Raw genomic sequence first — 109983 nt, 5'->3', positions numbered from 1 at the left:
TACGCCCACGCCCGCCGCCACCAGCTCGATCGCGTCCGCCGTCGTGGCGGGCCGCTCGATCGCGGGCTGTCCCGGCAGCTTCTCCCAGTCCAGGGTGTCGTCGAGGGGCTGCCACACGACCTCGTCGGCGAGGTCCTCGGTGGTGACCTCCTCCGCAGCCGCCACGATGTGGTCCTTGGGGACGACGACCACCGTGGTCTCGGTGTAGAGGGGGATCGCGCTGAGGTCCTCGCGGTCCACCGGGAGCCGGACGAAGCCCGCGTCGGCGCCACCGGAGCGCAGCACGCCGAACACCTCGGCGGAGGAGACCTGGGCGAGGGCCAGCGGGACGTCGGGCAGCCGCTCGTTCCAGATCCGCACCCACTTCGCAGGGGTCACGCCGGGGACATAAGCGAGCCGGAACGCATGGGGTACTTCCGAGCCTGTCACCCCGCAAGGCTACCGGGCGTGGTCGGAACCCGTGCACACGCTCGATACCCTTGACTCATGACGTCGCACCAGAACACCCAGACGATGAAGCCCGCGACCGCGGCGAAGAAGCTGGGCGTGTACCTCGAGGCCACCCCCGCAGAGTTCCAGGAGGGTGTCGTCTCGCGCAGTGAATTGAGTGCGCTCCAGGCCGACCCGCCCCAGTGGCTCCAGGAGCTGCGCCGCAACGGCCCCCACCCCCGCCCCGTGGTCGCCTCCAAGCTGGGCGTCTCCATCGCGGGCCTCGCCCGTGGCGGAGTCACCGAGCCCCTCACCACCGAACAGATCGAAGCGCTGAAGCAGGAAGCTCCTGAGTGGCTCCAGCGGGAGCGGGCCACCCAGGCCGATGTCCGCAAGGAAGCGGTGCGGATCAAGGAGCGGAACGCCGAGCGGGCCGAGAAGGCGCGCAACCAGGAGTCCTGACCCTCGGCTCGGACTCCCGTCGGGCCCGGTCCCCCCTCACAGGGAGGACCGGGCCCGACGTCGTCCGCCGGGTCTCCCGTCGTCGTCCGCGTGCGTCCTGGCGGACCACCTGCGTCCGGTCGGGGGTCCGCCCCCGCCGGTTCATTGCGGAGGGTCGCCCGCCAGCAGGTGCACGGCCCGGTCCAGCCTGGCCCGCCTGGTCTCCGGCGTGAGCGCCTGCAGCAGGGGCAGGGCCACCAGGTAGCGCCCGGTCCGGTCCAGTGCCTCGAAGGCCGCACGGGCCTCGGGGCGCGCTTCGAGCGCCGCTTCGAGGTCTTCCGGCACCCCCGCGGTCCGCTGCGACGCGTAGGCGCCGCCCCAGCGGCCGTCCGCCTGCGCCCGGCGCACCTCGGCCAGCCCGGGCTCACGCATCCGGCCCGATGCGGTCAGCGCGGCGACCTTGTCCACGTTCACCTGCGACCACAGGCTCTTCGCCCGCCGCGGCACGTACTTCTGCAGGTAGTGGAGCTCGTCGAGGGAGCGCCGTTGTCCCGAGATCCAGCCGTAGCAGAGGCCCACGTCGACGAGCTCGTCGTCGGTGACCGACGGGATGCCGGACTTCTTCTTCGCGACCTTGATCCACACCCCCTCCTGGCGCGTGTGGTGCTCGGCGAGCCAGCTCTCGAACGCCGCGGCGTCCGCGAAGCCGACGATCTCCACCCCGTCGAGTTCGTCCATGCGCCACAGGCTATCGGCCACCCTGGCGGTCGGTCCGCGCTGCGACGGCTGGCGCAGAATCGATTCCTTAGGGTCAGGCGGCCACGGTCTCCGGGCGGGTGTCGTCACGGTGCCCGGAGGAGGCCGAAGCGCGCGACGCGAACAGGGAGTCCAGCGCCAGGGCCCCGGGGCCGGTGAACACCAGCAGCAGGAAGGCCCAGCAGAACATCGCGGAGGCCTCGCCGCCGTTCTGCAGCGGCCAGAGCGCACCGGGCTGATGCACCGTGAAGTACGCGTACGCCATCGAACCGGAGGCGACGAAGGCCGCGGCCCGGGTGCCCAGGCCGAGCAGGACCAGGGCGCCGGCGACCAGCTGGATGGCGGCGGCGTACCAGCCGGGCCAGGTGCCTACCGCGACGGTACCGCCGCCGGGGGCGCCGCCCAGGACACCGAAGAGGGAGGCCGCCCCGTGCGAGGCGAAGAACAGGCCGGTGACGATCCGGAACAGCCCGACGGCGTAGGGCTGGGCACGGTCGAGACGTGCGTTCATGGGGGGAGGCTCCTTCGGTCGGGGACGAATCCCGAAGTCGTGCCGAACTGCTCAAGCGCGAGCGAGCCATAGGTTAGGTAGACCTAACAGACGTGACAAGCGCGAGTTCCGGCCACGGCACCGGGCACTTCCCGGCTCCTGGGGCCGCGCCGAGGGCACGCGCGGCCTTCCCGCGCCCGGCCCGCACCCCGGCATGCGCACCGTGCGCACGTTCCGTCGATCGTCCGCGCAGGAAGCTCGGGCGCCGGCGGCCCCCGCGGTCCCGTCGGACCGGTCAGCCCCGTCGGTCCAGTCGGCCCGGTCCGCTGGCGGGCGGCCTGCACGTGCGGTCCGCTGGAGGCGTGAGCATCCTCCCTGGCCCGGGCTGGTGGGCGCGGCTCCCGCCCGCGGCGGGAGCCGCCGTCATGGCCACGGGCATCCTCTCGGTCGCGCTGCACATGACGGGACACGAAGCGCTGTCGCTCGTCGCCTTCGCCATCGCCGTCGCCCTGTGGCTGGTACTCGCCGTCGACTTCACGGTGCGACTGCTGGGGGACCGCGGGCGGTTCCGTGCCGAGGCCGACACCCCCGCCGCCCTGACGGCCGTCGCCGCCACCACCGTCATCGGCGCCCGGCTCTCCCTGTCCGGCTGGCAGACCCCGGCCGCCGCCCTGCTCGCGCTCGCCGCGCTCCTCTGGCCCGGCCTCCTGCTCAACGTCGTGCGGCACTGGCGCCGCGGCATGCCCGGAGGCGCCTTCCTCGGCTGCGTGGCCACGCAGGGGCTCGCCGTCCTCGCGGCGGTCCTCGCCGCCGTCGACCGCCAGGACTGGCTGGGCTGGGCGGCGCTGGCCGCCTTCTGCCTCGGGCTGGTGCTGTACGTGGCCGCCCTCTTCCGGTTCGACCTGCACGAGGTGGTGGGCGGGGCGGGCGACCACTGGGTGGCGGGCGGTGCGCTCTCCATCTCCGCGCTGGCCGGCTCCCAGCTCACCGCGTCACCCGTCTGGTCGGGTTCGGCGCACACGGCCCTGCGTACCGTCACGCTCATCGCGCTCGCCCTGTCCCTCGTCTGGTACGTCGTCCTCCTCGCCGCCGAACTGCGCCACCCCCGTCCGCGCTACGACATCCGCCGCTGGGCCACCGTCTTCCCGCTCGGCATGACGTCCACCGCCTGCCTCTCCGTCGCGGAACCGGCCGGCATCGCCTGGCTGGTGCCGCTGGGCGAGGTCCTGCTCTGGATCGCCGTGGCCGCCTGGCTGTTGACCGTCTCCGTACTGGCCGCTGCCCACCTCGCCGCCCGGCGCCCACCCGTCACCTGACCCGCCGCTCCTGTGGCGGGGCCGACGCCCGGTCAGTAGGGTCCCGGCATGGCGTACACGTTCCAGGTGACCATCGACTCGACCGACCCGCACCCGCTCGCCGACTGGTGGGCCGACGCCCTCGGCTGGGAAGTGGAGCCCAGCGACGAACAGTTCATCCGCGGCCTGATCGCCGCGGGGCACGCGACCGAGGACGACACCACCACCCACCGCGGCACCCTCGTCTGGAAGGCGGGCGCGGCGATCCGCCACCCGAAGGGGCTCGACGGCGCGCCCCGCATCCTCTTCCAGCTCGTCCCGGAGGCCAAGACCGTCAAGAACCGGGTGCACCTCGACGTGCGGACCGGCGACGACGACCCGCAGGCACTGGTCGAGCGCCTCGTCGCCAAGGGCGCGAAGCGCCTCCACGAGGGCCGCCAGGGCCCCAGCACCTGGACCACCCTCGCCGACCCCCAGGGCAACGAGCTCTGCGTATCCCACTGAGGCGCGCGCACCGGATCCCGCCGCCCCGTCCGCCGCCCCACCCCCGCGCGCGCACGCCCGGCGCGGCCTACGCTTCCACGGGTGAACGTCATCCTCTTCGGTGCGACCGGGATGCTCGGCCGGGGCGTCCTGCGCGCATGCCTGCGCGACGACTCCGTCGACGGAGTCCTGGCCATCGGACGCCGCCCGCTCGGCGTCACCCACCCCAAGCTGCGCGAGCGGGTGCAGGACGACCCGTCCGACCTGTCCGCCGCCGGGGTCGACCCTGCCGCGTACGACGCCTGCTTCTTCTGCCTGGGAGTCTCCTCCCTCGGCATGAAGGAGGAGGAATACCGGCGTGTCACCCACGACCTGACCCTCGCCGTGGCCCGGCCGCTGGCCGCCGCCAACCCCGGGATGACCTTCGTCTACGTCTCCGGGGAGGGCACCGACAGCACCGGGCGGGGCCGTTCCATGTGGGCCCGCGTCAAGGGGCGTACCGAGAACGACCTGCTGGAACTCCCCTTCCGCGCCTACATGTTCCGCACCCCGGCATCGTCCAGCCGGCGCGCGGCGTACGCTCCGGGACCCGGCTCTACCGCGCCCTCTACGCCGTCACCGCGCCGCTGGTCCCGCTGCTGCGGCGGTTGTCACCGGACCTCGTCATCACCTCCGAGGACTTCGGCCGCGCCATGATCGCGGTCGCCACTCCCGGCACCGAGGTCCCCGGCCACATCCTGCGGCCCGCGGACATCAACCGCCTGGGAGGTGCCCGGACCAGGCCTAATTAGGTACCGCGCACACCCTCCCGCAGGCGAGAATGAGCCATCTCAAACCGGGAGGACCCCATGAGCCAGGAGACCCTGACTCTGCATGACCTGCTGCCCGCCCAGGCGCTGGCCGACTCGATCGACGCCGGGTACGTGACCCGCAAGTCGCACCCCGAGCTGCCGCTGTCCCTCTACACGTACACGCGGACAGCCCAGTACGAGCGCGTCTGGAACGAGGTCACCACGCGCTGCCGCGGTCTCGTCGCCGACGACGAGACCGGCGCGATCGTCGCCCTGCCACTGCCGAAGTTCTTCAACGTCGGCGAGCACGAGTCGGGTCAGCCGTACGCCCCGGCCCTCCCCGACGAGCCGTTCGAGGTGTACGACAAGGTCGACGGCAGCCTCGCGATCGTCTTCCACTACGCGGGCCGCTGGCGGGTCGCCTCCAAGGGCTCCTTCACCAGCGCCCAAGCCGTCTGGGCACAGCGCCGGCTCGACGGCGCGGACACCGCGGCCCTGAACCCGGGCACCACCTACCTCGCGGAGATCCTGTACCCGCAGAACCGCATCGTCGTCGACTACGGCGACCGCCGCGATCTCGTCCTCCTCGCCGCCTTCGGCCTGGACGGCACCGAGGTCCCGCTCGCCGACGCCGCGGCCCACTGGACCGGGATCGGCTCCGTCGTCACGGTGTGGCCCGCCATGCCCCTCGACGAGCTGCTCGCGCTGACCGAGTCCAACACCCTGCCCGGCGGCGCCTGCGCGAACGGCATGGACGCCGAGGGCTTCGTACTGCGCTTCGCCTCCGGCGTGCGCGCCAAGGCCAAGCTGTCCGAATACGTACGGCTCCACAAGGTGCTCACCGGTGTGACCGCGCGGGACATCTGGCGCGGCCACGGCGTGCAGCGCTTCGCCGGCATGCCCGCGAAGCAGCTCGCGCAGGGCCTGAACTGCACCGTCGCCGACATCGAGGCCTCGGGCGGGAAGCCCCTGGACGCCCTCCTGGAGCAGGTGCCCGACGAGTTCGACCACTGGGTGCGCGAGGTCATCGCCGGCCTGGAGGAGGCCGCCGCCCGCCACGAGCGCGCGATCGACGAGGCATACGCGGGCCTCGCGCATCTGACCGCCGACCGGGGTGCCTTCGCACGTGCGGTCGCGCAACTGCCCGACCGCACCGTCCGGCCCGCGATGTTCATGAGGCTCGACGGCCGGTCGACCGAACTCACCACCTGGCGCCAGGTACGGCCGGAGACCGCCGACCCGTACGTCGGCGACGAGGAGAACAGGACCGGGTCCCAGGCGGATCACCGATCCGGTCCCGAGGCGGAGAGCGGGTCCGGTCCCGAGGCGGAGAACCCGACGCTCTCCGAGGCGGGGGACCGGACCGCGTCCGCGCAGCAGCGCCCGGGCCCGCCCGCCGCCGCGCCCACCCGCACGCCCGAGGCGGCGCCCCGGATCCCGGCGCCGGCGGCGGAGGGGACCGGCCGTCCTGCGCGGCGGGAGGCCCCGCTGCCCGTCGTCCACGTCATGACCGGCCTGCCCGCGTCGGGCAAGACGACGGCCGCGCGCGCCCTCCAGGCCGAGTCCGGCGGCCGTATGCGGCGGGTCAACCTTGACGACCTGCGGGCCATGCTCGACCTGCCGGACCCCGAGCGAGGCCGCAGCTTCGCGCACGAGCAGACCGTTCTGGCGGTCCAGGACGCGGCGGTCCGCGCGGCCGTCGACGGCGGCTTCGACGTGGTCGTCGACAACACCCACCTGACCAAGCACATCCCGAAGCGGCTGAAGGCGGCGGTCGGCGGTCTCGCGACCTTCGTCGTGCACGACTTCACCGACGTCCCGCTGGAGGAGTGCCTGCGCCGGGACGCCGCCCGACAGCGGCAGGTCGGCGAGGAGATCATCCGTGTCCTGGCCGAGAAGCACCGCAACGCCCGCAAGGGCGGCTGGCGGCTGACGACGGAGTGGATGAACGGCGCCTCCGGTGCGGTGGCCGCGCCGCCCGTGACGGAGTACGTACCCGACCCGGCGCTGCCGACGGCGGTGATGTGCGACATCGACGGCACGCTCGCGCTCACCGGTGACCGGGGGCCGTACGACTTCACGCGCTGCGAGCTCGACCTGCTCAACGAGTCGGTCCGGCACGCGCTGGACGCCTTCCGGCGCGCGGACGGCGACGTGATCGTCCTGCTGTCGGGCCGTGGCGAGGAGTACCGGCCGCAGACCGAGGCCTGGCTGCGCCGGCACGCGGTGCCGTACGACGAGCTGTGGATGCGCGCGGCGGGCGACACCCGTCGCGACGACGTGGTCAAGGCGGAGCTGTTCGACGCGCACGTCCGCCACCGGTACGCGGTGCGGGTCTCGCTCGACGACAGGGACCGCGTCGTCGCGGTCTGGCGCCGGATGGGCCTGCCCACCTGGCAGGTCAACTACGGCGACTTCTGAGGTGCCCGGGTGAGGACCGTTGTGATCGTCGATGCCGCGAACGTCGTCGGGTCCGTGCCGGACGGCTGGTGGCGCGACCGGCGCGGCGCCGCCGAACGGCTGCGTGACGGTCTGGCCGCCCGGTCAGTCGGCCGGGAGGACGACGAGGAGGTCATCCTCGTCGTCGAAGGCGCCGCCCGCGGCGTCGGGTCCGTGCCCGGCGTACGGGTCGAGGCGGCGCCCGGCAGCGGTGACGACCTGATCGTGGAGCTGGCCGCGGCCCGTGCGGAGGACGGCTGCCCGGTGGTCGTGGTCACGGCCGACCGCGAACTGCGCGAACGGGTCCGGGCGTACGGTGTGCGATGCGTGGGCCCGCGTACCGTACGCCCGGTGGACTGACCACGGTCAGCGGCAGTACTTCACCTCGGAGAGGTTCTTGACGTAGCGGGCGGAGACCCAGCGTTCCTTCTCGTAGGCCTTCGCGCGGTTGGGGGTCCGGCGGTCCTCGCTGTCCTCGCGGTCCTCCCAGTCCTCGCGGTCCTCCCAGTCCTCGCGGTCCTCCCAGTCCTCCCGGTCCTCACGACCGGAGCCGTTCCCCCCGTTGTCGCGGTCCTCGTGCAGGCGGTACCAGAGGCGGTTGCCGGCGACGTCCTCGCCGTACTTCTTGCACTCGATCTCGACCCTGCTGTTCGGCTGCACCTGGCCGACGGCGCGGGAATCGGTGGTCGGCTTGCTGCGGACCTTCAGCGGGCCCTTGGAGACGACCTTGCCGAAGGCGTACTTGTCGTACGGGTACGTGCCGGGCTGCGCAGACGCGGGTACCTCGCCGACGATGATCTCCCGCGGACCCTCGTCCGCGACGGCGGCGCCCACCCCGACCAGACCGAGAACCAGGCTTCCGGTGGCGAGAGCGAGGATGGTTCTGGTGGGCTTCAGCATGAGCCGACTCCTCTGTGAAGACGTCCGACCGGCCGCGGCGCGCGGCACGGGATGGCAACGGACGGTTGCCAGGGACGACTATGGCCAGGACGGGCCCCGCAGCCCCGATGACTCACCGGCCTTTAGCCCGATATGACCAATCTGTCCACCGGGGTGTGGCGGCCGTGCCGCGCCCCCGTACGGGCACGGCCGCGCAGCGGGGCCCCCGGGGGAGAGGGCCGCCGCCGGCCGTGCGGCCGGCAGATCGGCAAGGTACGGGCGCGACGCTCGCGGCCGCGCCCGTCCAAGGGCTGAGACCGGCCTACCGCGTTGGGTGGCGGCCTTCCACAACCAGGGTGATGGCCAAGGGGGTTGACGTGTACTTCGCAGGACATCCGACGACGGTCCGGGTCGGCGGCGTGCTTCCGGCAGCGGACGAGATCGTGTACGCCGTCGGCTCGGGCCGGGCACAGGTGGCCGCCGGACCCGCCCCGGAGGGCGTAAGGGGAGGACGCGGATGCCGGGTTCAGGTTCACGGGGCAGATCCCTCCGGCCCCGGCGCCAGCCGCCCGAATGCCCTGATCACCGGTCCTCCCGGATGCGGCTGCGGGCGGGGCGCGCCAGAGTGGGGCCCATGAGTATCGATGACTACGGCGGCGGAGCCGGCGCGCACGAGACCGGTGTCCTCGTCGTGACGACCAACGACGTCCCCGGCTACCGGGTCGAGCGGGTCATCGGCGAGGTCTTCGGCCTCACCGTGCGCTCCCGCCACCTGGGCAGTCAGATCGGCGCCGGACTGAAGTCGATGATCGGCGGCGAACTGAAGGGCCTCACCAAGACCCTGGTCCAGACCCGCAACCAGGCCATGGACCGGCTCATCGAACAGGCCAAGGCGCGCGGCGCGAACGCCGTGCTGATGATGCGCTTCGACGTCACCGACGCGGCCGACGTCGGGACCGAGGTGTGCGCCTACGGGACGGCCGTCGTCCTGGTCCCCGCCTCCACCTGACCGTCCTTGTACGGTGGTTCCCCTCCGAAGACGAAGGGGCGGGCCGATGGGTCTACGCAAGTCAGCGGCAGAGGTGTTCGACGCGCTGGGGGAGCACTACGAGGAGGTGTTCGGGCAGGTGCCCGGCCAGATCGAGGCCCTCGACTGGCTCACCGCCCGGCTGCCCGAGGGAGCCCGCGTACTGGACGTGGGCAGCGGCACCGGACGGCCCACCGCCGAGACACTGGTCCGGGCCGGCTGCGACGTGACCGGCATCGACGTCTCGGCGGCCATGGTCGCCCTGGCCCGCGCCAAGGTCCCGGGAGCCCGCTTCGAACAGGCCGACGTACGCACCTACACGCCGCCGCCGGGCGGCTTCGACGCGGTGTGCTCCTTCTTCCCGCTGCTGGTCATGGACCAGCCGGAGGTGGCGGCGGCCCTGGACCGGATGGCCTCCTGGACCGCGCCCGGCGGGTACTTCGTGATGGCCACGGTCCCGGGGGACATCCGGGGCCTGGACATCGAGTGGATGGGCCACGAGGTGACCGTCAGCAGCCTCTCCACGGAGGACCACCTGGCCCGGCTCGCCGACCGGGGCCTGGAGGTCCTGCACCACCACACCGCGACGTTCCGGCCCGCCGGCGACGGGGCGGTTCCCGAGGAGCACCTGTTCTGCTACGCCCGCCGCATGCCCTGACCGGTCGGCTTGCCGGTGCTGGCGCCGGTGCTGGCGCCGGTGCTGGCGCCGGTGCGGGAGCCGGAGCGGGCCGGGTGCCGGGCCGGGATGCCGGCCCGGCACCACCGTGCCGGGAACCGGGGCTGGGGCGCAAAGTTTTTCCGAAGTGGCGGCAACCTCCCGGCAGGTCGCGCGTCGTGCGGGGGTGAAGGGGCGTAGTCCCGCGCCCCGACCCGACCGTGGAGAACCACCGTGAAGAACCTGAAGCGTGTCCCCCTGGCCGTCCGCCGCACGGCCGTCGCCGCAGCCGCCGCGGGGACGGCCGTCGCCCTCGCCGGCCCGGCCTACGCGGCCGGAGCCAGCTCGGCCACGCCCTCCCCCTCGGTCAGCGTCCCGGCCGGCGCCTCGCCCAGCGCCTCGCCCAGCCAGGGCGGCCCCGCGCCCGCACCCTCGATCAGCATCCCGCCGAGCAACGGCAAGGAAACCGACACCGCGTCACCCAGTGCCGCCCCCAGCGTGCCGGGGACCGGTGCCCGGTCCAGCGCCTCCCCCTCGGACCCCGCCGCGGCGCCCGACGGTGCCGAGCTCGCGCATACTGGCTCCTCGGCGACGACCGTCGCGGTGGGGGCAGGGGCGACCGGTCTGATCCTCGCCGGCGCCGGAGCCCTCTACGCCGTGCGGCGCCGCGCGAACAGCTGAGGAACCCCGTGCTCCACCTCGCACCATCCGTCGGCCCCCTCACGCCCGGTTTCGGCCGGGCGTGGCGGGGCCTGTGGGCGTTGCTGCGCCGGGAGCGCTCCACCGCCCCGCGCGTCGCCCCGGCGTCGTACGGTCGGGCGTACAAGCCCCCGCTCACGCAGGACCACCCGGGTGACGGCGCCCCGGAACCGCCCACCGTCACCGCGCTCTACCACGCGCACCGGCTGGGCATGGTCCGGCTGGCGGTGCTGCTCGTCGACGACCTCGCCACCGCCGAGGACGTGGTCCAGGACGCCTTCACCGCCCTGTACCGGCGCCACGGTGAGCAGATCGCCGACGTCGACAACGCCCTCGGCTACCTGCGCACATCGGTCGTCAACACCGCGCGCTCGGTCCTGCGCCGCAGGCGCACCGTACGGGCCTGGACCCCGCCGCCGACCGTCGACGAGCCGTCCGCCGAGGACCACGTCGTCCTGGACGAGGCGCACCGCGAGGTGCTCGCCGCCCTCGCCCGGCTCACGCCCCGCCGCCGGCAGGTCCTCGTCCTGCGGTACTGGGCCGACCTCAGCGAGGCGGAGATCGCGACCACCCTGGGGATCAGCCGGGGAGCGGTGAAGTCCAACGCGAGCCGCGGCCTGGACGCGCTGGAACGGAATCTGGAGGGACGGATATGACGCCTGACGGCGAACGCCTCGGCGAACACCCGGGCGAGCGCCCCGTGGAGCGCAGGCTGCGCCAGGCGCTCGACGCGCGCGCGGCCGGCGTCGACGTGCGCCGGCTGCGCCCGGCGAGCCCGCCGGGCGCGCGGGCCGGCCGGCGGCCGGTGGGGAGGCTGCGGCGGTTCGCGCTGCCGCTCGCGGGTCTCGTGGCGGCCGCGGCCGCCGGGATCGGGTATCTGCTCCTCGCCCCGGACGCCGGGCCCGGGCCGCTGCTGCCCGCCACTCCGCCGGAGGTCCCGGCCCCGGGGCCGTCCACCGGCGCCCCGCCGTCACCCTCGCCGAGCCGGCCGAGCCCGACGCCGAGCGGGGACGCGCCGTCGGCCCCGTCCAGGGCCCCGACCCCCGGCCGGTCGGCGAGCCCGTCGTCGCAGGCCTCTCCGCAGCGCCCGGGACCGGTGACGCCGTCGTACGGCTCATCCGTCACACCCCGCGCGGCGATCACCTCGTCCCCGCCGCCGCCCGAGCGCTAGTGGCACTAGGGTCTGTATCGAGTTGCGCCGCGACGCCGCGGGGCAACTCGATACAGACCCTAGCTTGATCTTTAACGTGCGCCGTCGAACGGTGCGTCGTACTTGATCACTCGGTTCGGTAACCGCCGTACGCGGATACGGCCTTCGTCTGGATCATGTGCTCCGACCAAGGAACACACACGTTCAGCACGAAGGCCGTGAGGATGAGTCTGCAGCATCGCGATGCCCGGCATGAGCCGTTGGCCGAACTGTCATGCTTCCGGGGCGAGTTCTACTCCTGTCTCACGGCCCGTTCGGATGCTCTGTTCGAGCTGGCGGACGCGGTTCTGTGCGGGGACGGGCCGGTGAGATCGCTGGCCGAGCTGTCGCTGGTGGGCGAACACCGCCGCGGGCACGGAGGGCTCTACGCCGGGCTCGCCCAGGGCCGGGTCGACGCCGAGCGGATGCGGCGGGCCCTGGCCTCGGTGCCGCTGCCCCGGGCCGCCGACGGCCGGCTGGTCCTGGCCGTCGACGTCACCTGCTGGCTGAGGCCGGACGCCCACACCTCACCACAGCGGATCCTGTGTCACGCCTACGGCCGGGGCAAGGACCAGCACATCCCCGTTCCCGGGTGGCCCTACTCGATCATCTGCGCACTGGAACCCGGCCGCAGCTCGTGGACCGCCCCGCTGGACGCGCTGCGTCTGACACCTGGCGACGACACCGCAACCGTCACCGCCCGACAGTTGCGCGACCTGATCGAGCGGCTGATCAACGCAGGTCAGTGGCAGACCGGGGACCCGGACATCCTCGTCGTTGCGGACGCCGGATACGACGCACCCCGCCTCGCCTTTCTGCTGAAGGACCTGCCGGTGCAGGTGCTGGCCCGGATGCGCTCGGACCGCGTCCTGCGCAGGCCGGCCCCGCCGCGGCAGCCGCACACCAGGGGCCGGCCTCCCCGTCATGGTGGCGAGTTCGTCTTCGGGCAGCCTGACACCTGGGGCACCCCGGACACTCACACGGTCACCGATACGCGCCTCTACGGCACCGCCCTCGCCCGGTCCTGGGACCGGCTCCACCCCAAGCTGACCCACCGATCGTCCTGGGCCGCAGCCGACGCCACCCTCCCGATCATCGAGGGGACCGTGATCCGCCTGGACATCGACCACCTGCCCAGCGGAGCCACCCCGAAGCCGGTCTGGCTGTGGTGGTCCGGCACCGACGCAGACGCAGCGGACACGGACCGGCTCTGGCAGGCATACCTTCGACGCTTCGACATCGAGCACACCTTCCGCCTGTTCAAGCAGACCCTCGGCTGGACCTGCCCGAAGATCCGCACACCCGAGGCGGCGGACCGATGGACCTGGCTGATCCTCGCCGCCTACACCCAACTGCGACTGGCCCGGCCACTGGCAGCCGACCGGCACCGTCCATGGGAGAGGCCCGTTCCCGCGGACAGGCTCACGCCCGCACGTGTCCGCCGCGACTTTCGGCACATTCGCCCGAAGGCCGCCTGCCCAGCCGGAGCACCGAAACCCACCCGCCCCGGACCCGGACGACCACCAGGCCGAAGGAACACCCGGCCCACCCCACGACATGACGTCCACACAGCCCGCAAAACGGGCACCGCCACGTCCGGAAACAAGAAGTCGACCACCCCACGACCCCGCCGCACACGTTAAAGATCAAGCTAGACCTTGCGGAGGTTTTCCACCGCCGCCACCAGCGGCGCCAGCTCGGGATTGGCCGCGGCCTCGTCCAAGGCCTCGCGGAGGGCGGTGTCGTTGGTGGGGCGGGCCGCGGTCAGCAGCGCGAGGCCGGATTCGCTGACGTCGGTGTAGATGCCCCGGCGGTCGGTGTCGCAGATGTAGCGGTTCAGCAGGCCGCGGTCCTCCAGCCTGCTGACCAGCCGGGTCGTCGCGCTCTGGCTGAGTACCACCGAGTCGGCGACCTGGTGCATGCGCAGGTGTCCGCCCGGCCCGTCGTGCTGGCGGCTGAGCACGTCGAGCAGTGAGTACTCGCGGACGCTGAGGCCGTGGCCGGACTGCAGGGCCCGTTCGATGTGCGCCTCGATCCGGCCGTGCAGGAGCGAGAGGGCGCACCAGCCCTGGGAGAGGGCGGTCAGCGCACTGTCCGTGGCCGTCATGGGCTCTCCTCCATCGAAAGGCGTTCACACCGTCGAACCGTTGACGCGTCGCGGCGTGGACGCAGCCGCGCGGGCGTGTGACCCCAGGATATGCCAGCCTTGCAATAGCCCGCGCTTGCAATTAACCCGCGTCTGCAATTAATGTGGACGCACGTAAGCGTCGGCAGCATCGATGAGCGCAGGCCGCACCCGTATCCGCACCCCACCCCCCTGAAGGGCACCTCCCCATGCCTCTCGCACTTCTCGCCCTCGCCGTCGGGGCCTTCGGGATCGGCACCACCGAGTTCGTGATCATGGGTCTGCTCCCCGAGGTCGCCTCCGACTACGGCGTCTCGATCCCCACGGCAGGCTTCCTGGTCACCGGCTACGCCCTCGGCGTCGTCATGGGCGCCCCCCTCATGACCGTGCTCGGCACCCGCATCCCCCGAAAGCGCATGCTGATGCTGCTCATGGGCCTCTTCATCGCCGGCAACCTGCTCTCCGCCCTCGCCCCCGCCTTCGGCGTCATGCTCACCGGCCGTGTCGTCGCCTCGCTCGCACACGGCGCGTTCTTCGGTATCGGCGCGGTCGTCGCCGCCGAACTCGTCGCCCCCGAGAAGAAGGCCGGCGCGATCGCCATGATGTTCACCGGGCTGACCGTGGCCAACGTCGTCGGCGTCCCGCTCGGCACCCTCGTCGGACAGACCGTCGGCTGGCGCGTCACCTTCATGGTCGTCGCCGCGCTCGGCGTCGCCGGCCTGCTCGGCATCGCCCGCCTGGTGCCCGACCTGCCCCGGCCCGAGGGCGGAGTCCGCATCCGCCGCGAGCTCGCCGCCTTCCGCAACGTCCAGGTGCTGCTCGCGATGGCCATGACCGTGCTCGGCTTCGGCGGTGTCTTCGCGGCGATCACCTACATCACGCCGATGATGACCAATGTCGCCGGCTTCGCGGACTCCTCCGTCACCTGGCTCCTCGTCCTCTTCGGCCTCGGCATGGTCGCCGGCAACCTCATCGGCGGCCGCTACGCCGACCGCGCCCTCATGCCCATGCTCTACGTGTCCCTGGGCGCCCTCGCCGTCACCCTCGCCGTCTTCACCCTCACCGCCCACACCAAGGCAGGCGCCGCCGTCACCGTCGTACTGATCGGCGCCCTCGGTTTCGCGACCGTGCCCCCGCTCCAGAAGCGGGTCCTCGACCAGGCCGCCGGAGCGCCCACTCTGGCCTCCGCCGTCAACATCGGCGCCTTCAACCTCGGCAACGCCCTCGCCGCCTGGCTCGGCGGGCTCGTGATCGCCGCCGGGCTCGGCTGGACCGCGCCCAACTGGGTCGGCGCCGCACTCGCCGCCTCCGCCCTGGTGCTGGCCCTCGTGTCCGGGGCACTGGAGCGCCGTACGGCCGCACACGCGGCCCGCGCCGGCGGCCGGGTCGTCGCGGCCGCGGCGCTCGACGCCCTGGTCTGAGCCCGCCGGGTCGCGCGCCCGTGTCCCCCGTGCCACTTTGGTACGGGGGACACGGGTACATGATGCGGAAGACGAAGAGGCACGAGAGGGTCCACGCCATCGCGACGGCAGGTGTCGCCGCGCTGGTCGCGCTTGCCGTCCCGGGGTGCACGGCAGCCTCCGACGAGGGGCGCGCCCCCAGCCCCACCGCCCCCGGCGCCGCCGGTACGACGACCATCCCGGCCGCCGCCCCCACCCCGCCGTCCCCGTCCCCGACCTACGCCCTGTCCACCGCCCCGCGGACCATACCGGCCGTACGGGAACACGAGCCGGCCCGCGGTCCCGGCTGGAAGCCCGCTCCCGGCGCCCGCGTGGTCGTCGCGCAGGACGACACGGCCGCGCTCGCCGACGAGGCCCGGCTGCTCGCCGGCGAACTGGGCCTCGCGTACGGCGAGTCGGCGGCGCCGCGCGCCGGCGACGTGGAGCTCTCGATGGAGGGCTCGGGCAAGCCCGAGTCGTACACCCTCACCGTCAAGGACGGCCGCGTACGCGTCGACGGACCAGACGAAGCCGGGGTCTTCTACGGCACCCGCACCCTCAAGCAGGCCGTGCGCGCCGCCGGTGCGGCGCCCGAGGGCACGGTGCGGGACGGCCCGGCCAAACCCCAGCGCGGCCTCAACCTCGACATAGCGCGCAAGCACTTCACCCCCGACTGGATCAAGGGCCGGCTGCGTGAGATGGCCGACCTCAAGCTCAACCAGCTCGGCCTGCACTTCTCCGACGACCAGGCCTTCCGGATCCAGTCCGACAGCCACCCCGAGATCGTCTCCACCCCGCACCTCACCAAGGCACAGGTCCGCGACATCACCGCGCTCGCCTCCCGGCTGCACATCACGGTGGTCCCGGAGATCGACTCGCCCGGCCACCTCGGCGCGGTGCTGCGGGCCCATCCCGACCTGCAACTGCGCGACGTGGGCGGCAAGGCCGTCAAGGGAGCGGTGGACATATCCAACCCGGCCTCGGCCAAGCTCATCGACGACCTGCTGCGCGAGTACCGGCCGCTCTTCCCCGGCGGTGCCTGGCACCTCGGCGCCGACGAGTACCAGGCACTGGTCGTCCGGGACCCGCAGGCCTCCTTCCCCCAGCTCGCACGCGCGGCGCAGCAGCGCTACGGTCCCTCGGCCCGTGTGCAGGACCTCGCCACGGGATGGCTGAACGACCGCGCCGACGTGGTCCGCCCGTCGGGCAAGGCGCTCAAGGCGTGGAACGACGGCTTCTTCGCCGGCGGGGTGGCCAGTGCCGCCAAGGACATCCAGGTCGAGTACTGGACCGGCAAGGAGATCGGCGCCCGCCCGCCGCTGGAGTACCTGCGCGAGGGTCGCAAGCTGGTGAACCTCAACGACGAGTACCTGTACTACGTGCTCGGCGAGCCGAACCAGTTCACCTACCCCACCGGCCGGCGGATCTACGAACAGTGGACCCCGCTGGTCCTGCGCGGCACCGCCCCCGTCCCGGCCTCCTACGACGGCCAGATCCTCGGCGGGCGCCTCGCCGTCTGGGCGGACCTGTCCGGCGCGCAGACCCAGGACCAGGTGGCGGCGGGCATACAGCTGCCGCTGGCAGCGCTGTCGCAGAAGGTGTGGGACGCGCGGACGCCGCAGCTGCCCTGGTCCGACTTTCAAGCCCTCGCCGGCCGGCTCTGAGCGGGCCGGCCCGGGGCACGCGTCCGCCTGCCCCGGGGGCCGGCCCGTCCGCGCGAGCCCGCGTCCGCCCGCCTACGCGAGCCCGTGCGCCCGCCTCCGCCCGTCCGCTCACGCCTGCGCGTGCGGCCGGACCCGTCTGCGGCGGTGGTGGACCCGTTCGACGGTCGGCGGCAGAGCCGTCACCACCGTCAGGGCCCAGGCCGCCGCGCAGCCCCAGAGCAGTGCCTCGGACACGGTCACCGAAGCCGCCACGAACAACGCCGCCGTCACCGCGGCCCACACCCCGGCCCAAGCGGCGCGGCGCCGCCGGCGCCCCGACCGCAGCATCCGGTCGAGGGCGCGGTCACCCTTGAGTTCTGCCTCGATCGCGGAGAGTGCGCGCTGCTCCCGATCGGAGAGGCCGGCTCCGTCCATCACGACGCACCTCCGCGGGCTGCCGCCGCCGGGCGCGGACCGCAGCCTGTGAGCTGCGCATACCCGGCCTGACGCGCGTCAACCCCCGGAGGCCGAGGACGCCGCCGAGCGATGTCACCAGATGGAGTCGACCCACTCCGGGTGGTCGATGAACGGGTTGCGGTTGTGCTGGTACACGTCGAATATGACCTGGTTGCGGCGCTGCTCGAAGGCGTCCGGCGGATCCATCCGGTTCCACTGCTTCAGCAGGCTGATCCGGCCGAAGAGCGGGGCGGAGCCGTTGTTGACCTGGTCGTTCATCTCCAGGTTCGCGAAGCCGTCCCCGCCGTCGTAGCGGACGGCCATGTAGAGCAGCATGCGGGCCACGTCGCCCTTGACCGCGTCGCGGGGCTCGAAGGAGTCGGCGTCGGTCAGGCTGCCCGGTGCCTCGCCGACGGGGCTGCCGCCCTGGTCGAAGTCCTTGTTGCCGCGGGTGCTGTTGACGGTGACGTCCTCGGGCCGCAGGTGGTGCAGGTCGGTGCCCGGGCCGGTGGCCGTGCCGAAGCCGCCGTGGCTCTTGGCCCAGACGTGCTCGCGGTTCCAGTCGTTGGCGCCGCCGCCGTTCGTCGACTTGGACTGCGAGCGGCCGGAGTAGAGGAGGATGACGTTGTTCGGGTTCGCCGGGTCCTGGTCGGTCGCCTTCAGGGCGTTCCACACCCCGTCGTAGGTGACCTTGGACTGTGTCTTGACGATGTCGTGCAGGGCAGCCTTGAGGGCGGCACCGGTCTTGCCCTCGGCGGGCGCGTAGTACGAGTCGTAGGAGGTGTACGAAGCGGCCGCGGCGGGGGCGGCTGCGGGGGTCCGGGGCGCTGCCGTGCCCTGCTGGCCTGCGGACGCGGCCGCCGGTACGGCGACCAGGGCGACGGCGGCGAGGCCGGCCGCCCACGGGGTCAGGCGCGAGATTCTCATCGGGTGGGGGGTACCTCTCCGTACGCACCGTCCCCGCCCGGGGAATTGGCGGGGGATCAGGTGGCAGAGCGAGGATTGCATTGTCATGTGCCCATCAGGCAAAAAACATGTGTCGGGGACGTGGAAACCGGAGTGTGCGCCCCGATCGCCGCGGGCAGGGTAGCGATGGCCCCGACGGGGCCGCCCGACCGTGAACGCCCTTGTCCACAGCCTCGTCTGGAGCAGCCCATGGCAGTGAAGATCCTCATCGTGACCGGTGACGCGGCCGAGTCGCTGGAGGTGCTGTATCCGTACCAGCGTCTGCGCGAGGAGGGGTACGAGGTCCACATCGCGGCCCCGCAGGTGAAGAAACTGCGCTTCGTGGTCCACGACTTCGAGGACGGTTTCGACACCTACACCGAGAAGCCCGGTTACACCTGGCCGGCCGACCTGTCTTTCACGGACGTGGTGACGGAGGACTACGCGGCCCTGGTCGTCCCAGGCGGCCGGGCGCCCGAGTACCTGCGCAACGACCCCGAGGTGCGGCGGATCCTGGCGGCCTTCGCGGAAGCCGACAAGCCGATCGCGCAGATCTGCCACGGCCCGCTCATCACCGCCGCCGCCGGGGGCCTGACCGGCCGCCGGGTGACCGCGTACCCGGCGCTGGAGCTGGACATGAAGGCCGCGGGGGCGGATTTCGAGGACTCCGAGACGGTGGTCGACGGCACCCTGGTATCGGCGAGGGCGTGGCCCGACCACTCGCGCTGGATGCGGGAGTTCCTGACCGTGCTGCGCGGCAAGGCCCCGGTGGTCTGACCGGCGCGGCCGTCCCGGCCCCGCGCGGAGCGTCGAACGTACGGGTGGCGGTGACCCTGGTGCAGGGCCACCGCCACGCGTGCGACGGGCGTCAGCTGCCCGTGGTGATCGCCGGAGCCGGCTCGTACTTGTAGTTCGAGCCGAAGTTCTTCTTCACGGCGGCTTCCCAGGAGCCGTCCTGGACCATCTTCTTCAGCGCGTCGTTGATCTTGCGCTGGAGTTCCTTCTCGCCCTTCTTGACCCCGATGCCGTAGTTCTCGTTGCTGAGGCTCTGGCCCGTCAGCTTGAACTTGCCCTCGTTGCCCTTGCGGGCGGCGTACCCGGCCAGGATGGAGTTGTCCGTGGTCAACGCGTCGACGCGGCCCTCCTGAAGGGCGACGATGCAGTCCGAGTAGCCGCCGAGCTCCAGCAGGGCCGCCTTGGGGGCGAGGTTCTTCTTGAGGTTCTCGGCGGAGGTGGAACCCGTCACCGAGCACATCGTCTTCGAATTGAGGTCCTCGGCCTTGGTGATGGAGTTGTCGTCGGCGCGGGTCAGCAGGTCCTGGTGGGCCACGAAATACGGCCCCGCGAAGTCGACCTTCTCCTTGCGCTTCTCGTTGATCGAGTAGCTCGCGACGACGAATTCGACCTCGTTGTACTGCAGCAGCAGTTCGCGGTCGTTGCTGAGGACCTGCTTGAACTCGATCTGGTCCGGCTTGTAACCGAGCTCCTTGGCCACGTAGGTGGCGACATCCACGTCGAAACCGGTGAAGGTTCCGCCGGTCTCCCGCATACCGATGCCCGGCTGGTCGAACTTGATGCCGATGGGCAGGGTCCCCTTGTCCTCTTCTCCACCACCGCACCCGGAGGCGGTCAGGGCGAGGGCGATCACTGCGGCGACCGCGCCGGCCTGGGGAACCTTCATGCTTGCACTCTTTCCTGGGGGAACGCGGGACGCGTCACCGGGATCGCCGGGCGTGTGGAACCGCGGGGACGTACGACACGTCGAGACACGTGTACGAGGAAGCTAGGAAGAGGGCGGCCTTAGCGTCACTACATTTGAGCGAAACTTGAGGATAACGATCCGGCTCGACCGTAATCTCTTCGGTGAAACCGGGTCTCACCAGCAGAAAGGGGTGGGTGTGGGAACAGGTTCGGTACGGGTGGACGGAAATGCGCTGCTTTTGGGAGAAGGGGTGCAGATCCGCTTCATACGGACCCTGCGCCTGCCCGAATCCGGAACGCACGCGCTGCCGCCGGGGCTGGGGGAATTCCCCCTGCGCCGGGTCGAGGACCATCCCGACACGGTGCCGCCGGAGTGGCTGGCGAAGGGCGGCGTGATGCTGCCCGTGTACCTGCGCGAGGCGATGTGGCTGAGCTTCGGCGGGACCCGGACCCCCGCGGCGCTCCAGGTCGGCGTCGGCAAGGTGTGCGCCGTCTCCGGCGAGCGCTGGAGCGGCAGGCTGGCGCGCACCCCGCAGAACTACGTGGTGCTGCCCCGCCAGCCCTGGCTGGACGGCATCAACTCCGGGGACGGGACGGTGCGCCAGTTCGTCGCCGTGCCGCTGGGGCTCGGCGCGACGGTCGAGGGGCAGGTCACCGGGGAGGAGACCACCGGCGGCGTGCAACTCCAGGCGTTCGAGCTGGGCGGCGAGGCGCTGGCGCAGTGGCGCCGGGCCGAGCGGGCGCGACCGACACCGCCCCCGCCGCCGCCCGGGAGCCAGGGGCTCTGCGGAGCTGCGCCCGCGCAGGCCCCCATGGGCGCGGGCGGCTTCGGCGGCCCGGTCCCCGCACCGATGATGGCCCCGCCCGCGCCGGCCGGCGCCCCGGCGCCGCGGTCGGCGGCTCGCGGCGGCAGGCCGGGTCCGCCCGCCGCCCCCGTGATGGGACTCGGCGTCGGCGGCAGCATGCGCCAGGAGGTCTACCGGGACGAGCGCCCGCTCTCCGACTGGGCCGAGGAGCCGGCCGCTCGGGTCTTCGTACACCTGGTGCCCCCGCCCGCGTGGCGTGCGATCACCGGGGAGGAGGCGCCGCCCTCGCCGGTCGACCGGGCCGCCTACACCAAGGCGGGACTGCCCTGGTTCGACTACTACGACGAATCGGCCGCCGACCTGGCGCCGACCGACACCCTGGGCGGGGTCAAGCCGGTGGGGGAGTGGCTCGGCGACGACCACGACCCGTGGGTGGAGCCCGCCCCCGGCCAGGTCAAGCCGCTCGGCAACGCCCCCAGGCCGGGCAAACCCGTGCAGGACGGCGACTGGTAGCCGCGGGGGCGGCGGCGCGACCGGAGCGGCCCCGACTGGCCGGGAACGTACGGCCGTTGGGGCCGCGACGGGGCGCCCGTGGGATCATGGGCGGGCAGTACCCGCAAACGAAGGGGGAGTTCGGTGACCGGTGTACGCAAGGGACTGGTGAAGGTGGAGGTCGCGCTGCGGTGGGACCCCAGCCCGGCTGGCACTCCCGCGAACGACCTCGACCTGGTCGCGGCGGTGTACGCGGCCGCGGATCCGCACGGGAACCCCGTCCAGCTCGTGCACTTCGGCAGCCGGTCGCCGGACGGGACCATCAACCTCAACCGGGACAGCCACACCGGTCAGGGATTCGGCTTCGACGAGGTCATGACGCTCGAACTGCACAGGATGGCACCGGAGCTGGGCCGTGTGGTGGTCGGCGTGGCGATCCAGGACACCGGCGCCGCAGCGGGCGGGGGCGAAGGCCGCGCGAAGACCTTCGCCGACGTCGCCGGCACGGGCTTCCGGATCAGGGAAGGGCACACCGACCTCGCCCAGGGCGATTTCGCGGGCATGCCCGCCGCCACCGCCGCCACCGTCGCCCAGTTCACCCGGGACACCTCGGGTGCCTGGTCGTTCGACCTGCGGCTGGTGGGCTTCGACACCGACCCGGAGGAGTTCACCCGGGCCATGGGCGGGATCCGCTGAATGCGGCGGAGACCGCCGCGGAGCCGCTCAGAGCGGGCGGCGGCCACTCGCGTGAGTGGCCGCCGCCCGGTCCGGGTGGCGCGCTGCCGCCGTCCCCACGAGGCAGCGCGGGCGGGTCGCCGTCCGGTCACCGGGACGGCGGCCCACCGGTTCAGGGGGCCTGGCCGGCCACCGGCCCGGTGGGGCGGCCGGGCGCGAGGCCCAGGGCCGGGAGCATGACCGCCTCCACGAACCGGACCAGGTAGTCGGCGTCCGCGTACCGCCCCTCCAGCACCGGCCGGATGCGCAGCACGCCCATCAGCTGGGCCGGCAGGAACTCCACGGCGGGATGGTCAGCGGCGATCTCGCCGCGCTCCACGGCACGCCCCACCATCGCGTCGAAGGCGGCCAGTTCGGGTTCGACCAGCGCCTCGCGCAGGGCGGCCTGGAGAGCCTCGTCACTGAGCACGGCGTGCCCGAGGGCCTGCGTCAGCCGGGTGTCCCGCCCGGAGGTGCCGGCCGCGATCCGGGCCGCCTCGCGCAGGTCGCCCGCCAGGGTCCCGGTGTCCACCGCGGCGAGGGTGCCCCGGCGGGCGGAGCGCAGGGCGGCGGCGACCAGCTGGGGCTTGGTCTTCCACTGCCGGTAGAGCGTGGACTTGCCGCAGCTGGCCCGGGCGGCGACGCCCTCCATCGTCAGCGCCTCGTAGCCGTGCTCGCGCAACTGCTCCAGCACGGCGTCGTAGAACTCCTGCTCCCGCTCCGGGGTGATCTTGGAGCGGCGCGCGGGGATCGGCGTCGACGTCATGGGTTGCGGCTCTCCTCGGGGGCGCCTCGACTAAGGGTTCCGCTACGAAGCGTACCGGAACGCGATCGTATCGGTACACCCGCGTATCGATACGCCAATGTATCGATACACTGGCGTGTCGCTGTGCGCGCAACAGGAGGAGAGACCGGGGGATGACCGCCCACACCACGACTGCCGGGCCGCCGGCAGCCGGACCGAGAGCCGCTCGCCGACGCCTCATACGCGAGCTGCTGCTCGTCGCGGGATTCTTCACCTTCTACAAGGCGGGCCGGCTGCTCTCGACCGACCGCACCGGCGAGGCCTTCCGCAACGCGGACCGGATCTGGGACGCCGAGCGCGCCCTGCGCCTGCCCGGCGAGGGCGCGCTACAGCGGCTGCTGCTGCACGGGGACGCCCTCGTCACCACCGCGAACACGTACTACGCGGCCGTCCACTTCCCCGCCACCGCGCTCTTCCTGATCTGGCTCTACGTCCGACGCCCCGCGCACTACCTGTGGACCCGCCGGGTGCTCGCCGTGCTCACCGCAGCCGCGCTCGTCCTGCACCTCGCCTACCCCCTCGCGCCCCCGCGGATGCTCCCCGCCGCCCGCCTCGTCGACACCGGTCAGGTCTACGGCCCCACCGTCTACCGGGCCGCTCCGGACGCCGACACGCTGGCCAACCAGTTCGCCGCGATGCCCTCACTGCACTTCGGGTGGGCGCTGATGGTCGCGATCGGCATGATCGCCGCGACCCGTGGCGGGAAGCGGCCGCAGTGGAGCCGGCTGTGGCTGCTGCACCCGCTGGCGACCCTCCTCGTGATAGTCGGCACCGCCAACCACTACTGGCTCGACGCGATCGTCGCCGCCGTCCTCCTCGGGATCGCCCTGCTCCTGGTCCCGCGGCCGCGCGCGGGCGAACCGGACACCGAACCGGCGGACACCGGCACCGGCGCAGGCGCAGGCTCGGACGCGTCGAAGGCCGCCGACCCCGTCGTGCCGCAGACCGACAGCGGGGCGGAAGGCGCCGTACACGGACTGCCGCACCAGAAGAGCACCGCCGAAACCGTGGGAGCGGGCACGTGAACGACACCGCCCTCGCCGTCGGGCTGTGCCTCGCCTCGGCCGTGGCCTACGCGGCCGGCGCCGTCGCCCAGGAGCGGCTCGCCCGCGCCGGCGTGGCGCGCAGCGCCCGGGCGCTGCTGGGCTCCGGCGTCTGGTGGTGGTCGGCCGGACTGAACGCGGCCGCCGCCCTGCTGCACGCCGCGGCCCTGCGGTACGGGCCCCTCACGCTGGTACAGCCGCTCGGCGCGCTCACCCTGGTGGCCGCCGTCCCGATGGGCGCGCGCCGGGCCGGCCGCCGCGTGGCGGCCACCGAATGGCGTGGCACCCTCGCCACCGTCGCCGGGCTCGGCCTGCTGCTGCTCCCGGCCTCCGGGCCGGCTCCCGACGACACCCTCACGCTGGTCGAGGCCCTGGGCGTCTGCGGAGCCACCATCGCCGTGATCCTGCTCCTGACCGCGGCGAAGGACCCGGGCTCGGGGCTGCGCCACGCCACCGCCTCCGGACTGGCCTCCGCGGTGGCCTCCGCCCTGACCCAGACCGTGGCCGTCGCCGGCGGCCGCGGCGGATCCCTCTTCAGCGTCCGGGTCGTCTCCGTGGCCCTGCTCGTCGTCGTGTTCGCGGTCGGCGGGATGCTCCTGTCGCAGCGGGCCTACCGGGGCGGCGGGCTCGGTGCCCCGCTCGCCGTGGTGAACCTGGCCAACCCCCTCGCCGCGGCCGCCATCGGCGCGGTCCTGCTCGGCGAACGCCTCCAGGGCGGGCCGGCGGGGCTGCTGCTGGCGGCGGCCGGAGCGCTCGCGGCCGCGCGCGGAGTGGTCCTGCTGACCCGGGCGCCGGCCGGCACCCCGGCGACCCGGGCGCCGGTCGGCGCGGCCGAACTGGCCGTGCCCGGGGGCCGGGTGCCCGTCTGATCGGGGACGCCGGGAGGCCGCGACGCCGGGACGTCGGGAGGCCGGGAGGCCGGGAGGCCTGGGGTCATGGCCGGGCCCGTCGGGTTCCGGCCGTTGTCCGTCCGGGCCGCCCGCTCCCGGCAGCCGCCGGAACCGGGCCCACTACCCTGGCCGCACCACGCGCAGTACGAGAACGAGCAGCGAGGAACCGGCACCGGGGTGGAACCGCGGCCGGGTCGGCGACGCACACCCCGGCCCGGTCGGGGACGCCGGTCCCGGATCGGGCGGGCGGTGGGAACCGGCCAGTGCCGGGGCACCGCCCCTGGCAGCCGTCCGGCGCGCCGCGTTTCACTGCCGGTCCATGAGACGACACAGGATCACGGGCCTGCTCGGTGCGATCACACTGGCCGCCGGCACCCTGGCCGCCGCGGGACCCGCGCACGGCCTGCCCCGGGCCGACCCGCCGCCCGCCGAGTTCGGCACCGACTGGCACGACCCCCTCACCGCCGCGCCGCCCGTCGCGCGACCCGCGACCCGGTCGTGCCAGGTGACCCTCGCGGAGGCGCAGTTCCGCGACTTCACCCCCTACCGCGGCGGCTACGCGCCCCCCACCGCCTGTGGAGCGGCCGACTGGGCCGCGGTGGTGCTCCGCCTCGACGGCAAGGTCAAGGGCCGCCAGTACGACCGGCTGGGCCACCTCTCCCTGGGCGGTGTGGAGATCCTGCGCACGTCCACACCCCAGCCCTCGCCCGACGGCATCACCTGGTCCGTCGAGAAGGACGTCACCCGGTACCGCGACACCCTGGCCCGCCCGCAGACCGTCGAGATGCTCATCGGCAACGTCGTCGACGACACCTACACCGGAGTCATCGACGTCAAGGTCACCCTGACCTTCTACGCCGCCGAAGGACACACCCGGGCGCCCGACACCCCCGACCGCGTCCTGCCCCTGACCACCCCGGTGGTCACCACCCCCCGCAACACCGAACGGCTCGTCGCCGAGGTGTACGCCACCGGCTCGGGCGGCGGCTGCGAGGAGTACTGGTACATGACCGTCCCCGACGCGGCACCGTACTCCTGCAAGGCCGCCGAGGGCCCCCACCGCGAGGTCCGCGTATCCGTCGACGGCCAACTCGCCGGCATCGCCGCGCCCTTCCCCACCGTCTGGACCGGCGGCTGGTCCAACCCGTTCCTCTGGTACGTCACCCCCGGCCCGCGCGCCTTCGACGTCCAGCCGATCCGCTACGACCTCACCCCCTACGCCGCCCTCCTCAACGACGGCCGCCCGCACCGCATCGAGGTGGGCGTCGCCGGGCTGCCCGCCGGACAGAGCGGCTGGAGCACCCCCGCCAACCTGCTGCTGTGGCAGGACGAGGCCCGCCAGGTCGTCACCGGCGCCCTGACCAGGCACGAGGAGAGCGCCCCGGCAGGCCACTCCCGATGGACGCCCGCGAGCCCGGGCGGACAGCACCGGGTCGACACCGAGGGCGCACACCGCCTGACCGTGGCCGGATACCTGAACACCTCCCGCGGCCGGGTGGCCACCACCGTCACCCGCTCCGTGCACCACACCTCCGCGCACCGCTGGACCGAGGGCGAGAGCCTCGACGCGCTCGCCGCGACCTGGACCGACGAGGAGAGCGTGGTGCACGGGCCGACGACCACCCGGACCGACCGCACCTACACGATGGACGGCGAGACCACCCTCGGCGCCGGCGACCGCCTGCGCACGGTCCTCTCCCTCGGCGACCGCGCGGACACCGTCACCCTGCGCGGCGGCCGGACCGTCGACGCCGCCCGGCTCGACGACCGGTACACGGGCGACGCCACCTACACCGCGAACGTCCCGCGCGACCAGCGCCACGCGGTGGCCACCACCTCCGCCCGCTACCGGCTGTACGGGTCGCAGTCGCCCGGCGGGTGCTACGACCGCACGGTGGGCACCACCCAGGGAACGGTCACGGTGGACCGGCGGCGCTGCTGACGGCGGCGGCGCCTACGATGATCCGCCATGGACACGAGTGAGGCCGGCAGACAGCTGATCGACGGGCGCTTCGAACTGGTCGCGCCCCTGGGCAGCGGCGGCATGGGTACCGTCTGGCGGGCGCGCGACATCGCCCTGCACCGAGAGGTCGCGCTCAAGGAGGTGCGCCCGCCCGACCCGGCGACCGCCGCCGCCCAGCCCGGGCTGGCCGACCAGATGCGCGAGCGCGCCGTCCGCGAGGCCCGCGCCCTGGCCCGTCTCGCCCACCCCCACGTCGTGACCATCCACCACATCGTCGAACCGGCGGAGGGTGCGGACGGCCACCCGTGGATCGTCATGGAGATGGTCAAGGGCGGCTCCCTCCACGACCGCCTGGAGTCAGGCCCGGTACCGCCCGCGGAAGCGGTACGGCTCGGCCTCGACGTGCTGTCCGCGCTGCGCGCCGCGCACGCCGAAGGCGTCCTGCACCGCGACGTGAAGCCGGCCAACGTGCTGCTGCGCCCCGACGGGTCGGCCGTGCTGACCGACTTCGGCATCGCCGCCCTGCACGACTCCACCGGGCTCACCGCGACCGGCGTGCTGATCGGGTCGCCGGAGTACATAGCGCCCGAGCGTGTCCGCGGGGAGGAGGGGCTGGCCGCCTCCGACCTGTGGTCGCTGGGCATGCTGCTGTACGTGGCCGCGGAGGGGGTCAGCCCGCTGCGCCGGGCCACCAGCCTGGCCACGGTCGTCGCCGTGCTCGACGAGCCGATCCCCGCGCCGGTGCGGTCCGGCCCGCTGGGGCCCGTACTGGAGCGGCTGCTCGTACGGGACCCGGCAGCGCGGCCCGACGGCGCCCAGCTGGAACAACTGCTCCGGGACGCGAGCGCTGCTCTCGGTGCCGGTGCCGGTGCCGGTGCCGGTGCGGGCGCCGCACCCATGGCCGCGCCGCCCGTCGCGCCCCCGGCCGCGCCGAACCCGTACGGGCAGTTCGGTCCCTACTCGCCCACCCCCACCCCGCACGCCCCGCCGCCGTACGGCTCCGGCGCCTCCCCGTACGCGGCCGCCACCACGCCCGTCCCGGTGGGGTCCGCCCCGCGCCGCCGCCCGGCCCTGATCGGCGCCGCGCTCACCGCGGTCCTGGCGGCCGGCGTGGTCGGCATCGTCCAGTTGCTGCCCGACGGGAACTCCGGTGACGACGACGCGAAGGGCGGCCCCGCGACCCGCCCGGCAGTCGCCACCGCCGCCACTGGGGGCGGCCGGGACGCCTCGGCCCCCGCCCCGAAGGCGAGCGCGCAGAAGGCGGACGCGCCCCGCGGCAGCATGATGACGCCGGGGAACGTCCGCACGGCCCTGGAGGCGTTCAAGAAGCAGGCGGGGACGACCACGTTCGTCGACATGACGCTCTACGACGGCTACATCCTCGCCTCCATCCCGACGGCCGCCGGCGCCGAGACGGTCGACTCCTGGCAGTACCGGGACGGCGTGGCCAGCCGCACCGGCCCGGACGGCACGGTCGAGGAGGGGGAGCCGCTGATCGACATGGGCGCGGTCGACTGGGACCAGCTGCCCGGCCTGCTGGAGCGGTCCCAGAAGGAGCTGAAGGTCGACAAGCCGACCTCGCGCCACGTCATCGTCGACCCCTGGATGATGGACCAGACCCCCGCCATCCGCACCTACCTCAGCGACGAGTACGGGCGCGGCGGCTACGTCCTGTGGGGCATCGACGGCAGCCTCCGGAAGGTCTACGGCTGAGCCCGCGGGCCCGTGCCGTCCCCCGCTCAGGCGTACATCGACCCATCGAGGAGCCCGCCCCACCATGCCCAGCTGGCGCACCACCCTCACGAGGGCCGGGATTTCCGGCACGCGGCTGCGCGACGACTACACGCACGCCGCCCGCAGGGTGCTCCGTCGCGAACCCGCGCCGTACCTGGCGCTGCGACTGCTCGCCGCGCCGCCCCTGGTGCCGGCCCTCGCCGCCGGCCTCGCCTTCATGAACCTCGTCGACGACGTGGCCGAGACCGGCACCCCGCAGCAACGGGCCGCGGGCCTCGCCGCGTTGACCGAGCGCGTCGAGGCCGCCCTGGAGAAGGGGGACAGCCCCGACCCCGTGCTGCGGTCCTACGCCCACGCGATGGACTCCCGGGGCCTGCCCGTGCACTGGGTGTCCCGCTTCCTGGAGGGCGCCGCCACCGCCGAGGCCGCCTTCGACGGCTTCGACGACGAGCCGGATTTCCAGGCCTACCTCGACGCGTACGCCTGGCCCGGCGTGCTGGTCTTCACCGGACTGCAGTACCAAGGCGGCCCCGACCCCGAACAGGCCGCCGGATGGCGCCGGTTCGTCGACGCCGCCCAGCGCGTCGACTTCCTCGCCGACCTCCACGGCGACCTCGCCGACGGCAGGCTCTGCCTCCCGCGCGCCCGCCTCGACGAGCACTCCGTGACCCGGGCCGACCTGGAGGCGGCCCGTGACACCCCTGCCGTACGGGCCCTCCTCGCCGGCGAGACCCGGCGCGCCCGCGCGGCCCTCGACGCCACCCACGGCATCCTCGACCTCGCCGAGCCCGGTCTGCGCCCCGTCATCGCCACCATGGCGGACCTCATGGCGCACCAGCTGACCGCCGTCGAGCGGGCCGGCGCCGGCGCCCTGCGCCGGGACGTCGGCTACGGGATCGTCGCACCCCTGCGGATCCTGCTGCGTGCCGCCCGGCCGAAAGCCGGGGGCCGAAAGCCCGGCTGAACAAGGTCCGGCCGGACATCCGCTAGTAGGGGCCGTTGACGTTGTCGATGGAGCCGTAGCGGGCGGCCGCGTAGTTGCAGGCCGCGGTGATGTTGGCCACCGGGTCGTAGGAGTCCAGCGAAGTGCCGGGCACGTGATAGGCCTTGAAGGTCGGGTCGATGACCTGGAGGAGACCCTTCGAGGGGATTCCGTTCCGGGCGTTGATGTCCCAGAGGTTGATCGCCTTGGGGTTGCCCGAGGACTCCCGCATCACGTTGCGGTGAATTCCGTTGTAGCTTCCGGGAATACCGTGCTTGGCCATCACGTCGAGGGACTCGCGGATCCAGCCGTCGAGATTGTTGGGGTAGGAGGACGCCGGCTTGGCGGCCTTCTTCACCGCGGTCTTGGTCGCCGTCGCGGCCTTCGCCTGGGCGCCGATGGTCAGTTTGGTGCCGGGTCGGATGATCGAGGGGTTGTCGCCGACGACCGCGCGGTTCGCCTGGTAGAGCTGCTTCCACCCGCCGTTCACGGAGTGGTCCGCGGCGATCTCCGAAAGGGTGTCACCGACGACCACGGAATACGTGGCGGGAGGGGCGGTCACCGCGTTGACCACGGTGGCTGCGGTGACGGTGGTCACCGCGGCTGCCGGCGCGCTCGTCCCGGCCGCACCTGCGGTGGTCGCGCTGATCAGCGGGAGCGTGAGGGCCGCGCCGCCTGTGCCGGCGAGGGCCAGCTTCCGGGTGATCGGGTTCTGCTTCGGCCGACGGTGCTTACCCTTTGCAGGCATGGGGGAATTCCTCACGTGGGGGGACGGGAGATCCGGGTCGGCGGCGCCGTATTCGGCAGCTCGCCACCTGGAGTGAGGTGACCGTAGGTGAGCCCGCCGGGCGCGAACAAGCCCCGAATTCCACCCATAGATCGACATCCCGCAATCCGCCCCGGAAATGACCTTGTGGGCATCGGGGCGAAAAGGCCGATTCCCTTTCCGGTGAAAGGGAATCGGCCTCTTGCAGGAAATGATGTTGACCTGTTCCGCGTGACTGACATCACGGGGCGGCGGCCCCGGGGTCAATAAGGGCAAGTCCGCTCTCTGTTGGCCTCATTCGGGCGACTCGCGCTTAGCGGCTAAATCGCCCATCCAGGACGCTTTCCGGCGTGTGTGCCCTCCTCACACGCCCCCGGCCGGGACCCCGCTGAGCGCCGTGAGCCGTTCCAGGGCGGCCGTGACCGCCTCCTGCGAGGCGGGCAGCAGGGGAAGCCGTACGTCGGGGGTCGGGATGCGGCCCTGGGCGTGGAGCACACCCTTGACGACGCCTGGACTGGGCTCGGCGAAGACCGCCGCCGACAGCCCGGCGAGCGCGTGGCCCAACGTCCGGGCGCGTACCGCGTCCCCCGCCCGCCAGGCCGCGGCGAGCTGCGCGAACCGTTCCGTCGCCAGATGGGCCGAGGCCAGGATCCCGCCCGACGCGCCCAGCGCGAGCATCGCCGACACATGGACGTCGTCCCCGGCCAGTACGTGGAACCCGGCCGGCCGGTCGCCGAGCAGTTCCACCGCGTCCTGGTCGAGGGCGCCTACCGCGTACTTCACCCCGACGACCCCCGGAAGTGAGCCGAGCGCCCGCAGCGTGGCGGCGTCCAGAGGCTGCCCCGTGCGGTACGGGACGTGATAGACGATCAGTGGTACGGGGCTCACGGCGGCCAGCCGCTCGAAGTGCGCCGACACCCCGGCCGCCGAGGGCCGTACGAACGAGGGGACGGTGACCAGCGCCGCCCCCGCCTGCGGCCACCGCGCCAGCCCCGCCAGCGAGGCCTCCGCGGCCCGGGTGCCGGACGCCCCCGCGCCGACGGTCAGCACGGCGCCGCGCTCGCCGCAGACCCGGGTGCACACGCCGGTGACGAGGTCGCGCTCCTCCTGGTCGAGACCGGCCGCCTCGCCGGTGGTGCCGAGGGCGACGATCCCGGTGGCGCCCGCGTCGAGCACCTGGTGGGCGAGTGCCTCCAGGGCCTCGGCCGCGATCTCCCCGCCAGGTGCGAAGGGGGTGACGAGCGGTACGTGGATCCCGTGGAGCGGGACCGGTCCCGCGATGTCCCCCGAGGCCGCGCTTGCGATGTCCTCTGTCGTGTCCTGTGCCATGCCCCCGAGCCTGGCCCGCCCTGAGCGGCAAATCCAGTTCACGTTCCTTACCCAACCCGTAAGCTGAGCTGATGCTCGATGTGCGACGCCTGCGCCTGCTGCGCGAACTCGCCCGCCGCGGCACCGTCGCCGCCGTGGCCGAGGCCCTCTCCTTCAGCCCTTCGGCGGTGTCCCAGCAGCTCGGCGTGCTGGAGCGGGAGGCCGGCCTGCCCCTGCTGGAACGCACCGGACGGCGGGTCCGGCTCACCCCCGCCGGGCAGAACCTCGTCCGGCACGCCGAGGCCGTCCTGGAACGGCTGGAACAGGCCGACGCCGACCTCGCCGAAGCCCGCGGGGGCCTCGCCGGAGCCCTGCGCATCGGCGCCTTCCCCACCGCCTCCCGCGCGATCGTCCCGGCCGCCCTGGTGGCCCTCGCCCGCCGCCACCCGGGGCTGGAGCCGATGGTCTGCGAGACCGATCCGGCGGCGGTCGCCCACGCCCTGCGGGCCGGGGACCTGGACGTCGCCCTCGTCCACGCGTACGACTTCGTACCCGCCGAGCGCGAGCCGGGCCTGACCACCGAACCCCTGTACGGCGAGGCGATGTACCTGGCCGAGCCCGCCGCGGGAACGCCCGCGGCATCGGGAACGCCCGGGTCACCCAGGTCGCCGGGGGCGCCCGCGGCCGACCAGGACGCGGTCCTGCGGGCACACGCCGGATCGCCCTGGATCACCGCCACCCCCGGCACCCTCTGCCACGCCATGACCGTGCGGGCCTGCCAGGCCGCCGGCTTCACCCCCCGGGTACGCCACCAGGTGGACGAGTTCGCCACCGTGCTCGCGCTGGTCGCGGCGGGCCAGGGCGTGGCCGTCGTCCCCCAGCTCGGGGTCACGGGGCCCGCCGAGCCGTCCGTGCACCTCACCCGGCTGGTCATGCAGCGGCGCACCAACCTCGCCTTCCGTAGCGGAGCCGGCGCCCACCCGGCTGTGGCGGCCTTCGGCGCGGCACTTCGCGCCGCCGTACCGCCGGATCTGGCCGGGTCGCGCGCCGAAGCGTGACGCAACTCCCTTACCGGGTGCCGTCCGTGTACGTTCGTTGATCCAGGCCGAACCGATCAGAACGGGGTAGGACGTGACACATCGCGTACGAGGGGTCATCGCCCGGAGCAAGGGCGCACCGGTGGAGACGACGACGATCCTCGTGCCCGACCCGGGGCCGGGCGAGGCGCTCGTCCGGGTGCAGGCCTGCGGGGTCTGCCACACCGACCTGCACTACCGCGAGGGCGGGATCAACGACGAGTTCCCCTTCCTGCTCGGCCACGAGGCCGCCGGGATCGTGGAGTCCGTCGGCCCGGACGTCACCTCCGTGGCCCCCGGCGACTTCGTCGTCCTCAACTGGCGTGCGGTGTGCGGCACCTGTCGGGCCTGCAAGCGCGGACGCCCCTGGTACTGCTTCGCCACGCACAACGCCACCCAGCCCATGACCCTGGAGGACGGCACCCCACTGTCCCCGGCCCTCGGCATCGGCTCCTTCGCCGAGAAGACCCTGGTCGCCGCCGGCCAGTGCACCAAGGTGGACCCGGCCGCCTCCCCGGCCGCCGCCGGACTCCTCGGCTGCGGCGTGATGGCCGGCCTCGGCGCCGCCCTCAACACCGGCAACGTCGGACGGGGCGACTCCGTCGCCGTCATCGGCTGCGGGGGAGTGGGCAACGCGGCCGTGGCCGGTGCCCGGCTGGCGGGCGCCTCGCGGATCATCGCCGTGGACCTGGACGACCGGAAGCTGGAGTGGGCGCGCGGCCTCGGCGCCACGCACACCGTCAACGGCCGCACCGAGGACGTCGTCAAGGCCGTCCAGGCTCTCACCGGAGGCAACGGCGCCGACGTGGTCATCGACGCCGTGGGCCGCCCCGAGACCTACCAGCAGGCCTTCTACGCGCGCGACCTCGCCGGGACGGTGGTCCTGGTCGGAGTGCCGACCCCGGAGATGAAGCTCGAACTCCCGCTCCTGGACGTCTTCGGCCGCGGCGGCGCCCTGAAGTCCTCCTGGTACGGCGACTGCCTGCCCGAGCGCGACTTCCCCCTGCTGATCGACCTCTACCTGCAGGGCCGGCTCGACCTGGACGCCTTCGTCTCCGAGACCATCCCGCTCGACGGGGTCGAGGAGGCCTTCGCCCGGATGGAACGCGGCGAGGTGCTCCGCTCGGTCGTCGAGTTCTGACGCAGCCCCAGGGACCCGGCGCCGGCGACCCGGCCACCGGCCTTCCGCGCGCTCCGGCCCACCGGCCGCCGCACGGAAGGCCGGTGAGGCAGGTGAAGCCGGTCAGGCCGGTAGGCCGGCCAGGCCTTATCAGGCACGGTCAGGCCTGGTAAGGCCCCTCGGGCCCCTGAGCCCCGGACAGGTCATAGACTCGGGCGGACCGCCGCGCACGCCCGCGCCTCACCCGGCCGGGGCGCGGAATCCCGTACCTCGTACCCCTGGGGGCCGTCCGTGACCGTCGTCCACAGCTACCGCCAGCCCGGCACGGTCCTCACCGACCACCGGTTCTCCGTCCCCCTGGACCACGCGCGCCCGGACGGGGAGCGGATCGAGCTGTACGGCCGCGAGGTGGTCGCCACCGGCAAGGACCCCCAGTCCCTGCCCTGGTTGCTGTACCTGGAGGGCGGCCCGGGCTTCGGCGCCCGCCGCTTCGTCGGCCGGCAGGCCTGGCTGGAGCGGGCCCTGCAGGACTACCGGGTGCTGTTGCTGGACCAGCGCGGCACCGGCCGGTCCACCCCGGTGAACCGGCAGACGCTGCCCCTGCGCGGCACCCCCGCCCAGCAGGCCGACTACCTCGCCCACTTCCGCGCCGACTCCATCGTGCGCGACGCCGAGGCCGTCCGCCCCGGTCTGACCGGCGGCGCGCCCTGGACCGTGCTCGGCCAGAGCTTCGGCGGCTTCTGCACGGTCCGCTACCTCTCCAGCGCGCCCGAGGGCCTCACCGCGGCTCTGATCACCGGCGGCCTCCCGTCGCTGACCGCCACCGCGGACGAGGTGTACCGGGCTGCGTATCCCCGCACCGAGCGCAAGAACCTTGCCCACTACGCCCGTTACCCCATGGACGTCGAGCGGGCCCGCTGGATCGCCGCGCACCTCGCGGAGCGGCCGGCCGAACTCCCCGGCGGCCACGTCCTGACCGTCGAGGCCTTCCAGTCCCTCGGCATCCTCCTCGGCGGCGGCGACGGCAGCCACCAACTCCACTACCTGCTGGAGGACGCCTTCGTCCCGACCCCCGCGGGACCGGCGCTCTCCGACGCCTTCCTGGAAGGCGCCCGCGCCCTCCTCTCCTTCGCCGGACATCCCCTCTACGCGCTGGTCCACGAGGCGATCTACGCCCAGGACCCGGCCGCCCCCACGGCATGGGCCGCCGAACGGGTCCGGGCGGACCACCCCCGCTTCGACGCCCACAAGGCCCTCGCGGGCGACGAGCCCCTGCTCTTCACCGGCGAGACCATCCACCCCTGGCACTTCACCACCGACCCGGCCCTCACCCCGCTGCGCGAGACCGCCGACCTGCTGGCCGCCCGTACGGGCTGGCAGCCCCTGTACGACCCGCAGCGGCTGGCGGCCAACGAGGTTCCGGTGGCCGCGGCGGTCTACCACGACGACATGTACGTGGAGACGGAGGACTCCCTGCGCACGGCCCGCGCCATCCGCGGCCTGCGCACCTGGGTGACGGACGAGTTCGAACACGACGGCCTGCGCGCGGGCGGCCCCCGCGTCCTGGACCGCCTGCTGGCCCTCGTCCACGACGACGCCTGAGCGGGAAGGGTTCAGCAGGGCTCCACGAAGGCGCGGGTCAGGTGGGCGGTGGCCAGGAGGGCGCCGCGTTGCACCGCCTGCGCCAGCAGGTGCTCGCGGGAGGCGCGGGCGGCGGGCCGGTCGCGTTCGTGCGAGTACGGGACCGCCGGATTGCCCAGTTGCACGGCGTGCACCAGTACGTCGCCGGTGACCAGCACGTCCCGGCCGGCCGGGCCCTGCTCCACCAGCACCGACTGGTGGCCGGGGGTGTGGCCCGGCGTCGGCAGCAGGGTGATTCCCGCCCCCAGCCGGTGCGTGCCGTCCACCTCGTGCAGTTGTCCGGAGGCCCGCAGCGGGGCCACCGTCCACTCCCATACCGGGTCGCCCCGGTCGAGGGCGGCGACCTCGGCCCGCTGGACGACATGGCGCGCGGCGGGGAAGAGAAGTCCACCGCCGGGCCCCGACGTCCAGCCCGCGTGGTCCTCGTGCAGATGGGTCAGCACCACCGTCTCCACGTCCCCCGGTGCGATGCCGGCCTCCGCCAGGGCGGCCGGCAGCCGCCCCGGTACCGGCGCCCACCCGGCGGCGGGCCCGTCCGCCGGTCCGACCCCCGCGTCCACCAGCACCCACCGGCCCCCCGGCCGCGCGACGGCGAAGCACCGGAAGTCCAGCCGCCAGGCACCGCCGGGGCCCGCCGCACCCGGATCCAGCAGTGCGGCGCGCGCCCAGTCGGCCGCGTCCGCCCCGGGGAAGGCCGTTGCGGCGGGCTCGAAGAAGGTTCCTGTGGCGTCAAGGAGGGCCACTACCAGCCCGTGTCGGTCCATTCATCTAGTGTGCGACGCATGACCGAACAACGTGATCCGCAGGCCCCTTTGGAGCCCATGCCCACGGACTGGCGGCGCGCCCTCGCCGTCGTGGCCCACCCGGACGACCTGGAGTACGGGTGCGCGGCGGCCATCGCGGACTGGACGGACGGCGGCCGCGAGGTGGTCTACCTCCTGGCAACCCGCGGCGAGGCGGGCATCGACTCCCTCGCCCCCGCCGAGTGCGCCCCGCTGCGCGAGGCCGAACAGCGTGCGAGCGCGGCCGTGGTCGGGGTGTCCGCGGTGGAGTTCCTCGACCACCGCGACGGCATCGTCGAGTACGGTCTCGGCCTGCGCCGGGACATCGCCGCCGCCATCCGCCGGCACCGCCCCGAGCTGGTCGTCACCCTCAACCACCGCGACACGTGGGGCGGGGAACAGGGCGGCGGCCACTGGAACACCCCCGACCACAAGGCCGTCGGCCGGGCCACCCTGGACGCGGCCGCCGACGCCGGCAACCGCTGGATCTTCCCGGAGCTCATCTCCGAGCAGGGCCTGGAGCCGTGGGACGGGGTCCGCTGGGTGGCGGTCGCCGGCACCAGCACGCCCACGCACGCGGCCGACGCCGGCCCGGGCCTGGAGCGTTCGGTGCTGTCCCTGCTGGAGCACAAGGCCTACATCGCGGCGCTGACCGACCAGGATCCGGAGGAGTACGCCCGCGCCTTCCTCACCGGCAACGCCGAACGGGTGGCGGCGCGGTACGACGGCCGTCCGGCGGTCGCGTTCGAGGTCTTCCCCCGCTGACCGTCCCACAGATCGGCGCCGAGCCGGGCGAACTCGGTGGCCACGGCCTTGCCAGGCCGGTGCCGCCGCCGGTCACGAGGACCACCTGCCCGGCGTACGTACCGGCGGGCAGGGCGGCGGCACCGAGCGGCGGCGGCGCGGGGAGGCCGCGCAGAGGGTTCTCCATGCGCCCATCGACAGCGTGCGGGCGCGCAGATCACCATGGCGCGGACAACCCCGTCCCCCTGCCGGCGGGACCCGGCGGTCACTAGGTCCTGTCTGGAGTTCCCCCGCGGCGTTGCGGTGTCCGGCACCGCCGCTTCCGGCGTTGTCGTCAGTCGCCGACGCTCCGCGTCGACTCCCTCCTCCGCCTTGGATTCGACGGCACCAGACGCCGCTCCTTCTCCCGCGCCGGAACTCCAGACAGGACCTAGCTGCCCGGGTTGTAGGCCTGCCGGGTCGCGCAGGTCCAGATCACCGGCTTGAGCTTGCCCTTCGCGTTCACGGCGGCCCCGCCGACGCGGTCGCCGTCCGACACCGCATCGGCCATGCTCGCCCCGCCCGCGGCCAGCCGCGGCAGGGCCTTGACCGGGCCGGAGCCGGCCCGTAGGAGCGCCTGGTCCGGGAGGGTCATCTCGTCCGGGTGGAACTTGGCCGTGCCGACGCTGACGTTCGTGTTCGGGCTGATCGCCTCGAACGTGGCGTACGGGTGCGAGCTCAGCCCCCCGGGCGTGGTGCCGGGGCCGGTGAGCGGGGGTTCCCACACCCACGTCTGGTACTCGTGCCACGGCCCGGCCCAGTCGTAGCCGACGACCCGGCCGCTCTCGTCGAGGTCCTGGACGTAGCTGTCGTTCATGGACGGCGCCAGCAGCCGGGCGGCGGTTCCGTCCCCGGGCCACAGCACCGGGTAGGTGCCCTCCAGGTGCGCGCCGGTCTCGGGGACCTCGTAGTCCTGCGTGGCCATGCCGAGGATGTCGCCCCGGTTGTTGATGCCCGTGACCATCGTGATCCGGGTGCCCGGGCCCGCGTCGGCCGGGACGGGCAGGTCGCGGACCTTCTGGCCGTCCTTCCAGACCGTGGCGATCCAGCTGTCGGAGCGGGAGACGACGTACCCGGCGTCGTTGACGTCGGCCTCCAGGTCCGAGCCGTCGCTGTCCGGCAGCGGGGTGATCGCCGCGGCGCCCGCCTGGTAGGTGAACAGGGAGGTGCCGCCGAAACCGCGGAGGACGCCGACCATCAGGCCGTGCGCGTTGACGGCGAGCACCTGGCCCGTCTGGTTCGCGTCGGCCAGCGGGACCTGGTGCACGGTGGTGCCGGTCCAGTAGACGGGCTTGTAGCCCGAGACGCCGACGGCGAGGCCGTCCGAGCCGAAGTCGAAGACGCCCTGGCTGCGCTGCATGTCGCGCACGTACGACTCGTCCCCGATCGAGTCGAGCACCTGGATCTTCGGCGTGCACTTCGTGTCGGCCGCCGCGGCGGGTCCGGCCGCCGTGATCAGGCCCGCCAGAACGACGGCGGCTCCGGCCGCGGACATGCTTCTTCTCATGTGGTGGTCCCCCCTGGACAGGTGCAGTTCCCCGTTGAGTCATGACACGTGCACGCCACATATTGCCTGATGGCGGGACGGATGTGGCCTGAAATGACGCGAGTTGTTTCGGGCCGGCCGACGGTCCACCCCTCCCGGCGATTCACAAGAGGGCAAGCGACCGCTTAGTATGCCCTCGGAGCGTGATTCCTCGACGGCGGCTGGAGGCCCCGGATGCAGGCATGGCGAGTACATACCCCCGGCGAGCCCCGCGAGGCCATGCGCCTCGAAGAGGTGCCGGAACCGGTCCCCGGCGAGGGCGAGGTGAAACTCAGGGTGCTCGCCGCCAACGTGAACTTCCCCGACGCGCTGCTCGTCCGCGGGCAGTACCAGATCACACCGCCGCTGCCCTTCACCCCCGGCGTCGAGATCTGCGGCGAGACCGAGGACGGCCGCCGCGTCATCGCCAACCCGAGCCTGCCGCACGGCGGGTTCGCCGAGTACGTCACCGCACCGGCCCGCGCCCTGCTCCCGGCCCCCGACACCCTCGACGACGCCGAGGCGGCCGCCCTCCACATCGGCTACCAGACCGGCTGGTTCGGCCTGCACCGCCGCGCCGGCCTCCGGGCCGGCGAGACCCTCCTCGTGCACGCCGCCGCCGGCGGCGTCGGCAGCGCCGCCGTGCAACTGGGCAAGGTCGCCGGGGCCACCGTCATCGGAGTGGTCGCAGGCAAGGAGAAGGCCCGTACCGCCGAGGAACTCGGCTGCGACCTGGTGATCGACCGTACGGCGCAGGACATCGCCGCCCGCGTCAAGGAGTTCACCGGCGGACGCGGCGCCGACGTCGTCTACGACCCGGTCGGCGGCGACGCCTACACCGCGTCGACCAGATGCGTCGCCTTCGAGGGCCGGATCGTCGTCGTCGGCTTCGCGAGCGGCACCATCCCCGCCCCCGCCCTCAACCACGCCCTCGTGAAGAACTACGCCGTGCTCGGCCTGCACTGGGGCCTGTACGCCGCCAAGGACCCCGCCGCCATCCTCGCCTGCCACACCGAACTCACCCGGCTCGCCGCCGAGGGCGCCGTCACACCGCTGGTCAGCGAACGCCTCCCGCTCGTGCACGCCGCCGACGCCGTGCAGCGCGTCGCCGACGGGACCACCACCGGCCGCCTGGTGGTCCTGCCGGGCCTGGACGGAGCTGCCCGATGACCAGCGGCGCCACCCCGACCAGCGAGGCCACCCCCCTCACCGCCGAGGCCGTGCGCGCCCGCACCCGGGAGCTGCTCGCCGCGCACCCGCCCGCCGGCACCGACCGCACCGCGTTCCTCCGCGCCCGCTTCGACGCCGGACTCGCCTGGGTGCACTACCCCGAAGGCCTCGGCGGACTCGGCGCGCCCCGTACCCTCCAGGCCGTCGTCGACGCCGAACTGGAAGCCGCCGGCGCCCCCGACAACGACCCGCGCCGGATCGGCATCGGGCTCGGCATGGCCGCGCCCACGATCCTCGCGTACGGCACCGAGGAGCAGAAGCGGCGCTTCCTGCGCCCCCTGTGGCTGGGCGAAGAGGTCTGGTGCCAGCTCTTCAGCGAGCCCGGCGCCGGATCGGACCTCGCCGCGCTCGCCACCCGCGCCGTCCTCGACGAAAGCGCCGGCGAGTGGACCGTCGACGGCCAGAAGGTCTGGACCTCCAGCGCCCACAACGCCCGCTGGGGCATCCTCGTGGCCCGCACCGACCCGGCACTGCCCAAGCACCAGGGCATCACCTACTTCCTCTGCGACATGCACGACCCCGGCGTCGAGGTCCGGCCGCTGCGCCAGATCACCGGCGAGGCCGAGTTCAACGAGGTCTTCCTCACCGGTGTCCGCATCCCCGACGCCCACCGCCTCGGCGCCGTGGGTGAGGGCTGGGCGGTCGCCCGCACCACCCTGATGAACGAACGCGTCTCCATCGGCGGCATGCGCATCCCGCGCGAGGGCGGCATGATCGCACCCGTCGCCGCGGCCTGGCGCGAACGCCCCGGCCTGCGCACCCACGCCCTCCACCAGCGGCTGCTGGAACTGTGGGTCGAGGCCGAGGTCGCCCGCCTCACCGGCGAGCGGCTGCGCCAGCAGCTCGCCGCGGGCCAGCCCGGCCCCGAGGGCTCGGGCATGAAGCTGACCTTCGCCCGCCTCAACCAGGAGATCAGCGGCCTGGAGGTCGAACTCCTCGGCGAGGAAGGCCTCCTGTACGAGGACTGGACCATGCGCCGTCCCGAACTGGTCGACTTCACCGGCCGCGACGCCGGCTACCGCTACCTGCGCGCCAAGGGCAACAGCATCGAGGGCGGCACGAGCGAAATCCTCCTCAACATCGTCGCCGAACGCGTCCTCGGCCTGCCCCCCGAGCCGCGCGACGACAAGGACCTCGCATGGAAGGACCTGTCCCGATGACGACGCCGACAGCGCCGACGGCGCCGGCCGACCTCCTCTACTCCGAAGCCGAGGAGGAGCTGCGCGCCGCCGTACGCTCGCTCCTCGCCGCCCGCTGCGACGCCAAGGCGGTCCTCGCCCGCGCCGAGACGGGCCGGCCGCACGACCCGGCCCTGTGGCGCACCCTCGCCGTCGAGATCGGCACGGCGGGACTCCTCGTACCCGAGAAACTCGGCGGGCAGGGCGCGGGACACCGGGAGGCGGCCGTGGTGCTGGAGGAACTGGGCCGGGCCGTGGCCCCCGTCCCGTACCTCACCAGCGCCGTGCTCGCCACGGAGATCCTGCTCGGCTGCGACACCGCCGAAGCCGCCCCGCTGCTGGCCGAGCTGGCCTCGGGCCACACGGTGTGCGCCCCGGCCGTTGCGCTGACCCTCGCTCCCGGCGCCCCCCTGCCCGCCCCCGTACGGGACTCCGGCGGGGGCATCCTGACCGGCACGGTCAACGCCGTGGCGGACGCGGTGGCCGCCGACGTACTGCTCGTCCCGGCCGACACCGGGCTCTACGCGGTCCGGGCCGCGGACACCGCCGTGACCCCGCTGGTTGCGCTGGACCTGACCCGTCCGCTTGCCACCGTCACGCTGGAGGCCGCCCCGGGCACCCGCCTCGCCGACCCCGCCACAGCCCGGGCAGCCATCGCCGGAGCCCTGCTCTCCGCGGCGGGCCTGCTCGCGTCCGAGCAGGTCGGGCTCGCCGAGTGGTGCCTGACCGAGACCGTCGCACACGTCAAGGGCCGCTACCAGTTCAACCGGCCCGTCGGCTCCTTCCAGGCCCTCAAGCACCGCTTGGCGCGGCTCTGGCTCGACGTGGCCTCCGCCCGCGCGGCGGCCAGGGCCGCGGCCGACGCCCTCGCCACCGGCGCCCCCGACGCGCCTCTCACGATCGCCGTCGCCCAGGCCTACTGCTCGGGGGTCGCCGTCCGCGCCGCCGAGGAGTGCGTCCAGCTCCACGGAGGCATCGGCATGACGTGGGAGCACCCCGCGCACCTCTACCTCAAGCGGGCCAAGGCCGACTCCCTCGCCCTCGGCACGGCGGGCCACCACCGCGGCCTGGTCGCCGACTTCGCTGAACTCCCGGCGCCCTAGCTGTTCCGTGACCGCAGAGGTTCGCCGGGTCGCGGCGCCCGGCCGGCGCCTCGCCGCGTTGTCGGACCACGCACGTACGTCCGGTACGAGCCGCGGCCCTCCGCCTTGCGATGCTTCCCCTCGGCCCTGTGGGCCTGGGGAGACCCCATGCGCCGAACACCGCGCCCCGGCAAGCCTCTCCGGCCACAGCACCGGCTGTTCCGTGACCGCAGAGGTTCGCCGGGTCGCGGCGCCCGGCCGGCGCCTCGCCGTGTTGTCGGACCACGCACGTACGTCCGGTACGAGCCGCGGCCCTCCGCCTTGCGACACACCGCACGGGACACCGCGCCCCGGCAGACCTTTCCGCGCACAGCACCGGCTGCGGCCCCGAGGGGCGGATGCCAGACTGGATCCATGCCCGCACGACGCGGGGCGGCCCCGCCCTCGCGCGCCGCGGCGCGCCGTCCCCGTCGGCTCGTCGCGGCCACCGCGGCCGCGGTGGCCCTCTCGGCTCTGGCGCCCCTCGCCCCGGCCGGTCCGGCGGCGGCCCGGCCCGTCGCCCGGGACGGTACGGACCCGCCCGCCGACCGCGGCCCCCGCGGGGACTTCGAGGGCATGGTCGCCGTTCCCGGCGGCCGCCGCGTCCACGTCGAGTGCCGGGGGACGGGCACACCGACGGTGGTGCTCGTGTCCGGGACGCGCGGCGCCGCGGACGAGTGGACCCACGCGGCCGACCCGGCGCGTGCCGGGGCCGCCCCGGCGCCGAGCGCGTCCGCGGTGTTCCCGGCGGTCGCCTCCTTCACACGGGTGTGCGCCTACGACCGCCCCGGTACCACGCGGTTCGACGGCATGCGGAGCCCGTCGACAGCGGTGCCCCAGCCCACCACGGCGGCGGACGGGGTCTCCGATCTGCGGGCCGTGCTCGCCGGGGCGGGGGAGCGCGGCCCCTACGTGCTGGTCGGGGCCTCGTGGGGGGCGATGATCACCGCCCTGGCCGCACGCACCGGCGATCCCCGGGTCGCCGGCCTGGTCGCCGTCGACGGCGCCTCGACCCACCTGCGCGACACGCTGGCACCGGCCCAGTGGTCCGACTGGATGCGCAAGGTCGACGCGACGAAGGGCCCGGAGGGTCTCGAAGTACCCGACTACACCGCGAGCGTCGCCCAGATCCGCGCCGCACCTCCGCTCGCCCGGCCCCTGCCCGCGGTCGTGCTCAGCTCCGACGAGCCGTGGGACCTCCGGGTGGGCGACAGCGGTTCGACCTGGCCGGCCTGGACGGCCGCCCAGAACCGCCTCGCCGCCGAACTGCACGCCCGGCACGTCACCGACACCGACAGCGGCCACGGGATCGCCGTCGAACAGCCCCGTACGGTGGCGGACGCCGTGCGCGAAGTGGTCGACCGGGTACGCGACGGGCAGCGGAACCAGGGGCGTTGAGCCCAACCGGCCGCCCGGCCAGCCACCCGGCCACCCGGCGGGCCACCCACCCGGCCAGCCCTCCCGTCCGCCCGTCTCGTACCTTCGGCCGAGCCGGGCGCGCCGACCCCGACGGGCCGCCCCGGGCCGCCCGCCCCCGGGCCGCCCGCCCTTCCGCCCCGCCCCTCCGCCCCGCCTGCGCCGCGTTCCCGGCCGATCCCTATGCTCGCCGCATGACCGCCGTGATCACCGCCCTGTCCGCCACCGGACTGCGCACCCACCGTGACGAACTCGCCACCCTCCTCCAGGCCGTGGTCTCCGACGGCTCCTCGCTCGGCTTCCTCGCGGGCCTTGACCACGCGACCGCCGCCGCCTGGTGGGACTCCCTGCTGCCCGCCGTCGAGGACGGATCCCTCGCCCTGTGGGTCTCCCGCACCGGCGCCGACGGCGCCATCGACGGCACCGTCAGCTGGTACCGCGAGTCCAAGCCCAACGGCCGCCACCGCGCCGAGCTGCGCAAGCTCATGGTCCATCCGGCCGCCCGCGGCCGCGGCACCGCCCGCGCCCTCCTCGCGCACGCCGAGACCGCAGCCGCCCGCGCCGGGGTACTGCTGATGTTCCTGGACACCGAGACCGGCAGCGGCGCCGAGAACGTCTACCGCTCCGCGGGCTGGACGCAGGCCGGCACCATTCCCGACTACGCCACCGACCCGGAGGGCCGGCTGCACCCGACCACCCTCTTCTACAAGCAGCTGCGCGGCGCCCGCGGGTGACCTCGCCCGCCGCGCGGCGTTAGACCCGTAGCCGCCGGCCACCGAGCGAGGGAGACCGCATGTCCGCAGCAACCGCCGCCGCACCTCTGACCCGACGCGCGCTCCTGCGCGCGGCGTTCACCGCGGCCGTGCTCGCCGGTACGGGCGCGGCCCTGGCTCCCGTACTGCGCGCCCGACGGCCCCGGCAGACCCTCACCCCGGCGCCGCTCGCCGAGGAGACGTACCGCGGCCGGCACATCGCCGTCGACGTCGCCGGGGTCCGCATCGACGGCCGCCCACTGCACGTCATGCGCCGCGCCGACGGCAGCTATCTCAGCGGGATCAACCACTTCCAGTCCTATCCGACCCCACTGGAACTGGCCCGGGCCGCGGTCGACGAACTGGGCACGACCCAGCTGGCGTTCGCGGCCCCGCACCACGGCTGACCAACCCAAGGGAACGGGAGGACCCCCGCTTTGCACGTCCGGCAGAACCAGAAGAACCTCACCAGCACCCAGAAGAAGCGGTTCATCGCGGCGGTGCTGGAGCTGAAGCGCAGCGGCGCGTACGACGCCCTGGTGCGCACCCACGACAAGTACTTCGTGCCCGACCGCGACCGCAAGCTGCGGGTCGGGCACATGTCCCCGTCCTTCTTCCCGTGGCACCGGCTCTATCTGCTGGAGTTCGAGAAGCAGTTGCGGCAGATCGACCCGGGCGTGTCCGTCCCGTACTGGGACTGGACCACCGACACCAGCCCGGTCTCCTCGCTCTGGGCGGACGACTTCCTCGGCGGCACCGGCCGTGCGACCGACCGCAAGGTGATGACCGGGCCGTTCGCCTACGACAAGGGTAACTGGACGGTCACGGTGGGCATCACGGAGTCCGCGTTCCTGACCCGCAACCTGGGCAGGCCGCAGAACCCGATCACCCTGCCGACCCCGGCCGAACTCCAGTGGGCGATCGACGATCCGGTCTACGACCTCTCGCCCTGGGACTCCACGGCCACGGCCGGCGGCTTCCGCAACAAGCTGGAGGGCTGGGCCGCCCCCAAGAGCGAGCGCTGGCGCAACCACAACAAGGTCCACCAGTGGATCGGCGGACACATGACGGGCGGTACGGCGCCCAACGACCCCGCGTTCTGGCTGCACCACGCCTTCGTGGACCTGATCTGGGACCGCTGGCAGCACAAGCACCCCCGCTCCGGTTACCTGCCCGCCGCCCCCCTTGCCCTCGGCGACCTCCAGCGCGGCCGGGTGATCGCCCTCGACGAGCCGATGCCGCCGTGGAACGTCACGCCGCGCGAGGCGCTCAGCCACCAGGGCCTGTACCGCTACGAGTGACCCGCCGGCCCCGCAGCGAGCCGGGGCGCGGGACACAGGGGAAGGGCCCCCGCCGGACGGCGGGGGCCCTTCGGCCGAGCAGGCGATCAGTGACCGTAGTCGCCACCCTCGGTGTGGTGGTCGGCGCCGCCGCCCGAAGCGTTGACGCAGGTGTTGCCGAACGCCGGGTTCAGCAGGGCGATCACGTTCACGGTGTTGCCGCAGACGTTGACCGGGACGTGCACCGGAACCTGGACCAGGTTGCCCGACAGGACACCGGGGGAGCCGACCGCCGCACCGTGCGCTCCGGCATCGGCGACAGCCAGGCCCGCACCGGCGACCACGGCGCTACCGGTGACAGCGGTGATGGCGAATGCCTTCGCGATACGCGACATCAAAGATCTCCTCGTGAGATGTGGGGCGCCACATAATCTGTGGCATTTGACATGGCATACAACGCGGGGAGGGCCGCGGGGTCACGGCCCCTGCGCCTACCCGGTGACGGGAAAGGCGATGGAGGCGAAGTACGGCCGGATCTGAGCGACCTCCCCGGGCCGCAGCGTCCCGACGACCCGGCCCGAGCAGCGTGGGCCCTGGTAGAGGGTCGCCGAGCCGCGGGTCGTGTTGGTGACCGCGCGCCCGCCGCCGCCCTCCGCCGCCACGCAGCCCCGCGGCGCGGTGAGCCCGTGCACCCGGTCGTCCTGGCCCACGTACTGGAAATCCGGCCCCGCGGCGTGGGCCGGACCGGTGAGGCACGAGATGCCCGCCAGCAGCAGGACGGGCAGAGTGTGGTGGATACGCAGGATTCGCATGCCCGTCCAACCGGGCCGGTCCCCGGCCCGGTCACGCCTTGTCACCCGTTGGACGGCTGTGCGACCGTGCGGGACCGGCACAGCTGCAGGAGGACGGATGAGCACAGAGGGCGTCGCCGCCGACGTCGGCCGGCCGCGGGTCAGGACCGGGGCCGGCGTGGTCGAGGGCCGTACCGGGCCCGACGGCATCGCGGTCTTCCGGGGCATCCCGTACGCGGCCCCACCCGTCGGCGCCCTCCGCTTCGCGCCGCCCGCGCCCCCGGCCGCCTGGGACGGCGTACGCGAGGCCGCGGCCTTCGGCCCCACCGCACCGAAGGTGCCCTACCCGGCCACCTTCGCGGCCCTGCTGACCGACCCGGAGATCCCCGGCGACGACTGCCTCAACGTGAACGTGTGGACCCCCGAGCCGGCCCCCGGGGCCGGGCTGCCGGTCATGGTGTGGATCCACGGCGGGGCGCACACCCGCGGCTCCGCGGCCGTGCCCGTCTACGACGGCACGGCCTTCGCCCGCGACGGCATCGTGATGGTGTCCTTCAACTTCCGACTCGGCGTCCTCGGGTACGGGCTCTTCCCCGACGCACCCGCCAACCGGGGCCTGCTCGACCAGATCGCCGCCCTCCAATGGGTCCGCGACAACATCGAGGCCTTCGGCGGGGACCCGGCCCGCGTCACCGTCTTCGGCGAATCCGCCGGAGCCATCAGCATCGGCGCCCTCCTGGCCGCTCCGCGCGCGGCCGGCCTCTTCCACCGGGCGGTCCTGCAGAGCGGAGCCCCCGAGGCCCTGCCCCGCCCCCGGGTGCGGGCGATGGCCCGGCGGATGGCCTCGCTGCTGAAGGTCGACGCCACCGCGAGGGCCTTCGCCGCCACTTCGCTGCCCGACCTGATGGCCGCCCAGGCCGCCGTCCTGCGCAGATCGGGCCCCCTCCTCGGCGGACCCGCCTTCGGCCTGGTCGTCGACCCGGACACGCTCCCCGTCGACCCCCTCGACGCCCTGACCGCCGACGCGGACGCCTCCGGCGCGGTGCCGCTGCTGTTCGGATGGACCACCGAGGAGTACCGGCTCTGGCTCGCCCCGACCGGCGGCATGCGGCTGCTGGACCGGATGGGGCCGCTCGCCGTGGCCCTGGCCCGCGCCCGTACGGGCAAGGACCGGGCCGCCGTACGGGCGCTGCGCACCGCCCTGCCCGGGGCCGGGCCGGCCGAGCTCGCCGGGCAGCTCCTCACCGACCGGCTGCTGCGCGATCCGCTGCGCAGGCTCGCGGGCGCCCGGCGGGCCGCGCCGAGCTACCTGTACGAGTTCGCCTGGTGCTCGGGCATCCCGGGCCTCGGCGCCTGCCACGCCCTGGAGCTGGGTTTCGTCTTCGACACGCTGTCCGTGCCCGAGGCCGCGTGGCTGGCCGGGACCGAAGCCCCGCAGGAGCTGGCCGACGCGATGCACACGGCGTGGGTGCGGTTCGCGACGACGGGCGACCCGGGCTGGGAGCCCTGGAGCGGCGACGGCCCGCCGAAGGTGTTCGGCGGGCCGGAGCGTGATCGGACGGAGGTGCCGGTGGCTACTCGACCGGTCCTTCCATGACCTTGCTGATGTACTGGATCGGCCCCTCGCCCATGTTCGGGACGTAGGTCTTGGCGTTGTGCCGGCCGCCCGGTATCACCCGCAGGCTGGTGTGCACGGGCCCCTTGTTGCCGAAGGTGGCGACGAATTTCTGCACGTCCGGCAGGGTCTTCTTGTTGCTCTCGCTGTCGCCGACCTGGAAGGCGATGTAGACGTCCGGACCCTTGGTGTCGATGAGGTGCTTGGCCAGCAGCTCCGGGTTGTTCTCGGCCTTCTCCTTGTCGTGGCCCTTCCACAGGGAGGAGTCCGGGACGATGTCCGGGCCCGAGGCGATCACGGCCTTGAACCTGTCCGGGTGCTTCAGCACGGCCTTCATGCCCGCGAAACCGCCGGTGGAGGAGCCCATGAAGGCCCAGCCGTCACGGGACTTCACGGTGCGGAAGTTCGCCTTCATCAGGTCCGGGACGTCCTCGGTCAGCCAGGTGCCCATCTTCGGCTGGCCGGGGATGTCGGAGCCGTCCCAGTAGACGCCCTTGTCGTCCGGGCCGGGGTTGAGCACCGGCATGGCCAGCAGGAAGGGCTTGCTCTTCCCCTCCGCGTACCACTTGCTGATGCTGGTCTGGAGGCCGAGGTCCGTGCCCATCCAGTAGTTGTTCGGGTAGCCGGCGCCGCCCGGGAGGGCGATCAGGACCGGGAAGCCGCTCTTGGCGAACTTCGGGTCGTTGTACTCCTTGGGGGCCCAGACCCAGACCTTGCCCTTGAAGCCGGACTTCTTGCCGTCCAGGGTGGTGACGGCCACGTGCGTGCCGTCGGCCAGCGTCATCGAGTTCTTGAAGTCGGCGGCCGGCCCGGTCGGCATCAGCATCTTGGAGTTCGCCGGCTGCTGGGCCCCCGCGCCGCCCTGGTTGGACGTGCCGCCGCCGGGCTGCTGCCCGAAGGAGACCGTGGAGCCCTTGTCGGTGAACGGGGGTATCTCGTAGTGGTTCATGACGCCGGCGGCTATGCCCGCGAGCGCGAGCACGCAGACGCCGGCTATCAGCCAGCGCCTGCCCCGGCGGCGCGGGCGCGCGGGCTGCTCCTGCTCCCAGTGGCCCTGCGGCTGCTGCCCGTACGGCCCGCCGTGCTGGTCCTGCCGGGCGTACTGCTCCCCGTACGGCCCGCCGTACTGCTCTCCGTGCGGGGACCGTCCGTGCGGACGGCCGTACTGGTCGCCGTAGGGGGGCCGCGGGCCCTGCCCTCCCGGCCCGTACGGCTGGTGCTGCTGCCCCTCGGGTGCGTACGACATGTGCGGTGGCTCTCCGGCTGGTGCTGCCCCAGAGGGGCGGGGTGGTCCGACGACTCGGTTCTTCTGTTCGGAAGAGGAACGAAAGTGCGCCGGAGTTCCGCACTTTTCCTTCTCTTGGGGTTCCCTAGGGCAGCGCATTGCCCGGGCGCCGCCGGCCACCGGCAGTTCCTGATCCGGTGGCCGCCCGTGCCTGGTACCCGCACCTGCCGCTGGGCAGGGGGCCACCGCCCCGCTCCCGGAACGCCCCACCGCCCGGAGTCGGCCCCGCCCGGCTGATGGAATCGGCCCTGGCCCCGGCCTTCCTCGGATGAAGAGGCCGGGACACGGGCGGGGGCAGGACCGTTTCCGTCGTTCCCCGCTACGCGGGGATCAGGGTCTTGCGGCGGCGCTTGCGCTGCGCCCCCGCCGACAGCCTCAGCTCGATGATCGACCGTACGGCCGGCCACTCCTCGTCGAGGATCGAGTAGAAGGCGGTGCTGCGGACGGCGCCGTCCAGCCCCCGTGAGTGGGCCCGGCGGACCCCTTCGCAGGTGAAGCCGAGACGTTCCATCGCGGCGCGCGACCGGCCGTTGCGCGCGTCGGCGCGCAGCGAGATGCGGCGGACACCCCAGACCTCGAAGGCATGGCGGAGCATGAGCAGCTTCGCCTCGGTGTTGATGCCGGTGCCCTGGGCGGTCGGGGACAGCCAGGTGTTGCCGATCTCGGCGGCATCGGGGATCGCCGTCGCCGGATCGCCGAACGGGACGCCCGGCACGGCGGGCCACACCAGCGGCCCCTGCCAGTAGTCGAGTTCCAGGAACCGGGTCGAACCGACGACGCGCCCGTCAGTGGCTCTGACGATGGCGAACGGGAGCGATCGACCCGCAGCCTGATCTGCGAGGGCGCGGTCGATGTACTCGTGTGACGCCTGCACCCCATGGGGTACGGGAGTGAAGGCGTAGGTCGTACGATCCTCGGCCCCGGCCACGGCCAGAGCCTCGGTGTGGTGGGGGGCGAGGGGCTCGAGCCGCACGGTGCGGCCCGCGAGGTGTACGGGTACGGGCACGGAGCCTTCGGTCCTTCTGGGCGGTGGGGTGGTGGCACAGTCTGCGTCCATGACGTCGCCCCCCGTGCAAAACACGAGTGAAAGGCAACCGGCTGTCGGGTGAACGCGAGTGGCTCAATGTAGCTCCTTAAAGTCCTCTCATGAAGCCCCAATTTGGCAATGGTGTGACGCTGTTTTTCGACGACTCGGGTCCCCGCCTCGGAGCGCCCGTGATCCTGATCCACGGACACCCCTTCAACCGCACCATGTGGGCCCCCCAGACGGCTGCCCTCACGGCCGCCGGGTACCGCGTGATCACCCCTGACCTGCGAGGATACGGAGACAGCCCGGTGCTGCCGGGCAAGGTCCTGCTCGCCGACCACGCGGACGATCTCGCCGCCCTCCTCGACGGACTGGGCCTCGAACAGGTGGTCGTCGGCGGTGTGTCCATGGGCGGCCAGATCGCGATGGAGATGCGGCTGCGCCACCCGGGTCTGGTACGGGCCCTGGTGCTGTCCGACACCTCCCCGGCGCCCGAGACGGAAGCCGGGGCGGAACTGCGCCGGGAGACCGCCGGACGACTGATCGCGGAGGGCATGCGGCCCTACGCCGACGAGGTGATCGACAAGATGCTGGCGCCCTACAACGTGACCGGCATGCCCGAGGCCGCCGCGCGGGTCACGGCCATGATGTGCGCGACCGACCCCGAGGGCGCGGCCGCCGCCCAGCGCGGCCGGGCCGAGCGCCCGGACTACCGGCCGCTGCTCGCCGCGGCCGCCGAGCCCTGCCTGGTCCTGGTCGGCGCCGACGACGCCTACACCCCGGTCGCGGAGGCCCAGGCCCTGCACGCGCTGCTGCCGCACTCGGTGCTCACCGTCATCGAGGGGGCGGGCCACCTGCCGGGGGTGGAGCAGCCCGAAGCCTTCAACCGGGCCCTGCTGGACTTCCTCGCCGGCCTCTGAGCCGGACGGGCCCTGCGGAGGACCGGGCCCTGCGGAGGACCGCCCGGGCCCGCCGGGGCCGGGTCGCGTGAGCATGTCCTTGCACGGGGTGCGGTACTGAGATCATTCCGGGTATGGACGACGTACTGCGGCGACTGGCCGCCGTGGGGCCCTTCTTCACCGTGCCGTACGGGCCGGAGCCGCCCGGGCCCGGCTTCCTGCCGCTCACCGCGCTGTACGACGGGCAGCTCGCGCCGTACGTGGCCGAAGTGGGCCGCCGGATCGGCAGCGGACCCGGCAGGGTGGCCGCCTCGACCGCCCAGTTCCAGATCGCCTCCCGGCTCTGGTCGATCGGGCTGGGGTGCGCGGCGCTGGCCGGACGGGTGCCGGACCTGGCCCCCGACCGGGTGTGGTGGCGGCTGCCGGACGAGGGCTCGCTCCAGCTCTGGCTGCCCCAGCCCGCCGCCCGCCCGGCCGAGGGCCTCGGGGAGTCGGTCCTGGGGAACCTGGCCCTGCTGGAGACCGCTCTGCGGGAGCTGTACGGCGTCTCCCCGACGGTCCTGCGGGGGAACGCGGCCTCCGGGCTGGTCGGCGCGCTGCGGGTGCTGATCGACCGGGTCCCCGGCGGCGCGGCCGTCGACCTGGCACGCGCCCTGCTCGCCGAGGACGGCGCGCTCGCGGGCACCGGCACCTTCATCCACGAGGAAGGGCTCGGGGTGGCTTTCGCACGGCGCAGCTGCTGCCTCTACTACCGCGTCGCCGGCGGCGGCCTGTGCGGCGACTGCGTGCTGCGCACCCGGCGGAACGCCTGAAGACGCCCGCGCGGAGAGCCCGTTCGGAGCAGGCGAGGGCGCGGCACACCCCCGCGCGCGGGGGCGCGTCGTAGCGTCCCCTGCATGACCGCAAGCACACCGCACCAGCCTGCTGCCCTCACCCGCCGCGCCGCGCTGACCGGGCTCGCCGCGGGAGCCGGCGCGCTCGCCGTCGGGAGCACCGCCTGCACCGCGACGGCCGCGCCCACGCCGTCCGCGACGGCCTCCGAACCGGCGCCGGGAGCGATGAAGCTCTTCGCCGATCCCGGCTTCAACTTCGCGGGACTGCTCGCGCTCGGAGCCGCCGGCATGCGCGCCTCCGAGGTCGGCGAGGTGCTGACCGCGGTCAACGCCATCAACGCGGCGGGTCTCTCCGAGCAGACCTACACCGACACCTTCCGGTCCTGGGGCGACCAGCTCTCCGCGCCGCCGGCCGCCGGCCGGGACGGCGGCGGGACACCGTCGCAGACCCGCCGCTTCCGCTCGCTGCGCGCGGCCCAGTACTACGCCCAGGCGCTGTTCTACGTGCTCGGCACCGACCGGCCCGGCGACGAGGAGGCGGTCTACCAGGCGGGACGCGAGGCCTGGGACACCTTCGCCCGCCTCTGCACGCCGGCCGCGGTCACCGCCCGGGTCCCTTGGGGCAGGACCCGTCTCCCGCTGTGGTTCTTCCGCCCGGACGGTCCCGCCGAGCGGCGCCCCACCGTCATCCTCACCAACGGCAGTGACGGGCAGAACCTCGACATGTGGACCTACGGCGTGTCCGCGGCCCTCGACCGCGGCTGGAACGCCCTCGTCTACGACGGCCCCGGCCAGGGGCAGCTGCTGTTCGTGGAGGAGATCCCCTTCACCACCCGCTGGGAGACGGTGGTCAGCCCGATCGTCGACTGGCTGCTCCGGCGCGAGGACGTGGACGGCGAGCGCATCGCCATCACCGGCCTCAGCATGGGCGGCAACCTCGCCCCGCGCGCCGCCGCCTTCGAGCACCGGCTCGCCGCGGTCGCGGCCATGCCCGGATGCCTCAGCCCCTGGCTGGGCTTCGACGAGGAGCTGCGCGACATCGTCACGCCCGACAAGGCGGAGACCAACCGGATCTGGAACGAGGAGGTCGTCCCGGAGCTGACCCCGCAGCTGGCCTTCACCGTCAAGAAGCGCTTCGAGATCTTCGACCGGCAGGCGCTGCGCCAGGCCCGCGAGGGGAAGGTCCCCACGGACATCTGGACACCGGCACAGGTGGCCATGGGCCTCGACATCACCAAGGTGGTCGGGAGGATCAAGGCCCCGACGCTCGTGCTGGACTACGACTTCGAGCAGTTCTACCCCGGCCAGCCGCGGCAGATGTACGACCTGCTGCGCACCCGCCGCGAGTACGTGAAACTGACGAAGGCCACCGGGGCGCAGTTGCACTGCTCCCCGATGGCCCCTCAGCAGCACTGTGACGTCGTCTTCGACTGGCTCGCCGACGTGCTCCGGCGCTGAGTGCTCCGGTGCGCGTCCTTAGAAGGTGGCGTTCCAGGAGTCGATCTTGCCGATGTCGCCGCGGGCGTTGTCGTTGACCCGGAGCTTCCAGATGCCGTTCGCGACCTCGGAGGAGGCGTTGACGGTGTAGACCTGGTTGATGTTGTCGGTGCTGCCGCCGGAGCGGTTGTGGACGGTGTAGACGGTGCCGTCGGGGGCGATCAGGTCGACCTTGAGGTCACCGATGTAGGTGTGCACGATGTTCACGCCGACCTTGAGGGTGGCCGGGGCGTTGCCGGTCACGCCGCTGACGGTGATCGGGCTCTCCACGGTGGTGTTGTCACCGATGGTGAAGTCCGCGGTGTTCTCGAAGTACTTGCCGGGAGGCGGGGTGCTGCCGACCGCCTTGAGGGCGTCGACCTGGCCTTCGCCGAAGAAGCCGTTCTTCGCCGTGGTGCCCTTGCAGCGGCTGTCCGACGGGCAGGCGACGTCGTTGGCCTGGGTGGCCAGCTTGTCGCGCAGCTGCGCCGGGGTGATGCCCGGGTTGGTGCTGGCCAGCAGCGCCGCCACACCGGCGACGTGCGGCGAGGCCATCGAGGTACCGCTCATGGAGCCGTACTTTCCGCCCGGCAGGGTGCTGTAGATGCCGGTGGAGTCTCCGCCGGGGGCCGTGATGTCGACGACGTTCAGACCGTAGTTGGAGTACGAGGCCTTCGCGGTGGTGCCCATCGCCGAGACCGTGACCACGCCCGGGAGCTCGGTCGGGATGTCGAGGCAGGCGTTGGTGATGGTGCGGGTGACCGGCGTCGAGTCGTTCGGGCTCTCGGTGTCGGTCGTCTTGTTGGCGAGGTCGAGGTTGGAGTTGCCGGCCGCCGCGACCTGGAGCGAGCCCTTGCTCTCGGCGTACTCCTGGGCGCGCTTGACGCCCTCGATGATCGCGGCCTGGTCGGCGTTGTCCGGGCAGTTGAACTGCCACGGGTCCGTGTAGTAGCTGTTGTTGGTGACCTTGAAGCCGTGGTCGCCGGCCCACATGAAGCCGCAGACGGTGTTCTCGGCGAAGAAGAGCGAGGAGTCCGGCTCGGCGATGCGCACCGAGGAGATCTTCACGCCCGGGGCCACGCCGATGACGCCCTTGCCGTTCTTGGCGGCGGCGACCGTACCGGCCACATGCGTGCCGTGGGTGCCGACGTCGCGCCAGGCGCCCGTACGGGTGTCGGGCTTGCCGTACGCGCAGGACGCGGAGTCCGCGGCGTTGAAGTTCGGCGCCAGGTCCTGGTGCTGGTCGTCCACACCGGTGTCCAGGATGCCGACCTTGACGGAGGCGGAGCCCGTGGTGACGGCCCAGGCCTGGTCGGCCTTGATCTGGGTCATGTCGGCGCGGACCGGCTCGCCCGAAGGGGTCGTGGACTGCGCCGGGTTGGCGGGCAGCTTCGGGTTGTAGGCGTCCGCCGGCACGTCGGAGGTGCGGGTGGCTCCGACCTGCTGGACGCCGCTCACGCCGCGCATGGTGGCGGCGAAGGAGGCGGACGCGGAGTGGGCGGTGATGACGCCGATCGCGTCGTAGTGCTGGAAGACCGTTCCGCCGTTGGCGGTGACCGCGTTGCGGACCGCCGTGGTGTCACCGGGAGCGGTGATCACGAGGTAGGCGCGGGTGCCGGCAACCCAGGTCGCACTCTGGGAAGCCGGGGCCGCGGCCTGGGGGGCCGCCGCCGCGGGAGCGGGGACGGCCGAGCCGGAGGGCGAGACGGGGGCGGTGCCGGCGAGCGCGGCGGGAGCCCCGAAGGCGAGCGCCGCGCCGAGCGTGGCGGCCAGCACGAGGGTACGTCGAGGTCGGCTGGATATGTGGGGTATCAATGCGTCCTCCGAAGACCCGGTGGTCAGGCCGGGTCGTACGAAACAAGTGGTGGACGCAAGATGTCATGCACGCGGCCAGTTGCGGAAGTACCTTTTACAGCACGGAGGTTCGTTTATCGGTGGCCGAATACCGACTATGGGTGCAAGTGGGGAGAATGCGGCGGGCCGGCCGGGCTGGGCACCGTGGGGGCGAGCCCTGCCCGGCCGGCCCGTACGCGGGCGGACCGGCTGCGGAGGAGGGTGCTAGACCGGTACGCCGTCCTTGGGGTGGTGCGCCGGAACCGGCGCCGCGGTCGAAGCCGTGGTCGCGGTCGCATCCGGGGCCGCGGTGGCGTCCTGGGCCGAGGCCGCGTCCTGCGCCGAGGTCGTGTCCGCTCCGGCCGGGTCCGTCCCGTGTCCGTCGTCGACCAGCGTCTTCTCGTCGAACGGCAGCCGCCCAGCGAGGACTTCCGCAGCCCGGTCGCGGTCGAACTCCTTCGTCCACGTTCCGATGAGCACCGTGGCGACCGCGTTCCCGGCGAAGTTGGTCAGGGCCCGCGCCTCGCTCATGAACCGGTCGATGCCCACGATCAGGCCGACGCCGTCGACCAGTTCCGGCCGGTGCGACTGCAGACCGCCCGCGAGGGTGGCCAGACCCGCGCCGGTCACCCCGGCCGCGCCCTTCGAGGCGATGATCATGAACAGCAGCAGGGAGATCTGCTCACCCAGCGCCAGCGGTGTGCCCATGGCCTCGGCGACGAACAGCGAGGCCATCGTCAGGTAGATCGCGGTCCCGTCCAGGTTGAAGGAGTACCCGGTCGGCACCGTGATGCCGGTGACCGGCCGCGAGACCCCCAGGTGCTCCATCTTCGCGATCAGCCGCGGCAGCGCCGACTCCGAGGAGGACGTCGAGAGGATCAGCAGGAACTCCCGGCCCAGATAGCGCAGCAGGGCGAAGACACTGACCCCCGTGCACACGCGCAGCAGGGTGCCCAGCACCACGAAGACGAAGAGCAGGCAGGTCGTGTAGAAGCCGATCATGATGACGGCGAGGGACTTCAGCGCGTCGATGCCGGTCGCCCCGACCACCGCCGCGATGGCCCCGAAGGCCCCGACGGGAGCCGCCCACATGATCATCGCGAGGACCCGGAACACCAGCTTCTGCACGTGCCCGATGCCCCGCAGCACCGGCTCGCCGGCCGTGCCCATGGCCTGGAGCGCGAACCCGCACAGCAGCGCCACCAGCAGCGTCTGGAGCACCTCCCCGCCGGTGAAGGCGGAGACCAGAGTGGTCGGGATGATCCCCAGCAGGAACTCCGGGGTGCTCTCCGCCCCGCCCGCCTTGGCCTGCGCCTCGCCCGCGCTGCGCGCCGCCTCGGTCAGCTGCAGTCCGCTGCCCGGCTCCAGGACGTTGCCGACCAGCAGGCCGATGCCCAGCGCCACCGTGGACATGACCATGAAGTAGCCGAGGGCCAGCCCGCCCACGGCGCCCACCTTGGCGGCCTTGCGTACGGAACCGATGCCCAGCACGATCGTGCAGAAGATCACCGGCGAGATCATCATCTTGATGAGGTTCACGAAGCCCGTGCCGAGCGGTTTGAGCTCGACGGCGACGCCGGGTGCGGCGAAGCCGACCGCGATGCCGAGCAGCACCGCGGCGATCACCGCGATGTAGAGATAGTGCGTTCTGTCGCGCCTGGCGGCCACGATGCCTCCTGGTGGTGAAGTCGTCCGGGGAGACCATCGCCCAGGGCTGTGACCCCGGTCACCCTTGCGTTCATTGAGTTCACGACCCGGTGCACACTGAGCGCCATGTTCCGCTTGCCTCGTCCGCCGCGCAGCCTCGCCGGCCAGCTCTTCGCCATGCAGGTACTGCTCGTCGCCGTGGTCGTCGCGGGCTGCGCCGTCTTCGCCTACGCCACCGCCCGGGGCCAGGCAGAGGAGGCCGCCAGACGCCAGGCCGGGGCCGTGGCCCGTGCGGTCGCCGACTCACCCTCCGTGCGGGAGGCGATACGCGCAGCGGCGCGCGGCAGCGACCCCTCGGCCGAGCTCCAGCCCTACGCGGAGAAGGTCCGCGTGGACTCCGGCGTCGACTTCGTGACGATCATGGCCCCGGACGGCAGGCGCTGGACCCACCCGGACCCCCGCAGGATCGGCAAGCCCTTCATGGGCAACACCGCACCGGCCCTGCGCGGCGAGACCTTCAGTGAGACCTACACCGGCACCCTCGGCCCCTCCATCCGCGTGGTCACCCCGCTGGAGGACGACGGCCGGATCGTCGGCCTGGTGAGCGCGGGGATCACCGTCCGCGCCGTCAGCGACCGGCTCGGCGCGCAGCTCTCCGCCCTCGTCTGGGTCGCGGGCGGCGCGCTCGCCCTGGGCGGGGCGGGCACGTACGTCGTCAACGCCAGGCTGCGCCGCCACACTCATGGCATGAACGCGGCCGAGCTCAGCCGGATGTACGACTACCACCAGGCGGCCCTGCACGGGGTGCGCGAGGGGCTGCTCATGCTCGACGGGCAGCGCCGGATCACCCTGATCAACGACGCCGGACGCGAGCTGCTGGGCCTGCCGGGGGACATCACCGGCACCGGGGCGGCCGATCTCGGGCTGCCCGCTCCGCTCACCGGCGTACTGCTCGCCGACCGGCCCCGGGTGGACGAGGTGCACCTGACGGCGGACCGGGTGCTGGTGGTCAACAGCTCGCCCGTCGCCGGCGGCGGCCGCCGCGGCACCGTGGTCACCCTGCGCGACCACACGGAACTGCAGGCGCTGACCGGCGAACTGGACCACGAGCGGGGCTTCACCCAGGCGCTGCGCTCCCAGGCCCACGAGGCGGCCAACCGGCTGCACACCGTGGTCTCCCTGATCGAACTCGGCCGCGCGCAGGAGGCGGTGGACTTCGCCACCGCCGAGCTGGAACTGGCGCAGGCCCTCACCGACGAGGTGGTCACCGCCGTCGGCGAGCCGGTACTGGTCGCGCTGCTGCTGGGCAAGGCGGCCCAGGCGCACGAGCGGGGCATCGAACTCGTCGTCACCGCCGACAGCCGCAGCCTCGCCGATCTGCGAGGACTGCCGCCGGCCCGGGACCTCGTCACGGTGCTCGGCAACCTCATCGACAACGCCGTCGACGCCGTGACGGCCGTGCCGGGGGCCCGCATCGCGGTCACCCTGCGGCCCGAGCGCGAGGAACTGCTGCTGAGGGTCGCGGACAACGGGCCCGGCCTGCCCGAGGGGGTCGACGTGTTCCGCCGGGGCTGGTCCGGCAAGGGGGAGGGACGCGGCCTCGGCCTCGCACTCGTCCGCCAGGTCGCACAGCGCTACGGCGGCGCGGTGGTCGCCTCGCAGGGACCTGGCGGCGGCGCGGAGTTCACCGTACGGCTGCCCACGGCCCCCGAGCGGGCGGCGGACCGGGACGCGGCCGCGGGAGGCGCGCGGTGAGCGGCGGCGAGGTGCGCGTGCTGGTGGTCGAGGACGACCAGGTCGCCGCCGACGCGCACGCGCTCTACGTCGACCGGGTACCGGGCTTCACCGCCGTCGGGGCCGTCCACTCCCTCGCCGAGGCCACCCGGGTGCTGGAGCGCACCCGGGTCGACCTGCTGCTGTTGGACCTCGGCCTGCCCGACGGGCACGGCCTGCGCTTCGCACGCGGACTGCGGGCCGCCGGGCATCCGGTCGACGTGATCGTGGTGACCTCCGCCCGGGACCTGGCCGTGGTCCGCGAGAGCGTCTCGCTGGGCGTGGTCCAGTACGTCCTGAAGCCCTTCGCCTTCCCGACGCTGCGCGAACGGCTGCTGCGCTACGCCGAGTTCCGCCAGGCGGCGGGCGAGGCGGCCGGCCAGGACGACGTCGACCGGGCGATGGCCGCGCTGCGCGCACCCCGCCCGGCCGAGCTGCCCAAGGGGCTGAGCGCGCCGACCCTGGACCGGGTCGCCGCCCTGCTGCGGGCCGCGCCCGAGGGGCTGACCGCGGCGGGGGCGGCCGAGGCGGCCGGGATCTCCCGGATCACCGCCCGCCGCTACCTGGAGCACCTGGTGGACACCGGTCGCGCGGACCGGACTCCCCGGTACGGCCAGGTCGGCCGCCCCGAACTGCACTACCGCTGGCTGGCGGAGGCCGGTTCGGTGTCGAAGGTGTAGAACTTCCGGTGGTCGAGCATGTCCGCCGGGGTCACGTCGTTCCACGGCCGCATGGTGTCGCCCAGGTCCACCACGTTCGTCGTGCCCGCTGCCGGCAGGTACGTGGACTGCGGGTGCTTGGCCTGCCACTCGGCCCACAGCTTGTCGATGAAGGCGTGGTGCATCCAGAACACCGGGTCGTTGGGGGACACCCCGGTGGACATCTGCCCTCCGACCCACACGTGCACCCGGTTGTGCAGGTTGGCGCCGCGCCAGCCCTCCAGGTGGTTGCGGAAGCCGTTGGAGGAGCTGTTCCAGGGAGCCATGTCGTAGACCGGCATGGCGAGCACGGAGTCCACCTCGGCCCGGGTCGGCAGCTGGGCGACGCCGGCGCCGAGGGCGCGCCGCAGGTACGGGCGCCCGTCCACGCGCACGTCTATGTTCCAGCGGCCCGTCGAGTAGGCGAAGGGGCCGTCGATGACCTGCCCGTCACGGGCCCGCCCGGTGCCGCCGAGGAAGTCGGGGGCCCAGAGAGAGGAGCGGGTGGTGCGGTCGGCGGTCCAGTCCCAGTAGGGGAGCGCGACGCTCGCGTCCACTTTCTGCAGCGCCGCCTCGAACTCCAGCAGGAAGCGGCGGTGCCACGGCAGGAAGGAGGGGGAGCGGTGGCCGACGCGGTCGCCCGAGTCGGTGTCGCTCATGATGAAGCCGTTGTGGGTGGTGACGAAGCGGTCGTAGCTGCCGTTGCGCTTGAGCTCCAGCAGAGCCGAGGTGAAGGCGCGCTTCTCCTCGGGGGTCAGCGTGGCCTGGTTCTTGCGGACGGTCATGCCGCACCTCCGAAGGGGACGAGGGACGCGCCCTGGAGGTCGCGGACGGCGGCGCGGGCGAGCAGCTTGGGCTCGGTGAACGTCTCGTAGTGGTTGACGACGCTGATCCAGCTGCCGTCGGCGTTGCGCATGACGTGGAGTTCTCTGCCGTCTATTCGGACGGTGGGTTGGTCGGGGCCGTGGTGGCCCCCGTGGTGGCCTCCGCCGCCCATGGTGATCTGGATCCGGCGGCCCTGGTAGACCTCGTCGACCGTGCCCCGGGGTGTGGGTGCGGCGGGGGTCGCGGCGGCGCTCGTGGCGACGCCGGTCGCTGCGGCGGTCAGGCCGAGGACGGTGAGCGCACCGGCAGTTGTCCCCAGGGCCTGACGGCGGGTGATCTTGTTCATGCCCGAAGAGGTATCAGCGCTCGGGAAGGGCTTGGCCGCTATCCGGACATCAGCGGATAAGTTGCCGGTAGAACAAACTGGATGATCTTCCCGTTCGGACTGGCTCCTGGGGCTCGAACGGGAAGATCTCCGGCAGAAAGTCTATTGGACGGTTATTTCTCCTGGCTGGCAGGGGTCTTATGAGCGGTGTCACACTGCAGAGTCGGCCGGAAGCAGAGTGTCAGCGGGCGGGGGCGGGAACGTCAGCTGGACGTGCCCCTGCCCTGCGGGACGTCCTTGACGAACACGAGTCCGTCGGTCGCCGCCAACTGGGCCGGGTCGAAGGGGAAGTAGCCGAACCAGGCGGACGCGCGGGGTGCTGCGAGCGTGCCGGCGAGGGCTGCGCCGAGGCCGCGGGAGTCGACCACGCAGACGTCGTCCGGGAGCGCGTACAGCAGCCCCTCCAGGGTGCCCGGCCGCGGGGTGTCCACCCCGCGGTGCCGGATCGTGCCGAGGGCCGTCGCGAAGAAGGCGTACTGCTCGCCCAGGTGCGCGCTCGCGATCGAACCGGCGCTCCACCACTCCAGCGGCCGGCCGCCCATCCGCATGGAGCTCCTGTCCCGCTGGAGGTGGCTGTTGTGGGCGTGGACCAGGGTGGGGCCGCGCTCGACCAGGGCGAGGAGGTTGTCGGCCATCATCAGGTCCCGCAGGCCGACCAGGTGCGCCATGCGGCCGGGTGAGGTGTCGGCCGTCCAGAAGTGGTAGCGCAGCAGGCCGGTCGCCGTGCGCCCGTACAGCCGGGCCAGCTCCCAGGCCTCCCGCGAGGTGGCCGTGATCAGGTGCGGGGTCTGCGCGTCGAGCAGTGCCACGAGGTCGTCGGCGAGCCGCCGCAGCTCACCGGCCTCGGCGGAGCGGCCCGTCGACCGGGCCGGGTCGGTCATCGCGGCCGGTTCGGTCCACCGGCCGTCGTCGCCGAGCAGGCGGTCGAGCGTGTGCGCGGTGCAGGGGAGCAGGTCGGCTTCGACGTGGGGCGCGAGGTAGTCGTGGAGTGCGGTGAGGGCCTGCCGGGGGCTCGCGGCGCCGGTCATCTCCAGGGGGCCGTCGAAGCCGGCGAAGCGGAGCCGCTCGGGCGCGGGCCGGCCGTCGTTGTACGCCCGCATCCAGTGCACGAGTTCACGGTTGGCCGCGGACTCGCCGAAGCCGTGGCTGAACCCGCGTTCCATGACCTCGTCGAGGCTGCCGGTGCCGGAGGTGACGTACGCGTCGACAGCCAGTCCCGCCATGCAGTCGCTCTCGATCGCGAGCGTCCGGTAGCCCTCCTCCTCGACGAGCTGACGGAAGAGCTCGTTGCGCACGTCGAGCAGCGCGTCCTCGCCGTGGGTGGGCTCACCCAGTGCGAGCAGTCGCGGCCGGGTCGCGAGCAGCCCCATCAGGGCGGCGGCCTCCACGGCCTGGACGGTGTCCTTGATGTCGGTAGCCATGCCTTCAACGCTATCGTTGAAGCCCCGGTTGAGACTTTCCCGCGATATCGTCGGCGCCGTGAGGCGAAACCTTCAAAGCGGTATGCAGCTGAGGCCGGTCGACCTGGCGCGCGGGCACGGTCTGTCCACCCAGGCCGTCAGGAACTACGAGGAGGCCGGAATCCTCCCGGCCGCCGACCGCACACCCCACGGCTACCGCACCTACACCCCGTTGCACGCGCGAGCCCTGGACGCCTTCCTCGCCCTCGTGCCCGGCCACGGCCACCGGACGGCGGCATCGATCATGCGGGCCGTGAACGAGGGCGCCGTCGAGGAGGCGTTCCGCCTCATCGACGAGAGCCACGCCCAGCTCCTCGACGACCGGCGGACCCTCGGCGCCGTGGAGAACGCCCTGCGCGACCTGGCGCCCGTCACGGCGGTGCCCGCGTCCGGCGAGTCGTTCGTCGGGCCGCTCGCGCACGAGCTGGGGATCAGGCCCGCGACCCTGCGCGCATGGGAGAGGGCCGGGCTCGTCCGCCCGCGCCGCGATCCGCTGACCGGCTACCGCGTCTACGACGAGGCCGCCATACGGGACGCCCACCTGACCCGCCAACTCAGGCGGGGCGGCTACCTGCTGGAGCAGATCGCCCCCCTGCTCACCCAGGTCCGCTCGGCCGGCGGCCTGGAACCCCTCCAGGCAGCCCTGCTCACCTGGCGCGAGCGCCTGTCGGCCCGCGGTCGCACCCTGCTGGCGGGCGCCGCCGAGCTGGAGGCGTACCTCCGCGCCCGCGACTGACAGCCCGACAGGCCCCCGAGGCCGGGCGGACTCTCAGTAGGAGTTCTCCAAAAGAAGTTCTGCAAAAGTACTTTTGGAGAACGTGCGGGCCGCCCTACCCTCCCCCCATGCCCAGCGAAGATCAAAAGCGCGTACTCGATCCCGAACGGGACGCGGCGGCGCTCAAGGCCCTCACACACCCCCTGCGCATCCGGCTGCTCGGGATGCTCCGGCAGGACGGCCCCGCCACCGCCAGCGAACTCGCGGTCCGGACGGGGGAGTCGTCCGCTTCCACCAGCTACCACCTGCGGGTCCTGGCGAAGTACGCGTTCGTCGCCGAGGCCGAGCACCGTGACGGCCGGGAGCGCCGCTGGCAGGCCGTGCACGCCCTGACCTCCTGGAGCAACGAGGCCATGGAGGCCACGCCGGGCAGCCGCGCGTACGTCAACCTCTCCCGCAGGACGCAGATACAGCACCTGGCGGCGTCCCTCGCCCGGCACGAGGCCGACATGGCCGACGGCCGGCTGGGCCGGGAATGGGTGGAGCCCTCCGGGATCAGCGACCGGATGCCGCGGCTGACCCCCGAGTCCCTCGGCGAACTCCGGGAGGTGTTCGACCGGAGGCTGGAGGAACTGACCGCGCGTGACGCGGGCGACCCGCGTGCGATGCAGGTCGTGCTGCTGACCGCCGGCCTGCCGCTGGCTCCCCGCGGACCAGGGGCCGGCCCGGGCGCCGCCGCCACGGAAGCCGGGGGCGGGTCGTGAGCCGGGTGGCGGACCTGCCCGCCGCCCGCCGCCGCTACGTCACGGTCTGCGTCCTGTACTGGCTGCCGCTGGGACTGACCATCGCCCCCCTGATCCTGCTGCTCACCGAACGCGGCCTGTCCCTGGCGGCCGTCGCCGGCTGTCTGGCCGCGCACTCCCTCACCGCCGCCCTGCTGGAACTGCCCACCGGGGGACTGTCCGACGTCGTCGGACGCCGCGTCGTCCTGGCGGCCGCCGGCGTGTCGAACCTGGCCGCACTCATCCTCGTGGCCCTGGGCACGGCCGCCTGGCAGCTCGCACTGGGCATGGCGCTGATCGGCGCGGGCCGCGCCCTGTCCAGCGGGCCGGCCGAGGCCTGGTACGTCGACACCGTCCACGCGCGCTCCGGCCCCGGCGCCGAACTGCGCACCGGCCTGGCCCGCGGCGCCTCCGCGACATCGGCCGCGCTCGCCGTCGGCACCCTGCTCGGCGGCGCCCTTCCCTGGCTGCTCGGAGCGGGGCCGGACCTCGGCGCCCGGCTGGACGCGGCGACCTCCGGGCTGGTCCTGCCGCTCTCCTGGCCGCTGCTGCTGGGTGCGGCGGTCGAAGTCGCCTTCGTCCTGTACGTCCTGGTCGCCCTGCACGAGCCGCCCCGTCCGGCGGCCACGCTGCGCGACGTCCTCCGGGGCGTACCGGCCACGGTGGCGGGCGGGCTGCGCCTCGGCGGACGCGACGCGCTGGTCCGCCGGGTCCTCCTCGGCGCGGCGGGCGCCGGCAGCGCGCTGGCGGTGGTCGAACTGCTCACCCCGGGCCGCACCGCCGCCCTGACGGGTGCTCCGGAGTCGGGCGCCGTGCTCTTCGCCGCGCTCGCCTGCGCCGGATTCGCCTGCTCCGCCCTCGGCAGCCACCTCGCGCCCCTCACCGCCAGGCTCGCGGGCGGCGGGCAGCGGGCGGTCGTGCTGGGCCTCGGCGCCGGCGCGGGCGGCCTGTTCCTGCTGGCCGCCACGGCGGCGTCCACCGGTATGGCTTCGGTGGTCCTCGGAGCCGCCGGGTTCGGGCTGGTCTACCTCGGCCGCGGTGCGGCGGGGCCGAGCGAGAACGAGCTGCTGCACCGGCGTGTCGACGGGTCGGGGCGGGCCACGGCCCTGTCCGTGCAGTCCCTCGCCCTGCAGTTGTCGGCAGCCCTCACCGGTTCGGTCGCGGGCCTCCTGCCGCCGGGGCCGCAGCCCTGGCTGCTGGGAGGCGCCGCGATGCTGGCCGGAGCGCTGCTGTGGGTCGACCGCGGCGGCCGCCGGTCCGCGGCCGCCCCGTCCGCCGCCGACAGCCCTCCACCGCCGGTCGGCGCGGTGACCGGCGACGGCCCGCCCCACGATGCTCCATGAGCTGATGCGGCCTACATCGCGTTGATGTCTGCTCTATCCGGCAATGACGCTCTTCGTCCCGATAATGATGGACTTCGTCACTTATAGTCCAGGCATGGCTCTGCATGAGACGAAGGACGTAACCCGCCAGGACGCCGATACGGACGTGTTCACGTCCACGCTGAGCGGCCAGATCCTCCCCAAGTACCGGATTCCGGAGGACCACTCGCCCACCGAGGTCGTCTACGAACTGCTCCGCAACGAACTCCTCCTCGACGGCAACGCCGCCCAGAACCTCGCGACCTTCTGCACCACCTGGTCGGACGAGGGCGTGCACCGCCTGATGAACGTCTGTCTCGACAAGAACATGATCGACAAGGACGAGTACCCGCAGACCGCCGAGATCGAGTCCCGGTGCGTCAACATCCTGGCCAACCTGTGGAACGCCCCCGCCGGTACCACCGCGACCGGATGCTCCACCACCGGCTCCAGCGAGGCCGCCATGCTCGGCGGGCTCGCCCTCAAGTGGCGCTGGCGCGAACGCCGCCGGGCCGAGGGGCTTCCCACGGACCGCCCGAACCTGGTCTGCGGGCCGGTCCAGATCTGCTGGGACAAGTTCGCCCGCTACTTCGACGTCGAGCTGCGCCAGGTCCCACTGGAGCCCGGCGCCACCGGCCTGCAGCCGCACCAGCTCGCCGAGTACGTGGACGAGAACACCATCGGCGTCGTCGCCATCCTCGGCGTCACCTACACCTGCGACTACGAGCCCGTCGCCGAACTGGCCGCCGCGCTCGACCGGATCCAGGCCGAGCACGGCTGGGACATCCCCATCCACGTGGACGGCGCGAGCGGCGGCTTCGTCGCGCCCTTCCTCCACCCCGACGTGGTGTGGGACTTCCGGCTGCCGCGGGTCGCCTCCATCAACACCTCCGGCCACAAGTACGGGCTCGCGCCCCTCGGAGTCGGCTGGATCATCTGGCGCTCCGCCGACCTGCTCCCCGCGGACCTCGTCTTCAAGGTGGACTACCTCGGCGGCGACATGCCGACCTTCGCCCTCAACTTCTCCCGCCCCGGCGGTGAGATCATCGCCCAGTACTACCTCTTCCTGCGCCTGGGCCGGGGCGGCTACCGCCGCGTCCAGCAGGCCTGCGCCGACACCGCCCAGTACCTGGCGGGGCAGATCGCCGACATGGGCCCCTTCACCCTCCTCTACGACGGCAAGGGCGCCCTGCCCGCCGTCTCCTACACCCTCACCGACGCGGCCGCGTCCCCCTTCACCCTCTACGACGTCTCCGACCGGCTGCGTATGAGGGGCTGGCAGGTGCCCTCGTACCCGCTGCCCGCCAACCGCGACGACACCGTCATCCAGCGCGTCCTGGTCCGCCACGGAGTGACCCGCGACCAGATCGCCCTGCTCATCGAGGACATGCGCCGGGCCGTGGAACACCTCACCGCCACACCCCCGCCCGTACCGGCCACCGCACCCCGGTCCGGCTTCCACCACTAGGGTCTGTATCGAGTTGCCCCGCGGGGCAACTCGATACAGACCCTAGGCCGGGTCCTGACGCCCCCGACGGAGGCAGGACCGGCCGACGTCTGGCCGGAAGGCGGCGCCGACGTGCGGGCCGATCTGACGGACCGTCATGGACTGCTGCGCGGTCGACGGCCTCCGGACCGACACCGTGGTGCACGCCGCCACCGCCCTGCGCGAGGCACCGATGAGACACCGGGACATGTACGCCACCGACGACCTGCGGCTCATCGGGACCGGGCACCTGACGGAGGCCGCCCGCGCACTCGGCGCCCGGCGCGTCGTCGCCGAGTCGATGGTCTGCGGGTACGGTTACCGCGACTTCGGCCGGCACCTGATCACCGTAGCCGCCGACCCCGTTCGGCCCGGCCGGCGACCGCGCGGTGGAACGCCACGTGGAGGCCATGCTGCGCAAGGAGCAGCTCGTCCTGGGCGCCGACGGCATCCAGGGGATCGCGCTTCGGTTCGGCCTGTCCCACGGAGTCGGCGGTACCGACGGCCTCGTGGAGCTGCTGCGCCGCCGCAGGCTTCCGGCGGTCGCCGACCGCGGACGGGTCCTGCCGTGGGTGGACTGGCGGACGCCGGCCGGGCCGTGGCGCTCGCCGTCGACGGAGGCCGGGCCGGGCCGGCGTACAACGTCGTCGACGACACGCCGATGGGCTTCGGCGCGCACGTCAAGGCCATGGCGGAGGCGTTCACCACCCCGAAGCCGCTGGAGGTGCCCACCTGGCTGATGCGGGCCCACCCCTACGCCCACCGGATGGCCACGACGAACATGCGGGTCTCCCACACGAAGGCGAAGGCCGAGCTGGGCTGGTTCCCCGACCGCCCGGGCTGCGCCGAAGGGCTGCGCGCCCTCGCCCGCAGCTGAGGCGGCCGGGCCCCGGCGCGGCCGCTCCCGGCCCTGGGAGCCTCCTACTTGGCGCCGAAGTTCTGCGTCCACCAAGGGCCGCCCGCGCTCTGGTGGACGCCCACGCCGATGTCCTTGAAGGAGCAGTTGAGGATGTTCGCCCGGTGGCCCGGGCTCTTCATCCAGGAGTCCATGACCGCCTGCGCCGTCTGCTGGCCCTTGGCGATGTTCTCGCCGTACGTCGACCAGCGGTAGCCGGACGCCGTCGTGCGCTGGCCGGGGTCCTTGCCGTCGGGGTTGGTGTGGTCGAAGAAGTGCCGCGCGGCCATGTCGTCGGAGTGCCCCTGGGCCGCCGCCCGCAGCTGCTGGTCCTCCCTGAGGGGGCCGCAGCCGGCCGCCGCCCGCTCGGTGTTGACCAGCGCGACCACCTGGCCGGCGATGCCCGGCGGCGCGGGCGCCGGCCCCGGCGCCGAGGCGCGCGGGCTCGGCGAGCTGCTGCGGCTCTGTGTGGGGCGCGGGCTCGCCGAGGCCGAAGCGGAGGCGGACGGAGACGGGGAGGCCGACGCGGTCGGCGAGGGGGAGGCCGACGGTGAAGGGACCCCGGCGGACTCCGTGGCCGAGAGCGCGGCCAGCGGCGCGGCGGACGCGCCGCCCTCGTCCTTGGAGCTCCCGGAACCGGGGAGCCCGCCGAGGTAGGCCAGGCCGCCGCCCGCGACACAGGCGGCGACCACCGCGCCGCCGACGACCCGGCGGCGGCTCTGCCGGCGCTTGCGCAGCGCACCGCGGCCGCCGGCGGCGGTGGCCGCGCCGGCGGCCCGGCCCGTGCCGGCCACCGGAGTGAGCTGGGTGGCGCCTTCGGTGGAACCGCCGTCGGCGCCGTTCATGCCGTCCGGCGCGTAGGCCGCCGCCGCGGGGTCGAAGCCGGCCGCGCCGGCCGTGCGTATCCCGGCCAGCAGGGCCGCCGAGACCGGTACGAGGGCCAGCCCGGCCAGCAGCCCCTCCGCCGGAACCAGCCCGCTCCACAGGCCCGAGCACCGTACGCATGCACGCGCGTGACGGGCTATTCGCTTGCGCCACAGCGCCGAGGGCTGCCCGTCCCAGGCCGCCAGCACGGTCCTCAGCTCCTCGCACGACGGCTGGGCGTCCAGTGCGCGCTCCACCACCCGCGCCGCCTCCAGCTGCGCCTTCATCCGCTGCACCCGTACCGCCGTGTGCTGCGGGGACAGCTCCAGCGCCGAGGCCACCTCCGCCCGGGTCAGCTCCCCGGCGCACTCCAGCCACCACAGCGACAGCAGCGCCCGGTCCTCGGGCTCCAGCCAGCGTGTCGCCCGGGCCGTCTCACGCCGCTGGCCCGCCAGGTTGAGGCGTACGACGGTCAGGTCGACGAAGTCCGCGCCCGGGTCGGCCACGTCCCAGGCCGACTCCAGGGTGCTCTCGCCGAAGCCGCTCTGCCGGGCCTGCCAGTGCGCCCGCACCCGGTTCATCGCGATGGCCACCAGCCAGGACCGGAACGACTCCTCCGCCCGCAGGCCGCCCAGCCCGTCCAGGGCCCGCAGCATCGTGTCCTGCACCACGTCGTCCACGTCGCAGGAGCCGCCCAGGGCCCGCCCGACGATGTTGTAGACGAGCGGGAGGTGGGCGCCGACGAGCTCGTCCTGTGCGCGGGGATCGCCCGCGCGAGCCGCTGCCACCAGCGCTGCGGTGTGCTGAGTAGTCATGTGAATGTCCCTGTCCGTACCGGCGGTCGATGATGCCCGATACATGGGAGACCGAGCAGGGGGACCTCGATAACAGTTAATCGGAAGAATTTTCCCGGGCGCCATTTCCGGGCACCCACCGGGGTCACAGCAGGGGCGCCGGCGCCTTCCCGGCGGCGCGCAGGGCGGGCGCGTACGGCCTCCCTCTCGGTGTCCGGCCGCGGCGGCACCGGGCGGGTTCCGGCCTTCAGTGAGACGGCGGCGCCGGCGGCCGCGTACCGGGGAGGGGCGGCGGGGCGAGCAGGCCGCCTGCGCCGCGCCGGTGCTCCGCCGCCGCTTCGGGATCGGTGACCCAGCCCGCGGCAAGGACCAGCCGGGAGGCGCGGTCGACGGCCAGGAACCCGAACGGCCGGTCGAAACGGACCTCGGCCCGCCGGGCCCGGTGGCTGGGCTGCCGTGCGGCGCCGCCGGGCCTGGCGGCGATGGCGGTGACGGCCGCCGCCTCGAACCCCGCGGCGTGGAAGCGGGCCATCGCCGACTGCCGTGCGGAGCTGATCGCCAGCGGGCTGGTGCTGATGCCGGGGAAGTGCCCGTGGTCGCTGTCCGTCGCGGTCAGCAGGCCGAACAGCGCCGCGTCCTCCAGCAGGTCGTGCTCCGCGGACAGGGAGAAGACCACCGTGGACACGGACAGCATGGGCCGCGGGGTGAACGCGTCCACCGTCCCGATCGCCAGCCCGGGGCCCGGCGTCCCGTCCGGGAGGGCGTCGCCACCCACGGACGGCTGGTCTCCGGAGACGGCCGCGATACCGGTCGCCAGTACCTCGGCGGCCGGCGCCGCCGGGCCGCCGAGGAGCAGGTGCACGTCCATGTCCATGCCCTCGGCGCCGGTGACCTCCAGGGCCGTGACCGGCCCCGCGGGGCCCTCGGCGACCCGGACCGGGTCCAGCGACGCCGTGGTGCGCACCAGCTGCCGCAGGCCGCGGCCCGCCCAGGGGCCGTCGGAGGGCCGGCCGGGGAACTCCCGGAACGGCTCGGCCCACTTCAGCGTCAGCGCGAACGCGGACGCGAGGACGAGGCGGGTGTCGCGGGTGAGGGACACCGGCATGCGTTCGATCAGGCCGCCGGTCCGGTCCGACGCCCATGCGTCCAGGACCTCCGTGTCCCCCTCCAGGTCCCCGGTCAGCGTGCCCCGGGTGCCGGGCGGCAGCTTCGCCGACCAGCCGTCCTCCAGCGGCAGGCCGGCCGCCGCCCACAGGCCGGTCGCCGTGCTGAGTCCCCGTACGCCGTCCAGCGCGGCCAGCAGCTCCCGCGCGGCGGCGGCCGCGTCCTCGGCGGGTATGCCCAGCGCCTGCGCCAGTTCGTCGCGGGCCGGCCCGGCGGAGCCGTCCGCGAGCAGGGCGAGCAGCGGCCAGACCCCGGCCGCGGTGAAGACCGTGCCCCCGCCGCCGCAAGCGGCCCGCGCGGCCCAGCGCGCGGTGAGGTGGTTGACCGCCCGTACCGCCCGTACCGCCGGTGCCGCCTGCACGGCCCGTTCCGTCGAATTCGTCTGCGTCATGCGGGGGAGCGTACGTGGAGGGACGCCGCCGGGCTGGTGGACCGGCTGACGGGCTCGGCGTCCACCACATCCCGTTGCACGCCGGCTCCGCGAGGCCGGCCGGACGCGTCCCTAGGGTCTGTATCGAGTTGCCCCGTGGAGCAAGGAGCGGCGTTCGGTGCGTGCCGGGCCTCGCGACGCCGCGGGGCAACTCGATACAGACCCTAGCCCCGGTCGAGGTCGGTGTGCAGCAGGTGGTGGTCCGAGTACGGGCTCGGGCGGACACGGTGGGTGCGCGGGGTGATGCCGCGCAGGAACACGTAGTCGAACTTGCTGTTCCAATCGGTGGTCGTTCCGCAGACGTCAGGGTCGGCGTCGGCGTCGTCACCGTCGGCGGTCGAGGGGCGGCAGCCGGGGTCCGTGTCCGTGGCCAGGGCCCACATCGGGCCGAGTTCGGGGGCGTGCGGCACGGCGTTGAAGTCGCCGAGGACGATCGCGCGGTCGTGGCGGGCGACCTCCGCGGCGAGTACCCGCACCTGGCGCGCCCGTGCCTCTGGCTGCCGGCGCTCGGCGAGGTGGGTGTTGAAGACGCGGACGGGCCGGCCGCTCACCAGCGTGGTGACGGCCAGGTAGCCGCGGTCCTCTGAGCCGCCGTCGGGGTATTCGATGCTCACCCGGTCCGTCATCGGCGCCGCCGCGAGGATCGCCTGGCCGTAGCCGCCCGGCCGCCACGGCAGCCCCCCGCAGCGGTTCCAGTTCCGCAGGACCGTCCCGTACGCGACCCGGTAGACCAGCCCGTAGACCTCCTCCAGGTACGTGCGGATCTGCTCGACGTCGCGTACGCAGGCCTCCTGAAGGCCGATGACCTGCGGCGCGTACGTGGCGATCTCCGTCGCCCGGCCGTAGTCCTGCCCGCTCCCTCCGCACGGATTGCAGATGTTCCACGTGCCGACCCGATCCGGGACGACCCCCTTGGCGACGTCGAACGGCAGCGGTCCGGTGGGGGGCGCGCCGCCCGGTGCGCCGGGGCCGAGGAGCAGCAGCATGCAGACCGCGGTCATCGCGCCCGCGGCCCACCGCGCGCCCCTGCTCAGCACCATCGCCTCCCCGAAGTGGACGCACATCATCACACGGTGCGCCCGGCGCCCACCGCACACAATCGAGGTGCTCCCCGACCGCTCCGTCCGGCATCATCACGGCATGATCGGCAATCGGATCACCCATCGCACGGCGGACGGCGTCCGCGTACCCGGCACCTGGCGGCACGCGTTCATATGCAACGGCGGCTCCTACTTCCTCACCGACCTCTTCATATACGCCGACGGCCTCGTCGATTGCTGGGAGCTGGTCACCCTTGACGAGTTCGAGCAGAAGCTCCGCCGCGGATGGGTGGCCACCAGCCTTCCGGACGGCGGACGCGCCTCCGCGCACCACCTGGCCTCGTGGACGTTCGGCGAACCGCGCACCTGGCTGACCGCGGACCTGCTGCTCGCCGAAGTCCGCGACACCGTCGACGAGCTGAACGGCCGCCCCGACTCGACCGCCCGCTGCCTCGCCGCGGTGGACGTCTTCATGGCGGACCGTACGGAGGACAACCGAGCCGCTGCCCGGGCCGCCTACCTGGCCATCCCCGAGACCGTGCGGCACTACGCGCTCGGCGACATGGACCGCAAGGACTACCCCCTCCGGGTGCTGGTGGCGGGGCCCGGCGGCCGGACCCCGGACGAGCCCGGCGAAGCGGTCACGCAGGAGGAGTACGACGAGGCCGTCGCATACTTCGAGGACCGCGAGCGGTGGATCGCGAAGGCCCCTTCCCGCGTGCCCGCCGACGGGCCGGCCGAGTCCTTCGCCCCCGCAGTCAAGATCTACCACTCGTACCCGCAACGCGCGCTCGAAGACCCGGGCAAGCAGGCCCTGCGCAACGACTACCCCGCCCCGATCACCGTCGACGACGCCACCTACCCGTCGGTGGCCCACGCGTACTGGGCGCTGTCCGTCGCCGAACCGGAGGCCCGGACCGCGGTCCTGGCGGCCGAGTCGGGCGGGAAGGCACGTACGGCCGCGGTCGCGGCGCCGCGGCGCGAAGGCTGGGAGCAGGTCCGGACGGCGGTCATGGCCCGTCTGCTGCGCGCCAAGTACGAGCAACACCCCGACCTCGCGGCGATCCTGCTCGCCACGGGTGACGCGACCGTGCTCTACGACGACGCCGACTCGGGCTTCTGGGGCGAGAACGGAGGCCGGGGCCGCAACTGGACGGGCCGCCTCCTCGAACTCGTCCGTTCCGAGCTGCTGGCCGGGCAGACCCTCATCGACTGACGCGCACGCCTTCGCCGCGCGGCTGGAGACCTCGGTGAGGCCGCCGGGAACGGCGTCCACCCGGGGCTGTTCACCGAGGCGTTCCGGGCGTCCCTGCACGGGCTGGCGACCCTGGCCCGGGCCGGACGGCTGCTGCCCGGTGGACCGCATGAGCGCGATCGTCCGCAGCGGTGTGCTCGGCGAGCAGGCCGGCTGCGGCGGCGCCGGTGCCGGGGGCGGCGCGGCAGGGGCCGGGGGAACGGCCGCGTGTTCCGCTGGAGCCGAGGGGGCCGAGGGCGGGTGGCCCCCCGACCCCGCTTCACGTGCGCGTTCTGGCAGACTGGGGCGCGTAACCAGGCGGTGCAGGACAGGAAACCGGTGTGATTCCGGTGCGGTCCCGCCACTGTGACCGGTCTTGCCGAGTGGGGAGACCGGGAGTCAGACACTGACGCACCGCCTCTGCTCCTTCACGTCGACCAGGGGACGCGGATCCCCCGGAGAGGCCACGCCATGTCGCGTTCCCGCGCCGCCCTGCGCGCGCTCACCCCCGTCGCGCTCCTCATATCCCTGACCGGCTGCGCCGGTTCACCCGGTGCCGGGCAGGACGGGGCCGCCGGGGCTCCCGGCGGCGCGCCCGGTTTCCCGTACACCGTCACCAACTGCGGTGTGAGCAGCACCTACCAGGCGCCACCCCGGCGCGCGGTCACCATGAACCAGCACGCCACCGAGCTGATGCTCGCCCTCGGCCTGGGCGACCGGATCGCCGGCTCCGCCTACCTCGACGATGCCGTTCTGCCCGCCTACCGGCCCGCCTACGACAAGATCAAGGTGCTGGCCCAGGAGTACCCGTCCAAGGAGGTCCTGCTCGGCGCCGACCCGGACTTCGTCTACGGCGGCTACGCCAGCGCCTTCGACAAGACGCAGGGCCGCGACCGCGAGGGGCTCGCCAAGTCCGGCATCAACTCCCGCCTCAACGTGGAGTACTGCACCGAGGGGACCGTCGGTCTCGACCAGCTGAAGACCGAGATCACCGAAGTCGCGCGGACCTTCGGCGTGCCCGAGCGCGGCGCGCAGCTCATCGAGGACGAGCAGCGCCGCATCGACGCCGTGACCACACGCGTCAAGGACAAGCCCCGGCCGACCGTCTTCGCCTACGACTCCGGTGAGGCCTCCGCCTCCACCTCCGGAGGCGACGGCATCGGCAACGAGATCATCTCCCTCTCCGGCGGCACGAACGTCTTCGCCGACCTGAAGGACACCTTCGGCGACGTCGCCTGGGAGAAGGTGATCGAGCGCAAGCCCGAGGTCGTCCTCATCTACGACTACGGCGGCACCAGCGTGGAGGCCAAGAAGCAGCGCCTGCTGAACGATCCGGCCCTCGCCGACGTGCCCGCCGTCAAGAACCGGCGGTTCGTCGTCCTGCCGCTCTCCTCCGTCGTCCTCGGCGTCCGGGTGGCGGACGCCGTGGAGGCGCTGGGCGGCCAGCTCCACCCGAACGCCGCGTGAGGCTCCGCACCGGGGCGGCCCTCGCGGTCCTCGCCGCCGCTCTCGCCGCCTCGGTGATCGCGGGACTGGCGCTGGGCCCCGTACGGATCGCCCCCGACCGGGTGCTCGACATCGTCCTCGGCGGCCTGACGGGGAACCGGCCCACCGGAGCCTTCGCCTCCATCGTGTGGGACGTACGCATGCCGCGGATCCTGCTCGGCGCCGTGGTCGGAGCCGGGCTCGCCGTGGCGGGCACCGTGCTCCAGGCACTCGTACGCAACCAGCTCGCCGACCCCTTCCTGCTCGGGGCCTCCTCCGGGGCCTCCGCCGGAGCCGTACTCGTGATCGTCTTCGGCACGGCCGCGGCCGGATTCGGCATGGGAGTGCCGCTGGCCGCCTTCACCGGTTCCATGGCCGCACTCGTGGCCGTCTACGCCATGGCCCGCCGCGGCGGCACCATGACCACCGGCCGGCTCATCCTGGCCGGCGTGGCCGTCCAGTACATCCTGTCCGCCTTCACCAGCCTCGTCCTCGTGCTCGCCGCGCACCCCGACCAGATCCGCTCCGTGCTCTTCTGGACCCTCGGCGGACTCGGCGGAGCGCGCTGGGAAGAACTGGCCCTGCCCACCCTCGCGCTGCTCGCCGGCGGCGCACTGCTCCTCGCCCTCGCCCGGCCGCTCGACCTGCTCCTCGCCGGGGAGGAGGGCGCGCACACCCTGGGCCTGGACACCGGGCGCTTCCGCGCCGCCGTGTTCGTCCTGACCTCCCTCGTCATCGGAGTGCTCGTCGCCTGCAGCGGGGCGATCGGCTTCGTCGGGCTGATGGTCCCGCACGCCGCCCGGATGGCCGTGGGCGCCGGACACCGGGCACTGCTGCCCGTCGCCGCGCTCGGCGGGGCGGTGTTCCTGATCCTGGCCGACCTGATCGCCCGTACGGCAGCCGCCCCCGAGGAGATACCGGTGGGCGTGGTCACCGCCCTCATCGGCGGGCCGTTCTTCCTCTGGATGCTGCGCCGCTCCAGCCGTACCGAAGGAGTGACGGGATGACGGCAGGGACCGGGCAGGCCCGGCCGGTGCAACTCGCCGTCGAGGGCGTGCGCTACGAGACCGACGGGCACACGCTGCTGCAGGGGATCGACCTCACCGCCCGGCCCGGCGAGACGGTGGGAGTGGTCGGCCCCAACGGCAGCGGCAAGACCACCCTGCTGCGCTGCGTCTACGGCACCCTGCGGGCGACCGCCGGACGGGTGCTGCTGGACGGCGCGGACGCGGGCGCGCTCACCGTCAAGGAACGGGCGCGGCGCGTCGCGGTGGTACCGCAGGACGCGAGCGGCACCTTCGGGCTGACCGTCCGCGAGGTCGTCGCCATGGGGCGCAGCCCGCACAAGCGCTTCTGGGAGCAGGACGGTCCGGACGACGTACGACGCGTCGCCGGGGCCCTGGACACCGTGGGCGCGGGCCCCTTCGCGGCCCGCCGCTTCGACGAGCTGTCCGGGGGCGAGAGGCAACGCGTCCTGGTGGCCCGGGCCCTGGTCCAGGATCCGGGGCTGCTCGCCCTCGACGAGCCGACCAACCACCTGGACATCCGCTACCAGTTGGAGGTCCTCGGCCTGGTCCGGGCACTGCCCGCGACCAGCCTGCTCGTCCTGCACGACCTCAACCTCGCCGCCGCCTTCTGCGACCGGCTGTACGTCCTGTCGGGCGGCCGCGTCGTGGCCTCGGGGCCGCCCCGGGAGGTGCTCACCGAGGAGCTGCTGGCCGAGGTCTACGGGGTGCGCGCCCGGGTCGAGGTCCACCCCGAGACGGGCGCGCCCAACGTCGTCTACCTGCCGGTCGCGGTGGGCTCCTGGTAGCCGTAGGGGCGCGTGATGATCTCCATCCCGTGCCCCGCGGGGTCCGTGAAGTAGACGCCGCGGCCCCCGTCGTTGTGGTTGATCTCGCCGGGGAGCCTGCCGTGCGGGTCGGCGAAGTACGGGACCCCCGCCGCGCGGATCTTCTCGAACGCCGCGTCGAACTCCTCCTCGGAGAGGAGGAAGGCGTAGTGCTGCGGGGTGATGGACTCGGCCCGAATGGTGGCGAAGTCCAGGGTGACGCCGTTGGCGGTGTCGACGGGGATGAACGGCCCCCACTCGGTTCCGACCGCCAGGCCGAGGACGTGCGCCAGGAACTCGGCGGACTCCCGGTTGTCACGGGAGTGGATGATCGTGTGGTTCAGCTGTACGGACATGGGTGAATGCCTCCGGAAGGCACCTCACGGGCACCTCCATGCCTCACCCGGTCGGTGACCGACACGCGATGCCGTGATCGTGATCCTAGGCGGCGGGCCGGGGCGAAGCCAAGCGCTTTCCGCGTGCACGCCGCAGCGCGCACCCCTGCCGCCGCAGCGCGCACCCCGGTCGCCGCCCCGCACGTCGGCCCGGGCCGCCGCCCGACGCCGGCGTCAGGAACTCCCGTACACCGCATCGACGTTGTCCTGCGCGGGATGCGACCGGCCGGCCGGGCCCGCCGCGAACACCCGCAGGAGGTTCTCCGTCACCCGGGTGGTCAGCGCCCCGGACCGCGCGTCGAGCCCGTGGTTGCGTCCGCTGCGGCCGTCGCCCGTCGCGTCCAGGGCCTCCACCCACCGCATCGTGCCGGTCGCGAAGACACCCGCCCCGCTCGGCACCGTGTAGTAGGCGGTGTCCTGGTGGCTGGGGCGGCCCTCGCACACCACGGGGGAGTGGGCCAGTATCTCGATCGGCCGGGGCGTCGTGAAACCGGTGTTGACCTTGTCGTACTCCACGCCCACGAGGTGCTCGAAGCGGTCGCCCGCCTTCGCGCCGGTGCCCTCGAACAGCCAGTGGCCGGGGTTGGTCACCACGTACGGGGCGTCCACCGGATAGCCGTCGTAGAGCACACCGAGCAGGGAGCTCTCGGGGTCGGCACCGGGAGCGGAGCGGAAGTCCACCGTCGCGGGATGGCCCCGCCTGAAGCCCGGGTCCTGGCCGTAGGAGGACTTGTAGCAGACCAGGGTCCGGTCCGGCCCCAGCTCGGAGGCCTCCAGCCGGATCCGGCGGAAGCAGCAGTTCGCGCCCAGGATCGCGATGTTGGTGCCGGCGTCGCGGGCGGCCGTGAAGTGGGCGCGCTGCTCCGGCGACCAGTACTCGTCGTGCCCGAGCGAGAGCACCGCCGCGGCTCCCTCCAGCAGCCTCTTCTCCCGCGCCACGTCCGTGGTGGTCGCGTAGGCGAGGGGTATGCCGAGCCGTTCGGCGAGGGCGATCAGAGGGGCCTCGTACACCAGGAACAGGCCCGCGCCGTCGTCGTACTCGTACGGCCGGTCGAAGGAGACGGAGAGGGAGCGCGAGGCGTAGCCGCCGTCGGGGCCGTCGTAACTGCCGTATCCGCCCCAGCGGTTGTAGGCCTGCCAGGTGGCGACCGCGTTGACCACGACCGTACGCCCGGCCGTCGCCGCCGACCGGACGGTGACCGGCACGAAACGCTGGCCGTCCTCGCCGCCCTGCGCGTCGAGGCGCAGCAGGTAGCTGCCCTCCGGCCAGTCCTTCGTCTCGACCGTGGTGGTGCGGGCCCACCGGGTGCGGACCATCCGGGTGTCGGAGTCGACCGTGTGCTCCGGCTGCCGCAGCCCGGGCAGGGCCTCCGAACGCCACACCAGCCGGGCGCGGGCGCCGCCGTACCAGCCCATCCGATAGGCCGAGACCGTGAACCGGGGCGCGGTCGTCGACACGTACAGCCCGAAGGACTCGCCCGCCAGGACGCTGACCTTGTCGGCGAAGCCCTCGACGGCCCGGGCCGGGCCGGCCTTCGTCACGGCCCAGTCGGCATGGCCCGGGCGGGCGTTCTCGGCCTTCACGTCGAAGCCGTGGCCTCCTGCCGCCGACTGCTTGCCGTCCGGCGCCGTGGCCCCGTTCCTGCCGTCCGCGCGGCGGTCGCCGCCGTCGCCGCCGTCCCCCTTCGCGCAGCCGGCCACCGCCCCGAGTCCCGCGGCGGTCGCGGCGCCCGTGGCGATCGCGAGGAACCGCCGCCTGCCCGCGCCGTCGCCGTCCCCGGCCGGCCCGGCTATGTGCTCCTGATCCATGGGGGCACGCTATGTCACCCTTCGCGGTCCGCTTTCACCCCCCCGACCCCTGCTGACCTGGGGTGTGCGGTCGGCGGGGGCCGGGACGGCGGGCCGGGGCGCGGGCTACCCGAGAGGCACTACCAGGTGGGCGGCCGAGTCGTCGGTGGAGGTGATCGTGGTGGTGCTGCCGCCGGCGCCGGCATCGGTGTGCGCGTCGGAGTAGAGCTGGTCGCGGCTGTTCACGACCAGCATGAGCCGGTGGTCGGGGGCAATGTCGTAGCCGGCGGCCTGGAGCTTCCAGGTGGTGTCGCGGTTCTCGCCGGAGGACAGGTCCCGCAGGGTGACGGGCTCGTGCGTGATGATGCGGGCCGTGTCGTCGGGGCCGACGTCGAACAGGTAGGCCACCAGGGTCGTGGCGTCGGCGGAGCTGCGGACGGTCAGGGTGAGCTCGGGGACGCCGCGGATACGGCGGGCCGTCCGGAGCGGGCCGCTGGTCCATACGGCGAGGTGCCGGCGGTCGAAGGCGTCGGTGGCGTACTGCTTCGGGTTGCCCTTCCACTCGGCCTGGCCGGTCGTGATGACGGCGTCCACTGCGGTGGCGGCCGTGAGCTCGCCGGCGGTGAATTCGAGCTTCCATCCCGTTTCCGGTGCGGTGCCCAGTCCGCCGTCCTGCCGGCCCGCCCCGGTGGCGGTGAGGTACCAGCGCTCGGTGGAGGTGGTGACGTCCGCCCAGGACGGCCGGGGCTCGCGGACCGCCGGTTCGGTGATGACGTTCTGCCCGGTCTCCGAGTCGTTCCGGGTCGTGTACGTGAACATGATCTGGCTGTTGACCGCGGGCCAGGCGGCGACGCCGTTGTCGGCCCCGAGCACGTGGTGGTCGAGCCAGGCGAACGCCTCCTCGACGGGCAGGTTCGGCCCGCTGAACGGGATGGTGAGGCCGGCGCCCTCGGGTGCGGCGTGGTCGCCGATCCAGAGGTTGAGCCGCTTGGGCACGGTCAGCCGCCCGAAGTGCGCGATGGCCTGGTTGGCCGGGAACAGCGTCTCGTGCCAGGTGTTCGAGATGAACGTGGGGATGCCGCGGGCGTTCGTCTCGTCGACGTACGACGACGGAGAACGCTTCCTGCCCCACGCCACGACGCCGTCGAGGTTGCGGCCGGCCCGGAAGTCGTCCAGGACCTGCCGGGTGGCCGCGTCGAACTTCCGCTCTTCCGGACCGCCGGTGAAGTCGATCAGGGACTGCACGGCCTTCAGGTGCCGGGTGTCGTTCTGGTAGAGGCTGTCGGCCAGGTCGCCCCACGTGCTCAGGGCGACGACCGCGTCCACCCAGGTGCTGGGAGTGATCGACTTGATCCGGCCCCAGTCGTCCCGCAGAACGGGGGAGAGGGACTCCCGCAGCGCACTCGGGCGTTCTAGGCTGACCCTTTGTCGTTTCCGAACATCAACCGGTCACGGTGGAGCACGAGATGGCGTACTGCGGCGTAGATGAACGATTCCGCACAGGCGGGCCGACTCCGTGAAATACACCTTCTCCACCCTCGGTCTGCCCGGTGCGCCGCTCGCCCGCAGCGCCGCCCGCGCGGCGACGCGCACGGGCCGGCCGACGGCTTCATCGACCTGTCCGGACGGGGGACCGGCCCGCTCTGACTGAACGGCTTCCTCCTCGGCCACTACGACAGCTCGCGCGGCCCCCAGCGCACCCACAACACCCCCGGCCCTCTGGGGCGGGACGGCGGGACGGCGGGACGAGACCGTCGCGTGCTCGAACGGGAGCGCCCCGGCACCCGGCTCCCCCCGCGCGACCCCCCGGACCTCGGCCGCACCACGGTCGTCACTCTCAATTGAACGCCATGATGGGGCTCCGGCCGGTCAGGGAGCAGCGCGTTCGACGGTGGAGAGCACCCGTACCAGTGCGGGTGACGCGGGGGCCGATGCGAAGCCGAAGCGTACGGGCGGGTCGACGCGAGCCAGTGCGCCGAGGTCGGTCCCGTCGAAGGAGGCCCGGGCGGTGGTGATCGGCCACAGACCGCCCGCCGCGTACCACTGGCGGCATCCGGGGCGCGAGCTGCCCCGGGTCCGTACGCCGGTGATCAGGCGGGCAGGCCCGTCGGTCACGGCCGCCCACAACGGCCGTCGGGCGAGCGGCCGGGGGACGGCCCGCAGAGCCAGGCCCAGGATTCCCTGACGCCCGACCAGGAAGCGCAGTTCCAGAGGGCCGGCTGTGACGTTCCACGCCTTCTCACGGATCCGTACGCTCACCGGGTCCGTCCGGACCTCGTCGAAGTGGTAGACGCCGGAGATGTACTCGGCCGTGCGGGTGGTGGGGGCGATCAGCGTGCGCCGGCCGTCGGCGCGCTCCAGCATCACGTCACTGAACGGCCCGAACGGCGACCGCGGCCAGTGGCCGACGACCACGCGCGTGCCGGAGTCCGTGCCGACGGCGGCGATCCAGCCGTCGAAGGTCAGCCGTTCGCGTCCCACGCCCCACGTTTACCCCGCCACACGGCTGCGGACACCGGAGCCGCTGTATGCGTTGTCCGCGGTGGTTCACAGCTGGCCGGAGCCAGGGCCCGTCCGCTGGCGGGGTATCAGTGGGCCCGCGTCGCCCTTCGGTCCACGCAGGCTGGATGCTCGGTGGTGCCGCGCACGGCAAGGAGGAACGCGGCGATGGGGTCCGGTGCGGCCGGGACTTCGGCGCGCAGGATCCGGTAGCCGTCGACTTCGGCGCCGTGGACGGCGAGCTGTCGCTGCAGCGGTTCCCGAGGCTGTTCCACCGCGCTGGCCGTCTGTCGATACGGCAGGACGCCGGCACCCGCGGCGATGACTTCGGCGAGCTTGTTGGCGAAGGCCGCGTTGCACCCTCCGAGCCGGACGAAGCCGTGGCCTGCCACCGGCCCGTCGTTGCTCAAGGAGGGGAGGGTCAGGTCTGCGAGCGCGAGCGCCGCCTGAAGGTTGGTGACAGCATCCTCGCCGGCCTGGTAGGCGGCGTCCTGGCGCCGCTTGTACTGGACTCGCTCTGCGTGGCTCAATTCGTACATGTTGCTGACCTCTCGTGACAGGAGGGGAAGGGAAAGGAAGGGATGGAAAGGGATGGAAAGGAAGGGGAGGGGAGGGGAGGCGCCGGAGCGTGTTGTGCTTCCGGATCAGCGGGGTGTGGCCTTCTGCCCGGCGCGCCGGCCCCGGACGGGCTCGCGGTGGGCACGGGCGGGTAGACCGTCGGACTGAGTCTGCGTGCGGCCCGTGACCATCGGTTTCGATCTTCGTTGCAAAGGTGCAGGCGAACGCCCCTTTGATGTGTGGGAAGGACCGGGTTGGCAAGGGAGTTGGCGGCTGCTACCGCCTTGGCCCTTGGCGGTCGCCGCCCTCGGGACGCTCGGCCCTACCTCGGGGGCCCACCGACTCCGGTCGAGCAGGCAGTCGAAGAACCCCGAGGCCGTGCCCGCGCCGTCGGCACGACATCGACCGTTGTGGTGGTACCCCGGTGCCACCACGCCCGTCACAGCAGCCGCAGCCCATTGCCCCGGCCGAGAAACGCAGCTCTGACCTGCGTCGCAGCCGACACCGCCGCACGCGTGGGGCCGTCATGCGCCGTACCTGAATCCGTGATCGCCGGACGCAGAGCGGGCGGCCCTCTTTCCTGCCATGAGGTAGCCGGGAGGGACGCCGTCCGGGCCGCGCCCGCCGGGGGGCGTTCGGCCGAGCGAGGGGGCGGGCGGGTTCCGGTGCCGTGGCGCGGGCTGGCGCGGCGGCCGTGTGAGGGTGATCTGGCGGACCAGCTGCTGGAAGCAGGCCAACGCGGCCACGGCGGGAAGAGCGGACGAGGTTCCGGCAGCGATCGTTCTGGGTGCCTGGGCAACGCACAGAAGCGTGGCCAAGGTGGAGAACAGCAGAACGATGGACCAGGAATGCAGGGCGCGACGCTGGTGCAGCGCGGATCTGAGGATGGAGAGGGAGGCGACCATCCAGGGGCCGTAGATCAGCAGGGGCCACCAGGTGACCACTCCGCGGCCCGTATGGAGTCCGGCGCTGTGGCGCAGCGTTTCGCAGATGGCCAAGCCGCTGAGGATGCTCACCACGGCGGCGATGAGGGCGACCAGCACGGCGGTGAACAGGCTGCCCGTTCGCAGAAGGGTCACGACCGGCGGTTTCGACGGGCTTCGGCGGTGCCCTCTGGAGGCCTGCCGGGGCGACCGCTCGACGGGGGTGTGCCTCAGCCCGGCGACGAGGCCCATGGCGCTGACGGTGTCAGCCGCGGTGTCGAAGCCGACGCGGCTGAGGGACTCCGGTTGCCGGGGCGCAGCGCTCTCCTGGAGGAGGATGGCGAGTTCTTCCGCCGGATCCCACGGCTGATCCGGCTCACCGGGCCCGCCGAGCGGCTGCCCGGAGGAGTGGCGCTGCACAGGGTCTGGCTGACGCCAGAAGGCCGTGTCGCCCGGCGGGGGATGGGGGGCGTGGACGTCCGGCAATCCGTACGGCTCATACACAGGGGCTGCCGCCTGCACGCCGGTCGCCGGGCATCGTGGGGCGGTCGATGTTATCCGACCGCCGGTCAAAGTCGATCTGGATCATGCTCATCGTATGGAGGAAGTCCTCAAAGATCGAGGAAGAGTAACTCAGGTCGACCGCCAGGCTCTCCTGTTCCAACGTCGCGTTCCTGGTCTCGCTGCGGCCGGTTGGACGCGGAGTGAAAGTCCACTTTCCGATCTGAGTGGGCCCGGCCTGGGAGCTGCTTCCCTGTCCGTCTCTTTCCGCAGGTCCGCGGAACGAGATGGGGAGCTTTGCTTTTGTCATATGCCGTAAACGCCGTTGATGTTGGTCAGGCTATGGGCCAATCGGGTGGTGGTTGCGGATGAATGGGTGTTCCCTGCCGCTTATCGTTTCTGCAAATACGGCAGGGCAAGCGGTTGTGCCCCTGTCGCGCTGCCGTTCAAGGAGTCGCCGGGCACTGGGCCGAAGCGGACCCGGATGCGTCGTCCCCGCGCCCCTGATCTCCCGTTCGCCGGCATTCACTGCCGAGCCCTCCCGCCGATTCCACCGGCTCCGCTCGGCTCGTGTCAGGCGGCCGCGCGCCTCCGAGTGAGCGCGATTCTTGGCCCTGGAGGCTGCTGAGGCGGCTGTCGTCCACCTCGCCCGGGCCACCCGGACATCGACCGACCATCATCAAAAACGCTCAGATGCCAAGGCCGGCAGATTGCTGCGCATGGCTGCAATCAGGGGCGGGGGCGCAACTCTGCATATGCCTCTGCGTTATGCCCGGCAATCGCGGGGCTCCGATCGTGTGGGCCTTGGAACCGTCAGCCTTCGAAAGGACTGGCTATGGGGAGTGTTTTCCTGTGGATCGTGCTGATCTCGACCGTGCTGGGCACAGGTTGCACCGCATTGACGGCATCAGGGACTGGCCGCCTGTGGCGTGTGGACGCTCTTGAGCTGCGGCGCCAGCAGCGCTTCAAGCACGTTCTGTCCTGCCATGTGGACGCTGTCCGGCGCTCTTCCCGGCGAGCCTCGACGTCAGTGCGACGGGGGGAGGGGCCCGCCGACGCCTCGGCCGGCCAGGGTGTGGATCCCCTCCGGGGAGGCATGGAGCCGGTCGGCCACTCTTCACGGGAGGCCTCCACGTCGACCTCCCTGAAGGCCGCCGGCTGACTCCACTCCCTGAACGACTTCGTCATGCCGGCGCCCGGGAGGAGGGGTGGATATCGCTGAATCCCTTAAAAACCCCGGCAATCCACCCGCTGTCCGCCGTCTAACAAACCCCGGCAATCTGTACATTGCTGGATTTCGTCGCGAAATTGAGGTCACGTCAAAGCGGTGCGGCTTGTCCAGTTCCTGTTCGACAGATCTCCGTTCTGCATGCCTGGGTGAATTCGAGAAACGGTAAGAATAAAAGAATTATCATCTGCGTGGAGATCTGCGGTCCGAAATTCGCAAGGGGCTGCCACCCTTCCCTGGAGCGCCTCCCTGGCGGCAGGGTCGGCACCTGCGCCCCGCCGATCGAGGAGGGGACGTTTCGCAACCAGCCGACGATGTCGGAGTTTGTGGGGTCATGTGAATTTTTTACGAGAAGGGTTGCGCGAGCGTGGCACCTTACGGTGACCGATCCGATCCCGGCCCGCGGCCGACCGCCCTGCGCCGCGTCCTGACTGCATCGGCGCGGGTCGGGAACGCAGTGAGGGTGGCGCTGATGCGGGTGGTACGCCGCTTCACTCAAGGGGGCGGGGCTGGGGACATCACCTCGCCCCGGATGAAAATATGCTCGGCGCGGGTGCGTGAGGATGAATACAGGGCGGGTTTCTCCCTGCCTTCGCCGCGTGAAGCGAGCGGTCTCCACGAATGTCCGTGGTGCCTCTCCCTCGGAAATCCCGGTACCGATGACTGGGCCGACCCCGACGGGCCCTGACGGTGACGGCGCCTGAGAGGGGCCTGGTGGCGCCCCAGGCCGGGTGAAAGGCGGCTGGCGGCGTTCGCGGGCCGGCAGACATGCCGACTGGCGGGCCTACTTCTCCCAGGTGACCCTGACCACGGTGTCGTTGGAGTCCGACGGCTCCTCGAGCTTTTCGCCGGCCTTGAGGACACGCTCGGTCCGGCCGATCAGGATCGCGTTGCTGTCCGTCCGGTTCCACCACGCCGAGACGTTCTTGGCCATGCTGCCCCCATCGGGAAGCGGCAGCTGCGCCAGGTCCACGTCAAAGCCGGCGCCGATTCCGTAACCGGGCCCCTTGCGGTTGTAGTCCCGGTACAGGCCGAGCGTCTTGGGTGGACACTCCGCACCGTCAGGCGTGATCGCGACGACGCCGGCAGGCAGCTGTGTGCTCATGGTCTCTCCGTTCCTCATGCCCGACGGTGTCTCCGGCGGGGCAGGTGGCGACAACGTTCCACAGCCCGACCGCACCGGTGGCATCCATCCGGGGCCTGATCGTTCCTGCAATGAACATGACCACCCGCACGGCCCAGTTGTCGGCCCGACACGCCCGAGGTACACCCAGGCGGCAACGGAGGCGAGTTGACGGAAGCGGCGGCGTTGTCGTGTGCGGCAGCGGCAGCGGCCGGAACGGGGCGACGCCCGGCGTGGCTGGAACCGCTGTCCGTCGTGGCGGTGCTCATCGGGCAGGCGGGATGCGGGGGGCGGCGGACACCGGCGGCTGTTCAGAGCCCTGCCGCGTCCGCCGCCGCGGCGTCCTCGGCCTCCCAGCGGAGCAGGTCGCCCGGCTGGCACTCCAGTACCTCGCAGAGCGCGGCAAGCGTCGCGAAGCGCACTGCCTTGGCGCGGCCGTTCTTGAGTACCGCCAGGTTCGCCGGGGTGATCCCCACCCGGTCCGCGAGCTCGCCCACGGACATCTTCCGCCTGGCCAGCATCACGTCGATGTCGACGGCGATGGGCATCAGATCACCTCGTCCAGCTCGGCCCGCATCTGCGCCGCTTCGCCGTCCAGCGCGACGGCCTGGGCGAGCAGCATCCGCAGCACCAGCACGATGAGCGCTACTCCCAGGATGGCCAGGCCGATCCCGCCCATGATCACGGTGACGCCCGGGTCCTCCCGCTGGCCGGGGGCGTTGACGGCCGTGACCGCGAACCACAGCACGGCCGCCGCCACGATCGCCCAGATCACCCTGTCCACGTACCGGAAGGCGGCGTGCGAGAACACGGTTCCGCGTCGCACCATCGTCACCAGCCGCCACACGCAGACCAGGGCTACCTGGGCCGACACCATGCCGAGGATCGTGATCACGCGCAGTGGCGTCAGCGGGAGTGACCCGTCCTCCGGGTCGTTCCCCAACGCCCACACCATCAAGGCCTGTACGCACACGGTCCCGGTGAGCACCACCGCGAGCACGGCGCGCAGCGCACGCACGGTCAGATTTCCCATGAGCCATCCTTCCATCGACTGGCGATGGAAATCTATCGAATTTCGATAGGTCGAGCAAGGGGTGGCGGATAGGGTCGGCGGGCCCCGAGGACGTCGACTGGTCCGATCGGTCGGATCTGCTGGTGGTTCGCGCCGGGACACTCCGGGCGGCAACAGAGCCGAGGCTATGAATAGGTCGCCTGACCGTCCACGAGTGTCAACCTCAGGAGCCATGTGATGCGCCCCATCAGAGCAGCCTCTCTCGGCACTGCCACCGCGCTGGGCGCCCTCCTCGCCTGCGCCCCCGTCGTGTCCGCCGCCGCGGCGGACACCGAGCCCGCCCCCGCGAAGGACCGGGACCGGGTCATCGTCCTCACCGGCCGGCTCGCCGAGCAGTCGCGCTTCCCCGTCAACCCGGGTGGCGCGCCCGCCCAGGGCGACCGGACCGTCTTCCGCTCGATCCTCTTCGACAAGGACGGCCGGGAGGTAGGCGAGACCGGCGGTACCTGCACCACCACCCGCGTCGACAACGGCGGAGCGGAGGAGTGCGTCGTGACGTACGTCCTTCCGGGCGGGCAGCTCGCCGTCCAGGGAATGGTCTTCGGCCACCTCGTCCCGGGCCCTCCGCCGTCGTTCGACAACGCGATCACCGGCGGCACCGGGAAGTTCGACCGGGCCCGGGGCTCGGTCCACGCAGACACGATCGGGACGGGCACGCGGCGCTTCACCATCGACCTGGAGCGCTGACCCACCCCTGCCCCCACCGGTGAGGAGACCGGCCCCTGCACGGCACGGCCCTCCGGCTCGACCGGTCCCACCGGCGGGGACTGCGCGGCGCTCGGTGATCGCGACGATCCGCTGAGCACGTCGTGGCCATGGCCGAAGTGAGGCGACGGCTACCGCGTCGAGCGCGCGCACGCCCCACGCCTACGGCACGCGCCTGCTGCTCGGCGCCCCTACGGCTACGCCCTCCACCCGGAGCAGGACGCGGTGGACGCCTGGCTCTACCGGCGCCGGGTGGCGGCCTGTCGGGCGCCGAAGCCCCCCGCCGACGAGACAACACAGGGCGCCCCGTGGCCCCGACAGCCCTGCTGCGCAGCGATGGCGGACGGGCCGTGGGCCATCAGCGCGGAAGGCGACGGGGAACGGGGCGCCATGGGCGGTGTCAGGGTGTCAGTTGTTCGAACCGACGGTGTTGTCGTGGCCGGCGTTGAAGACGTCGTCCCCGGCGATCTGGGACCAGTCGCCGAAGACCAGGGTGAACGAGGGCTGAGGATGGTAGTGCACGGTCACGTCGGCGCTCGCGACACCGGCGGTACCGAACACGACGGCGCCGGCGGCAAGGGCGGTCAGAAGGAAACGCATGCTGCACCTCTCTTCTCTGCGGAAGGGCAATGGCATGCCCAAGCTAGAGACCCCGGACCGTCGGACGGTTCCTGATCCGGCGGTGCGGCCGCGAGTCTCATCCGATCGGCGCCACCGCCCCGCGGCTCCCTGGCTCCACCCGGGCTGTCCACCATGTGCCCGGCTCGTCCTCGGCTTCGGCGCGGTCCTGGCCACCGGCGGGTACGGGGCGCTGCGGCTCTCCGGGCGGGTACCACCGCCCTCGTCATGGGCTCCGGCCACACCAGCATGAATCGGTTCCGCGGGTCACCGCCCCGGTTGCACCTGCTGCAGGCGGGACACCGCGTGCTCCTGTCCGGTCGTGCCCTGGCGAATGGTCTGCGCCCGGTCCATGACCGCCCAGCCCGCCCGGCCTTCCGCATTCACCTCGTCGCGCGCGTCACGCACGCCGTAGTGCCGGTAGAGCTGCGTTTCCTCCGACACGGACAGGACACTTCCACAGTCCAGGGCCGCGCAGGGGGCATGCTCGATCGTCGTCACCGGATACGGGACGACCAGGCGCCCGTCCTGCAGGTCCGCCTCGCGCAACGGGACGAACACCCCACCCAGGCCGGACGCCCGATCGATGATGCGCACCCACTCGGGCCTGCCGGTGGTGTCGTCCACCAGGACGTACTCCACGAGCCCCAGGCGCTGCCCCTGGTCCGTGAACGCCGTGCATCCTTCCATGGCCGCGATCTGCTCCTGCGTGATCACTGGTGCTCCTCAACCCCTGCCGCGTGCTCTGTCGTCCCTCGGCTACCCAGCCGAGCCGAGGTGAAGCACCGAGCCGGCGGCGCGGTTCTCCCTCTCTCGCGCTGTCTCGCGGTCGGGGTCGCCGCCCGTACCGCTGTCGTTCTCGGCAGAAACACGGCTGGGCCCCGACCCGGGGGAAGGGGTCGGGGCCCAGCCGATGCGACGGGTCGGTGGCGGAGCGCGGACCGCGAACCGCCGACTGTGGACCGCGGTCAGCGGCGGAAGGCGTCCTTCACGTCTTCCTTCGCGTGACGGGTCTTGCCCTTGGCCTGCTCGGCCCGCCCCTCCGCGGTCATGCGCTCGTTGCCGACGGCTCGACCGGCGGTCTCCTTGGCCTTGCCCTTCGCCTGCTCGGCGTGGGCCTTGCTCTTCTCCGTGCCCGACATCGGGGACCTCCTCGTTGCTGTACCGGATTGGTCGTGACCGCTCTCCTGCTCCCGATCGCCGCCCGCAAACCCGGCCGTGTGGACAGTCCCCGGCGCCGCGCCCGGTGTCGGCCGGGGGCGTTCACATGGCGGCGGCGCGTTCTGCTGCCCGCCGGGACGGATGAGAAACCGGTAGGAATCGGGTGCATGGTCGGGGAACCGTCGGGCATTCGGTGCTGCGGAGGTTGATGACTATGGTTCCCCTGCTTCTTGTTCTGCTGCTCGTTCTGCTCCTGTTCGGTGCCGGTTTCGCGGTGAAGATCCTTTGGTGGGTCGCGATCGCGGTGCTGGTGCTGTGGCTGATCGGCTTCGTCGCCCGCCCGAAGGGCAGTAGCGGCCGCTGGTACCGCTGGTAGCTGCGCAGAGCCCGTACCACTGCACGCCGGTGGCCCGACCCCCGCCCGCGGGGCCGGGCCACCGGCATGTCCTCGCCCGGCCGGCGCGCGGGGCGCCCGCGGGCGGCCGGTGGCCGGACGGGCTACTTCGCCGGGTGCGGGCGGGCGAGGGCTCTGATACCGGCCGGCAGGCCCCCGGTGAGACGCCCCTGAGCGCGAGACGCCCTTCGGGGGTGCTGTGGCAACGGACTTCGAGCGGATTCCGTCCCGGCCTGATCCCTGCTGGCGCCCTTCCAGCCCATGTTCGTTCAGCGCGCTATGGATCGTCACAGACCCATGGGCACCGGGCGGGAAAGCGGCCGGCGTCAGGTGCGGTGGGGCGGCCGGGGCGGCGCGGCGGACTGGGCGCAGCGGACGCAGGTGGTGGCCGCTGGACGGATCTCCAGGCGTTCGGGCGCAATCGCGCCGCCGCAGCCTTCGCACCGTCCGTACTGGCCTCGTTCGAGCCGTTGCAATGCCTGGTCCAGCTCTCCCAGGTGTTCGCGCGCCTGGGTCATCAGGGCGGCCACGTGGGCACGCTCGAAGGCGGTGGTTGCGCCCTCGGGGTCGTGCTCGTCGTCGACCGCGACCAGGGCGTTGGCTGCGACGATGCCGTCGAAGTCGCGGCTCAGCGCGGCTACCCTCGCGAGTGTGTCGGCGCGGTCGGCCGCGAGGCGTGCGCGCACGGCCGAGAAGGTGGACGGGTCGGGCTCGTCATGGCCGTGCCGGGATGCGTCACCCATGCTGCGACAACGCCGGTTCGCGGCTCCTGATTCCCCGCACCGTCCCGGCCCCGCGCCGGCGACCTCACGATGGCGGTCGCCCACTGGCAGACCTGGGACGAGCACTCGGCCATCGTCGGCATCGCGGGCGTCTCGCGCACAGCAGGCGGATGGCGTGTCGCTGCCGAGATCGCCGCCTGAACGCGTTCGCGCCTTCGGCCGTCGGGGGTGCTCGGAGCGCGTGAACCCCGCTGGGCGGTCCTGTACGGACCCGTGACGGTTGAACTGGCCCGGGCCTTCGACGCGATCACGGCCGACACCGCGTTCCTCTGCGCACCGCCCCGGGGCCGGCCACCAGCGGTCCGCCGAGCGCGGTGCCCAGGGGTGCAGGCAGCATCCGTACGGCGGATCCCGCCGCGAGGGCCTGCGGCAGCGCCGGATCCCCGTGAACCGGTCGCCCTCCAGACTGTGTCGTCCTCGGGCTCCGGGACCACGTCCTCGGGGACGGCGCCCCGGCAGGTCACCGCCCCGACAGGCGCCAGGATGGGGCCACAGCCTCCAGGCTGTGGCCCCATCGTGTGAGCGGTGCGACTGCGGCGGGCAGCCGGGGCGTCGCTCAGGCGTGGCGGTGATGGTGCTTGTTGCCGGTGACCAGGCGGTAGACGGCGAGAAGGATGACGGAGCCGACGACGGCCGCGATCCAGGTGGAGAGGTCGAAGAAGCCGTCGATGGAGTCGACGCCGAAGATGACCTTTCCGAGCCAGCCGCCGAGCAGGCCGCCCGCGATGCCGATCAGCATCGTGATGATGACTCCGCCCGGGTCCTTGCCCGGCATGAGTGCCTTGGCGATGAAGCCCGCGAGCAGTCCGATCAGGATCCAGGCAATGATGCCCATGCGCTTCTCCAACCTCGTGAAATGAGCCGGTGTTGACGCTCGTCTTCACCGTTTCGAGGTTTCCAAACGTCTGGATCCTCTTGCCCACCGGCTGCGGAGGCTGGCCGCCATGGTCAGGGAGACGAGGAGGTTCGGCACCTTCGAAGCCTGGGGCGGCCCGGTCGTGTTCACCACCAGCCCGTGTCCGTACAGGTACAGGCGCCGGTCCGCCATGCTCCGCCGGAAGAAGGGACTCCGGGCGGCCGGTGCGGCGACCAGGACTCCGATCCACAAGGGGTACATCGCGATGGTCCAGCTCACGTTGACCCACAACAGGACCCCGCCGACGATCAGCACGGCTATGCCGGCCAAGGACGCGAGGACGAACCAGATCCGGTACTTCTCACGGACGCCGACCTCGCTCTTGGGCTGGAGTGCTCCGGGTTGCCCAGGCGGTGTCGGGCGGCCAGGGTGCCGCTTCACGTAGGGCTGACGTCGGCACGGTCATGCGCGGCCCCGGCTTCAAGGCCACGGCGTACCCCGCAAGACCGCTTGGAACGGGGGGTTCACCATGTGACGGGGCGTCTGCGCCGCGTACGCGCCGCCAGCAGGCAACACCGGGATCCATGCCCGAGCCCTCCGAGCCGGCTCGGAAATCGGCTCGCTGCGGCGGTTCCGGCTGGCAGGATGCAGTGGGGGGCGTGACTCCGTCGTGACTCCCTTGACCGTGCACCCGTCGAGTCGGAGGAACGAACACACATGCGCTATCTCCCGCTGGGCAGTTCAGGCCTGCAGGTCTCCGCCGTCGGCCTCGGCTGCAACAACTTCGGCGGCCGGCTCGACGCCCAGGCCACCTGGGCCGTCGTCGACGCCGCCCTGGAGGCGGGCGTCACCCTGCTCGACACCGCCGACATCTACGGCGGCGGGGGCGGTTCCGAGCGGTACCTCGGTCAGGCCCTGAAGGGCCGGCGCGACCAGGTCGTCCTCGCCACCAAGTTCGGCTACGACGGCGTCGACATGCAGTACGGGCCCGCCGCCGGCTCCCGCGGCAGCCGCGCCTACATCCGGCGGGCCGTCGAGGAGTCCCTGCGCCGCCTCGAAACCGACCACGTGGACCTGCTCCAGCTGCACAGCCACGACCCGGCCACGCCCGTCGCCGAGACGCTGGCCGCTCTCACCGAGCTCGTCGCCGAGGGCAAGGTCCGCTACATCGGCCACTCCAACTTCACCGGCTGGCAGCTCGCCGAAGCCGCGCACGTCGCCCGCGAGACGGGCTCCGTCCCCTTCGTGTCCGCGCAGAACGAGTGGTCCCTGCTGGAGCGGTCGGCCGAGCGCGAGCTGGTCCCGGCGGCCCGGCACTACGGCGTCGGCGTACTCCCGTACTACCCGCTCGCCAACGGCCTGCTGACCGGGAAGATCCGCCGGGGCGCGCCTGTCCCGGCCGGCTCCCGCCTCGAAGGCAGGAGCTCCTACCTCACCGAGGAGCGCCTTGACGTGGTCGAGGCACTGGCCGCCCTCGCCGAGAAGCACGACCGCACCGTCCTCGAACTCGCCATCGGCTGGCTCTGCGCCCAGCCCGGCTGCGCCTCCGTCATCGCCGGCGCCACCTCCGCCGAGCAGGTACGCGCGAACGCGGCCGCCGGTGAACGCCCGCTGGACGCGGACCTGCTCGCCGAGATCGACGCGATCGCACCGGGCGTCCCCGCGTAGAGGCCCCGAACGCAGACGACGACGAGCGCTCCCCATGCCCCGCAGGGGGGAGGAGCAGGGCTCGTCGCGCAGGCCGGCGGCCGACCCGTCGGCCCGTATGCCCGTCGGCCCGCCGGATCAGGACACGATGTCCTTGCGGGAGAAGCCGCGGAAGGCCAGGGCGAACAGCACCAGCGCGTACGACACCGACACCACCGCCCCCTTCACCATCCCGCCCCACTCCAGCTGCGGCTGCAAGGCGTCCGCCCACGCGAACTGCCAGTGCGCCGGCAGGAACTCACGCCACGAGCCGAGCGCCGTCACCGCGTCCAGGACGTTGCCGACGATCGTCAGCCCGACCGCGCCGCCCACCGCGCCCAGCGGCGCGTCCGTCCGCGTGGACAGCCAGAACGCCAGCCCCGCCGTCACCAGCTGCGAGACGAAGACGAAGCCCACCGCCAGCGCGAGCCGCGGCACCGTGTCCCCGGCCGCGAGCGCGCCGCCCGCCGGGAGCTTCAGCGGCCCCCACCCGTAAGCGACCGTGCCCGCCGCCAGCGCCACCACCGGCAGCAGCACGATCGCCGCCAGGCTGAATCCCAGCGCCACCACCAGCTTGCTCCACAGCAGCCGCGCCCTCGGCACCGGCGACGCCAGCAGATAGCGCAGTGAGGACCAGCTCGCCTCCGAGGCCACGGTGTCCCCGCAGAACAGCGCGACCGGCACCACCAGCAGGAAACCGGCCGACACGAACAGGCAGGTCGCGGCGAAGTTCGCGCCCGAGGCCGTGGCCGTGTCGATCAGCGTGATCCGGCCGTTCCCGCCACCCCTGCTGTCAGGCCCGCCGCCCACCGCGAACGCGATGATCATGATGAAGGGCAGTGCGGCCAGCACCCCGCCCATCACGAGGGTCCGCCGCCGGCGCCACTGCCGCAGCGCCTCCACGCGCAGCGGCAGCGTACGGCTCGCCCGGTAGCCCGGTGCCGTTTCCGCAGCCGCCTCCCGCGCCGCCTCCCGCGCCGTCGTCGCCGTACTCATGCCGCATCTCCGATCAGGGTGAGGAACGCGTCCTCCAGTCTCCGGTGCGGCCCCACCGCGGTCACCGGCACCTCCAGCCGCACGAGTTCGGCGATCAGCCCGGCGGGCGTCGCGCCGTCGAGCCGTACGAGCAGCCCGTCGTCCGCGGCCACCACGGAACCCACCCCCTCCAGCGCCGCCACCTTCTCGACGGCCACCTCGTCCGCGGGCTCGGCCAGCGCCACCAGCAGGGTGTCCCCGCCACCGGTGATCTCGGCGACCTCGCCCGCCGCCACCCGCTGCCCGCGGTCCATGACCACCAGGTGCGTGCAGGACTGCTCGACCTCCGACAGCAGGTGGCTGGAGACGATGACGGTCCGCCCGCCGGCCGCGTAGCGGATCATCACGTCCCGCATCTCGCGGATCTGCGGCGGGTCCAGACCGTTCGTCGGCTCGTCCAGGATCAGCAGATCCGGCATCCCCAGCATCGCCTGTGCGATCGCCAGCCGCTGGCGCATGCCCTGCGAGTACGTGCGCACCGCGCGCTCCAGCGCGTCGCCGAGCCCGGCGATCTCCAGGGCCTCCGCCATGTGCGAGTCCTCGGCCGGGCGGCCGGTGGCCTGCCAGTACAGCTCCAGGTTGGCGCGGCCCGTCAGGTGCGGGAGGAAGCCCGCACCCTCCACGAAGGCCCCGACCCGCGACAGCACCGGTGCTCCGGCCCGCACCGCGTGCCCGAACACCCGGATCTCCCCGGCGTCCGGCGAGATCAGCCCCATCAGCATCCGCAGCGTGGTGGTCTTGCCCGCCCCGTTGGGCCCGAGCAGCCCCAGCACCTGCCCCTTCTCCACCCGGAACGACAGATCCCGGACCGCGTACCGGTCCTGCGCCTTCGCGTACCTCTTCGTCAGTCCCGTGATCTCCAGCGGTACGTCGGCGAGCGCCGGGTCCGGCTGCGGTACGCCGGCCCGCACCCGCGCGACGCCGCCCCCGCCCGGGCGGCGCAGGCCGAGCAGCGCCGCCGCGAGCGCCGCCGCGCCCAGCGGCAGCCCCCAGGTCCAGGCGGGCAGCCCCGCCGTGGCGGTCCGCACCCGCGGGGCGACGGGCACGGCCAGGGGGCTTTCGAGCGCGACCGTGTAGGCGGCCGGGGCGGCCGGGCTCGCGTAGCCCAGGTCCGTGGCGGCGACCACGAGCCGCAGGCGGTGTCCGGCCGCGACGGAGTGGTCGATCGCGGGCAGCCGCAGCCGTACGGTCGCACCCTGCTGCGCGTTCTCCACCCGCAGCGGGGCGACCAGCTGGGAGGGCAGCACCTGCTGCCGCCCGTCGGGCCCCACGTCGTACACCTTGCCGAACAGGACGGCCGAACCGTCCGCAGCCGTCGACCTCACCTTCAGGGTGACGGTCGGGGTCCCGGTGATCTGCAGGTCCTCGGCCAGCGGCGCCGACTCGAAGCGGGCGTTCTGCCCGGGGAAGTCCAGCGAGAGTCCGGCCCCGAACGAGGCCAGCTGCCCGCCGACACCGGGCAGGGAGGACAGCGCGGGGGGTGCGCCGCCCGCCGGGTTGACGAAGGTCTGCTCGCGCCCCGTCAGGGCGAACTCCCGCGGGCCGGAGGACAGACCGGGGTAGTGTTCGCCGCTCGCGCCGCGCAGTATCACCTCGCCGTCGGTGGAGTCGATCCCGCCGGAGCGCGAGACCCGGAAGGCCGGGCCGGTGTCCGCGCCCTCGTCGCCCTTGAGGTGGCGGTCGAACCAGGAGGCCACACGGGCCTCCACCCGGTCTGCCTCGCGCATGCCGCCGTCGTGTCCGCCGGCCGCCCAGTCGACCGACACGGGTGCGCCGTTGGCCGCGATGGCCGTGGCCATGGCATCGGCCTGGTCCAGCGGGAAGAGGGAGTCGTCCTGGCCCTGCACGACCAGGGCCGGCACCCTGATCCGGTCGGCGACCGCCGACGGGCTGCGCTGTTCCAGCAGGGTGCGGGCCTCGGCGTCAGGCTTCCCTGCCACGGCGACGCGTTCGTACATCGCGCACAGCTCGGGGGTGAACTTCCCGCAGCCTGGGCCGGCCGGGACGGCGTCCCGCGGACCGGACCCGGTCGCGGGCGCGGTGCCGGTATCGGGTCCGGTGCCGGTGCCGGCGGCGGCCCCGGACCCGGCCTCCGGCCGTCCGCTCCCCGCCTCCGGCCGCCCGGTCCCACTGTCCGGCGGCGTGCCCTGCGGCGTGTCCTGCGGTGCGGTACCGGCCTGCTGCATCCCGCCGGCCGAGCCGGTGGTGAAGAACATCCCCGACCACAGCTTCTTGAAGACGCCGCCCGGGAAGAGGGAGTCCGCGAGGTTCCAGTACGTGATCTCCGGGGCAATCGCGTCCACCCGCCGGTCGTGACCGGCCGCCAGCAGCGAGACCGCCCCGCCGTAGGAGGCCCCGGACACGCCCACGCGCGGGTCGCCGTCCGCGTCGAGGCGCACCTCGGGCCGGGCCGCGAGCCAGTCGATGAGCCGGGAGACGTCCTTGACCTCGTGTTCGGGGTCGTTGAGCCCGATCCGGCCGCCGGAGCGGCCGAAGCCGCGCGCCGACCAGGTCATGACGGCGTAGCCGTCGCGGGCCAGACGCTCGGCCTGTGCACGGACGTCGTCCTTGCTGCCCCCGAAGCCGTGCCCGAGGAGTACGGCGGGACGTTTCGCCCCACCGCCCTTCCCGTCGCCCGCGACGAAGTAGGAGGTGTCGATGTCGGCACCGGGCATGTTCAGAACCTGGTCCCGGCGGTGCACGGCGGGCGCGTCGCCGGACGCGGACGAGGCCGTCCACGTACCGGCCCCCGCCACGACGGCCAGCGCGGCGGCGCCCGCGAACAGGCGGTCTCGGCGGCGCCGGGGCATACGGAGCTTCATACGGGCACCCTAAGGGCCTGTCGCCCGACCTCCGAGCACCCACAGGCGGAACCCCCGACCTTCTCAGGGATGAGGGCGCCGCCTCCGCGTACCGCACCCGCGGTACGGGCGCCCCGTCCGCCCGCCCACCCCCGCGGTACGGGCGCCCCGCCCCCCCCGCCCACCCCCGCGGTACAGGCGTCCGACCTGCGCATCGCGCCGCCCGGCGGGAGGATGGCCGCATGCTGCTGGCCGAGGTCGCCCGTGTGTCCCGGGAAGTCGCCGACACTTCCGCCCGGTCCCGCAAGACCGCGCTGCTCGCGGAACTGTTCGCGGCGGCTCCGCCCGAGGAGGCCGGGCTGGTCATCTCCTACCTCTCCGGGCGCCTCCCGCAGGGCCGCCCCGGCATCGGCTGGCGCACCCTGGGCCAGGAGACCGCACCGGCAGCCGTCCCCACCCTCACCGTCCGCGACGTCGACGACGCGGTGAACGGACTGGTCGCGGAGGCCGGCGCCGGGTCCGCCGCCCGGCGCAGCGCGATCGTCGCCGGGCTGCTCGGCGCGGCCACCGAGGCCGAGCAGGCCTTCCTGCGCAGCCTGCTGTCCGGCGAGGTACGCCAGGGGGCGCTCGACGCGGTGGCCCTGGACGGCGTGGCCGCGGCCGCCGGGGTACCCGCCGCCGAGCTGCGCCGGGCGGTGATGCTGGACGGCTCCCTGCCGCGGGTGGCCGAGGCGGTGCTGGCCGACGGCCCCGAGGCGCTGCGCGCCGTGACCCTGCGGGTGGGGCGGCCCGTACAGCCGATGCTGGCGGGCACAGCCGCATCGGTCACCGAGGCGCTGGCCGCGCTCGGCCCGTGTGCGGTGGAGGAGAAGCTCGACGGGATCCGCGTGCAGGTCCACCGCGAGGGGGACGACGTACGGGTCTACACGCGCTCCCTCGACGAGATCACCGGGCGGCTGCCGGAGGTGGCGGACCTGGCCCGGTCGCTGCCGGGGGAGCGGTTCATCCTCGACGGGGAGGTCATCGGGCAGGCGGCGGACGGCCGCCCCGTCCCCTTCCAGGAGATCGCGAGCCGGGTCGGCTCCCGGGTGGACGTGGACGCCGCCCGGCGGACGCTCCCGGTGGTCCCCTACTTCTTCGACGTCCTGGCCGTCGGCGGCGACTGCCTGCTCGACCTCCCGGTCCGCGAGCGGTACGCGGCCCTGGCCGCCCTCGTGCCCGAGAGCGCCCGGGTCGGCCGCCTGGAGGTGGCAGACCCGGCGGCGCAGGCGGCGCAGGCCCTGGAGTTCTGGGCCGAGACCCTGCGCCGCGGTCACGAGGGCGTGGTGGTCAAGGCCCTGGGATCGGCCTACGCGGCCGGCCGGCGCGGCAAGCACTGGCTGAAGGTGAAACCGGTGCACACCCTGGACCTGGTCGTGCTCGCGGCCGAATGGGGGCACGGGCGGCGCACCGGACTGCTCTCGAACCTGCACTTGGGAGCGCGGGCCGCCGACGGCACCTACGCCATGCTCGGCAAGACCTTCAAGGGCCTTACCGACGAGATGCTGCGCTGGCAGACGCAGGCGCTGCGCGCGCTCGCCACCTCGGACGACGGGTTCACCGTACGGGTCCGGCCCGAACTGGTGGTGGAGATCGCCTACGACGGCCTGCAGCGCTCGACGCGCTACCCGGCCGGAGTGGCCCTGCGCTTCGCGCGGGTGGTGAGGCACCGCCCGGACAAGGGCGCGGAGCAGGCCGACACCGTCGAGACGGTCCTGGCCCAGGGGAACACCCCCTGAGGGCAGCCGGCGAAGGGCCGGCGGCGGGTGGAGAGCGGACCACCGAACCGTCATAGGGCGGCGATAGACCGGCGGTGCAGGGTGGCTGTCCACGTGCCGGCCCGTAGCGGCGGGCACACACCACGGCGGGCCCGCCCGTCGTCCAGCCGACCGCGGCCGTGACCGCGCCCGTGACCGTGACCCGCCGTGCCAGGAGCCGCCACCGTGGACCTTGACTCCGTGCTGACCCGCCGGCCCCTACCCGGCCTCCAGGCGCCCCGCGACGACGCACCGCCCCCGGAGGGGGCCGGGCGCCTGCGGCGTGCCCGGACCGCCGTGGTCGCGGCCCTTCCCGGCACCGGCGCGGTCGCCGCCGTCCTCCTCGCCCTCGCCGCCGTCGGCGCGATGATCAGCGAACCGGTCCTCATACCGTCCCTGGCCGCGAGCGCCGCCGTCCTCCACTACACCCCCACCCTGCCGACGGCCCAGCCCCGGACCGTCGTCGTCGCCCACCTGCTCGGCGCTGCGGCCGGCTACGCGGTCCTCGCCACGGCGCCGAGCAGCCCCTGGAGCGCGGCCCTGGCCGCAGGGCTCACCTTCGCCGCCACGAGTCTCACCCGCACCCCGCACTCGCCCGCGTGCGCCACCGCCGTCGTCGTCGTGCTGCAGACCCCGGCCCCCGCGCGGTTCGTCCCCCTGCTGCTCTGCGCCACGGTGATGCTCGTCCTCGGCGGCCTCGCCGCCTCCCGCCTGCGCCGGGAGGCGCCCCGGTATCCGGTCCGCTGGTGGTAGCGGCGGCGCCCACGATATTTGCCTCAGAGGCAAGGAGGTTTGCCAGGAGGGCAAGATTCTGGCTCAATCGGGGGCATGAACCCTGGTCCCGCCCCCGGCGGCGAAGACGCTCCCGGCTCGGACGACGCCGCCGACGAGCTGCCCGCCGTGGCACCGCAGCTGCGCGAGCTGCGCCGCCGCGCCGGCCTCACCCTGGAGGCCGCTGCCGCCCGGGCCAGGCTCTCGCCCGCCCACCTGTCCCGGCTGGAGACCGGCCGGCGCCAGCCCTCGCTGCCGCTTCTGCTGGGGCTCGCCCGCACTTACGGTACGACGGTCTCCGAGCTGCTCGGCGAGACCTCCGCCGTCGCCGATCCCATCGTACGGGCCGGCGGTCCGGGCGCCCGGGAGGCCGACGGCTGGACGTACTGGCAGGCGGGCGGCGCCGGGCGCGGGATGCAGGCGCTGCGCGTGCACGTCCCGCACGGCCGCGGCCCGGACGACCTGGTCCGCGTCCATCCCGGCGAGGAATGGCTGTACGTCCTGGAAGGGCGGCTGCGCCTGCACCTGGGCGAGGCCGAGTACCTGCTGGAGCCGGGGGACAGCGCCCACTTCGACTCCCTCACCCCGCACCGGATCGGCGGCGCCTCCTCCGGCGGAGCCGACCTGCTGTTCGTCCACACCCTGCTCCAGAGCAGCCTTGGCGGGCTGTGCCTCGGCGGGACCACGACCACCACGCATCACCGATAGGCGAGGAGCCCCCATGACCCCCGTGCCCCCTGCGGACGAGCCCGTCGGCGTACGCGCGCGTTTCGAGGCCAAGTTCCCCCGCGGCCTGATCATCCGGCTGATCGCCTACCTTTTCGTGGGCCACCTCTTCGCCTTCTTCGTCTACCTCCTCTTCGTCCTGGGTGGCCAGAACCAGTAACCACCGGGAGCGCGCGAGCCGGTGCCGCGCGGCTATGGAAAGGTGCGGGGGTGGTGGCTACCCTCCGCGCATGATTCCCACGGTTGTCTGGGGTACCGGCAACGTCGGCCGTCTGGCCATCCGCGCCGTCGCGGCCCATCCCGCGCTGAAACTGTCCGCAGTCATCGTCCACAGTCCAGCCAAGGTCGGCCGCGACGCCGGCGAACTCGGCGGTCTCGACCACCTGTTGGGGGTCGAGGCCACCGACGATGTCGAAGCCGTACTGGCCGGCCGCCCCAGAGCGGTGGTGTACGCCGCGTCCGGTGACGTCCGGCCCGACGAGGCCCTCGCCGACATCACCCGTGCGATCCGGGCGGGCGCGGTCGTCGTCAGCCCGGCCCTCTACCCGCTCTACGACCACCGCAGCGCCCCGCCGGAGTTCCGCGACCCGGTGCTGGCGGCCGTCGCGGAGGGCGGCGGCTCGCTCTTCGCCTCCGGCGTCGACCCCGGCTGGGGCAACGACGTGCTCCCGCTCCTGATCAGCGGACTCGGCACCACGATCGACGCCGTCCGCTGCCAGGAGATCTTCGACTACTCCACCTACGACCAGCCGGACTCCGTCCGTGATCTGGTCGGCATGGGCCACCCCATGGACTTCGAGCCGATGATGCTCATGCCCTCGATCCCGACGATGGTCTGGGGCGGCCAGATACGGATGATGGCCCGGGCGCTCGGCGTCGAACTCGACGAGATCCGTGAGACGTCGGAGCGCCGCGCCCTCGACACCACCGTGACCACACGCAGCATGGGCGAGTTCGAGGCGGGCACCCAGGGCGCGATCCGCTTCGAGGTCCAGGGCATCGTCGCAGGCGAGCCCCGCATCGTCATCGAGCACGTCACCCGTATCCACGCCTCGTGCGCACCGGACTGGCCCGTGCCGCCGGACGGCGGTGACGGCGCCCACCGCGTCGTCATCGAGGGCCGCCCCCGCATCGAGGTCACCATCGAGGCCACCGACGAGGGCGAGAACCGCTCCGCCGGCGGCAACGCCACCGCCGTCGGCCGTCTCGTCGGCGCCATCGACTGGCTCACCGAGGCGGAGCCCGGACTCTACGACGCCCTCGACATCCCGCTGCGCCCCGCCACCGGCAGACTCGGAAGGAAACCGTCATGAGGATCGACATCCCCGAAGGCCAGCACCCGATCGAGTACGTGTGGGGCGATATGGTCCCCGGGATCGGCATGGCCGCCGCGAACTTCTCCCTGTCGGTGTACGCCCACACCACGCTGGGGCTGCGCGAGTTCGAGGCGGCCCGGCTGCGCGTCGCGCAGATCAACGGATGCGTGTTCTGCCTGGACTGGCGCACCGAACGGGACGGGCAGAAGGTCGAGGAGGAGTTCGCCGACGCGGTCACCGAGTGGCGCACCACCGACGCGTTCGACGAGCGCACCCGGCTGGCGGCGGAGTACGCCGAGCGGTACACCCTCGACCACCACGGGCTCGACGACGAGTTCTGGGGCCGGATGACCGCGCACTACAGCCAGTTGGAGATCGTGGAACTCACGATGAGCATCGGGTCCTGGCTGGCCTTCGGGCGGCTCAACCACGTGCTGGGCCTCGACAACGTCTGCGTGCTGCCCGGGCACGGAGCCGGGCACGGAGCCGGGCGGGGCACGGCGGCGTGAAGGCGGAACTCAAAGGCGGTGACGGCGGAAGGCAAGGGGGAAGGTGAGGCGGACCATGAAGAAGGGGCCGTTCGGCGCATCCGAACGGCCCCGGCCGCTGGGGGGAGGACGCGGCCCTACGAGAGGTCTGTGGCGATGATCTTCTCGATGTTGCGCTCGGCGAGCGCGGTGATGGTGACGAACGGGTTCACGCTGGCGTTTCCGGGGATCAGCGCGCCGTCGATCACGTACAGACCGGTGTAGCCGTGCAGACGGCCGTAGTTGTCGGTGGCCTTGTCGAGGACGGCGCCGCCGAGCGGGTGGTAGGTGAGGGTGTCGTGCCAGATCTTGTTGCCGCCGAACAGGTCGTACCGGTAGATCGTCCCCTCCTTCGAATTGATCTTGTCGAAGATGGTCTTGGCCATGGTGATGGACGGCTGCTTCCATGCCGTCTGCCAGCTCAGGTCGGCCTTGCCCGTCGCGGCGTTCCAGGTGAACTCGGCCCGGTGGGGGTTCTTCGTGATCGACAGGTAGAAGGAGGCGTACGTCTCGATCCCGGTGGGCAGCGGGGCGACCTCGGCGAAGGCGCCGCCGGCGTCCCAGTTGTCGATGCCGGAGCAGGGGATGGTCGACTGGAGCTTGCCGGTCGGGTCCCACATGTGGTTGGCGCGGCCGCACATGACGTTGCCGTTCTCGCCCCAGCCCTTGCCGACCTCGCCGCCCAGGTTCGGCAGTGCTCCGGTGGCCTTCAGTCTGACCAGCAGCTTGCTGGTGCCGACGCTGCCGGCCGCGAAGAACACCCGCTCGGCCGTCACGGTCTTGGTGGCCACGGTGTCGCCGGTGGTGTTGAGCTGGTCGATGGCGACGGTGTAGCCGCCGCCGGCGGCGGGGGAGACCGTGGTGACCTTGTGCAGCGGCGAGACGGTGACCCTGCCCGTGGCCCTGGCCTGCGCGAGGTAGGTCTGGACGAGCGACTTCTTGCCGGCGTTGTTGCCGTAGAGGATCTCGCCGGCCAGGGCGGACTTGGTGACGGTGCCCGCGGCCTCCTTCTTCATGTAGTCCCAGTCGTACACGTCGGGCACGAACGTCCAGGCGAAGCCGGACCGCTGGGCGTGCTTGCGGCCGACCCTGGAGAACTGGTAACAGTCGGCGGTGTCGAACCAGGCCGGGTCGATCATCCCGACGCCGAGACCGGCGTTGGCCCTGGGGTAGTAGGTGTCGTACATCTCGTCGGCGTTCACCGACGGGAGGACGGCGGCGAAGTGGGCGCGCTTGGGCGTGACCGCCATGCCGCCGTTGACCAGCGAACCGCCGCCGACACCGCGGCCCTGGTAGACGGTGATGCCAGCGAAGTCCTCGGCGTCCAGGATCCCGGTGTACCTGGGGACGTCCTTGTCGATGGGGAAGCCGAGGAAGTTGCTGAGCGGCGCCTTCGTCCGCGTGCGGAGCCAGAACGAGCGGTAGTCCGGGCTGGTCACCTTCGGGAAGACCTTGCCGTCCGGGCCCGGGGTGTCCCAGTTCATGCCCATCTCGATCATCTGCACGTCCACTCCGGCCTGCGCCAGCCGCAGAGCCGCGACCGACCCGCCGTAGCCGGTGCCGATGACCAGGACCGGTACGCGTGCGCCGTCACCGATCGGTCCCGGTGCGGCAGCCGCCGCCCGCGCCGCCGCGGGCGCGAGGTGACCGGCCAGGGCCACGGCCCCGACGATGGAACCTGTTCTACCCAGGAATCCGCGGCGGGAGATTCCATTGGAGCCTCTTTCCGGCAGCGGGTTGTCACTCATGTGACGTTCCTCACTCTCGATGGAATAGGAACGAGTTCTACTGCTGCCCGCGTGTGAAGTCACTACATACGTCTAGGTAACTTCCGGTCGATCAGCGGTCTCCGGCGGCCGGTTCACGGCGCCGCACCCGGCCCAGCACCAGCAGCGAGGCGACCGCGGCGAGGGTGCACCGGGTGGAGGCGAATTCCGGCCGCCACAGCGCTGAGCAGGCCGGTGCCCCGCCGCCGGCACCACCCCGAGGGTCCGCAGCCGTCGGTCGCCGACGAGCAGCAACGCGCGCAGAGTGGCGAACAGACAGCCCGTCAGGACCAGCGGCATCCACGGAACATTCACGCCGTAGCCGATGGTGCGGCCCGGGGTCTCGGCCGTCATCGGCCCGGTGGTGAGGGCGTACGCGAGCACCGCGGCGGTCGCGACGCCGACCAGCAGCGGCAGCGCCGCCACGGGGCAGGTCGCGGGCCCGCCGTACGCGCGCCACGCACACGAGTCCGACGGCGGCGACAGCCGTGCCCGCCACCAGATCGGCCGTCGCGCTCCAGCGCACGGGGATCAGCCCGGCGTCGTACGGTCACCCCGCTCGCGGGGTTCGAGCGGCGGAGCCGACACCGCGCAGTACGTGTGGCACTGCGGGTGGCACACGCCGGGTGCGGGGGAGCGTACGGTCGCCCAGGCTACGGCGGCGCCGGCCAGGAACGCCCCGGTGCACCAGAGCATGGCCCGCCCGAACGCGGCGTCGAACTGGCTCGCCGAGCGGTACGACTCGGGCCCCATTCCGGACAGCAGCGGCAGCGCCGCCACCGCGAGCAGCCCGGCGACGCGCGCCGCCGCGTTGTTGATGCCGCTGGCCAGTCCCGCCCGGCCGGGGTCCACCGAGGCCAGCACGGTGGACGTCAGCGGGGCGACCAGGGTTACCAGGCCCATGCCCATCACGACCATCGCGGGCAGCACGTCCTGTACGTAGGAGGCCGCGGGCCCCACCCGCAGCATCAGCAGCGTCCCCACCGCGCACAGCACCGGCCCCACCGTGAGCGGGATGCGCGGTCCGATCCGCTCCCCGAGCTCACCCGAGCGCGCCGACAGGAGGAGCATCAGAAGGGTCGTCGGCAGCATCGCGGCCCCGGCGGCCAGCGCCGAGTACCCGGACACCACCTGGAGCTGGAGCACAACGAGGAAGAAGAACCCTCCGATGGCCGCGTACACGCACAGGGTGACCAGGTTCACAGCGGTGAACAGCCGGGACGCGAAGATGTCCGGAGGCACCATCGGGTCGGTCCCCCGCCGCTCCACGTACACGAAGGCGCCGCCCAGCAGGCCCCCGAGAACCGCCGCGACGATCACCGCCGCCGATCCGGACCGGGCTTCGATCAGCGCGTAGGTGACCAGTCCCAGGGCGCCCGCGCCGAGTGCCGCGCCGGCCGCGTCGAACCGCCCGTGCGCCTGCGGGTCCCGGGATTCCGGTACATGCCGCAGGGCGACCGGCACGCACACCGCGGCCAACGGAACGTTCAGCAGGAAGACCCACCGCCAGCCGGGCCCGTCCACCAGCCAGCCGCCGAGGAACGGCCCCACCGCGGCGCCCACCCCGCCGAACCCCGACCACAGGCCGATCGCACGCCCCCGGTCCTCGGCGCGGATCGACGCCTGGATCAGGGCCAGGGAGCCGGGCGTCAGCAGTGCCCCGCCGATACCCTGCAGGGCCCGGGCCGCGATCAGCACCCCGGCGTTCGGCGCGACGCCGCACAGCAGCGAGCCGACGGCGAACCACACCACTCCGACTGTGAAGATCCGGCGCCGTCCGAAGCGGTCACTCAGTGAGCCGCCGACCAGGATCAGCCCGGCCAGGGTGAGCAGATAGGCGTTCACCGTCCACTGGAGCGCCGCCAGATCGGCGTCGAGGTCCTCGCCGATGCGCGGGAGCGCCACGTTCACCACGGTCGAGTCGAGCATGGCCATGGTCGACCCGAGCACCGTGGCCAGCAGGATCCACCGGCCGCGCGCCGAGGCCAGCGGGACGGCGGGCTCGGGCGGCACGTCGGGAGGCTCGGCGGGCACGGTCATGCCTTCAGGCTGGCGCGCCCGGCGCGCAAGGGCCACCGGGCGCGGCGCCGGTATGCGCGGCCGGGGACGGCTCATAAGGCCCTCTTGTAATGAGCATGACGTCTACTTCACCATGACCCGCGCACGTCACGCGCACCCTTCCCGCACATCCCGCACACGGCGTACGAGGAGACAACACGTGGCCCAACGCGACAAGCGGTCCTCACGAGCCTTACGGCCCACAAGGCCGGTCCGGCCCGCACGGTCCTTACGCACGGCGCTCGCCGCCCTCACCTCCGTCCTGCTGCTCCCGCTCGGCGCGGGAGTCGCCGCGGCCGCACCCGATCCCGGCACCGGCGCGCCGAGCGCGGCCGAGCGCAAGATCGAACCCAAGCTCCGCGCCCAGCTCGACGGCGCGGCCAAGGCCGTCTTCTGGGTCTACCTCGACAGCGCCGCCGACCTCACCGCCGCGGGGAAGCAGCAGACGCGCGCCGCCAAGGCCGAGACCGTGCTGAGGACGAAGAAGGACCACGCCGCGCGCAGCCAGGCCGACGTCGTCAAGGCCCTGGAAGGCGCCGGGGCCGAGTACACCTCGTACTGGATCGTGAACGCCGTGCGCGTCGTCGGCAGCGAGAAGCTCGCCGGAACCCTCGCCCAGCGCCCCGAGGTGGCCCGGATCGACGCCGACGACAAGGTCGACCTCCCCCAGCCCGCCGAGGGCAAGCGCGAGAAGGCCGTCGCCGACGCCGTCGAGTGGAACATCGACCGGATCAAGGCCCCTCAGGTGTGGGACCGGATCGGGGTCCGCGGCGAGGGCATCGTCGTCGCCAACATCGACAGCGGCGTCGACCACACCCACCCCGCCGTGGCGGGCCAGTACCGCGGCAGGAACGCCGACGGCACCTACTCCCACGACCACAACTGGTTCGACCCGGCGGGCGTCTGCGCGGGCGCCGCACCGTGCGACAACAACGACCACGGCACCCACACCATGGGCACGATGGTCGGCGACGACGGCGGCGCCAACAAGATCGGCGTCGCCCCCGGCGCCAAGTGGATCGCCGCCAAGGGCTGCGAGTCCAACTCCTGCTCCGAGGCCTCACTGCTCGCCTCCGGCCAGTGGATCGTCGCCCCGACCGACCTGAACGGGCAGAACCCGCGACCCGACCTGGCCCCGCACATCGTCAACAACTCCTGGGGCGGCGCGGGCGGCGACACCTGGTACCAGCAGATCGTCGACACCTGGCGGGCCGCCGGCATCTTCCCGGCCTTCTCCAACGGCAACGCCGGACCCGGCTGCTCCACCAGCGGCTCACCGGGTGACTACGCCAGCTCCTACAGCTCCGGCGCCTTCGACATCAACAACGCGATCGCGTCCTTCTCCTCGCGCGGCGCCGGCCCCGGCGGCATCGTCAAGCCGAACATCTCCGCCCCGGGCGTGAACGTCCGCTCCTCCGTGCCCGGCGGCGCGTACGAGGCCTTCTCCGGCACCTCCATGGCCTCACCGCACACCGCGGCAGCCGTGGCCCTGCTGTGGTCCGCCGCCCCGTCCCTCGAAGGCGACATCGCGCAGACCGAGTCCCTCCTCGACGGCACCGCCCTGGACACCGACAGCAGCCAGTGCGGTGGCAGCGCCGCCGACAACAACGTCTTCGGAGAGGGACGGCTCGACGTCCTCGCCGCCGTCAACGCCGCCCCGCGCGGCGCGATCGGCGCCCTCGGCGGCACCGTCCGCTCCGGCGGCCAGCCCCTCGCGGGCGTGAAGGTCACCGCTGACGGACCCATCGACCGCACGACCACCACGGCGGCCGACGGCAGCTACACCTTCCCGGCCCTGTCGGTGGGCGAGTACACCCTGACCGCCGCCAAGTTCGGCTACGGGCAGCAGACCGCGACCGCCACCGTGACCGAGAACGCCACCGCCACCGGCGACTTCACCCTCACCCAGGCGGCCTCCGGCAAGGTCACCGGCACCGTCGCCTCGGCCTCCGGCCCGGCCGCGGGGGCGGCCGTCACCATCGCCGACACCCCGGTGACCGCGACCACCGACCCACAGGGCCGCTTCGAGGTGACCCTGCCCCACGGCACCTACCGGGTGAACGCCACCCACGCCTCCCGCTGCCTCAGCGCCGGTACGGCGGAGGTCACCGTCGGCGGGGACACCACCGTCACCGTGAACCTGCCCGAGCGCATCGACGGCTACGGCTACGCCTGCGCCACCGCGGGCGACCGGCCCTACGTGCAGGGCAGCCGGCAGCTCGCCCTCACCGGCGACAACACCACCGAACGGGTCGACCTGCCCTTCCCGCTGCCGCTGTACGGCAAGACCTACGCCCAGGCCTGGATCGGCACGAACGGCACGGTCAGCTTCGGCGGGAACCACACCGGCGACATCAACGGGGACCTCCCGAGCACGGCCACGCCCAACGCCGCCCTCTACCCCTTCTGGGACGACCTGGTCGTCGGCGCGGCGGGCAGCGGCTCGGGCGTCTTCACCGCGGTCACCGGCACCGCCCCGCACCGCAGCTACGTGATCGAGTGGCGCGAGGTGGCCCACTGGTCGGCGCAGGCCGAGAAGTTCTCCTTCTCCGCGGCGATCGGCGAGGACGGCACCGTCAGCTACTCCTACAAGAACACCGGTGGCACCGGCATCAAGGGCGGCTCCACGGCCACGGTCGGTGTGGAGAACGCCACCGGAACCGACGCCTTCGCGTACTCCTTCAACACCCCGGTCATCACCGACGGCCTGTCCATCGCCTTCCGCACCACCAAGAGCGGCGTGGTGGCAGGCAGGGTCCTCGACGCCAACGACGGCGACGGCGTCGCCGGGGCCACGGTGACCGTCGGCACGGGCGACAGCGCGGTGTCGGCGACCACCGCCGCTGACGGCGGGTACGTCGTCCAGAGCCCCTCCGGCTCGCGCGCCGTCTCCCTCGCGGCGGCGCAGTACGAGCCCGCCACGGCCACGGTGGAGGTCAAGGCCGCCGACGTCACGACGGTGACGCAGTCCCTGCGCACCGGCAAGGTGACGGCGTCCAAGCCGGCGCTGGAGGTCGTGCTCCCGGCCGGCCAGCAGCGGACCCGGACCCTGGACCTCACCAACCCGGGCCTCGGCACGGCGTTCACGGTGTCGGAGGACGCGGCCTGGCTGACGGCCACACCGGCCGGCGGCGACCTGCCCACGGGCGGGAAGGCACCGGTCACCCTCTCGGTCGACACGAGCGCACTGGCTCCCGGCACGGTCCTCACCGCCGACCTGAAGATCGCCTCGGCGAGCGGCCGCACCCCGGTCCTCACCGTCCCGGTCAAGGTCGTCGTCCCGCGCTACCAGGTCGGCCTGGACGCGGGATCCGGCTACGGCTCCACCGACGCCCTCGGCGACGCCTGGTCCCCGGACCGCAAGTACACGGCCGGCTCGTACGGATACCAGGGCAACGGCACCGTCCGGTCCACCGGCCGCACCATCGCCGGCACCGACGAGCAGCGGCTCTTCCGCAACGCCCGTGAGGGCATGTACGAGTACCGCTTCGACAACGTGCCGAACGGCACCTACACGGTGGAGCTCGGCTTCGCGGAGCTGTCCTCCACCAAGCCGGACAAGCGCGTCTTCGACGTCCTCGCCGAGGGCACGCAGGTCCTGCCCTCCCTCGACATCGCGCTGGAGGCGGGCACCTACACGGCCCTGACCCGCACGTACACGGTCACGGTCACGGACGGGGTGCTCAACGTCCGCTTCGTGACGCACTCCGGCTTCGGCAAGCCCCTGCTGAACACCCTCCGGGTGACCGACCGCCCCGACAAGGGCTGACCCGGTGAGGGGGAGCGGGGTGCCGACCGGCCCCCGCCCCTCCTTCCGGTACGCCGATCCCCGGCGTTCCGGCCCATTCGAGTGGCCGGAGCGGCCGATCGGCGCGACCTGCCACGGGCCCGCGGCGGAGGTCGTTAGCGTGAGCGACCATGACGCTCCTGAGCGACCAGGCAGACGCCGTCCGGGCCCTGGTGGAGTCCGCCGACCCCGGAGCGGTGTGGGCCGTCGGCGGACCCGACGGCCCACTCGCACGTTCGGACGGGGCGGACGAGGTCTGCGACGTGGGCGGCCTCACCGCCGTCCTCGCCCTGTGGCCGGTGGTCGGGACCCTCGTCGACGAGGGCGCGCTGCGGCTGCACACCCCGCTGGCCGCGTACGGGGACGAGGCCGCGGCGGGCACCCCCGCCGGGACCACCGCCCACCAGCTCCTCACCCACCCCGGTGGCACGGCCGCCCTCACCCGTCTCGTCGAACACCTCTCCGGCAGTGCCCTCGCCGAGCTCGCGGCCGCACGCGTCTGGACCCCGCTGGGCATGACCCGCACCCGCCTCGCCGACGGCACCCTCCGCGCACCCCTCGCCGACCTCGCCCTCTTCCTGAGGCACCTCCTCCACCCGAGTGCGCCGAGTACGGCCAGTGCCCCGGCGCCCGCGAGTGCCCCGAGTGCCGTGGGAACCGCGAGCGAGCCGGACGACCCGGGCCGCGCGTGCGGCCCGTCGCCCCTCACCCGCGCCTGGACGGCCGAGTCCCTCCGCATCCGTACGGGCGAACTCACTCCCGCCCGCGGGCTCCTCTGGCACCCCGCCCCGCACGGCGTCTGGACCCACCACGCACCGACCGACCCGGGCCCCGCCGTCTGGATCTCCCCCCGCCACCACCGCTGGGCGGTCCTCCTCCCGGCCGCCGCCGGCCCGCTGCGCACCACCTTCCGCGAGGCCGTCTTCGCCCCCGACGGACCCGCCCGGAGCAGCAGGCCGGGCGGGATCCCCCGGGTGTAGGCCGTGTCCTTCGGATCATGCCGGGCCCGCGGTGACCGGTGCCGCGCCTCGCCGTGTCGTCCTCGGTCCGGCGACGCTCCGCGTCGCCTCCCGCGTCCGCCTTGCGATCCTTCCCCTGGCTAGGTCCTGTCTGGAGTTCCCCCGCGGCGTTGCGGCGTCCGGCACCGCCGCTTCCGGCGTTGTCGTCAGTCGCCGACGCTCCGCGTCGACTCCC

104 protein-coding genes, 3 pseudogenes and 1 riboswitch (1 of these 108 only partly in view) are annotated in these 109983 nt (G+C 73.0%); of the genes and pseudogenes, 60 read left to right on the top strand and 47 right to left on the bottom strand.

Going from position 1 to position 109983, the window contains the following annotated elements:
- Window positions 1-429 carry the 5' portion of a LysR family transcriptional regulator substrate-binding protein gene (locus ACFWFZ_RS20305; protein ID WP_387124166.1) on the bottom strand. 396 nt of this gene lie to the left of the window's left edge, so 429 of the gene's 825 nt are visible here — the first part of the coding sequence; the start codon lies at window positions 427-429; its stop codon lies off the left edge, out of view.
- 57 nt (window positions 430-486) lie between these two features.
- Here ACFWFZ_RS20305 and ACFWFZ_RS20300 point away from each other — a divergent pair, with 57 nt between their 5' ends.
- On the top strand, window positions 487-891 hold the full coding sequence (locus ACFWFZ_RS20300) for a DUF5997 family protein (RefSeq protein WP_030661982.1): 405 nt from the start codon (window positions 487-489) through the stop codon (window positions 889-891).
- Window positions 892-1032: 141 nt separating this feature from the next.
- Here the strand turns inward: ACFWFZ_RS20300 and ACFWFZ_RS20295 are convergent, their stop codons facing one another.
- Together ACFWFZ_RS20295 and ACFWFZ_RS20290 are read right to left on the bottom strand one after the other, a co-directional pair.
- Window positions 1033-1608 carry a YdeI family protein gene (locus ACFWFZ_RS20295; protein WP_387124164.1) on the bottom strand — a complete coding sequence of 192 codons (576 nt, stop codon included), beginning with the start codon at window positions 1606-1608 and terminating at the stop codon, window positions 1033-1035.
- 73 nt (window positions 1609-1681) lie between these two features.
- Window positions 1682-2137, bottom strand: a complete 456-nt coding sequence (locus ACFWFZ_RS20290; RefSeq protein ID WP_387124162.1) for a DoxX family protein — start codon at window positions 2135-2137, stop codon at window positions 1682-1684.
- Between the two features lie 341 nt (window positions 2138-2478).
- Between ACFWFZ_RS20290 and ACFWFZ_RS20285 the strand changes: the two genes are divergently transcribed.
- The 5 genes from ACFWFZ_RS20285 to ACFWFZ_RS20265 all read left to right on the top strand — a co-directional run bounded on the left by ACFWFZ_RS20285 (window position 2479) and on the right by ACFWFZ_RS20265 (window position 7484).
- Window positions 2479-3432, top strand: coding sequence for a tellurite resistance/C4-dicarboxylate transporter family protein (locus ACFWFZ_RS20285; RefSeq protein ID WP_387124160.1), 954 nt, complete (start codon window positions 2479-2481; stop codon window positions 3430-3432).
- Between the two features lie 48 nt (window positions 3433-3480).
- Window positions 3481-3915: a VOC family protein gene (locus ACFWFZ_RS20280; RefSeq protein ID WP_387124158.1), complete on the top strand. Its 435-nt coding sequence runs from the start codon at window positions 3481-3483 to the stop codon at window positions 3913-3915.
- 81 nt (window positions 3916-3996) lie between these two features.
- A complete protein-coding gene (locus ACFWFZ_RS20275; RefSeq protein ID WP_387124157.1) occupies window positions 3997-4590 on the top strand; it encodes an epimerase in 594 nt (197 codons plus the stop codon).
- A 152-nt stretch (window positions 4591-4742) separates the two neighbouring features.
- Complete coding sequence (locus tag ACFWFZ_RS20270) at window positions 4743-7106, top strand: AAA family ATPase (RefSeq protein ID WP_387124155.1); 2364 nt, start codon at window positions 4743-4745, stop codon at window positions 7104-7106.
- Window positions 7107-7115: 9 nt separating this feature from the next.
- The gene (locus ACFWFZ_RS20265; protein ID WP_387124154.1) at window positions 7116-7484 is read left to right on the top strand and encodes an NTP pyrophosphohydrolase; all 369 of its coding nucleotides are present in this window, start codon (window positions 7116-7118) and stop codon (window positions 7482-7484) included.
- A gap of 6 nt (window positions 7485-7490) precedes the next feature.
- On the opposite strand, the gene ACFWFZ_RS20260 is transcribed toward ACFWFZ_RS20265, so the two are convergent.
- Entirely contained in the window at window positions 7491-8024 is a 534-nt protein-coding gene (locus ACFWFZ_RS20260; RefSeq protein ID WP_387124152.1) for an SH3 domain-containing protein, read from the bottom strand.
- Window positions 8025-8637: 613 nt separating this feature from the next.
- Here ACFWFZ_RS20260 and ACFWFZ_RS20255 point away from each other — a divergent pair.
- The 6 genes from ACFWFZ_RS20255 (at window position 8638) to ACFWFZ_RS20230 (ending at window position 13216) form a co-directional block, all read left to right on the top strand.
- Window positions 8638-9012 (top strand): YbjQ family protein, encoded by a 375-nt coding sequence (locus tag ACFWFZ_RS20255; protein WP_387124151.1) that lies wholly within the window; start codon window positions 8638-8640, stop codon window positions 9010-9012.
- Between the two features lie 46 nt (window positions 9013-9058).
- Window positions 9059-9688 (top strand): class I SAM-dependent methyltransferase, encoded by a 630-nt coding sequence (locus ACFWFZ_RS20250; protein WP_387124149.1) that lies wholly within the window; start codon window positions 9059-9061, stop codon window positions 9686-9688.
- Window positions 9689-9919: 231 nt separating this feature from the next.
- A complete protein-coding gene (locus ACFWFZ_RS20245) occupies window positions 9920-10366 on the top strand; it encodes an LPXTG cell wall anchor domain-containing protein (RefSeq protein WP_387124147.1) in 447 nt (148 codons plus the stop codon).
- Window positions 10367-10374: 8 nt separating this feature from the next.
- Window positions 10375-11040 carry an RNA polymerase sigma factor gene (locus ACFWFZ_RS20240; protein ID WP_387124145.1) on the top strand — a complete coding sequence of 222 codons (666 nt, stop codon included), beginning with the start codon at window positions 10375-10377 and terminating at the stop codon, window positions 11038-11040.
- Window positions 11037-11555: a hypothetical protein gene (locus tag ACFWFZ_RS20235; RefSeq protein ID WP_387124143.1), complete on the top strand. Its 519-nt coding sequence runs from the start codon at window positions 11037-11039 to the stop codon at window positions 11553-11555. Before ACFWFZ_RS20240 ends, ACFWFZ_RS20235 begins: the two co-directional genes overlap by 4 nt.
- 203 nt (window positions 11556-11758) lie before the next feature.
- A complete protein-coding gene (locus tag ACFWFZ_RS20230; protein ID WP_387124141.1) occupies window positions 11759-13216 on the top strand; it encodes an NF041680 family putative transposase in 1458 nt (485 codons plus the stop codon).
- Between the two features lie 8 nt (window positions 13217-13224).
- Here ACFWFZ_RS20230 and ACFWFZ_RS20225 read toward each other — a convergent pair whose 3' ends face one another.
- Complete coding sequence (locus ACFWFZ_RS20225; protein WP_387124139.1) at window positions 13225-13680, bottom strand: MarR family winged helix-turn-helix transcriptional regulator; 456 nt, start codon at window positions 13678-13680, stop codon at window positions 13225-13227.
- Between the two features lie 227 nt (window positions 13681-13907).
- Here ACFWFZ_RS20225 and ACFWFZ_RS20220 point away from each other — a divergent pair, with 227 nt between their 5' ends.
- Window positions 13908-15119 carry an MFS transporter gene (locus tag ACFWFZ_RS20220; protein WP_387124137.1) on the top strand — a complete coding sequence of 404 codons (1212 nt, stop codon included), beginning with the start codon at window positions 13908-13910 and terminating at the stop codon, window positions 15117-15119.
- Between the two features lie 59 nt (window positions 15120-15178).
- Window positions 15179-16801, top strand: a complete 1623-nt coding sequence (locus ACFWFZ_RS20215) for a glycoside hydrolase family 20 protein (RefSeq protein WP_387124135.1) — start codon at window positions 15179-15181, stop codon at window positions 16799-16801.
- 108 nt (window positions 16802-16909) lie between these two features.
- Here ACFWFZ_RS20215 and ACFWFZ_RS20210 read toward each other — a convergent pair whose 3' ends face one another.
- Window positions 16910-17215, bottom strand: coding sequence for a DUF3040 domain-containing protein (locus ACFWFZ_RS20210; protein ID WP_387124134.1), 306 nt, complete (start codon window positions 17213-17215; stop codon window positions 16910-16912).
- Between the two features lie 114 nt (window positions 17216-17329).
- On the bottom strand, window positions 17330-18163 hold the full coding sequence (locus tag ACFWFZ_RS20205; RefSeq protein ID WP_387124132.1) for an endonuclease I family protein: 834 nt from the start codon (window positions 18161-18163) through the stop codon (window positions 17330-17332).
- A 228-nt stretch (window positions 18164-18391) separates the two neighbouring features.
- Between ACFWFZ_RS20205 and ACFWFZ_RS20200 the strand changes: the two genes are divergently transcribed.
- Window positions 18392-18958, top strand: coding sequence for a DJ-1/PfpI family protein (locus ACFWFZ_RS20200; RefSeq protein ID WP_387124130.1), 567 nt, complete (start codon window positions 18392-18394; stop codon window positions 18956-18958).
- Between the two features lie 91 nt (window positions 18959-19049).
- Here the strand turns inward: ACFWFZ_RS20200 and ACFWFZ_RS20195 are convergent, their stop codons facing one another.
- A complete protein-coding gene (locus ACFWFZ_RS20195; protein WP_387124128.1) occupies window positions 19050-19862 on the bottom strand; it encodes a glutamate ABC transporter substrate-binding protein in 813 nt (270 codons plus the stop codon).
- Window positions 19863-20079: 217 nt separating this feature from the next.
- Between ACFWFZ_RS20195 and ACFWFZ_RS20190 the strand changes: the two genes are divergently transcribed.
- On the top strand, window positions 20080-21201 hold the full coding sequence (locus ACFWFZ_RS20190; protein ID WP_387124127.1) for a hypothetical protein: 1122 nt from the start codon (window positions 20080-20082) through the stop codon (window positions 21199-21201).
- A gap of 123 nt (window positions 21202-21324) precedes the next feature.
- The gene (locus ACFWFZ_RS20185; RefSeq protein WP_387124125.1) at window positions 21325-21876 is read left to right on the top strand and encodes a TerD family protein; all 552 of its coding nucleotides are present in this window, start codon (window positions 21325-21327) and stop codon (window positions 21874-21876) included.
- 151 nt (window positions 21877-22027) lie between these two features.
- Here the strand turns inward: ACFWFZ_RS20185 and ACFWFZ_RS20180 are convergent, their stop codons facing one another.
- Complete coding sequence (locus ACFWFZ_RS20180; protein WP_387124123.1) at window positions 22028-22660, bottom strand: TetR/AcrR family transcriptional regulator; 633 nt, start codon at window positions 22658-22660, stop codon at window positions 22028-22030.
- Window positions 22661-22812: 152 nt separating this feature from the next.
- Between ACFWFZ_RS20180 and ACFWFZ_RS20175 the strand changes: the two genes are divergently transcribed.
- The 5 genes from ACFWFZ_RS20175 to ACFWFZ_RS20155 all read left to right on the top strand — a co-directional run bounded on the left by ACFWFZ_RS20175 (window position 22813) and on the right by ACFWFZ_RS20155 (window position 29293).
- On the top strand, window positions 22813-23724 hold the full coding sequence (locus tag ACFWFZ_RS20175; protein ID WP_387124121.1) for a phosphatase PAP2 family protein: 912 nt from the start codon (window positions 22813-22815) through the stop codon (window positions 23722-23724).
- Window positions 23721-24611: a DMT family transporter gene (locus ACFWFZ_RS20170; RefSeq protein ID WP_387124119.1), complete on the top strand. Its 891-nt coding sequence runs from the start codon at window positions 23721-23723 to the stop codon at window positions 24609-24611. Before ACFWFZ_RS20175 ends, ACFWFZ_RS20170 begins: the two co-directional genes overlap by 4 nt.
- A gap of 340 nt (window positions 24612-24951) precedes the next feature.
- On the top strand, window positions 24952-26574 hold the full coding sequence (locus tag ACFWFZ_RS20165; RefSeq protein ID WP_387124117.1) for a peptide-N4-asparagine amidase: 1623 nt from the start codon (window positions 24952-24954) through the stop codon (window positions 26572-26574).
- A 27-nt stretch (window positions 26575-26601) separates the two neighbouring features.
- A complete protein-coding gene (locus tag ACFWFZ_RS20160; RefSeq protein WP_387124115.1) occupies window positions 26602-28308 on the top strand; it encodes a serine/threonine-protein kinase in 1707 nt (568 codons plus the stop codon).
- A 64-nt stretch (window positions 28309-28372) separates the two neighbouring features.
- Window positions 28373-29293, top strand: coding sequence for a phytoene/squalene synthase family protein (locus tag ACFWFZ_RS20155; RefSeq protein ID WP_387124113.1), 921 nt, complete (start codon window positions 28373-28375; stop codon window positions 29291-29293).
- Window positions 29294-29315: 22 nt separating this feature from the next.
- On the opposite strand, the gene ACFWFZ_RS20150 is transcribed toward ACFWFZ_RS20155, so the two are convergent.
- The gene (locus tag ACFWFZ_RS20150) at window positions 29316-30059 is read right to left on the bottom strand and encodes a transglycosylase SLT domain-containing protein (RefSeq protein ID WP_387124111.1); all 744 of its coding nucleotides are present in this window, start codon (window positions 30057-30059) and stop codon (window positions 29316-29318) included.
- Window positions 30060-30440: 381 nt separating this feature from the next.
- Window positions 30441-31406, bottom strand: a complete 966-nt coding sequence (locus tag ACFWFZ_RS20145; protein WP_387124109.1) for a dihydrodipicolinate synthase family protein — start codon at window positions 31404-31406, stop codon at window positions 30441-30443.
- Between the two features lie 71 nt (window positions 31407-31477).
- On the opposite strand from ACFWFZ_RS20145, the gene ACFWFZ_RS20140 reads away from it, so the two are divergent.
- The 3 genes from ACFWFZ_RS20140 (at window position 31478) to ACFWFZ_RS20130 (ending at window position 35183) form a co-directional block, all read left to right on the top strand.
- On the top strand, window positions 31478-32443 hold the full coding sequence (locus tag ACFWFZ_RS20140; RefSeq protein ID WP_387124107.1) for a LysR substrate-binding domain-containing protein: 966 nt from the start codon (window positions 31478-31480) through the stop codon (window positions 32441-32443).
- Between the two features lie 73 nt (window positions 32444-32516).
- Window positions 32517-33602 carry an S-(hydroxymethyl)mycothiol dehydrogenase gene (locus ACFWFZ_RS20135; RefSeq protein ID WP_030820264.1) on the top strand — a complete coding sequence of 362 codons (1086 nt, stop codon included), beginning with the start codon at window positions 32517-32519 and terminating at the stop codon, window positions 33600-33602.
- A 270-nt stretch (window positions 33603-33872) separates the two neighbouring features.
- On the top strand, window positions 33873-35183 hold the full coding sequence (locus tag ACFWFZ_RS20130; protein ID WP_387124105.1) for an alpha/beta fold hydrolase: 1311 nt from the start codon (window positions 33873-33875) through the stop codon (window positions 35181-35183).
- 11 nt (window positions 35184-35194) lie between these two features.
- Here ACFWFZ_RS20130 and ACFWFZ_RS20125 read toward each other — a convergent pair whose 3' ends face one another.
- Complete coding sequence (locus tag ACFWFZ_RS20125) at window positions 35195-35986, bottom strand: MBL fold metallo-hydrolase (protein WP_387124103.1); 792 nt, start codon at window positions 35984-35986, stop codon at window positions 35195-35197.
- 18 nt (window positions 35987-36004) lie between these two features.
- Here ACFWFZ_RS20125 and ACFWFZ_RS20120 point away from each other — a divergent pair, with 18 nt between their 5' ends.
- Entirely contained in the window at window positions 36005-36769 is a 765-nt protein-coding gene (locus tag ACFWFZ_RS20120) for a PIG-L deacetylase family protein (RefSeq protein ID WP_387124101.1), read from the top strand.
- Window positions 36770-37178: 409 nt separating this feature from the next.
- On the opposite strand, the gene ACFWFZ_RS20115 is transcribed toward ACFWFZ_RS20120, so the two are convergent.
- A complete protein-coding gene (locus tag ACFWFZ_RS20115; protein WP_387124100.1) occupies window positions 37179-38294 on the bottom strand; it encodes a hypothetical protein in 1116 nt (371 codons plus the stop codon).
- Window positions 38295-38507: 213 nt separating this feature from the next.
- Between ACFWFZ_RS20115 and ACFWFZ_RS20110 the strand changes: the two genes are divergently transcribed.
- The 7 genes from ACFWFZ_RS20110 to ACFWFZ_RS20080 all read left to right on the top strand — a co-directional run bounded on the left by ACFWFZ_RS20110 (window position 38508) and on the right by ACFWFZ_RS20080 (window position 45310).
- Entirely contained in the window at window positions 38508-39482 is a 975-nt protein-coding gene (locus ACFWFZ_RS20110; protein ID WP_387124098.1) for an NADPH:quinone oxidoreductase family protein, read from the top strand.
- Complete coding sequence (locus tag ACFWFZ_RS20105) at window positions 39479-40702, top strand: acyl-CoA dehydrogenase family protein (RefSeq protein ID WP_387124096.1); 1224 nt, start codon at window positions 39479-39481, stop codon at window positions 40700-40702. The genes ACFWFZ_RS20110 and ACFWFZ_RS20105 overlap by 4 nt, the downstream gene beginning before the upstream one ends.
- Entirely contained in the window at window positions 40699-41823 is a 1125-nt protein-coding gene (locus tag ACFWFZ_RS20100) for an acyl-CoA dehydrogenase family protein (RefSeq protein ID WP_387124094.1), read from the top strand. Before ACFWFZ_RS20105 ends, ACFWFZ_RS20100 begins: the two co-directional genes overlap by 4 nt.
- Window positions 41824-42216: 393 nt before the next feature.
- A complete protein-coding gene (locus tag ACFWFZ_RS20095) occupies window positions 42217-43239 on the top strand; it encodes an alpha/beta fold hydrolase (protein WP_387124092.1) in 1023 nt (340 codons plus the stop codon).
- A 212-nt stretch (window positions 43240-43451) separates the two neighbouring features.
- On the top strand, window positions 43452-43991 hold the full coding sequence (locus tag ACFWFZ_RS20090; protein WP_387124090.1) for a GNAT family N-acetyltransferase: 540 nt from the start codon (window positions 43452-43454) through the stop codon (window positions 43989-43991).
- Window positions 43992-44050: 59 nt separating this feature from the next.
- The gene (locus tag ACFWFZ_RS20085; RefSeq protein ID WP_387124088.1) at window positions 44051-44416 is read left to right on the top strand and encodes a tyrosinase family oxidase copper chaperone; all 366 of its coding nucleotides are present in this window, start codon (window positions 44051-44053) and stop codon (window positions 44414-44416) included.
- A 30-nt stretch (window positions 44417-44446) separates the two neighbouring features.
- Window positions 44447-45310, top strand: coding sequence for a tyrosinase family protein (locus ACFWFZ_RS20080; protein ID WP_387124086.1), 864 nt, complete (start codon window positions 44447-44449; stop codon window positions 45308-45310).
- A gap of 86 nt (window positions 45311-45396) precedes the next feature.
- On the opposite strand, the gene ACFWFZ_RS20075 is transcribed toward ACFWFZ_RS20080, so the two are convergent.
- On the bottom strand, window positions 45397-45684 hold the full coding sequence (locus ACFWFZ_RS20075; protein ID WP_030030914.1) for a chaplin: 288 nt from the start codon (window positions 45682-45684) through the stop codon (window positions 45397-45399).
- A 96-nt stretch (window positions 45685-45780) separates the two neighbouring features.
- Window positions 45781-46101 carry a hypothetical protein gene (locus tag ACFWFZ_RS20070; protein WP_387124084.1) on the bottom strand — a complete coding sequence of 107 codons (321 nt, stop codon included), beginning with the start codon at window positions 46099-46101 and terminating at the stop codon, window positions 45781-45783.
- A 97-nt stretch (window positions 46102-46198) separates the two neighbouring features.
- Between ACFWFZ_RS20070 and ACFWFZ_RS20065 the strand changes: the two genes are divergently transcribed.
- A complete protein-coding gene (locus ACFWFZ_RS20065) occupies window positions 46199-47677 on the top strand; it encodes a carboxylesterase/lipase family protein (RefSeq protein ID WP_387124082.1) in 1479 nt (492 codons plus the stop codon).
- Here ACFWFZ_RS20065 and ACFWFZ_RS20060 read toward each other — a convergent pair.
- Entirely contained in the window at window positions 47655-48941 is a 1287-nt protein-coding gene (locus ACFWFZ_RS20060; protein WP_387124080.1) for an alpha/beta hydrolase, read from the bottom strand. The two genes, ACFWFZ_RS20065 and ACFWFZ_RS20060, sit on opposite strands and share 23 nt — an antisense overlap.
- Window positions 48942-49299: 358 nt before the next feature.
- Window positions 49300-49986, bottom strand: a complete 687-nt coding sequence (locus ACFWFZ_RS20055) for a GNAT family N-acetyltransferase (RefSeq protein WP_387124078.1) — start codon at window positions 49984-49986, stop codon at window positions 49300-49302.
- Between the two features lie 140 nt (window positions 49987-50126).
- Between ACFWFZ_RS20055 and ACFWFZ_RS20050 the strand changes: the two genes are divergently transcribed.
- The 3 genes from ACFWFZ_RS20050 to ACFWFZ_RS20040 all read left to right on the top strand — a co-directional run bounded on the left by ACFWFZ_RS20050 (window position 50127) and on the right by ACFWFZ_RS20040 (window position 53197).
- Window positions 50127-50927, top strand: coding sequence for an alpha/beta fold hydrolase (locus ACFWFZ_RS20050; RefSeq protein WP_387124076.1), 801 nt, complete (start codon window positions 50127-50129; stop codon window positions 50925-50927).
- A 113-nt stretch (window positions 50928-51040) separates the two neighbouring features.
- A complete protein-coding gene (locus ACFWFZ_RS20045; protein ID WP_387124074.1) occupies window positions 51041-51718 on the top strand; it encodes a (2Fe-2S)-binding protein in 678 nt (225 codons plus the stop codon).
- A gap of 84 nt (window positions 51719-51802) precedes the next feature.
- Window positions 51803-53197, top strand: a complete 1395-nt coding sequence (locus ACFWFZ_RS20040; RefSeq protein ID WP_387124072.1) for an alpha/beta hydrolase family protein — start codon at window positions 51803-51805, stop codon at window positions 53195-53197.
- Between the two features lie 18 nt (window positions 53198-53215).
- Here the strand turns inward: ACFWFZ_RS20040 and ACFWFZ_RS20035 are convergent, their stop codons facing one another.
- Window positions 53216-54991, bottom strand: a complete 1776-nt coding sequence (locus ACFWFZ_RS20035; RefSeq protein WP_387124070.1) for a S8 family serine peptidase — start codon at window positions 54989-54991, stop codon at window positions 53216-53218.
- Window positions 54992-55273: 282 nt separating this feature from the next.
- Window positions 55274-56716, bottom strand: coding sequence for a cation:dicarboxylate symporter family transporter (locus tag ACFWFZ_RS20030; protein WP_387124068.1), 1443 nt, complete (start codon window positions 56714-56716; stop codon window positions 55274-55276).
- Between the two features lie 105 nt (window positions 56717-56821).
- On the opposite strand from ACFWFZ_RS20030, the gene ACFWFZ_RS20025 reads away from it, so the two are divergent.
- A complete protein-coding gene (locus ACFWFZ_RS20025; protein ID WP_387124066.1) occupies window positions 56822-58450 on the top strand; it encodes an ATP-binding protein in 1629 nt (542 codons plus the stop codon).
- Window positions 58447-59148: a response regulator gene (locus ACFWFZ_RS20020; protein ID WP_387124065.1), complete on the top strand. Its 702-nt coding sequence runs from the start codon at window positions 58447-58449 to the stop codon at window positions 59146-59148. The genes ACFWFZ_RS20025 and ACFWFZ_RS20020 overlap by 4 nt, the downstream gene beginning before the upstream one ends.
- On the opposite strand, the gene ACFWFZ_RS20015 is transcribed toward ACFWFZ_RS20020, so the two are convergent.
- The 3 genes from ACFWFZ_RS20015 to ACFWFZ_RS20005 all read right to left on the bottom strand — a co-directional run bounded on the left by ACFWFZ_RS20015 (window position 59106) and on the right by ACFWFZ_RS20005 (window position 61797).
- Entirely contained in the window at window positions 59106-59951 is an 846-nt protein-coding gene (locus tag ACFWFZ_RS20015) for a tyrosinase family protein (RefSeq protein WP_387124063.1), read from the bottom strand. The two genes, ACFWFZ_RS20020 and ACFWFZ_RS20015, sit on opposite strands and share 43 nt — an antisense overlap.
- Entirely contained in the window at window positions 59948-60337 is a 390-nt protein-coding gene (locus ACFWFZ_RS20010; RefSeq protein WP_387124061.1) for a tyrosinase cofactor, read from the bottom strand. Before ACFWFZ_RS20010 ends, ACFWFZ_RS20015 begins: the two co-directional genes overlap by 4 nt.
- A 242-nt stretch (window positions 60338-60579) precedes the next feature.
- Window positions 60580-61797, bottom strand: a complete 1218-nt coding sequence (locus ACFWFZ_RS20005) for an erythromycin esterase family protein (RefSeq protein WP_387124059.1) — start codon at window positions 61795-61797, stop codon at window positions 60580-60582.
- A gap of 58 nt (window positions 61798-61855) precedes the next feature.
- Between ACFWFZ_RS20005 and ACFWFZ_RS20000 the strand changes: the two genes are divergently transcribed.
- From ACFWFZ_RS20000 to ACFWFZ_RS19980, 5 genes are all read left to right on the top strand, one after another.
- A complete protein-coding gene (locus ACFWFZ_RS20000) occupies window positions 61856-62572 on the top strand; it encodes a TioE family transcriptional regulator (protein ID WP_387124057.1) in 717 nt (238 codons plus the stop codon).
- Between the two features lie 107 nt (window positions 62573-62679).
- Window positions 62680-63315, top strand: a complete 636-nt coding sequence (locus ACFWFZ_RS19995) for an ArsR/SmtB family transcription factor (RefSeq protein ID WP_387124055.1) — start codon at window positions 62680-62682, stop codon at window positions 63313-63315.
- Window positions 63312-64676, top strand: coding sequence for an MFS transporter (locus ACFWFZ_RS19990; protein WP_387124053.1), 1365 nt, complete (start codon window positions 63312-63314; stop codon window positions 64674-64676). The genes ACFWFZ_RS19995 and ACFWFZ_RS19990 overlap by 4 nt, the downstream gene beginning before the upstream one ends.
- Window positions 64677-64770: 94 nt before the next feature.
- Complete coding sequence (locus tag ACFWFZ_RS19985; RefSeq protein ID WP_387124051.1) at window positions 64771-66162, top strand: glutamate decarboxylase; 1392 nt, start codon at window positions 64771-64773, stop codon at window positions 66160-66162.
- 586 nt (window positions 66163-66748) lie between these two features.
- Window positions 66749-67057, top strand: a complete 309-nt coding sequence (locus ACFWFZ_RS19980) for a hypothetical protein (RefSeq protein WP_387124049.1) — start codon at window positions 66749-66751, stop codon at window positions 67055-67057.
- 44 nt (window positions 67058-67101) lie between these two features.
- Here the strand turns inward: ACFWFZ_RS19980 and ACFWFZ_RS19975 are convergent, their stop codons facing one another.
- From ACFWFZ_RS19975 to ACFWFZ_RS19965, 3 genes are all read right to left on the bottom strand, one after another.
- On the bottom strand, window positions 67102-68754 hold the full coding sequence (locus tag ACFWFZ_RS19975; protein WP_387124047.1) for a sigma-70 family RNA polymerase sigma factor: 1653 nt from the start codon (window positions 68752-68754) through the stop codon (window positions 67102-67104).
- A 226-nt stretch (window positions 68755-68980) separates the two neighbouring features.
- Entirely contained in the window at window positions 68981-70288 is a 1308-nt protein-coding gene (locus ACFWFZ_RS19970; RefSeq protein ID WP_387124046.1) for a serpin family protein, read from the bottom strand.
- Between the two features lie 203 nt (window positions 70289-70491).
- Window positions 70492-71391, bottom strand: coding sequence for an endonuclease/exonuclease/phosphatase family protein (locus tag ACFWFZ_RS19965; RefSeq protein ID WP_387124044.1), 900 nt, complete (start codon window positions 71389-71391; stop codon window positions 70492-70494).
- 76 nt (window positions 71392-71467) lie between these two features.
- Here ACFWFZ_RS19965 and ACFWFZ_RS19960 point away from each other — a divergent pair, with 76 nt between their 5' ends.
- From ACFWFZ_RS19960 to ACFWFZ_RS19940, 5 genes and pseudogenes are all read left to right on the top strand, one after another.
- Window positions 71468-72583 (top strand): NADAR family protein, encoded by a 1116-nt coding sequence (locus ACFWFZ_RS19960; protein WP_387124042.1) that lies wholly within the window; start codon window positions 71468-71470, stop codon window positions 72581-72583.
- Window positions 72584-72590: 7 nt separating this feature from the next.
- Window positions 72591-72739, top strand: a pseudogene (locus tag ACFWFZ_RS19955) (TetR family transcriptional regulator); the annotation flags it as partial.
- 153 nt (window positions 72740-72892) lie between these two features.
- Window positions 72893-73031: riboswitch (cobalamin riboswitch) on the top strand.
- 41 nt (window positions 73032-73072) lie between these two features.
- Window positions 73073-74068: an ABC transporter substrate-binding protein gene (locus ACFWFZ_RS19950; protein WP_387124040.1), complete on the top strand. Its 996-nt coding sequence runs from the start codon at window positions 73073-73075 to the stop codon at window positions 74066-74068.
- Complete coding sequence (locus tag ACFWFZ_RS19945) at window positions 74065-75093, top strand: FecCD family ABC transporter permease (RefSeq protein ID WP_387124038.1); 1029 nt, start codon at window positions 74065-74067, stop codon at window positions 75091-75093. The genes ACFWFZ_RS19950 and ACFWFZ_RS19945 overlap by 4 nt, the downstream gene beginning before the upstream one ends.
- The gene (locus ACFWFZ_RS19940) at window positions 75090-75899 is read left to right on the top strand and encodes an ABC transporter ATP-binding protein (RefSeq protein ID WP_387124036.1); all 810 of its coding nucleotides are present in this window, start codon (window positions 75090-75092) and stop codon (window positions 75897-75899) included. Before ACFWFZ_RS19945 ends, ACFWFZ_RS19940 begins: the two co-directional genes overlap by 4 nt.
- Here ACFWFZ_RS19940 and ACFWFZ_RS19935 read toward each other — a convergent pair.
- The 10 genes from ACFWFZ_RS19935 to ACFWFZ_RS19890 all read right to left on the bottom strand — a co-directional run bounded on the left by ACFWFZ_RS19935 (window position 75869) and on the right by ACFWFZ_RS19890 (window position 85965).
- On the bottom strand, window positions 75869-76273 hold the full coding sequence (locus tag ACFWFZ_RS19935; RefSeq protein WP_387124034.1) for a VOC family protein: 405 nt from the start codon (window positions 76271-76273) through the stop codon (window positions 75869-75871). The two genes, ACFWFZ_RS19940 and ACFWFZ_RS19935, sit on opposite strands and share 31 nt — an antisense overlap.
- Window positions 76274-76486: 213 nt before the next feature.
- Window positions 76487-78121 (bottom strand): N,N-dimethylformamidase beta subunit family domain-containing protein, encoded by a 1635-nt coding sequence (locus tag ACFWFZ_RS19930; protein WP_387124032.1) that lies wholly within the window; start codon window positions 78119-78121, stop codon window positions 76487-76489.
- A 105-nt stretch (window positions 78122-78226) separates the two neighbouring features.
- Complete coding sequence (locus ACFWFZ_RS19925) at window positions 78227-79426, bottom strand: CocE/NonD family hydrolase C-terminal non-catalytic domain-containing protein (RefSeq protein ID WP_387124031.1); 1200 nt, start codon at window positions 79424-79426, stop codon at window positions 78227-78229.
- A 543-nt stretch (window positions 79427-79969) separates the two neighbouring features.
- Complete coding sequence (locus ACFWFZ_RS19920; protein ID WP_387124029.1) at window positions 79970-80581, bottom strand: hypothetical protein; 612 nt, start codon at window positions 80579-80581, stop codon at window positions 79970-79972.
- Window positions 80582-80688: 107 nt separating this feature from the next.
- A complete protein-coding gene (locus ACFWFZ_RS19915) occupies window positions 80689-81129 on the bottom strand; it encodes a hypothetical protein (RefSeq protein WP_387124027.1) in 441 nt (146 codons plus the stop codon).
- Window positions 81130-81681: 552 nt separating this feature from the next.
- Complete coding sequence (locus ACFWFZ_RS19910) at window positions 81682-82500, bottom strand: hypothetical protein (RefSeq protein WP_387124025.1); 819 nt, start codon at window positions 82498-82500, stop codon at window positions 81682-81684.
- Window positions 82501-82576: 76 nt separating this feature from the next.
- Window positions 82577-82744 carry a hypothetical protein gene (locus ACFWFZ_RS19905; protein ID WP_387124024.1) on the bottom strand — a complete coding sequence of 56 codons (168 nt, stop codon included), beginning with the start codon at window positions 82742-82744 and terminating at the stop codon, window positions 82577-82579.
- Window positions 82745-84593: 1849 nt separating this feature from the next.
- Window positions 84594-84914, bottom strand: coding sequence for a hypothetical protein (locus ACFWFZ_RS19900; protein ID WP_387124022.1), 321 nt, complete (start codon window positions 84912-84914; stop codon window positions 84594-84596).
- Window positions 84915-85243: 329 nt separating this feature from the next.
- Entirely contained in the window at window positions 85244-85480 is a 237-nt protein-coding gene (locus tag ACFWFZ_RS19895) for a helix-turn-helix domain-containing protein (protein ID WP_387124020.1), read from the bottom strand.
- Window positions 85480-85965 (bottom strand): DUF2975 domain-containing protein, encoded by a 486-nt coding sequence (locus tag ACFWFZ_RS19890; protein WP_387124018.1) that lies wholly within the window; start codon window positions 85963-85965, stop codon window positions 85480-85482. Before ACFWFZ_RS19890 ends, ACFWFZ_RS19895 begins: the two co-directional genes overlap by 1 nt.
- Before the next feature lie 216 nt (window positions 85966-86181).
- Here ACFWFZ_RS19890 and ACFWFZ_RS19885 point away from each other — a divergent pair, with 216 nt between their 5' ends.
- Window positions 86182-86691: a hypothetical protein gene (locus ACFWFZ_RS19885; RefSeq protein ID WP_387124016.1), complete on the top strand. Its 510-nt coding sequence runs from the start codon at window positions 86182-86184 to the stop codon at window positions 86689-86691.
- Between the two features lie 426 nt (window positions 86692-87117).
- Here ACFWFZ_RS19885 and ACFWFZ_RS19880 read toward each other — a convergent pair whose 3' ends face one another.
- The 3 genes from ACFWFZ_RS19880 to ACFWFZ_RS19870 all read right to left on the bottom strand — a co-directional run bounded on the left by ACFWFZ_RS19880 (window position 87118) and on the right by ACFWFZ_RS19870 (window position 88469).
- The gene (locus ACFWFZ_RS19880) at window positions 87118-87309 is read right to left on the bottom strand and encodes a hypothetical protein (protein ID WP_387124014.1); all 192 of its coding nucleotides are present in this window, start codon (window positions 87307-87309) and stop codon (window positions 87118-87120) included.
- A gap of 285 nt (window positions 87310-87594) precedes the next feature.
- The gene (locus tag ACFWFZ_RS19875) at window positions 87595-88044 is read right to left on the bottom strand and encodes a PRC-barrel domain-containing protein (protein WP_387124012.1); all 450 of its coding nucleotides are present in this window, start codon (window positions 88042-88044) and stop codon (window positions 87595-87597) included.
- 251 nt (window positions 88045-88295) lie between these two features.
- Window positions 88296-88469 (bottom strand): CsbD family protein, encoded by a 174-nt coding sequence (locus tag ACFWFZ_RS19870; protein WP_387124010.1) that lies wholly within the window; start codon window positions 88467-88469, stop codon window positions 88296-88298.
- A gap of 233 nt (window positions 88470-88702) precedes the next feature.
- Between ACFWFZ_RS19870 and ACFWFZ_RS19865 the strand changes: the two genes are divergently transcribed.
- Complete coding sequence (locus ACFWFZ_RS19865; RefSeq protein WP_387124278.1) at window positions 88703-88864, top strand: hydrophobic protein; 162 nt, start codon at window positions 88703-88705, stop codon at window positions 88862-88864.
- A gap of 344 nt (window positions 88865-89208) precedes the next feature.
- On the opposite strand, the gene ACFWFZ_RS19860 is transcribed toward ACFWFZ_RS19865, so the two are convergent.
- The 3 genes from ACFWFZ_RS19860 to ACFWFZ_RS19850 form a co-directional block, all read right to left on the bottom strand.
- A complete protein-coding gene (locus ACFWFZ_RS19860) occupies window positions 89209-89625 on the bottom strand; it encodes a TraR/DksA family transcriptional regulator (RefSeq protein ID WP_387124008.1) in 417 nt (138 codons plus the stop codon).
- 595 nt (window positions 89626-90220) lie between these two features.
- Entirely contained in the window at window positions 90221-90499 is a 279-nt protein-coding gene (locus tag ACFWFZ_RS19855) for a GlsB/YeaQ/YmgE family stress response membrane protein (protein ID WP_387124006.1), read from the bottom strand.
- A gap of 45 nt (window positions 90500-90544) precedes the next feature.
- A complete protein-coding gene (locus tag ACFWFZ_RS19850; RefSeq protein ID WP_387124004.1) occupies window positions 90545-90961 on the bottom strand; it encodes a hypothetical protein in 417 nt (138 codons plus the stop codon).
- Between the two features lie 276 nt (window positions 90962-91237).
- Here ACFWFZ_RS19850 and ACFWFZ_RS19845 point away from each other — a divergent pair, with 276 nt between their 5' ends.
- A complete protein-coding gene (locus tag ACFWFZ_RS19845; RefSeq protein WP_387124002.1) occupies window positions 91238-92188 on the top strand; it encodes an aldo/keto reductase in 951 nt (316 codons plus the stop codon).
- 117 nt (window positions 92189-92305) lie between these two features.
- On the opposite strand, the gene ACFWFZ_RS19840 is transcribed toward ACFWFZ_RS19845, so the two are convergent.
- Window positions 92306-93202, bottom strand: coding sequence for an ABC transporter permease (locus tag ACFWFZ_RS19840; RefSeq protein WP_387124000.1), 897 nt, complete (start codon window positions 93200-93202; stop codon window positions 92306-92308).
- Window positions 93199-96063 carry an alpha/beta fold hydrolase gene (locus ACFWFZ_RS19835; protein WP_387123998.1) on the bottom strand — a complete coding sequence of 955 codons (2865 nt, stop codon included), beginning with the start codon at window positions 96061-96063 and terminating at the stop codon, window positions 93199-93201. The genes ACFWFZ_RS19840 and ACFWFZ_RS19835 overlap by 4 nt, the downstream gene beginning before the upstream one ends.
- Before the next feature lie 221 nt (window positions 96064-96284).
- Here ACFWFZ_RS19835 and ACFWFZ_RS19830 point away from each other — a divergent pair, with 221 nt between their 5' ends.
- The 6 genes from ACFWFZ_RS19830 to ACFWFZ_RS19805 all read left to right on the top strand — a co-directional run bounded on the left by ACFWFZ_RS19830 (window position 96285) and on the right by ACFWFZ_RS19805 (window position 101160).
- A complete protein-coding gene (locus tag ACFWFZ_RS19830; protein ID WP_387123996.1) occupies window positions 96285-97820 on the top strand; it encodes an ATP-dependent DNA ligase in 1536 nt (511 codons plus the stop codon).
- Window positions 97821-98024: 204 nt separating this feature from the next.
- Window positions 98025-98591 carry an HPP family protein gene (locus tag ACFWFZ_RS19825; protein ID WP_387123994.1) on the top strand — a complete coding sequence of 189 codons (567 nt, stop codon included), beginning with the start codon at window positions 98025-98027 and terminating at the stop codon, window positions 98589-98591.
- A 75-nt stretch (window positions 98592-98666) separates the two neighbouring features.
- On the top strand, window positions 98667-99317 hold the full coding sequence (locus tag ACFWFZ_RS19820; protein ID WP_387123992.1) for a helix-turn-helix domain-containing protein: 651 nt from the start codon (window positions 98667-98669) through the stop codon (window positions 99315-99317).
- A 13-nt stretch (window positions 99318-99330) separates the two neighbouring features.
- Complete coding sequence (locus tag ACFWFZ_RS19815) at window positions 99331-99495, top strand: DUF6126 family protein (protein ID WP_167751146.1); 165 nt, start codon at window positions 99331-99333, stop codon at window positions 99493-99495.
- Between the two features lie 70 nt (window positions 99496-99565).
- Window positions 99566-100648, top strand: coding sequence for a dihydrodipicolinate reductase (locus ACFWFZ_RS19810; protein ID WP_387123990.1), 1083 nt, complete (start codon window positions 99566-99568; stop codon window positions 100646-100648).
- Entirely contained in the window at window positions 100645-101160 is a 516-nt protein-coding gene (locus ACFWFZ_RS19805) for a carboxymuconolactone decarboxylase family protein (protein ID WP_387123988.1), read from the top strand. Before ACFWFZ_RS19810 ends, ACFWFZ_RS19805 begins: the two co-directional genes overlap by 4 nt.
- A 116-nt stretch (window positions 101161-101276) precedes the next feature.
- Here the strand turns inward: ACFWFZ_RS19805 and ACFWFZ_RS19800 are convergent, their stop codons facing one another.
- From ACFWFZ_RS19800 to ACFWFZ_RS19785, 4 genes and pseudogenes are all read right to left on the bottom strand, one after another.
- Entirely contained in the window at window positions 101277-102926 is a 1650-nt protein-coding gene (locus tag ACFWFZ_RS19800) for a GMC oxidoreductase (protein ID WP_387123986.1), read from the bottom strand.
- 91 nt (window positions 102927-103017) lie between these two features.
- Window positions 103018-103328: pseudogene (locus tag ACFWFZ_RS19795) on the bottom strand (DUF6629 family protein).
- Window positions 103329-103380: 52 nt separating this feature from the next.
- Window positions 103381-103470: pseudogene (locus tag ACFWFZ_RS19790) on the bottom strand (DUF6629 family protein); the annotation flags it as partial.
- A 5-nt stretch (window positions 103471-103475) separates the two neighbouring features.
- Window positions 103476-104984, bottom strand: a complete 1509-nt coding sequence (locus ACFWFZ_RS19785) for an MFS transporter (RefSeq protein ID WP_387123984.1) — start codon at window positions 104982-104984, stop codon at window positions 103476-103478.
- Between the two features lie 178 nt (window positions 104985-105162).
- Here ACFWFZ_RS19785 and ACFWFZ_RS19780 point away from each other — a divergent pair, with 178 nt between their 5' ends.
- Entirely contained in the window at window positions 105163-108771 is a 3609-nt protein-coding gene (locus tag ACFWFZ_RS19780) for a S8 family serine peptidase (protein ID WP_387123982.1), read from the top strand.
- Between the two features lie 149 nt (window positions 108772-108920).
- Window positions 108921-109769, top strand: a complete 849-nt coding sequence (locus ACFWFZ_RS19775) for a hypothetical protein (RefSeq protein WP_387123979.1) — start codon at window positions 108921-108923, stop codon at window positions 109767-109769.
- Window positions 109770-109983 lie beyond the last annotated feature (214 nt).

Origin of the sequence: Streptomyces sp. NPDC060232 (assembly GCF_042726555.1) — a bacterium.
In the GTDB taxonomy this organism is placed as follows: domain Bacteria; phylum Actinomycetota; class Actinomycetes; order Streptomycetales; family Streptomycetaceae; genus Streptomyces.
The sequence above is the reverse complement of the archived record's forward strand: the minus strand, read 5'-3'. Positions and strand labels throughout refer to the sequence as shown.

Excerpts from the sequence above, each read along its gene's own strand:
- ACFWFZ_RS20300 (WP_030661982.1), top strand. The coding sequence starts at position 487 with ATGACGTCGCACCAGAACACCCAGACGATGAAGCCCGCGACCGCGGCG.
- ACFWFZ_RS20295 (WP_387124164.1), bottom strand. The coding sequence starts at position 1,608 with ATGGACGAACTCGACGGGGTGGAGATCGTCGGCTTCGCGGACGCCGCG.
- ACFWFZ_RS20290 (WP_387124162.1), bottom strand. The coding sequence starts at position 2,137 with ATGAACGCACGTCTCGACCGTGCCCAGCCCTACGCCGTCGGGCTGTTC.
- ACFWFZ_RS20280 (WP_387124158.1), top strand. The coding sequence starts at position 3,481 with ATGGCGTACACGTTCCAGGTGACCATCGACTCGACCGACCCGCACCCG.
- ACFWFZ_RS20270 (WP_387124155.1), top strand. The coding sequence starts at position 4,743 with ATGAGCCAGGAGACCCTGACTCTGCATGACCTGCTGCCCGCCCAGGCG.
- ACFWFZ_RS20260 (WP_387124152.1), bottom strand. The coding sequence starts at position 8,024 with ATGCTGAAGCCCACCAGAACCATCCTCGCTCTCGCCACCGGAAGCCTG.
- ACFWFZ_RS20255 (WP_387124151.1), top strand. The coding sequence starts at position 8,638 with ATGAGTATCGATGACTACGGCGGCGGAGCCGGCGCGCACGAGACCGGT.
- ACFWFZ_RS20250 (WP_387124149.1), top strand. The coding sequence starts at position 9,059 with ATGGGTCTACGCAAGTCAGCGGCAGAGGTGTTCGACGCGCTGGGGGAG.
- ACFWFZ_RS20235 (WP_387124143.1), top strand. The coding sequence starts at position 11,037 with ATGACGCCTGACGGCGAACGCCTCGGCGAACACCCGGGCGAGCGCCCC.
- ACFWFZ_RS20230 (WP_387124141.1), top strand. The coding sequence starts at position 11,759 with ATGAGTCTGCAGCATCGCGATGCCCGGCATGAGCCGTTGGCCGAACTG.
- ACFWFZ_RS20225 (WP_387124139.1), bottom strand. The coding sequence starts at position 13,680 with ATGACGGCCACGGACAGTGCGCTGACCGCCCTCTCCCAGGGCTGGTGC.
- ACFWFZ_RS20220 (WP_387124137.1), top strand. The coding sequence starts at position 13,908 with ATGCCTCTCGCACTTCTCGCCCTCGCCGTCGGGGCCTTCGGGATCGGC.
- ACFWFZ_RS20215 (WP_387124135.1), top strand. The coding sequence starts at position 15,179 with ATGATGCGGAAGACGAAGAGGCACGAGAGGGTCCACGCCATCGCGACG.
- ACFWFZ_RS20210 (WP_387124134.1), bottom strand. The coding sequence starts at position 17,215 with ATGGACGGAGCCGGCCTCTCCGATCGGGAGCAGCGCGCACTCTCCGCG.
- ACFWFZ_RS20205 (WP_387124132.1), bottom strand. The coding sequence starts at position 18,163 with ATGAGAATCTCGCGCCTGACCCCGTGGGCGGCCGGCCTCGCCGCCGTC.
- ACFWFZ_RS20200 (WP_387124130.1), top strand. The coding sequence starts at position 18,392 with ATGGCAGTGAAGATCCTCATCGTGACCGGTGACGCGGCCGAGTCGCTG.
- ACFWFZ_RS20195 (WP_387124128.1), bottom strand. The coding sequence starts at position 19,862 with ATGAAGGTTCCCCAGGCCGGCGCGGTCGCCGCAGTGATCGCCCTCGCC.
- ACFWFZ_RS20180 (WP_387124123.1), bottom strand. The coding sequence starts at position 22,660 with ATGACGTCGACGCCGATCCCCGCGCGCCGCTCCAAGATCACCCCGGAG.
- ACFWFZ_RS20175 (WP_387124121.1), top strand. The coding sequence starts at position 22,813 with ATGACCGCCCACACCACGACTGCCGGGCCGCCGGCAGCCGGACCGAGA.
- ACFWFZ_RS20165 (WP_387124117.1), top strand. The coding sequence starts at position 24,952 with ATGAGACGACACAGGATCACGGGCCTGCTCGGTGCGATCACACTGGCC.
- ACFWFZ_RS20160 (WP_387124115.1), top strand. The coding sequence starts at position 26,602 with ATGGACACGAGTGAGGCCGGCAGACAGCTGATCGACGGGCGCTTCGAA.
- ACFWFZ_RS20155 (WP_387124113.1), top strand. The coding sequence starts at position 28,373 with ATGCCCAGCTGGCGCACCACCCTCACGAGGGCCGGGATTTCCGGCACG.
- ACFWFZ_RS20150 (WP_387124111.1), bottom strand. The coding sequence starts at position 30,059 with ATGCCTGCAAAGGGTAAGCACCGTCGGCCGAAGCAGAACCCGATCACC.
- ACFWFZ_RS20145 (WP_387124109.1), bottom strand. The coding sequence starts at position 31,406 with ATGGCACAGGACACGACAGAGGACATCGCAAGCGCGGCCTCGGGGGAC.
- ACFWFZ_RS20140 (WP_387124107.1), top strand. The coding sequence starts at position 31,478 with ATGCTCGATGTGCGACGCCTGCGCCTGCTGCGCGAACTCGCCCGCCGC.
- ACFWFZ_RS20125 (WP_387124103.1), bottom strand. The coding sequence starts at position 35,986 with ATGGACCGACACGGGCTGGTAGTGGCCCTCCTTGACGCCACAGGAACC.
- ACFWFZ_RS20120 (WP_387124101.1), top strand. The coding sequence starts at position 36,005 with ATGACCGAACAACGTGATCCGCAGGCCCCTTTGGAGCCCATGCCCACG.
- ACFWFZ_RS20115 (WP_387124100.1), bottom strand. The coding sequence starts at position 38,294 with ATGAGAAGAAGCATGTCCGCGGCCGGAGCCGCCGTCGTTCTGGCGGGC.
- ACFWFZ_RS20110 (WP_387124098.1), top strand. The coding sequence starts at position 38,508 with ATGCAGGCATGGCGAGTACATACCCCCGGCGAGCCCCGCGAGGCCATG.
- ACFWFZ_RS20105 (WP_387124096.1), top strand. The coding sequence starts at position 39,479 with ATGACCAGCGGCGCCACCCCGACCAGCGAGGCCACCCCCCTCACCGCC.
- ACFWFZ_RS20100 (WP_387124094.1), top strand. The coding sequence starts at position 40,699 with ATGACGACGCCGACAGCGCCGACGGCGCCGGCCGACCTCCTCTACTCC.
- ACFWFZ_RS20095 (WP_387124092.1), top strand. The coding sequence starts at position 42,217 with ATGCCCGCACGACGCGGGGCGGCCCCGCCCTCGCGCGCCGCGGCGCGC.
- ACFWFZ_RS20090 (WP_387124090.1), top strand. The coding sequence starts at position 43,452 with ATGACCGCCGTGATCACCGCCCTGTCCGCCACCGGACTGCGCACCCAC.
- ACFWFZ_RS20085 (WP_387124088.1), top strand. The coding sequence starts at position 44,051 with ATGTCCGCAGCAACCGCCGCCGCACCTCTGACCCGACGCGCGCTCCTG.
- ACFWFZ_RS20075 (WP_030030914.1), bottom strand. The coding sequence starts at position 45,684 with ATGTCGCGTATCGCGAAGGCATTCGCCATCACCGCTGTCACCGGTAGC.
- ACFWFZ_RS20070 (WP_387124084.1), bottom strand. The coding sequence starts at position 46,101 with ATGCGAATCCTGCGTATCCACCACACTCTGCCCGTCCTGCTGCTGGCG.
- ACFWFZ_RS20065 (WP_387124082.1), top strand. The coding sequence starts at position 46,199 with ATGAGCACAGAGGGCGTCGCCGCCGACGTCGGCCGGCCGCGGGTCAGG.
- ACFWFZ_RS20060 (WP_387124080.1), bottom strand. The coding sequence starts at position 48,941 with ATGTCGTACGCACCCGAGGGGCAGCAGCACCAGCCGTACGGGCCGGGA.
- ACFWFZ_RS20050 (WP_387124076.1), top strand. The coding sequence starts at position 50,127 with ATGAAGCCCCAATTTGGCAATGGTGTGACGCTGTTTTTCGACGACTCG.
- ACFWFZ_RS20045 (WP_387124074.1), top strand. The coding sequence starts at position 51,041 with ATGGACGACGTACTGCGGCGACTGGCCGCCGTGGGGCCCTTCTTCACC.
- ACFWFZ_RS20040 (WP_387124072.1), top strand. The coding sequence starts at position 51,803 with ATGACCGCAAGCACACCGCACCAGCCTGCTGCCCTCACCCGCCGCGCC.
- ACFWFZ_RS20025 (WP_387124066.1), top strand. The coding sequence starts at position 56,822 with ATGTTCCGCTTGCCTCGTCCGCCGCGCAGCCTCGCCGGCCAGCTCTTC.
- ACFWFZ_RS20015 (WP_387124063.1), bottom strand. The coding sequence starts at position 59,951 with ATGACCGTCCGCAAGAACCAGGCCACGCTGACCCCCGAGGAGAAGCGC.
- ACFWFZ_RS20010 (WP_387124061.1), bottom strand. The coding sequence starts at position 60,337 with ATGAACAAGATCACCCGCCGTCAGGCCCTGGGGACAACTGCCGGTGCG.
- ACFWFZ_RS20005 (WP_387124059.1), bottom strand. The coding sequence starts at position 61,797 with ATGGCTACCGACATCAAGGACACCGTCCAGGCCGTGGAGGCCGCCGCC.
- ACFWFZ_RS19995 (WP_387124055.1), top strand. The coding sequence starts at position 62,680 with ATGCCCAGCGAAGATCAAAAGCGCGTACTCGATCCCGAACGGGACGCG.
- ACFWFZ_RS19985 (WP_387124051.1), top strand. The coding sequence starts at position 64,771 with ATGGCTCTGCATGAGACGAAGGACGTAACCCGCCAGGACGCCGATACG.
- ACFWFZ_RS19975 (WP_387124047.1), bottom strand. The coding sequence starts at position 68,754 with ATGACTACTCAGCACACCGCAGCGCTGGTGGCAGCGGCTCGCGCGGGC.
- ACFWFZ_RS19970 (WP_387124046.1), bottom strand. The coding sequence starts at position 70,288 with ATGACGCAGACGAATTCGACGGAACGGGCCGTGCAGGCGGCACCGGCG.
- ACFWFZ_RS19965 (WP_387124044.1), bottom strand. The coding sequence starts at position 71,391 with ATGTGCGTCCACTTCGGGGAGGCGATGGTGCTGAGCAGGGGCGCGCGG.
- ACFWFZ_RS19960 (WP_387124042.1), top strand. The coding sequence starts at position 71,468 with ATGATCGGCAATCGGATCACCCATCGCACGGCGGACGGCGTCCGCGTA.
- ACFWFZ_RS19950 (WP_387124040.1), top strand. The coding sequence starts at position 73,073 with ATGTCGCGTTCCCGCGCCGCCCTGCGCGCGCTCACCCCCGTCGCGCTC.
- ACFWFZ_RS19940 (WP_387124036.1), top strand. The coding sequence starts at position 75,090 with ATGACGGCAGGGACCGGGCAGGCCCGGCCGGTGCAACTCGCCGTCGAG.
- ACFWFZ_RS19935 (WP_387124034.1), bottom strand. The coding sequence starts at position 76,273 with ATGTCCGTACAGCTGAACCACACGATCATCCACTCCCGTGACAACCGG.
- ACFWFZ_RS19930 (WP_387124032.1), bottom strand. The coding sequence starts at position 78,121 with ATGGATCAGGAGCACATAGCCGGGCCGGCCGGGGACGGCGACGGCGCG.
- ACFWFZ_RS19900 (WP_387124022.1), bottom strand. The coding sequence starts at position 84,914 with ATGAGCACACAGCTGCCTGCCGGCGTCGTCGCGATCACGCCTGACGGT.
- ACFWFZ_RS19895 (WP_387124020.1), bottom strand. The coding sequence starts at position 85,480 with ATGCCCATCGCCGTCGACATCGACGTGATGCTGGCCAGGCGGAAGATG.
- ACFWFZ_RS19890 (WP_387124018.1), bottom strand. The coding sequence starts at position 85,965 with ATGGGAAATCTGACCGTGCGTGCGCTGCGCGCCGTGCTCGCGGTGGTG.
- ACFWFZ_RS19885 (WP_387124016.1), top strand. The coding sequence starts at position 86,182 with ATGCGCCCCATCAGAGCAGCCTCTCTCGGCACTGCCACCGCGCTGGGC.
- ACFWFZ_RS19880 (WP_387124014.1), bottom strand. The coding sequence starts at position 87,309 with ATGCGTTTCCTTCTGACCGCCCTTGCCGCCGGCGCCGTCGTGTTCGGT.
- ACFWFZ_RS19870 (WP_387124010.1), bottom strand. The coding sequence starts at position 88,469 with ATGTCGGGCACGGAGAAGAGCAAGGCCCACGCCGAGCAGGCGAAGGGC.
- ACFWFZ_RS19865 (WP_387124278.1), top strand. The coding sequence starts at position 88,703 with ATGGTTCCCCTGCTTCTTGTTCTGCTGCTCGTTCTGCTCCTGTTCGGT.
- ACFWFZ_RS19860 (WP_387124008.1), bottom strand. The coding sequence starts at position 89,625 with ATGGGTGACGCATCCCGGCACGGCCATGACGAGCCCGACCCGTCCACC.
- ACFWFZ_RS19855 (WP_387124006.1), bottom strand. The coding sequence starts at position 90,499 with ATGGGCATCATTGCCTGGATCCTGATCGGACTGCTCGCGGGCTTCATC.
- ACFWFZ_RS19845 (WP_387124002.1), top strand. The coding sequence starts at position 91,238 with ATGCGCTATCTCCCGCTGGGCAGTTCAGGCCTGCAGGTCTCCGCCGTC.
- ACFWFZ_RS19840 (WP_387124000.1), bottom strand. The coding sequence starts at position 93,202 with ATGAGTACGGCGACGACGGCGCGGGAGGCGGCGCGGGAGGCGGCTGCG.
- ACFWFZ_RS19835 (WP_387123998.1), bottom strand. The coding sequence starts at position 96,063 with ATGAAGCTCCGTATGCCCCGGCGCCGCCGAGACCGCCTGTTCGCGGGC.
- ACFWFZ_RS19830 (WP_387123996.1), top strand. The coding sequence starts at position 96,285 with ATGCTGCTGGCCGAGGTCGCCCGTGTGTCCCGGGAAGTCGCCGACACT.
- ACFWFZ_RS19820 (WP_387123992.1), top strand. The coding sequence starts at position 98,667 with ATGAACCCTGGTCCCGCCCCCGGCGGCGAAGACGCTCCCGGCTCGGAC.
- ACFWFZ_RS19815 (WP_167751146.1), top strand. The coding sequence starts at position 99,331 with ATGACCCCCGTGCCCCCTGCGGACGAGCCCGTCGGCGTACGCGCGCGT.
- ACFWFZ_RS19810 (WP_387123990.1), top strand. The coding sequence starts at position 99,566 with ATGATTCCCACGGTTGTCTGGGGTACCGGCAACGTCGGCCGTCTGGCC.
- ACFWFZ_RS19805 (WP_387123988.1), top strand. The coding sequence starts at position 100,645 with ATGAGGATCGACATCCCCGAAGGCCAGCACCCGATCGAGTACGTGTGG.
- ACFWFZ_RS19800 (WP_387123986.1), bottom strand. The coding sequence starts at position 102,926 with ATGAGTGACAACCCGCTGCCGGAAAGAGGCTCCAATGGAATCTCCCGC.
- ACFWFZ_RS19785 (WP_387123984.1), bottom strand. The coding sequence starts at position 104,984 with ATGACCGTGCCCGCCGAGCCTCCCGACGTGCCGCCCGAGCCCGCCGTC.
- ACFWFZ_RS19775 (WP_387123979.1), top strand. The coding sequence starts at position 108,921 with ATGACGCTCCTGAGCGACCAGGCAGACGCCGTCCGGGCCCTGGTGGAG.